This is a genomic window from Halobellus captivus, from assembly GCF_007655485.1.
In the GTDB taxonomy this organism is placed as follows: Archaea; Halobacteriota; Halobacteria; order Halobacteriales; family Haloferacaceae; genus Haloquadratum; species Haloquadratum captivum.
The window spans coordinates 1-114,972 of the sequence record NZ_VJXQ01000002.1; the positions used below are offsets into that span (position 1 = coordinate 1).

Consider the following 114,972-nt stretch of genomic DNA (forward strand, 5'->3'; position numbering starts at 1 on the left):
AGAGACACCGCAACCCCTCCCGTTCGAAATACAAAGAGCCCACGAGACACCGTGTCTCGTGGGCTCTTCTGGGATGTGATATCTGGTATGAGTGGGTGGCGGCGAGTGTGTGTTCCCAGAGGATCGCTCACTCCAGTACTTGCGCACACGCTGGCAGGCTTAACTTCCGTGTTCGGGATGGGTACGGGTGGAACCCTGCCGCTGTGGCCGCCGTAATGCCGACTGATGGACTCGAACCACCTGTATCTTCCGGAGGAATTCTCCGTCCGGACGATACTGACCGTCGTCGGTCTGGCTCTGTTGCCGTTTCGGGCTTACTGTAGCCTTATTTGGCTTGTATACCGTTGTAGTGCGCGCAATCCAGTTTCCGCCTGAACCCGTTCTCACTCTCGGGTGAGTGTTGAACTTCTCAGGTGCGTCTTTTGACCTTTCTTCGATCACGATCCGTGTTGTGAGTTCCGACAGCACGATCTCGTGTATGAGTGTGGCTTCGGACTGTTAGTGCTCGCGGGCTTAACACTTCGTTGCCTCAGTGCGTACACCCCGAGTCTATCGAACTCGTCTTCTACGAGTGTCCTCGACGGTACTTCTTTTTGAGGTGGGTTTCGAGCTTAGATGCGTTCAGCTCTTACCCCGTGGTGCGTGGCTGCTCGGCATCTGCCCTTTCGGACAACCGATACACCAGCGGCACCCATTCGTAGTTCCTCTCGTACTATACGAACGTTCCTCTCAAGTACCATTACACCCCCAATAGATAGCAGCCGACCTGTCTCACGACGGTCTAAACCCAGCTCACGACCTCCTTTAATAGGCGAACAACCTCACCCTTGCCTGCTTCTGCACAGGCAGGATGGAGGGAACCGACATCGAGGTAGCAAGCCACCCGGTCGATATGTGCTCTTGCGGGTGACGACTCTGTTATCCCTAAGGTAGCTTTTCTGTCATCAACGGGCCCCATCCAGGAGCCTCGTTGGTTCGCTAGACCACGCTTTCGCGTCAGCGATCCTCGTTGGGAAGATCACTGTCAGACTTCCGTGTGCTCTTGCGCTCTTCTCCGGGTTTCCGACCCGGGTGAGGAAATCTTCGGGCGCGCTCGATATCTTTTCGAGCGCGTACCGCCCCAGTCAAACTGCCCGGCTACCGGTGTCCTCCGCCAGGAGTGAGAGTCGCAGTCACTAACGGGTAGTATTTCACTTGTGTCTGGGTGGCCCGCTGGCGCGGGTACCTCTGTAATGACTCCTACCTATGCTGCACATCAGCGACCACGTCTCAGCGACAGCCTGCAGTAAAGCTCTATAGGGTCTTCGCTTCCCCTTGGGGGTCTCCAGACTCCGCACTGGAACGTACAGTTCACCGGGCCCAGCGTTGGGACAGTGACGCTCTCGTTGATCCATTCATGCAAGCCGCTACTGAAGCGGCAAGGTACTACGCTACCTTAAGAGGGTCATAGTTACCCCCGCCGTTGACGGGTCCTTCGTCCTCTTGTACGAGGTGTTCAGATACCCGCACTGGGCAGGATTCAGTGACCGTACGAGTCCTTGCGGATTTGCGGTCACCTATGTTGTTACTAGACAGTCGGAGCGTCCGAGTCACTGCGACCTGCTCGATGAAAAGCAGGCATCCCTTCTTCCGAAGGTACGGGACTAACTTGCCGAATTCCCTAACGCCGGTTGTTCCCGACGGGCCTTGGCTTTCTCTGCCTGAGCACCTGTGTCGGATCTTGGTACGATCACCGTGCGTCTTTTCACGGGCTCTCGGTACCAGCAACTTGCGCTGTCTCGCGATTCGATCGCTTCGTGCCATTACGGCTTCCACGATGTTCCGCGATTCGACGAGGCGAAAGCCTCGCTTGCTGTTTCCCAAAGCGTCGACGTTACTGCACGGTGGCACTGGAATATTAACCAGTTTCCCTGTTGTCCTAGTCGAGTTACGGTAGGACTTAGGATCGGCTAACCCTCGGCTGATTGGCAGTGCCGAGGAACCCTTGCTCGTTAGGCCGTCGGGGTTCACACCCGACTCTCGCTGCTACTGTGACCAGGATTTTCGTTACTGTACGGTCCACACGAGTTCTCACCCGTGCTTCCGCCCGAACAGTACGCCAAGCCTACTAGATCGTCCGATGAAGGACGCTGCCAGGTCTCGGTGGTAGATTTGAGCCCCGATCATTTTGGGCGCCTCGAACCTCGGCCGGTAAGCTGTTACGCTTTTCTTAGAGGGTAGCTGCTTCTAAGCTCACCTCCCGGCTGTTTAGGGCTCGAGACCACCTTCGGTTGCACTTAATCTACACTTGGGGACCTTAACCCGGCTCTGGGTTGTCTCCCTCACGGTACACAGGCTTACCCCGCATACCGGATTCCCAACTTCTACGACGTCTGCAAGTTTGGAGTTTGACAGGAAGGCCGACTCCTCTCGGAGGCGGGACTTCCAATCGGTCGCTCTACCTCGCAGACTATCTCTGTTGAGGTCATGCTTCGACATGTTTCGGCTGGAACCAGCTGTTGCCGAGTTCGATGGGCCTTTCACCCCTACGCACGGGTCACGAGAGGGTATTGTAGGACACCAACTCTTGCAGGCCTCCACGCAGCTTTCGCCACGCTTCACCTTGCCCGCGCGTAGATCACTCGGTTTCGGGTCGCATCAGTATGACTCCCCGCGCTTGAACACGGCGGCCCTCGTCTCCGAAGAGACTGCGGCCATGTCGGTTTCCCTATGCCTGCCCGGATACTCCGGTTAGGCTTGCCATACGGATGCACTCCCTGGGTCGTTTTTCAAAACGCACGACGCGACATCGGCTTCCCCGGGTTTCTACTGGTGGATTGCTCCACGGTCGTTTCCCTGGGGACCTTGTATGCCCCGTCGTTCTATCACTGACTGAGTTCAGGCCCTATTGCACCGCCCTGTTCGGGGTGCTTTTCAGCGTTCGCTCACGCTACTTGTTCGCTATCGGTCTCGAGGAGTGTTGAGTCTTCGCAGTTGATGCCTGCGACATTCACGAGGGATATCCAACCCTCGATACTCTGGAGTTGGTCCGGGATCTTCGCGACTAAATACGGGGCTGTCACCCTGTATCGCACTCCGTTCCAGGAGATTTCTTCAGTCTTGAAGATCCGTTATGACCAGTCCGAACACCACATTTCCTTACGGATTCGGTTTGGACTGTGTCGCGTTCACTCGCGGTTACTTACGACATCGCGTTTGCTTTCTTTTCCTGCTCCTACTGAGATGTTTCAATTCGGAGCGTTCCCCATTGCGCGAAGCAATTGCGGGGGGATTCCCATTCGGAGATCCCGAGTTCTTTGTCTCCGTGCGACTCCCTCGGGCTTTTCGCAGCTTGGCACGTCCGTCTTCGGCTCTCGAGCCGAGCCATTCACCAGCCAGTACAGTAGCCAGTTTGTGTGTCGTCTGTCACTGTTTGGATTGTGATCTGTGACGTCCACGATTAGTTCGTTCTCGACACCGGAGTGTGAGAACGGGTTCAGTGGGCGTCTGGATTGCGCGCGTACAACGGTTGTCATTGAACGTCCGGTGGCGTCCGGAGCGTCCGTCGAACCCTTCCTATCCGCGCTTTCGCGGGATAGTGCATCAGTTCGTGTCCAATCCAGTCGAGTTGGTTGCCCCACTTAAGGGGCTCGTTTCGAGTGCCGCCGTGTGAGGCGGTCTCGTGCGTCGAGTGGATTGGGCGATGGACCCGCTGGGATTTGAACCCAGGGCGTCCTCCTTGCAAAGGAGGTGCTCTACCGCTGAGCTACGGGCCCGTGTTAGCCTTGGTGGTTCTTAGGTGCCTGTCTGGTGTGTGTGAGTTCTTGAACGGTGGACGCGATGAGTGAAAGTGAGCCAGGCGCGTCGGCCTGGTCTCGGTCGTTAGGAGGTGATCCAGCCGCAGATTCCCCTACGGCTACCTTGTTACGACTTAAGCCCCCTTGCGAAGCCCAGATTCGACTGTCGGTGAGACAGCCTCATCCGGACCTCACTCGGGTGCTTTGACGGGCGGTGTGTGCAAGGAGCAGGGACGTATTCACCGCATTCTTGTGAAATGCGATTACTACCGAATCCAGCTTCATGAGGGCGAGTTTCAGCCCTCAATCCGAACTACGATCAAGTTTCGGAGATTAGCGCCCTCTTTCGAGGTGGCAACCCATTGTCTTGACCATTGTAGCCCGCGTGTAGCCCAGCCCATTCGGGGCATACTGACCTACCGTTGCCCATTCCTTCCTCCAGTTTGGCACTGGCAGTCCTCATAATGTACCCAGCCAGTCGAAACTGCTGCTGGCAATTAGGAGTGTGGGTCTCGCTCGTTGCCTGACTTAACAGGACGCCTCACGGTACGAGCTGACGGCGGCCATGCACCTCCTCTCTACAGCATCGTGGCGAGGTCATCAACCTGACCGTCATTACTGTAGTCGGGGCTGGTGAGATGTCCGGCGTTGAGTCCAATTAAACCGCAGGCTCCTCCGGTTGTAGTGCTCCCCCGCCAATTCCTTTAAGTTTCATCCTTGCAGACGTACTTCCCAGGCGGTTCGCTTCTCGGCTTCCCTACGGCACAGCACAGGCGCGTAGCCTGTGCCACACCTAGCGAACATCGTTTACGGCTAGGACTACCCGGGTATCTAATCCGGTTCGAGACCCTAGCTTTCGTCCCTCACTGTCGGATCCGTCTTCTCGAGATGCTTTCGCCATCGGTGGTCCGTCCGGGATTACAGGATTTCACTCCTACCCCGGACGTACCTCTCGAGCCTTCCGGTCCCAAGCCCTGAAGTTTCCGCCGGACGCCCACACGTTGAGCGTGTGGATTTCCCGACGGACTTTCAGGGCCAGCTACGGACGCTTTAGGCCCAATAAGATTGGCCATCACTTGAGCTGCCGGTATTACCGCGGCGGCTGGCACCGGTCTTGCCCAGCTCTTATTCGTGTACCGCCCTACGGTACACAAAAGCGAGGACGATATGCCCTCGCACTCGGAGTCCCCTTATCGCACTGTCGTGCAGTGTAAAGGTTTCGCGCCTGCTGCGCCCCGTAGGGCCCGGAATCTTGTCTCAGATTCCGTCTCCGGGCTCTTGCTCTCACAACCCGTACCGATTATGGGCACGGTGGGCCGTTACCCCACCGTCTACCTAATCGGCCGCAGCCTCATCCTACAGCGCTAACGCGTTTGTGACTCTCGATATTCCAATATGAGAGTTGTATAACGAATTAGCCTCAGTTTCCCGAGGTTGTTCGTTTCTGTAGGGTAGATTGGCCACGTGTTACTGAGCTTTCCGCCACGAGTATGAACTCGTGCGACTAGCATGGCTAAATCGGACTCCGATAGCAATGGCCTCCGGCAGGATCAACCGGAATGGGTTCCCCCTTCAAAAGAAGGGGGAGGGCGGCGGGATTTCCACTCTATAAAGAGTGGAGATCACCAATCATTGCGTGGTCCGTTCAAGTGGTTCAGTAAACACCAGACAGGTGTCACCGAACCACCAAGGCTAACATCAGATCCCATCTATACGGCGGACCGCAGGGGTGGAATCCTCATTTCGTGTCCGACTTGAGCGAAACGGTGTACGGGTATAAACCCGTTGAATCCGTCCCGTCCCGCGGCCGATGCCGCGGGGGTCGGAGAGCGATCGCGTCCGGAGTTTAACCGGCCGCAGTCGCGTTGTGTTCTTCGCATTACTGGCTGATGGCCGGGTTGTACTTAACCCCGTTGATCCCGAACGGTTTTCGAAAAATCGTGGAAGATATGTGTGATCGTCTAACAACAGCACGTGTCAGTGAGAAATACTGAACGAATGACCACCAGGCCCGACAGCGCTACGGCTGCTCAGCCAGCCACGACGACGGGGATACCATCCCCATAGAGATCGGATAGAGGCGGCGTGTTCTCGCACGTGCGCGAGTGCTATTCGGACTCGATCTCCTGTTCAGTGATTCCGGCGTGCGATTCGAGGACCTTGATATCGAAGGACACGCGTTGCCCGGCGAGTTCGTGATTAAAGTTGATAGTAACCTGATTGTCACTAACTCGGGTGATCCAGCCCACGTCGCCGAGTCCGCTTTCAACGAGTTCGCCCGGTTCTGCAGTGGCGTGGCTCCGTGCTTCGAGCTCGTCGCGAGGGACCGTGATAATCGCGTCCTCGTCGACGGTTCCGTAGGCGTCCTCGGGATCGAGAACGATCATCGTGGATTCGCCCGGCGACATTCCTCGGACGGCCTCATCGATTCCGGGGAGGACCGATGATTCGCCGACTCGGAACTCCAACGGCTTGAAATCGCGGTGGTCGTGGTAGACTCCTGTTTCGAGCGCGACATCGACGTCCGTCGTCTCGAACACCTCGCCCGATTCGGGGCCGTCGACGAGTCGCCCCGTCAGGTGCACGATCGCGATGTGGCCAGGTTCGATGCTCATTGCTCCTCCACCGTGCACGTGACCGCGAGCGATTCGTACGCGTTTTCGCCGTAGCCACCCTGATTCCAGGGGTACATATCGTTCTCAATACCACGGATCTGGTCTTCGGGGGCAGAGATAGTCGCCGGCTGGGCGTATCCCCGCTCGTCAGTCGCCCGTGAGGCGAGCATATGTTCGCCCGGTTCGGGATTCTCCCAAACGTATCGGAACTGCCGCCAGCCCGTCGCCTCGCCGACCGGCCCGAAGAACTCGGCATCTCCCCAGGTTTCGCCACCGTCCGTCGAGACCTCGACTGACTCGACGGCGTCGTCGCCAGCCCACGCGACGCCGATGACCTCGATAGTACCCGACGGCGACGGTGTCACGGTCTGTTCTTCGCCGGGATACGCGATGATAGATTTCTCGACCTGGTCGTACATATACGCATTGCGGATCTCGTCGGTCCGCTCCATCTGTTCGCGCGTGTCGTACACCGGGATGTCTTCGTAGTGTTCGGCCCGGGTATCCTCCTCGGGGACGACCCGGTAGGAGTACTGCTGCCAGTGTGTGTAGGTCCGCTGACCGTCTTCGGGGGCACCAGGCTCCTCCCACTCGTCGCCGATGACCATCGTCTCCATCACGTGCATTCGGTTGACCCACTTGATGTTGTTACAGCCGAACCATCCGGGAACGAGCAGCCGAACCGGGAACCCGTGATCGGAAGCGAGCGGGGCACCGTTCATATTGTACGCCAGGAGGGTGTCGTCCATCACTTTCTCCATCGGAATCGAGCGGGTGAACACGTCCTCACCCTCGGGATGCTCCCCGCCCATCACTGTTAGGAAGTAGCCGTCGCTCGTCTCTGCGCCGTAGTACTCCAGAATTTCCGAGACGGGAGTGCCGGTCCAGACGGTGTTGCCGACGGCACCGAAAGTCCACTGATTACCGCCGACCTGCGGCTCGAAGTACGAGCGGCCGTTTCCGGCGCACTGCATCGTGTGCGTAATCGACTCGGTCGAGAAGGAGCGTTTGATCTCCTCCATCGAGAGGTCGATCTCGCTGTCGACGAGTCCAGTCAGGGAGACGGCCCATTCGGACTCCTCGATATCCGGGGTCGGATAGTGATTCCGAATGTAGTGCTCCTCGCGGGGCGTGATGTAATCGCCGTAGGTCGCACGTTCCGCTGCTTCAGCGTTTTCGGGCTCCGGTGAGAGGATGCGAAGCCCGGGATACCGCTCGGCGAGCGAGGGCTGTTCAGGCTCGGCTGTTTCCGTCTCGGTCTCCGTCTCTGTCGCCGTCGGCTCGGGCTGCGAAGTCGGCGTCGGTGCCTCAGTATCCGTCTCAGTCGCGGTCCCCTCTTCCGTCGTCCCGCCGCAGCCAGCGAGGACACCGACTCCGGCTACCGACCCAGAGAGCATCAAAAACCGCCGTCGTGCCAGGAATCGGTCTCGGATCGAATCGCCGTCGCCACGGCTCGAATCGCGCTGGTCCTGTTGTGACATACGTAGATGTATCGTGCTATCGGCGATGAAATGTCGCTTGTTCCACACCAACTGCGTTAGAGAGAGCCGAATGGTCACCGGGGAGCCATAGGCGAACTGTTCGTCGCACCAGACCACGGTCGGGGGACTGCGACTACTCGGAGACGATCACCGTTCCGACCATTCCCTGTCCGGCGTGCGGTGTGCAGACGTAGACGTACGTGCCTGCGACCGTGAACGTGTGCTCGAAGACCTCGTCGACGTCCATAATGGCGAAGTGCTGGTCGCCTTCGTAGGATGTGAACGGCTCGACGCCTTCCGGATTCTCGCACTTCGGCGACGCATCCGGATGGCTCGTGACGTTGTGACCCGGACTGAGCGCCTCCCATCGAACGGTATCGCCGACGCTGATCTCCACCGTCTCGGGGACGAAGCGAAGCCGACCCTCCGGCCCGACCGCGACTTCAGTGATACCCGTTTCCGGGGTCGACGTTTGCGTCGGGGTGTCAGTGAGAGTTGCCGTGGATGTCGCTGTCGCCGTTGATGTTGCTGTCGCCGTGGTCGTCTCTTCTTCTCCCTCGTTCGTCGGCGCTCCAGAACAGCCCGCGAGGAGGTAACCGACCGCGAGGCACCCGGCTGTTCGGAGGTAATCACGTCGTAACGGCATCACTCACTTCAAACGATCGGTCGCCAAGAGGATATATCCTGAATTGGCGAGGACTAACTTCGCCGTGCGGTGCGGTGGGAGCGCAGCGGTCGTCGGTCTGTCTCACCGCGAAATCGATCAGAGAGACGGTCGTGATCGAGGACGGCAGCCCCGCCGAGAACGGATCTCCCCATAACCGAGACGGCTCGTCGGAGTCAGGTAACTGGAGGTTTCCACGTGAACCTCGGCTATAACAAAGCCGTTCAGGTACAACAGTCGTCCGGGGACAATGAGAGCCCACGAACGGGCAGAACGTAACGAAACGGTATATGAGAATCTATGCGTGAACTGACTATCGAACTCCATTACGACGAGGGAATCGATCCAGTGATGGACGTGTGTATCGAGGCCCCGAGCGTGTGTGCGGAGTCGATCGCGAGTTGTGTCCAGCGGGATCAGCTGTGGCACATCGAACGGTTCGGTGGCCCCTCACAGCGGCTGGACCAGATCGAGGCAGTCAGGCTCGATGACGAGGAGGATCGAGAGCGAATGACCGAGACGGAGTGCGGAGCGGCCCGCGAGCACGAGGTGATCGAACGCTCTCCGACAACACTGGCGGTCTACACGTTCGTGACGCGCCTGCACACCAGTAACTCCGTGTTGGCGCTCGCGGCCCGCCACCTCGATCACGGCATCGTGTTCCAATCCCGACGGCGGGGGTGCGTCCACCGCTGGCGCTGTCTGCTGCGCTCCGAGGAGAACGTCGACGTGTTCTACGGTTCGGTCGAGGACCACCTTCGGGACGGGATCTCGATGAGTATGCAGCGACTCGGAACCGTCCAGCAGGTGGACTACGACTCGCTTGCGGCCGTCTCGATCCCACGGAAGCAACGCGAAACGCTCTGGGCGGCCATCGAACGCGGATACTACGAGACGCCCCGCGGGATCACAATCGATAAACTCGCAGACAGACTCGGCAGTCCCCCATCAACAGTCTCCTACCGGCTTCGTCAGGCCGAAGCTTGCCTCGCGAAGGGCTACTTTCACCGGTTCAGAGACCCGGGAGACGTGACGTGAATCCCGATCAGATGCAACATGATATCGAACGAACGTGACGTGGTACCAACCGATAGGAGCGGTTGCAACTGGTTGCTCACTCGATCGAAGCCGTCGTGCGATCGGCTGAGCGAAAACGTGCAAACGCGACGAGAGTCTCCGAGGCCGATGTGACTCTGACAGATCCTACCTTATCGACCACTCGCGTCCTCCCTATTTATAACGGGGCTTTATAAGGGAGGGCGAAGATAGTCCGACAGAGTATGAGTGCGCCCGCAGATTCAATCGAGATCCAAAACGTAGTCGCATCGACCGGTATCGGCCAAGAGCTCGACCTCGAAGCCCTCGCCGAGGACCTCCCCGGAGCGGACTTCAACCCGGACAACTTCCCGGGGCTCGTCTATCGGACGCAGGAGCCGAAGGCCGCAGCGCTCATTTTCCGCTCGGGTAAGATCGTGTGTACGGGCGCAAAGAGTATCGACGACGTCCACGAGGCGCTCGGCATCATCTTCGATAAGCTCCGCGGACTGAGCATCCCCGTCGACGAGGACCCAGAGATCACCGTCCAGAACATCGTCTCCAGCGCGGACCTCGGTCACAACCTGAATCTGAACGCGCTCGCGATCGGTCTCGGCCTCGAAGACGTCGAGTACGAACCCGAGCAGTTCCCCGGTCTCGTCTACCGAATGGATGAGCCGGAGGTCGTCATTCTGCTGTTCGGCTCCGGAAAGATCGTCATCACCGGCGGCAAGCGGACCGACGACGCGAAGACGGCGGTCGAAGAGATCGTCAAGCGGATCGACGACCTGGGCCTCCTCGGCTGAGTGCGGAGTCACCTTCGACAGGCTAATAGCAGCGGAGCGGGACGGTTTGAAGGGATGAACGCGCGGGACGACATCGCGTTTTTGGCCGGATCAGCGACCCGAATCGAGATCCTTCGAGCGTTGCGAACGGGGACCACTCGACCGAGCGAACTGGCCGAGCGGTGTGAGTGCGCCAGAGAGACCGCACAGCGAGCGGTCGGTGCGTTCGTCGAACGGGGCTGGGCGGAGAAGATCTCCACCGAGGAAGGATATTCTCTCACGCACGCGGGCGAGTTTGTCGCCGACAGCTACGACACGTTCGAGCGGTGTATGGTCGTCTCGAATCAATTTCGGACGCTCCTCGAAAATCTGGGAACGGCCACCGACGAGATCGATTGCGACACGCTCGCGGAGGCGACGTACACCGAAGCGACCGCGGAGGACCCGCACGCGCCGCTGGACCGATTTCTCTCCGTCGTCGGTGACGCGCCCGTCGAAGAGTTCTACGGAATCACCCCGATCGTGAGCCGGGTGTTCAATCGGGCCGCAAACCGCGTGATCGGCGACGAGACGGTCGTCGAGTTGATCGTCGACCGCGACGTGCTCACTGCGTCGGCCCAAGAGTACCCCGAGGCGCTCGAGCGCGCCGAGGAACTCGGCGGGTTCACCCTCTACGTTTCCAGGGAGCCGCTCGAGTTCGGACTGCTGCTCGTCGACGGCCACGCGTACCTCGGCGCGTACGACGAGCACGGGAACCTCGTCGCGAGCGCTGACGGGACAGGCGACGAGTTCGTCTCGTGGGCCGAGGGCACGTTCGACGACGTTCGGAGCCGGACGGATGCTTGGCCGTGAAACGCGGCCGTTCACGGATATCACGGACGGCTCGACGAACACGAGATCAGCAAAAAGAGTTTTACGGCCACTCTCCCGTATACTGCATAACTCACGGGAGCTGTATGGACCTAACAGAACGCATCGAACGTCGGCGTACTCGGCGGAGCAAGAACGAACTGGTTGTCGATCGCGACTCGCTGAACCCCGCTGTGCATCTCTCGGAACCCGTGGGAAGAGAGACGCTGTTCGAGGCGCTACTGAACGCGATCGACCCGCTTTTCGACCGATCCGTTCCGCCAAACGTCTACGTCTGGGGGCCGCGAGGGTCCGGCAAATCAGCGATCGTGACCGCATTAATCTCGGCGCTCGACGCGGAGGTGACCGCGAGCAATCCCTTCTACACCGCGACGCGGGGCGGGACCGACCGTCCCGACGTGCAGTTCGTCTACTTGGACGGGCGGCGGGCGACGAGTCGGTTTCAACTGTACCGACAGCTCCTCGACAATCTGCTCGTGGAAACGATCCCCGAGCGAGGGGTGAGTACCGACGCGCTCAGAGAGCGGATCGCCGGAGTGACCGACGCCAACGAGACCGTCCTCGTCGCCGTCGATCACCTCGGCGAGCGAGGAACGGTCGATCTCGCCGATCTCTACTCGTTCTTCGAACCGTTCGGGGACCTCGCGTGGATCGGTGTCGGTCGGACGCCTCCCGAGGACCTCTCGCTGCCGATTCCGGAGCAGCAGATCCACGTTCCCGCCTACACCTACGAACTCGTCGATATCCTCACTGTTCGCGGCTCTCGCGGACTATCGCAGACGCTCGATCACGTCCACGCCCAGCAGATCGCCGACTGGGCCGACGGCGACGCTCACGACGCGTTGGCCGCGCTGTTCGTCGCGGCGATTAACGCCGAGGCAGACGACGCAACGCGGCTCCGGGACGAAGATGTCGACATCGGTACCGCGTCCGTTCCGACGGCAGGTATCCCGGTCGGGACGGTGCTCGCTCTCTCGGACAACGAGCAGCGTGTGGTCGCACACCTCGTTGAACTCTCGTTGGATAGTGAGGTCACGATCGAAGCCGCGGCCGAAAAGATCGCCGATCGAACGGATCTGACCGGCGGGACGGTCAAGCGACTCCTATACGAACTGGCACAGCGTGGCGTACTCGAACGGTGCGAAGTGACCGTCGGTCCGCAGGCGACCGGCCGCCGTCCCAGCGGGGTCGAGCTGAATTTCTCAGAACGGTTATTCGCAGCGTTGCGAAACGAATGACCGACGAGACCTACATCGGAGCGCTCGATCAAGGGACCAGTGGGACCCGGTTCGTGGTGTTCAACGCGGCAGGAGAATTGATCTCGGCGGCGTTCACCGCCCACCACCAGCGGGCCACACCGCCGGACAGGATCGAGTACGATCCGTTGAAACTGTGGGGGTGTGCAACCGACGCGATCCGCCGGGGACTCGCCCGAGGCGACGTCGACTCCGAACAGTTGCGGACGCTCGGAATTTCGAGTCAGCGTCAGACGGTGCTCCTCTGGGACGCTGAGTCCGGTCGTCCGGTCACCCGCGCGCTCAGTTGGCGTGACCGCAGGACTGCGGCGCAGATCCGCGCACTCGACGCTGCGGAAAAACAACTCATCAGAGAACGGACGGGACTGGAACCAGACCCATACTTCGCCGCCCCGAACGCCACGTGGCTCCTTGACAACGGAGGCGAGCAGTGCAGCAGTGTCAGTCGCTCGGTCAGAGGGACCCCACATCACGGGGGGATAGCTGGTGGCGACTCGCTCCGCGACCGGGCGGCCGATGGCGAGGTGCTACTCGGGACTGTCGACGCGTGGTTGCTCTACAACTTCACCGGTACGCATGCGACCGACGTCACCAACGCCGCACAGACGATGCTGTTCGACATCCGCGAGCGTGAGTGGGACGACGATCTGCTGGATCTGTTCGACGTGCCGCGTGCAGCGCTGCCGACGGTTCACGCCTCCAGCGACCCCGACGGGTTCGGGATGACTGACCCCGACGGAATTCTCAACGCGGCGATCCCGGTGACGGGTGTTATGGGTGACCAGCAGGCGGCATTGCTCGGGCGCGTCGCCCGTGGGGACGCCGACGCGAAAGTCACCTACGGGACGGGTAACTTCTTCCTGCAGAACACGGGACCCGAACCGATCGACGCCGACGGGGAGCTGTTGACGACGATCTGGTTTCAGCGCGCCGGAGAGGATCCCCATTACGGGCTGGAAGGACCGGTTTTCGCCACCGGGGCCGTCTTGGAGTGGCTCCAAGAGATCGGGTTGCTCGAAGACGCCGGTGGGTTCGACCACGGGGACCGAACCGGCCAGCCGGGGACGGGACAGTTCGTACCCGCCTTCGGCGGGCTGGGCGCTCCGTATTGGATGCCCGACGCCCGGGGCGGGATGTTCGGGCTGCACAGGGATGTCGGCAGCGAGGACGTGGTTCGAGCGGCCATGGAGGCGATCGCTTTCGGGACGCGGGCCGTGGTAGATGCCGCCGAGGACGCGACGGGTGTCGAACACGACCGCCTGCTCGTCGACGGCGGTGCGATCCAAGACGACGTGTTCGCACAGTGTCAGGCCGATCTCATCGACCGCCCGCTCGTTCGATCGGACGTAACGCAAACGGCCGCACTCGGCGCGTGCTTCGCGGCGGGACTCGCAGTAGAGGTTTGGGATGGCCTCGACGACATCGATGCCTGCCGTCCAACCGGTCGGACCTTTAGGCCGTCGGGTGACAGTGACGTCATCGCCGACGCCTACCGGGACTGGCGAGAAGTTGTCGAGGCGGTCGCAAGCGTCTATCAATCTCGGTGACGGTCCCGCCGAAGTGGTGTACTACAGCGTGGGCAAAGGAGAACGCAGAGAGCGCGCGTACGAACTGCTCGAACTGCTCGATATCGAAGAGTTGGCCGATAGAGATCCGCAAACCCTATCGGGCGGTCAACAACAGCGCGTGGGGTTAGCGCGGGCACTGGCGATAGATATCGAGCCTGAGTCCGTCCATATCGTCGAATCGAAGGAGTGAGTCAGCGACGACTCACCAGTCGTCTCCGCCCAAAATTTTATTCACGCTACCCGTGGTATGAGTAATTTTTAAGGCAGACTCTCGAGAACGTGTGGGGTATGGTCGAAAAGAATCTCGAAGCGGCCCTCCAATCCGCTGACAACCCTGCTGAACTACTGCGAAAGAACCGCGGACGTCATCCGTACCCGGTAGCCTCAGAGCATACGAACTGGATCGAAGAAGTGCGCAGTTGGCGGGAGACGTGCAGTCTCTCCGATCTCTCGCACCATCAGAAGGACCTGTACGTCGAAGGTCCGGAAGCACTCGACGTCTTCGAGGACCTCGGCGTCAACGACTTCGACGGCTTCGGCCCCGGACAGGCCAAGCAGTTCGTCGCGTGCAACCCCAACGGGAATCTGATCGGAGACGCCATTCTGTTTTATCTCGGAGAGAACGAGCTGAAACTCACCGGGACGCCGGTCGCACCTAACTGGGTCGAGTACAACCTCGAACGCGGGGACTACGACGCGACGGTCCACGCCGACGAGCGCTATCACGACAAGGACGAACCGCACGATACGTTCAGATATCAGCTGCAAGGACCAAACGCGCTCGACGTGATGCGCGACGCCGTCGAAGGAGAGATTCCGGACATCCCGTTCTTCAACTTCGACGAGATGACGATCGCTGGCGTCGATGTGCGGGCGTTGAAGCATTCGATGGCCTCGAACGTTGGCTTCGAGATCTGGGGGCCGTGGGAAGAGCACGAAACCGTCCGAGACGCGCTCGTGGGCGCGGGCGAACCCCACGGACTCAGAGAGCTCGGCGAGAAGAGTTACAAGGCCCAGGGTGCCGAAAAGGGGTGGATCGCGCGTCCACTACCGGCCATCTTCGGCGAGGGGATGCGCGAGTACCGCGAGTGGCTCGACGCCGACGGGTACGAAGCGATCAGTACGCTCGGCGGGAGTTTCGATCCGGACGACATCTCGGAGTACTACTTGAACCCGATCGAGTTGGGTTATGAGCGGTTCATCGACTTCGACCACGACTTCGTCGGCCGCGAAGCGCTCTCCTCGATGGTGGAGGAACCCCAGCGGCGGAAAGTGACCCTCGTTTGGGACGATGCGGACGTCCTAGAACTGTTTGCGTCGCTTCTCCGAGAGGGAGAGACGTACAAGTACTTCGACCTCTCGATGCCGTACTGGGCGGTTTTTCACTACGACGAGGTGCTGAAAGACGGGGAAAACGCTGGTGTTTCGAAGTACTTCGGATACACGTACAACGAGCGATCTGTCCTCTCGTTGGCGGTCGTCGAACCGGAGTACGCCGATCCCGGTACCGAAGTAACGCTCGTGTGGGGGGAACCCGGTGGCGACTCGGAGAATCCCAAAGTCGAACCACACGTGCAAACGGAGATAACGGCGACCGTGGCACCGAATCCGTACGTCGACGCGAGTCGATGAGATGTGCCGGGGAACAGCAATCGTGGAACAATCTCATAGGTATTTACTAATGCAAACCAAATCGTTCGTAAATAACGCTGGTCGTCGAAGGCAGGAGCTCCGATGAGTGGAGTCAAGCGGGGTCGGTGGCGTCGCAGAGTGGACGGAGGCGGAAGCCCACCTCGAAGTCGACGGAGGCGGAAGCCCACCTCGAAGTCCACCGTGGCGAAAGTCCATCCGAAGTCGACCGTGGCGACAGTCCACCCGAAGTCGACGGAGGCGAGAAGCGATGCGTGAAGCCTACGAAGCGGCGATCTTGGATCTCGACGGGACAGTCTATCTCGGGGAGGGGCTCATCGACGGAGCCGACAAAAGTATCGAGACACTCCGAGAGCGACTCGGAACGGTGCTATTCCTGACGAACAAGGCGATCTCACGCCGTCAGGATTACAGCGAAAAACTCCAGCGACTGGGTGTCGAGACCAGTGTCGACGACGTGATCAACTCGGGATGGGTGACGGCCCAGTACGTCCGAGACCACTACCCCGACGCGGAAGCCTACGTCGTGGGCGAATCGCCGTTGGTAGAGGAGTTCCGCGACGCAGGAGTCACGACGACGGACGCCCCCGGTGACCTATTGGTCGCCTCAATGGACAGACAGTTCGATTACGAGAAACTCGACGTCGCGATGCGAACGCTCGACGGCGGCGCACCGTTTCTGGCGACCAACCCAGACAGGACCTGTCCGACCGAGAACGGGGAGATTCCCGACGCCGCCGGAATGATCGGCGCGATCGAGGGCGTGACCGGGCGGACGGTCGACGAGATCCTCGGAAAGCCCTCCCCGCGGATGGTCGAGACCGCGCTCGACGTCGTCGGCGTCGAGCCGGAAGCGTGTCTGATGGTCGGTGACCGGATCGAAACCGACATTCGAATGGGCGAACGCGCCGGAATGACGACCGTGCTGGTGCTCTCGGGGGTAACCGACAGAGAGACGATCGAGGAAGTCGACGTCGAACCCGATTACGTCCTCGAATCGATCGCCGATATCGACGACGTGCTCCGCGGGTAAGATCGCTCCCGACGAAGAGGTCGCTTTCAGCGAGACAGACTAGGCGACGTCCTCGCCGAGGACGTCTCTGACGACCTGCGGGTCTTCAAGCAGTTGGTGCTTCGTGTAACTCCCCTCGGCGCTCCCGCCGCTGTGTTTCGACTGCTCGATGATGTCGAGGAACGCGTGCTCTTTGAGGAGGTCGCGAACGCGGCGAAGCGAAAGCGTGTCCGATCCCTGTCCGTTGCAGATGTTCTCGTAGACCTCGTAGACGCGACTCGTGCGGAAGCCCTCCTGACGATCGCTGGATAGAGAGAGAATCGCGAGCGCCTGCAGGACGTAGCGTGAGTGGGGCGTCGACCCGCGGATGAGCTCGCGGAATCGGTCCGTTTCGGCGCGTTCGCGGGCCTGCGTGACGAACTCCTCGCGAACGGTCTGCGCCCCCGTCGACTGCGCGATCTCGCCCGCGTACCGGAGGATGTCGATCGCCTTTCTGGCGTCGCCGTGTTCCCGTGCGGCGAGAGCGGCCGCGCGTGGGATAGTCGAGGCGTCGAGGACGCCGTCGCGGAAGGCGTCCGACCGCGCGTCCATAATGTCTCGGAGCTGGTTCGCGTCGTACGGCGGGAAGACGAACTCCCGCTCACAGAGGCTGGATTTCACCCGTTCGTCCATCCGGTCTTTGTACTGGATCTTGTTGCTGATCCCGATGACCCCGAGTTTGCACTGGTCGATCTTCCCGGCTTCACCGGCCCGAGAGAGTTGCATCAGGATGTCGTCGTCAGAGAGCTTGTCGATCTCGTCGAGGAGAATGAGGACGACGTCGTACTGGGCGTCGAGGATGCGCCACAACCGCTTGTAGTACGTCGACGTGCTGAGTCCCTTGTCCGGGACTTTGATCCCGGTCACCTCCGGTTCGTTGACGCTGTCCGCGATCGTCTGGACGGCCTGCGTCTCGGTGGTGTCCTGCGCGCAGTCGACGTAGGCGAACGTCGCGGTCACGTCCTCCTCGCCCGCGGTGTCGACGAGACGCTGGGAGACGTACTTCGCACAGAGGGACTTTCCCGTGCCGGTCTTCCCGTAGATGAGCACGTTGCTCGGGCTCTGACCGAAGATCGCGGGGTTGACGGCGGCAGCGAGATCCGATATTTCGTCGTCGCGACCGACGATTCGACCCTCACCGGGGAGATGATTGATCTCGAGTAACTCCTTGTTAGCGAAGATGGGATCCTCCCGGGTGAAGAGGTCGTCGCTGGTGTCCGGCATACTACAGGACACCGGGTTTCCGGTGAAATACGTTGTTATTCAGCGCGAGTCGGGAGGGAGTCGCAGCCGAGTGGTAGAACCCACTCGTGGTGGGTTGAGTCGGGGGAGACAGAGCGGGCACACACCGGGTTTCCGATGAAATGGGACAGTCGGGGGTGGGGTCGTGACGAAACGGAGGTTAGTTCACCGGAAACGTGGTGTGGTCTCCCGTGACGATCCGGTTCTTAGCCCGAATTCCCGGGGACGAAAACGGCTCTTCAACAAACAGATAGGGAGAAAGGACAGGTGAAACGGTACGAATAACACGGGAGACCGGCAGAGGCGCCACGCGGAACCGATCCCGGAAACACGTCGTTGAATCGGGTGACGGCTTCAGTGGGTCTTTTCACCTCCAGTAAGGTCGATGACTTTCCTTCACTAGCGTGCGAGTGACTCAATGAACGGTAACGAAGATGTAGTATAAATTTGTTTCTTTTCAGAGGACAGAATACGCATCTCGGTATGAGATGTTTCCGAATACGGCACCGGTGTGTACGGCGTATTTCACCGGAAACTCGGTGTCCGAGACTTCGAGATCGCGAACGGTCCGACAGCAATATGGGATCGATTTCCGATCCGTGTTCGATCGCTCTCTGGCAACACAACTGGATTCGACTTTCCGAATTTTCACCGGAAACCCGGTGTGTTCACGCCTCCAGTGTGCTCGTGGAATTTCTGTATTCGAATCCAGCACTGAACGCTCGCCCACCCGCGCCACCGAAAACAGCTTTCACCGGAAACACGGTGTGCCTACACCAGATCTGATAACTCTCCCGAGGGCACTCGATACCCCTGAACGGCCCGGGTCCCGATCGGCGAGTAGTCGCAAGCGGTTTCCCGGTCGGTACCGTTGCTGGAACAATGACGAACGAGGAGGGTACTGCCGATTCATCGTCTCGCGGACCCACCGGGACCGATGACGCCCTCGACCGGTCCGAACGGCGCGACGACAGTAGCGACAGCAAGCCGAGAGATAGCGTCGACCTCGAACGGTTCCGCGACGTCTTGGAAGCCGAAGGTCGTCCCGTCGTCACTGCATCCGAAGTCGCCCGTCGATTGGGAACGGCACAGGCCGATGCGGCCAACGACCTCGATTCTCTCACGGCAGACGGTGCGCTCACCCGCGTGAACGTCGAGACCGACCCCGTAGTCTACTTTCCGAGCGAGTGGAACGAGTTGGCCGAGCGCGAGCGCATCGTCGTCTTTCCCGAACGTCGCGAGGTGATCGTCGACCGACCGACGCAGTACACCCGTGCGCAGCTCTCGCAGTTCGCCCACCTCGTCGATTCGACGGGGCGTCGGGAGCGCACCACCGCGGACCGGGAGACGAACACCCGCGGGTACATTTACGAGATCAGGCAGGAAGACATCTGGCAGGCCCCGTTCGACAACGTCGAGGAGTTGCTCTCGCTGATGCGATCGGTGCTTCCCCGACGGACTCCGAAGCTCGAAGAGTGGGTCGAGTCGCAGTGGAAGCGAGCGAACCGATTTCGGCTGTTCACCCACGAAGACGGCTACGTGGTCCTCGAAAGCGCCTCCGAGAGCCTGATGGGGAACGTCGCCCGGCAGAAACTCGACGAGGAACAACTAGTCGCGCCGATCTCGGACACGCAGAGTTGGGTCCGTGACGGCGCGGAGGCCGTGATCAAGCGCACGCTGTACGAAGCAGGCTACCCCGTCATCGACGACCGCGATCTCGACGCGGGGGACCCGCTCGACGTCGAACTGACCGTCGATCTCCGCGACTACCAGTGCGACTGGGTCGACCGGTTTATCGAGCAGCGCTCTGGCGTCCTCGTCGGCCCCTCCGGCGCGGGCAAGACGGTGACGGCGATCGGCACGCTCGCGGCCGTGGGCGGCGAGACGCTCGTGCTCGTTCCCTCGCGTGAACTCGCCTCGCAGTGGCGCGAGGAACTCCTCCGGCACACGACGCTTTCGCCCGAGCAGATCGGCGAGTACCACGGCGGGACGAAGGAGATCAGGCCGGTGACGATCGCGACGTACCAGACGGCGGGGATGGACCGCCACCGATCGCTGTTCGACTCGCGGGCGTGGGGGCTCATCGTCTACGACGAAGTGCATCACATCCCGTCGCGGATCTACCGCCGAAGCGCCGATCTCCAGGCGAAGCACCGGCTCGGACTGTCGGCGACGCCCGTTCGTGAGGACGACAGGGAACGGGAGATTTTCACGCTCATCGGCCCGCCGATCGGGACCGACTGGTCGAAGCTCTTCGAGGCGGGGTACGTCCAGGAACCCGAGGTGCAGATCCGGTACCTCGCGTGGTCCGACGAGTTCGCGCGCAACGAGTGGGCGAGCGCGGACGGTCGGGACAAACACCGGATCGCCGCCGAGAACCCCCAGAAGATTGAGGAGACGCGCCGACTGCTCGACGCCCACCCGAACGAGAAGGCGCTCGTCTTCGTCGACTGGCTCGATCAGGGCGAGGCGTTGGCCGACGCGTTGGACGTGCCGTTCGTCAGCGGTGAGATGGCGCACCACCGTCGCGAGCGCGTGTTCGAGTCGTTTCGCGAGGGCGATCTCAACACGATCGTGATCTCTCGGGTCGGCGACGAGGGTATCGACCTTCCGAGCGCCGAACTGGCTATCGTCGTCTCCGGGCTCGGCGGCTCTCGACGGCAGGGCGCCCAGCGCGCCGGACGGACGATGCGGCCCGCCGGTGGCTCGCGCGTCTACGTCCTCGCGACGCACGGGACTTCCGAAGAGGACTTCGCGCAGCGACAGATGCGACACCTCGCGGCGAAGGGCGTTCGCGTGACTGAGGCCGATCAATCAGCCACGGATAACGCGGCCGACAGCGCCAGCGGAACCGCCGAGGACCCCGAAGTTACCGGAGACGCCGAAGATGCCGGAGACGCCGAAGGTGTCGAGGACGCCGCGGAACGCTCGAAAAGATCCGAATCGGCACCGTCCACAGAAGTTGTACCAGACGAGGACGACACACCGGAGGTATCAGACGAGGACGACACACCGAATGAGACAACCGTAGACGACATACCGGAGGAGTGACCCAGTCGATGGCCGATTCGCATCGAACTGCGCGACAGTCCGATCGGAAAGACGCACTTTCGGGATCCGAGCGCTGTGCCCGACTCGCCGACGCCGAACTGATACGACGCTATCGAGTCGCGCTGGAAGAGACGATCGACGATCCCGTCGTCGCGGCCGAGCTCGACGCGTGGCGACAGTACGTCTCCGACCGACAGGGGGACGTCTTCACGAAACTTCACGAGCAGTCTCAGCGCTCGCCGGAAGCCTCGGCCCCGCATCCCGACAAGCAAACAGAAACAGACGTCGCCCGCGACCTGTTCGTGGAGACGCTGACGTTCGATTTCCTCCTCACGCGCGTGATCGACGCGCTCGAATCAACGGTTCAGTGCCGCGTCAGACAACCGCTCGCGGCGGCCGCCGCCGTATCCTTTGACGCGGAGTTCGAGACCGTCCACGAGCGCGTGATCGAGCGAGAGTCGGTGTCTGGCCCGGAAAACCCGGAGGCGGCATTTCGACCGCTCGCCGTCGACTTCGCCGAGTCGGCCTCGCCGTACGACGTGGCGAGACTCCACCGAGAGTGCGTCTCGCCGCTCACTAGGCGGGCCTTCGGTCGGTACGATACCCCCCGAGGAGTTGCCGAACTCGCCGTCGAAACGCTCTTCGAGGAGTCCGACCGCGAACTCCAGTCGTTCACTACGGAGGTTGGTACCGATCCGCTCGTCCTGGATCCGGGATGCGGTGCCGGTGCGTTCTTGGCCGCCGCGGCGGAGCGATGCGTGACGAACGAGTCGAGCGCGTCGCAACAGACGACGACCGCGTCGCCACAAGCACGTCTTCGATCGGTTCTCGACTCGGTTCGCGGCTTCGACGTCTCGCCGACCGCCGTTCGGGCCGCTCGGCTCGCACTCCTGCTCGCCGTTCGACCGCTGCTCGCGTCCGTCGGCGAGGCAGAATCGTCCCGACTGGCAGCCATCGACGAGACGAAGCCATCCCAGTTGGTCGCTGTCGAGGAGAGGGAACCATCTCAGTTGGCTGCTGTCGATGAGAGGGAACCGCCCCGCCACGAGGCACCGCACTTCGCCCCGCGTGTCGTCCTCGGCGATGCGGCGCTCGCGACTCCCGAAGATCAGCCGCTGAACGGACGGCGCGCGGACGCGCTCCTCGTGAATCCCCCGTGGCTCACGTGGGACGCGCTCCCGGAGACGGTCAAAGCGCGCTGGCGTGCCGCGTCCGACGGCGACCGAGCGCCGAACCTGTTCGATCACCGCGGTGTCGACGCGCGATTGGGCTTCGCGAACGACGACCTGTCGGTTCCCTACACGGTTCACTGTCTCCATCGACTGCTTCGCGACGACGGGCGCGCGTCGATAGTTCTGAAACGCGACCTACTCACCGGCCCCGCGGGCAGACGGCTCAGACGCCCGAAAATCGGCGACCGGTCCCTCGTCTACGACCGCGTTCACGACTTCGGCTCGCTGGCCCCGTTTTCGGACGTCGATGCGGGGACCGCGCTCTTCGGTTGCCGAATCACGACGAGTTCGGAGCCCGCGGATCCGGAGATTCCCACGACGCGATGGCAACGCACCGAGCGGACTGAATCCGAGTCACGGAAAACCGACCGACTCGACGACCCCTTCGCGTCGCTGTCGGCGATGCGTCGTTCTCTGGCCCGCGCTGAGACGCACCTCGTCCCGACAGACCCGGGACACCCGTCGTCGCCGTGGATCCGTTCCGACGCCGAACGCGGCGCTCTGGGGGCGTGCACCTACGAGATCCGACACGGCGTGAAGGACGACGCGAAAGCCGTCTACGCGCTGGACGGCGAGACGATCGAACGACACGGGCTCGAATCGGACCACATCTACCCGTATCTGAAGTCGAAACACGTCGTGAAGTACGGCCTCTTCGGGCACGATCTGCAACTCGTCCCGCAACGAGGCGTCGGCGACGACAACGAAGCGGCGCTCCGGAGGGAGACCCCAGCGACGTACGCGTATCTGGAGAGGAATCGCGACCGACTACTCGACCGCGGTTCGTCGTGGTTCGACGACGGTCCCTTCTACTCGCTGTTCGGTCTCGGACCGTACACGTGGGCCGACTACAAGGTCGTCTGGTGTCGACTGGGATTCAAACCGCACTTCGCCGTCGCCTCGACCGTTTCCGATCCGATAGTCGGCGAGAAGCCGGTCGTGCCCGGAGATCACTGTATGTTCGTCGGCACCGACGACGAGCGCGAGGCGCACTATCTCTGCGCCCTGCTCAACTCCGCGCCGTACCAGCGATGTCTCCGCGACATCTCCTCCGGCGGCAAATCGAGCCTCTCGAAATCGACCGTCGAACGGCTCGCACTCCCCGAGTGGACGTCGACGGACAGTCAGCGACGGCTCGCGACGCTGTCGCAGCGAGCGCACGAGATCGTCCCCGAACACGTCGACTGCTCGAAGCGGGCCTATAACGAGAAGACGATTCCAGAACTGGCCGCGGTCCAGAGCCGGATCGACCGCACGGCCGAACGGCTCCTCGTGGACCACGGAGAACCGTCGTGAACCCGTTTGTTATCTTCGCGCACCGAACCGACTGACGGCTTCGATGAGTAACCCTTAAGTCTGCCAGCGGTGCTACGTTCACTTGCCCGCCCTTAGCTCAGCCTGGTAGAGCAGCCGACTGTAGATCGGCTTGTCCCCCGTTCAATTCGGGGAGGGCGGACTCGTTTTCAAGCCGATTCGGAGCCGACTGTAGATCGGCTTGTCCCCCGTCCCCACGAGCGCAGCGAGTGGGGAACAGCGAGACGAGCACCGCGAGTCTCGCGCGTTTCAATTCGGGGAGGGCGGATATTTATAAGAGGCGGACGCTTCGCCGTCCGTCATTCGACTCCGTTCACAGACCCAAGAGGTCGACCTATCGGCATAACGACGTACTCGAAGGAGGTATCTCCCGATGATGAACCTCTCACGAGGTTCGTCTGTCGAGCCCTCGCAGTGCCTCCATTGCGGTTCTCACGTGAGCCGGAACTTCCGGCGCACCTTCGGCGACGACGAGCAGCGGGCGCACCGCTGTCTCGCCTGCGACACTCGACCTCGCGTACAGATGGGATCAGCCGCGGGACGGACTGTTCAATCCCGACCCTGAGGACCAACCAGAACGAAACAAGGGCCCGCGCGGCCTCCTGTGCGATCCCACACGCGAGCCCGCGCTTGTCGCCCGTCGACGTCGCTTCGGTGAGTTCTGCGAAATCGGTTCGTCTGTCATATCAAATTAAGTATGATTACGATCGTCGCGATTCGAGGGGGGTAGGGGGGTGGTCCCCGTGGTAGTTGAAGATACGCGCGTGCGAAGCGATCCGAAAGCGTGCTCGCGGTCGTCTGTCAGCGGACAGAGGCGTAGATCCGGATCTCCGATCCGGGTGCGATCGCTTTTTTTTCGAAAATCGCTCGAAAACCGATTTTTGTGTTTCACACGCTACCCCACTCGTCGCGATCGATCCGATCAGCGTCACCCCGAGATTCAAAAGAAGATTCGGCTAAGCGGGTCGTTTCCTCGTTAGATGCTGATCTGGAGATAGTTTTATCATAGGGGATTGTCACGCGGCAGCTATGCAGAAACTTAGGCACGACGGTGGTTCCGGTCTCGTTACGATTCCGAAGCACTACCTCAATATGGACGACGTCATCGAAGACGGCGATCTCAGGGAGGACGTCGCCGTGGCCGTCGAGCGACTCGGTCGACGATGCTACGCAGTTCGGATTCCCGACGGCGGCGATCTCTGTGATCTCTCCGAGACGGATTTCATAGAGCGCCTCGTTGGCCAACGGCTGCTCAACGAGAACTCATCTCGATCGCGTCTCGCATCGTCTCGACATCCTCCTCATCGAGGATTCCGGCGAGGTCGGTAACCGACGGGCGGTGTGTGAGGCGGTCGACCGCCTCCGAGAACGTTTCGTCCTCGCGCTTGTGCGCCTCGATATAGGCGTACGTGTCCTCGTCGAGGCGGACTGATTTCGTTCCCATAGCTGTAGAAACAACCGTGTAGGGCTTGAATCTGATGCTGGGGTGTGTAGGTGTGAACGGTAGAAGTGGTATCACCCGTTTGGTGTGCTGCTACTCACCTTCCGGATTCTATAGAGAAGGTTGCAAGATGTGCCTACGGGAGCGGCGTGATCGGAGCCGAATCAGGGCCGGATTCGGTTGTTCGTTTCCGAGTTGAATGAGAAGTCGGCAAAGTCGCGGTGGCTTACAGACTAGTCGGCGACACACTTAGTACAACTCGGAGTCGTAAGTACAACTAAGAATGTCGAGTAGTACTCAGGTCAAGCAAGTAATACAAGTGTCTCAGAAGGGACAAGCGACCATCCCGAAACCGCTTCGTGAGAAGTTCGGGATCGACACGCCCGGAGAGGTGTTTGTGTACGAGGAAGAGGGGCGCATCGTCATTGAGCCTGTACCATCTGTCGGGGAACTCCACGGGATCCACGCCGGGAGTCACGAACCCGGAGAGGTGCTGGACAAAGTACGCGAACTCAAAGACGAGGAAAAGCGCCGCGAAGAAGAGCGCGTTGAACGACTCCGCCCGTCTGCGGATGAGGACGTCGAGGAATGAGTTCGGGCTACGTTTTCGACACCGAGGCAATCATCGCGTTCCTGTATAACGAACCCGGTCACGACGCCGTCGCCGACCTGCTGACCGATGTTTTTGCAAACGACATACCGGGATGCATCGCCGAGACGAACGCCAGCGAGGTATTCTATCTCGTTGCCCGCTTCCAGGGGACCGACGAGGGGAAACCAACGAAGGAATCGCTTCGAGAGGCCGATCGCGATCTCCGGGCGCTGGAACGTCGCGGGCTCCAATTCGACCGGGCTGATTGGCGGCTCGCGGGCGAAATTAAAGCCGACGGCCACATCTCGCTCGCGGACGCTCACGCCGTGACGTTGGCACACGAGCAGGACTTGACGCTGGTCGTCGGTGCCGACGACGATTTCGACGACCTCCCCGTCTCAGTGGATCTTCTGCAGTTTCGGAACGACAGCGTTTGATTCCACTCGCGATTTGGTGATACAGACTTCTCACAGCATATGAGCCGTGACACCAACACGCCCGACAACGGGAAGGTGGTAAAGATCGATGCCCGCGTCTCCGACTCGGTACTGGGGACGATCGACGAGGAGTACGATCGCCGTGGGTACACCCCCGCCATAGGGACGCGGAGCGGCTTGTCTCACAAATCGGTACTGTAGTGCTGTCCGGGTGACCAGCCGGTGACGTCGAGCCTGTTCAACGGGCGATTGTCCAATTGAAATGACATTGTCATCATCTATTTGTGAGGTCCCCGAGGGGGTACTGTATATCCGAAATGAGCCAGGCGACCCTTGCTGACCGCCCGTACGTGAACTCGAATCTATTCTCCGGGCACTACCTAGACGAGCGCTTTCGAGAACGCGACGAGTGGGACTGCGACGATGACGCGAGCGAGGCGCTCACCGGACGCTCTGGGTCTGGAAAATCTCCGGACCACTGCGCTAAGCAGCGGTCCGGTAAGTGGTCGTCAGATCCTATGACAACCGATTACGGAAACGTTGGGGGAGCGGATAAAACCCCCGACACGGCGGGCGCACCGATGATCACGATGACGACCAGTTCGACGCTTACGCAGGGTGGGTCGTCGAGGAAGTTCGCTAACCGATACAATCGCTGCTACGAACACTACGCTCTGCCGACGTCGCCGACGACGGTCCGGCTCTGCTCGCGCATAAACTGCGGGAGATACCAGTAGCCGCCAGCGAACTTGCTCGTCGTCCCCGACGCCTTCCAGCCGCCGAACGGCTGCGCCTGCACCAGCGCGCCGGTCGTCGCGCTCTGCCCCCGATTGACGTAGCACATCCCCGATTCGATTCGATCGAGCCACGTCTCGATCTCGCGCTCGTCCTCCGAAAACAGCCCCGCGCACAGACCGTACGTGCTGTCGTTGGCCTTCGTGATCGCCTCCTCGAAACTCGAAACGGGATGGATCGTCACGAACGGGACGAAATGCTCCTCGCGCGCGAGGTCGTGCTCGTGCGGAACGTCGGTCACGACGGTCGGTTCGACAAATCGGCCGCCCGCGAGGCCGGGGTCGTCGACGGCCCTTCCGCCCGTTCGGACGGTACCGACCTCGCGCGCCGTCTCGCAGATCCGCTCATACCGTTCGAGCGCGCTGTCGTCGATCAGCGGCGAGACGAAGGCATCCTCAGCGCGCGGATCGTCGATCACGAGTTCCTCCGTTTCGGCGACTAACCGATCGGTGAACGCGTCGAACGTCCCCTCGTCGACGTAGACGCGGGATGTCGCAGAGCACTTCTGTCCGCTGAATCCGAACGCGCCGTTTTTCACCCCCGAAACGGCCTTCTCAAGCTCGGCGTTCGCGGTGACGATCACGGGATTCTTTCCGCCCAGTTCCGCGATAACCGGACCGGATTTCTCCTCCTCGAAGAACGTCCGACGGATGTTCCGGCCGACGGCCCTGGAACCGGTGAAGACGACGCCTGCGACGTCCTCGTGCTCGACTAACGGTCGCCCGACGTCGCTTCCGCTGCCGGTGACGAGATTCACCACCCCGTCGGGGATTCCGGCGTCGGAGATGATCTCGACGGCCTTGTGCGCGACGAGGGGGGTCGCGCTCGCGGGCTTCGCGACCGCCGTGTTCCCGGTGATGACCGCGCCGGTGAGCATCCCGCAGAAGATCGCGAACGGGAAGTTGAACGGGCCGATCACGCCGAAGACGCCGAACGGTTCCAGCGCGTTCGTGCAGTGTTGCCTGGGCGTCGGCTCGCCGGTGTCGAACTCGTAACCGTCGTTGCGTTCGAGTTCCCGGCCGTAAAATCTGAGAAAGTCGATCGCCTCGTCGATGTCGGCCATCGCCTCGAAGCGGTTCTTCCCGTTTTCCAGCGTCAGCGTCGCCGCAAGCTCGTATTTTTGATCCTGCATCCGATCCGCTGCGGTCCGGAAGAGCTCGATGCGGTCGCTCCAGTGGGTCCGTCGCCAGTCGTCGAACGCCGCCGTGGCCGCCTCGACGGCCCGGTCGACGTCGTCGTCGGTCCCGGCGGCGAACCGTCCGATCTCGAGGTCGTGATCGCTCGGGCTCGTAACGACGTACGTCCCATCCGTATCGTGCCGCTCGCCGTCGATCCATAGCGGATGCGACGCTCCGAGCTCGGCTTCGACGGTCGCGACCGCGTCCTCGAAAGAGCGGTGAAACTCCGCCAGCGTCCCGCGCTCGCGGTGGGTGAAAACCGTCAGTTCGTTCTCGAATGGCGCGTGTGTCATCGGCGCACGTAGCACTCGCGAGGCAGTTCAATAAAGCTGGTTACCACTCCGAGACGATTGGTGCGTAGAGCGTTGTCGCATCGGTTTCCACGGTGGAAACACTTCTTCAGATCGTCTCAACGGTTCTTTCCCCGAAATTCGCTGTAGAAGCCGTCCCCGAGTACTGCGACAGAACACTCAACAGGACGGACGACGTATTCACGACTGATGACACGAGTGGCAATCGTCGGCGGCGGCCCCGCGGGCCTCTCTGCGGCGCTGTTCGCGGCGAAGAACGGTCTCGACGTGGTCGTCTTCGACACCGACGAGACGTGGATGCACAAGGCGCACCTGTTCAACTACCCCGGGATCGGGTCGGTCGACGGAAGTGCGTTCCTCGATACGGCTCGCCAACAGGCGGACGATTTCGGCGCGGAACGCCGCCAAGACGCGGAAGTCACCGACGTCGAATCGACCGACGACGGGTTCTCGGTCTCCGCGGCGGGTGAAACCCACGAGGCGGACTATCTCGTGCTCGCGACCGGCGCGGGCCGCGACCTCGCGGAGTCGCTCGGCTGTGCGTTCTCCGAAGACGACACCGTCGACGTCGACGTGACGATGGAGACGAGCGTCGAGAACGCCTACGCGACGGGCGGGATGGTCCGCGCCGAGGAGTGGCAGGCAGTCATCTCCGCCGGAGACGGCGCCGCGGCGGCGTTAAACATCCTCACGAAGGAGAAAGGCGACCACTACCACGACTTCGATACCCCCGCGACCGCCGAAGAGGTCTTCGGCGACCTCCGGGACGAGGAGGTCTGAGTCGGCGATCCGTCCGCCGCTTTTCATTCGAACCAAAGTCGTCACTCAATTCACGCTTCTCACGTGGATGTCCCGATCCGCGCGGAGATTTATATACAAACGGGCGGCCATCGCCGCCGTGACGTAGCTACCGTCCCGCGTCGGAAACGCGGTTGTTCGGCACAACCGACGCGGGAACCGAAGGATGATCGAGTCCTCGATCACTCTCTACCGACCCGTGCCGACTGTCAGCCCGAAACGGGTGGTCGCTCAACAGCCCCAGTGCCTACTCCAGTAGCTCCTTCGTCTTCCGGTGTCGCCCGCGGAACATCGGCTCGAACCCGACCACCGCCAGCGGTGAAACCGCGCCGCCGACGTCGCCACCGGGGAGTTCGTACTCCACGACGTCCTCGATGATCGTCTCCTCACCGTCCGCCACGAATCGGTGCGTGTGAATCCACTCGGCGAACGGCCCGCCGCGCATCTCGTCGCGGAACATCGCCCGCCCGTCAGCTTCCTCGCGCTCGACGATGACCGACGTCCACCGCTGCCGCGGACCGACGCCGAACGGTTGCATCGACAGCTGAATCGCGGAGCCAGTCTCCAGTACGGCGGGGTCGGAGTCGCCGTCGGGACCGGTGACCGACTCGACGCGGAGGTTCAGCCACCCCGGCGTCAACGCCTCCAGTCCGGAGATCTGCGAGTGGAAGTCCCAGACCACGTCGAGCGGAGCGGCCACGCGCGTGAGTCGCGAGTAAGTAGCCATAGCTGAAAAGAGCGACCGACGAACCAAAAGCGACGCGGCCGATTGAACGGTGAATCGGTTCCGCCGACAGTTACAGCGTAAACCGCGTCACGCTCGTTCCGGCGGTCTCCAACTCCTCGTCGGTCGCGGCGGCGACGGTAATCTGATTTTCGCCGTGTTCGATCGCCAGCGACGCCTCGAAGCCCCCGCCGCTGGGCGTGACGTACGCCGTCTCGGAGGGGGTTTTGACGGCGACGGCCGCCCCGTCCGTCCGTCCGGAGACGACGAGTTCGTCGCCCATAAACCGGGTGCTGACTTGAAGGCGGGGCCCGTCGGGACGCTCGGTATCGATGTAGCGCTGCCGGAGGACCGACGGCATCTCGATCGGACGTCCCGCATCGATGCCGTGCGCGAGCCTGACGAACTGCGCCATCGACCACGCGAGCGGCGTCGCCGCGCCGGTTCCCTCGCCGAACGCCCAGTTGTACTCCGTGCTGTGCTCGCGGTCCCACACCTGCTCGGAGAGCATCCGACCGGAGTTCGCGAACCCGGCCATCGTCTCCAGGAGGTTCTGTGGCGCGAGCGGCCCCTCATCGGTTCCGTAGAGTAGCTCGTACTCGCCGCGTTCGCCGGTGAATATCGGCCAGAGGCGTCCCTTCCCTTTGGCCTCGATGGACCACGGCGCGCCCTCGTCGTCGCGCTGTCGCTCGCCGTACCCGTCGCCGTTGTAGCGGTAAAATGCGGGTCCGTGCGGTGTGTCGACTCGAAGGGTCTCGTCGACTTCAGCAACCGAGTTGCGAATCGCCGCGTCGTCGGCGGACTTGATCCCCAAGCGGGTGAGTTCGAGGAAGCCCGCGTCGATGATCTCCCGTTCGTCGAGCGTCGGCCCGTTGTTCGCGAGCGTCCGGAGGTGACCGGCGTCGGGATCACCGTCGCGGGTGATCCGCACGTAGTACGGGGTGTGGGTGTGGCGTTCCGTTCCCGTCTCGGTCGCAGTCCACGCCTCGATCTGGTCGGTCCACTCGTCGGCCAGCGCCTGCCAGATGAGCGCGTCGGCCTGGTGACCCTCCTCGGAGGCGATATCCGCGGCGCAGGCGAGCCCGGCGATCTCGGCGGCGATCGACGACGGCGAGTAGCCCGCCTCTTCCTCCCAGCGCTCCTGTGCCGTCGGCGGCCCGTTCCGCGCGACGTAATCGGCGGAGCGCTTGACGTTCACGTAGTCGTATTCGGTCTCGGCGAAGTCGACGCCCCGTTCGCGGAGCATCCACGCCATCACCTGCGGGAACGAGATGTTGTCCATCTGCTCGCCGCCCCACCGCGTCCGACCGTTCAGGTAGGTGTTCTGCGGGATGAACCCGCGGTTGTCCTGTTGGTAGCGGTAGATGTATTCGAGAGCCAACTGAGCCGTTTCGAGGTCGCCCACCGCCTCGAAGACCGTGAACACCTGATAGAGGTCGCGCGACCAGACGAAGTTGTAACCGTATCCTTTCGCCTCTTCGGCGGTGACCGCCTCGCCCCACGGCACCGAGGGAGAGGCGATTCCCGCGCCCAGGAACGTTTTGTCCTCCACCGCGCGAAGGCTCATCAGACACGTCTTGTACTGATTCGCCAGCCTCTCGTCATCGACCACCGACTGCGGGAGCTCCTTGTCTGCGAGGAAGTCGTCCCACGAGTCGACGTACCCGCGCCGGACAGTCTCGTATCCCCGACTGAGCGCGCCAGCCGCCTCGCCGAGTGCAGCCGCCGTATCGGCGTCCTCGGCGAATCCGATGGCGAGCAGCTCGCTGTGTTGTGTCCCCGTCCCGATCCGCCCGACGAGGACGACGTTCTCGTCGTCGACGCTGTCGATCGGCGTCGGATCCCTCCCGTCCGAGAACAGCTCCGCGAGGTACTCCGATCCCGCGACTCCGACGGTCGCCCACTCGAATCGATGCTCCGCCGCCATCGCCGCCGCGACGCTGTATTCGGTACCGTCCTCGTCGATGAGTAGCGGTTCGACGTCGCCCGCCTGATCGTACGCGCTGGCGTCGCGGGCGACCAAATGATACCCCGACGTCCCGCCGAGCCTGAGTCCGCGATCGGTCGATCCGGTGTTGGTGAGCGACGTGTCGGCGACGGCGTACAGTTCGTACTTGTTGCCGTCGGTCGCGTCGAACGAGAGGTCGACGAGCAGCGCGTCGTGTTCAGGATCGGTGACGTACTCGGCGGTGAGCGTCCACTCGTGGCCCCGTCCGTCGCCCGTTTCGGAGACCACGTGCCGGAACAACAGCGCGTCGTCGTCTGCGATCTCCGCCCGCCGCTCGATCGTGTCCGTATCGTCGTCGCGTCGCGTCTCGTTGTGGGTCCTGGCCGTGTACGTCGTTCCGTCACTCGAATCGACGACGAGGAAATCGAGCGTTCGGAGGTTCATCAGGTCGACGCGCGGGAAGCGGACCTCCGTCAACGACCCCTCGGTGAGGGTGAACCAGACCCGAGAGGGGTCCTCGGACGTGTGATCGGCGACGGTCCCGACGCCGTACTTCTCGCCGGTCGTCCAGCGCGGCCGACCCGCGGGGCCCGACGGCGCGGGCTTCGGCTCCGGTAACGCGTCGGCCTCGGAGAGCGATCCGGTCAGCCTGAGGCGCATCGCGTGCGACCACGCGAGCGGCGCGGCGCTGTCCGGCGTTCCGTCGTCGAACACCTGCTCTGCGAGGTAGCCCGCGCCCGAACAGAACGGTCCGTCGCGGCCGAGGAGTTCGTACAGGTCCGTCGCACGTTCCAGCAACGCTGCCGCGGGCTTCGACCGACCGTGTGCGTCGAGCAGCGATGCCAATTCGACGGCGGCGTTCGCCCCCCAAGCCGTCGCGACCGACCACAGTTTCTCGTGGTCCTGTTCGGCCGAGCGCCAGTAGTCGCCCTCGAACCGGACGAGCCCGGAAACCTCCCCGTCGTCGGATTCGCGGTAGAGATCCGTGAGCGCGGTGTCCACGTGCGTTTCGAGGCGCGACAGGTCAGCCGGAGCCAGTCCGTCGAGGTGTGTGACGTCCTCGTAGGCGGCAAATGCCTCGACGAGCGCGAACGAGCCCGAATCGATCCGGGAGTCGAGGCCGCCGTCCTGCAATCGGAGGGCGTACACCTCGTACTCGTCGTCCCAGAGCAGATCGAGCGATTCGAAGACGGTCTCGGCCTGCGCTGCGGCGTGCGCTCGGAGAGTGTCGTCGACCGGCGCTTCGGCGACGGTCGCGTACGCCTGGAGGAACGTCGCCGCGGTGTGGACGAACCGGCCGATCATATTCTCCCAGGCGTTCTGACACGGTCCCGGGAGCCCGTCGGCCTCGAGTTCGTCGTCGAGGGCGTCGATCCCCTCGCTGACGGCCCGACGGAACCGCTTTCGCTGGGTCGTATCGAGAGACGAACGGCGCTCGCTCAGAAGTGTCGCGAGGTACGTCACGACGCTGGCGGTCTGATCGGACTGATACTCGGGGCTATCCGCGTTCTCGACGCGCGCGTTCGCCCACCCCGGCGCGAGCGACCCGTCGATCGCCCACACTCGGTGCGGCCACGAGCCGTCTTCGAGCTGGGTCTCACAGAAGAACGAGCCGATTCGCGTGAGTCGGTCGGTTGCGTCTAACCCGAAGGCGTCGTCAGCGCGCAGCAGGTGACGCGCACCCTCCGATTCGTCGCGGAACCAGGTGTAGCCGTATCCCCCGGAGTGCGTGTAGAAGGGATCGAACTCCGGACCGGCGATGTGCGCACCCGACGGCGCAGTCAGGAGCGAGAGCGCGCGTAGATCGGATCGGACTGACCCCTCTCGCGGTGCCGACTCGGGAACGGTGACTTCCGCTCGTACCCGCGCCGCCGCGCGGATGTCGTCCGCGCTCGTGTGCGACAGCGCGCAGTGTCGCAGATCCGAGAGCGCGGATTCGCGTTCGACCACGTCGTGGTCCGATAACTGTGTGACGAGCGTGGTCCGGACGCCGCGGTCCTCCCGCTCGAGCGGTGCCGAAACAACGATATCGCCGCTGAGATGGGTGTCCTCGTAGCGTTCGAGCACGGCCTCTCGGGGGAGCTCGAAGGCGTCCGGGGAGAGCATTTCCTCGAACCGCTCGGGGATCTGCCCGCGGACGTCGTCGAGGCCGGTCGAGGCGGTGACGTAGTCGTGTTCGGTTCGGTGGAACACCTCGACGGCCTTGGTCCCGTTGGGGCCGCCATCCTCGTGGATGAGGCGGCCGACCTGCGTCTCCCGTCCCTCGGGTGCGAGCGTCAGAAAGGCGGTCAGGTGCGCGTCGGTGGGGATTGCCCCGCGGAGTTCGATGTGCGTGACGTGGGCGCGCCCGAGCGTCAGATCGTACTGGTGAACCGTGTACGACCCGGCGTTGTACTCTGTTTCGACGAGGCTCGTCTCCCGGTAATAGTGCTGTCGTACCTGTTCGAGTTCGTCGAACCAGCGTATCTCACCGTCCGCCTCGATGGCGAACCGAGAGCGGTCGATCCCGTACAGGCCCGAAAGCGCAGCCGAGTAATCCCGCAGTGATCCGGACGGTCCGACGTGAACGAGGCGATCGCCGTGCCCGGAGAACGCGCCGCTCGTCGTGGGCAACTCGCCCGGAAAGCGCCCGTCACGGTCGCGCTTGTATTCGTTCAGCACGGTCCGAAGTCTCATACACTCCGACCAGTGTTCCCACGACATAAGTATTGGCGGATGCGCACTCCCGAATTCGAAGAAAACACACGGTCGATGGGGATAGACGGTCAAAAACGGAGAGATCGACGCGACGGCGGGGCAAAGACAAAGGTGCGACCGCCCGTTCGAACTGATATGAATCATCCAGGACCCCCCCGGTTCGTCGCAGTGGGTGACGCCGTTCAACTCGCTCCCCGCGATCCCGACCCGGCGGCGACGTACGAGTGGTGGATTCGGAGCGCCCCCGCGAGTAGCACCACCGAACTCCCGGGCGGAAAGCCAGTCGTCGAGTTCGCCCCCGACGCACCGGGTGTCTACGAACTCGAACTACGCGCACCTGACCGCACCCACACGCTCACGGTCCGGGCGTTCCCGGGCGAACTCGCCCCCGTCGGTTCCCGGGGCGGCCGAAGCGGCCAAAGTGGAGTGAGCGGCCACCAGAGCGGATCGGCACGACCCGTCGGCGAGAGCGGCGGCGTGTCGGGATCCGGCTCCGGCACTCACGCTCGCTCCGGCGGTGGCGGCCGCCCCCGACTGCAGTTGTACGGTGCCGTCGAGGGCGACGAACTCGTCGTCCGCGCCGATCCGCAACCCCATCCGGAGAGCGACACCGATCGCGATGAGGTCGTCGTCGAGTTCTTGATGGACGACCGCGACGACGTCGACGAGGACGTGATCGACGTCGAGGGGTGGGAGCTACGGATTCCGACGTCCGCCGTGGGCCACCGCGTCCGGGTCCACGCGGTCGCCGTCGCCGACGCCTACAGCGTCCCCGACACGATCGAGTTCTCCCGCGAAGCCGTTCCCGACGGCAGCGGGGACGAGTCGGCGCTCACGGTTTCGACCGGCACGAAGACAGGCGACAGGGAATCAGAAACAACTGACGCCACACCCGCCGAGAAGACCGGGTTCGAGGTCGTCCGTCCCAACGATCCGCCGGAGTGGGCTCGCGACATCACGCTGTATGAGATCTACGTCCGCGGCTTCGCTGGCGACGATGCGGACGAGGCCGACTCCATCGAAGGCGGTGCGTCCGACGCTTCGGCGGATTCCGTCTTCGCGCGGATCGAACGCCGCCTCGACTACTTGGCCGACCTCGGCGTCGACTGTCTGTGGCTGACGCCCGTGCTCGAAAACGACCACGCGCCGCACGGCTACAACATCACGGACTTCTTCGCGATCGCGGAGGACCTCGGAGACCGCGAGGACTACGAGCGGTTCGTCGACGCCGCGCACGACCGCGGAATGGCGGTCCTCTTCGATCTCGTGTTGAACCACTCCGCCCGCGATCACCCCTTCTTCCAGGACGCCTACGGCAACCCCGACTCGGCGTACTACGAGTGGTACGACTGGCAGGAGAACGGCGAGCCAGAGACGTACTTCGAGTGGGAGTACATCGCCAACTGGAACTTCGAGAACCTCGCGGTCCGCCGACATCTCCTCGACGCCGTGGACGAGTGGTTCGAAGTCGCCGACGGCTTCCGCTGCGATATGGCGTGGGCCGTTCCGGACACGTTCTGGAAGGAGCTCCGCGACCGCGTGAAGTCCCGGGACCCGGAGTTCCTGCTGCTCGACGAGACGATCCCGTACATCCCGGACTTCCACGACGGGATGTTCGACGTCCACTTCGACACGACGCTGTACTTCACGCTGCGACAGGTCGGCCGCGGAGACGCGCCCGCGGGGTCGATTCTCGACGCGATCGAGCAACGCGCGGAGGTCGGGTTTCCGCCGCACGCGGCGTTTATGGTCTACCTCGAGAACCACGACGAGACGCGCTACGTCGTCGAGTGCGGCGACGACGCCGCGATGGCCGCCGCGGGTGCGATCTGTACGCTTCCCGGGATACCGATGCTCTACGGCGGCCAAGAACTCGGCCAGCGGGGCCGACGCGACGCCCTCGCGTGGGACGACGCAAGAGAGGACTTCCACGCCCACTACTCCCGACTGCTCGATCTCCGATCGTCGGTCGACGCGCTCGGTCCGGACGGGTCGATTAGTCGGGTGGAGTACGAGGTCGGTGTGGACGAAGGAAATGCCGACGACGCTGGCGCTGACGGCTCCAACACGGGCGGCACCGATGCTGACGGCTCCAACACTGGTGGCTCGGACGCTGATGACACCGACCGCATCGTCGCCTTCCGCCGCGCGCTGGACGGCGACGCCTACGTCTGCGTCCTGAACTTCGGAACCGCCCCCGCGACGGTGACGCTTTCGGACGTCGACGTGGATCCGACTGATCTCGTCACCGACACGTCGCTCGCCACCGCAGCGGGTCTCGAAGTCGATCACGTCGCCGTGTTCGAAGCCCAGTGAGCGGGACCGAGACCCGCCGGTGGAAACCCACAGATTCGAGTCACTCCGGATCGTAGCGGTAGCCAGTGACCGAATCGTACGTCTGCCCGCACTGCGGGCGCGTCGAGGAACGCCCCTACCGAGTCCGACTCATCATCCTCACGTGCGCGGACTGCGGCGAAAACGGCAGATTCCTTCACGAATCGATCGTCGCGCGTCTCGAAGACGTCCCGGAGCCGCGACGCCCCGAGGACTGGAGCGAGATGGCGCTCGACGAGCGGCTGCAGTACGCGGTGAAAGAGGGCCTCCTCGACGTCAGTTTCACCGGCCCGATCTGAGCGGACCGTCGTTCGCTGAACCGCCTCTGACCTCGACCCGAACCGGCCAGCGTTCGTCGGCCCCGACTTTTCCGTGCGTCTTACGACGCCGCGCGGGCGTCCGTTTCGACGGAGACGCCGTCGACGTAGTCGCCGTCGGGACCGACCCAGGTCCCTTCGGTACCGCACTCGGTCGTGAGTCGACAGACGCGCGTTTCCGGCGGCCAGACGGCCCGAACGCCCTCTTCCCCGCTCTCGACGGTGACTTCCTGGCGGTACGTGACGCTCGATCCGCCGACGCCGACGAACGTCACCACGAGATCGACTTCCGCGCCGTCGGCGGCGAGCGGGACGCCCCCGTCCGATCCGCCCTCGAAGCGGAGGTTCTCCGCGCGGGCCGCGTCCGGACCGATCGCCCACTCGACGGTGACCGTCTCGTTCGCTCGCGCGGTGTCCGGGACCGTGTATCGCGCGTAACCCTCGGGCGTCTCGACGCGCACGCTCGCAGTCGAGGCCCCGCGGGGGACGCCGACCGACGTGGTCGCGCGAACGGAGTCCGATTCGATGACGCGGAGTCGCTGGAGGTCGGAATTCACGGGGGTGTATGCGCCCGTCCAGTCACCGCGATAGGTGAAGCGGTACGGCGTCCGGTTCGCCGCGGCGAGGACGTCCAAGTCGCGCTCGGGCGAGCCGTCGGTGGCGTAGACGACGTCGCCGTCGTAGCCGGGATCGTATCGCAGGTACTGGAACGGATGCGCCTGCCAGTCCCCGTACGGATCGGGCGTGAACACCAGCGCGTCGTCGAATTCGCGATCCTCGAACGGCTCGTAGGTCGCCGCCAGACTGTCGGTCCGTCGCTCGTTGGCCGTGAACGGTTCTTCGAGAACCGCCCGCTCCGCCGACGCGACGACGGGGGCGGTAGCGACGAGGCCGACGAGGAGCGCGAGTTTCGCCCCCCGCCGGGAGATTCGGGAACTGAGCACTCCGACCACGCCGCGACAGACGAAGGCGATCCCGGCGGCGGCGAAGATCGAGACGGGGACGAGTGCGTCGAAGTGATAGAACGGCCCGAGCAGATCGATGAGCCCGTTTCGGAGGCCGTTGTGCGTCCCCCAGAAGTACGCCTCACCCAGAAAGACGGACGGCACGACCGCGAGGAGGACGGCCGCGACCTCGTGGGCGGACATATCGGCCGCCGGATCGAACCGCGAGCCTACCGCGTGGAGATGCCGGACGCGCACCAACTCGACGAGTCGGTCTCGGCCGCGCCAGCCCGCCGCGAAGACGCCGACGATCGCCAGAAGTGTGCCGAGAGCCCCGGCCGCGACCCACTCGGTGAAGAAGTACTCGACGACCGTCCTCGTCACGTCGGCGGCGAGTTCGGGCGTGTACTCGCGCTCGTAGTTGAGGATCTCTCGCGTCCCGAACCCGACGCCGTCGTTCGGCGCGAAGGCCGCGTACGGGAACAGCAGCGGGTCGCCCGTCACGACGGCGTTGTACGCGAGCGTCAGGCCGACGAACGCCGCTCCCGGAACCGCCACCGCGAGCGACCGCCCGAGAACCCGTCGGAACGGCGACGTCCACCCCGACCGCCGCCAGACGACTCCGAGCGAGACGAGCGAGTGCGCGATAAACGGGAGGGCGAAGAGAACCGCCGTGTACGAACGGCAGAAGAACGCGAGGCCGATCGCGGTCCCCGCTGCCACCCCCCACCGTCGGCTGCCGGTTCGCGCCGCGCGGACGTACGCGACCGCGAACGCGACGTTCAGAAGCGTCGCTGGCGCGTAGGAGAGAAACGTCGACGAGGTCAGCAGGAACAGCGGCGACGCCGCGAGCACCGGTATCGCGAGGAGCCCGACGCGGCGGTCGAACGCCACCGATCCGAGCGCGTAGACGCCCGTCGCCGTCCCCGCCGCGACGAAACCTAACGCGAGGTTCCAGTCGCCGAGAAGCCGCCCGACGGCGAAGATTGCCGGGGCGACCGGCGAGTACTTGCCGTACATCCTGACGCCGTCGCCGACGCCGTCGACGACGAAGAACCACGGTCTGACCGCCTCCCACGGGATCTCGCCGGGCCGGAGGAACAGCCGCCCCTCCAGGAGCATCGCGGCCTGATAGAGGTAGACGCCCTCGTCGTCGTTGACAGAGTGGTACGCGAAGAGGTCGATCGCGAGCGAATAGACGAGTCCCCCGACGGCGAGCGCGAGGACCGTGGCGACGACTCGTTCGGGGTGTTCACGGCTGGCGGCAGCGGTTCGTTTCGGCACTGTTCGTGCGCCGGATACCGTTTGTTTCGGCAGTTCACGCACTGCAGCGAGGACCTTTCGACCGGCCGCGCGGAACCGAGGATTGAGGGATCGCCGCGACACGGCTCACTCGCCGTATCGGGAATCGTCTTCGGGGCGTTGCTCGCGGGGGAACCACGCGAGTTCGTGGTCCGCGTCGAGTTCGAGGTCGACGGGCCCCGATTTGGGGATCTCCTCGTCGTGGTTGTGCATGCACTGGATCGATTCGCCGGTGTCCAACTCGACTTCGTACAGGAACGTCGGGCCCAGGTACCGCCGGGCGACGACGCGCCCGCAACTCGCCTCGACGCCCTCGCAGTCGAGCGTGCGCACGCTCACGTCGTCGGGGCGGACGAGCAAGTCGATCCGCGTGTGGTCGTACTCCGGTGCGAGACCGTGGATCTGCTCGCGCGGAACGGTCCCGAGATCGGTCTCGACGACGTCGCCGGAGACGTAGCCGGGGACGAAGCTCGCATAGCCCAGGAAGGCGGCGACGAACCTGGACTCGGGATGCTGGAAGACGCCTTCCGGATCGCCGATCTGCTCGATCTGCCCGTCGTTCATCACGGCGACGCGGTCGGAGATGGAGAGGGCCTCCTCCTGATCGTGCGTCACCGAGACGGCCGTCACGCCCGTCTCTTTGATGATCCGCCGCACCTCCTCGCGCATCTCCACGCGGAGGTCGACGTCGAGGTTCGAGAACGGCTCGTCGAGGAGGAGAATCTCGGGTTCGGGAGCCAAAGAGCGCGCGAGGGCGACCCGTTGCTGCTGCCCGCCGGAGAGCTGATCCGGGTAGCTGTCGCCCTGATCCGCGAGATCGACCAGTTCGAGCAGGTCGTCGACGCGCTCGCGGATCTCGTCGGCGGGGCGGTCCTTCAGCCCGAACGCGACGTTCTCTCGCGCGGTGAGGTGCGGAAACAGCGCGAACTCCTGAAAGACGACGCCGACGCCGCGCTCCTCCGGCGGCACGAACGTCGAGCCCGACACCGACCGGCCGTTCAGCCGTACCGCTCCTGCGTCCGGCTGTTCGAGTCCGGCGATGAGTCGAAGCGTCGTCGTCTTCCCACAGCCGGACGGACCGAGAAGCGTCAGGATCTCTCCATCCCTGACCGAGAGCGAGAGGCCCTCTACGACCAGTTCTGAGCCGTAGGACTTCCCGAGGTCGTCGAGTTCGAGAACGACGCTGTCGCCGACCTCAGATAGACCAGGGGGCGACGCTGTCCCTGTATGGCGTTCCTCGCCGCCGCGTTCACCATCGTCGCCGACGCCACCACCAGTGCTGTCGACGCCTCCACCGTCGCCGTCGACGCGTTCGCCGTCGCCGACGCGTTCACCGCGGTCTCCCGTTCGTTCGGTCCGTCGCTCCGCGTCCGACTCCACCGCAGACTGTGTGCTATTTGACATCATATCCCTCCTGTCTCAGTATCACGAGCATCGAGAGCCCCGAAACGAACAACAAGACCAGGGCCGGAATCGCCGCCTGTCCGAAGTAGCCCGATTCATACGCTGTCCAGATATGTGTGACGAGCGTGGTAAAACCCGACGGTCGCAGCAGCAGCGTCGCGGGCAGTTCCTTCATCGTCGTCAGGAAGACGAGCGCCGCGCCGCCGAACAAGCCGGGTGCGACCAGCGGGAGCGTCACGTAGCGGAACGCGCCCGCGGAGGTCTGCCCGAGCGTCCGCGCGGCCTCCGGAAGCGCCGGGTCGACAGAGAGGAACGACGCGCGGAGCGAGCCGACCGACTGCGGCAGGAACCGGATCACGTACGCGAACACCAGCAGGTACAGCGTCTGGTAGATCGGCGTCGCGTACTGGCTCCCGAAGAACACGAGCGCGAGGCCGAGGACCACGCCGGGGATGGCGTAGCCGACGTAGCTGAGGCGCTCGAACGCGGTCGGGACGAAGCCGTCGTACCGCGCCGAGAGGTACGCGACCGGAAGCCCGGCCACCACCGCGAGCGCCGCTGCCGCCGCCGCGACGGCGACGGAGTTGGCCGCGTACGACCACTGAAACGCCAGCGACTGATTGACCGTCGTCGAGGCGGTTCCGAGCCACGAGACCAGGATGACGACCGGGACGACGAGCGCCAACCCGGCCACGATGGCCGCAAAGCCCATCGCGGGGTAGCGCCACGCTCCGAGCGAGACGGCCGCCCGCGACCGGCCGCCCGCGGTCGTCCGCTCCTCGCCGCGGACGCGCGACTCCAGCCAGAGGATGAATAGCGTGACCGCGACCAGCTGCAGCGATAGCAGGGTCGCGGTGTCGCGACCGAACGTCCCGAACTCGACGAAAATGACGCGCGTGAACACGTCGTAGCGCATAATCGACGGCGTTCCGAAGTCAGCGAGGACGTAGAGCCCCGCGAGCAGCGCGCCCGCGGCGACGGCCGGGCGGATCTGGGGGATCGTCACCCGCCGGAACGTCTCCCAGCGGTCGTGTTCGAGCGTCCGCGCGGCATCGATCAGCGTCGTGTCCATCGACTTCAGCGACGCCCGCGCGGTGATGTAGACGTAGGGATAGGTGTACAGTGTGAGAATCAACACCGACCCTTCGAGACCGTAAATTTCGGGGATCCGCTCGATCCCGATCGGCGCGAGGAGCCGCTGGAACGCCCCCTGCGGACCGAACGCCGAGACGAACGCGAATGCGCCCACGTAGCTCGGAATCACGAGCGGAAGCGAGACGGCGATCGTCCAGAACCGACGGAACGGGAGATCCGTCCGCACGGTCAGATACGCCAGTGGAACGCCGATCAACACGCACGCGGCGGTCGTCAGCGTGACCAAAATCGCGCTGTTGAGAAAGACTTCGAGCGTCGTCGGTCGCGTCAGAAGCGCGAGCGCTTCCGTGAGGCCGACTTCGAGCCCGGTCTTGACGAGCCACAGCACCGGGAGAACCACGGCCGCGGAAACGGCGGCCGCCGCGACGGAAACGCCGAGCGGGAGCCGCGTCTGCCCGTCGCCCTCGTCGTCCGTCTTCGTCGTCCGGTGTTCCGTGGCCATCGTGACCTGTCTCTCTCGTCGGCCCTCAGAGGATGCCCGTCTCCCGGAGGAGTTCGATCGTCGTCTCGAGGTCCGACAGTTGTGACAGGTCTATATCCTCGGGCGGGTTCAACTCGTCGATCGTCGGGAGGCGGCCGATCGGCTCGACCTCGGGGACAAGGGGATACTCGAACGTGGTTCTGGCGAAGTAGTCCTGCGCCTCTGCCGAGAGGAGGTGGCGGACGAAGTTAGCCGCGAGCGTGTCGTCGGCGGCGGTGTCGAGGACGCACGCTCCGGCGACGTTGAACACCGCGCCAGCGTCGTTCCGGGTGAACGTGGTCGCGAGGGGGGTTCCGGTGCCGCGTCGCGCCAGCACGCGTTGGATGTAGTAGTGATTCGTCAGTCCGGCGGCGATCTCGCCGTCCGCGACGGCCCGGGCGATCTGGAACTCGTCGCCGTACTGGCTCACGCCGAGTTCCTGCATTCCCGCCAGCCACTCGCGGGTGGCGTCGTCGCCCTCGAGGATCCGCATCGCCGTGATGAACGCCTGGAAGGAGGAGTACGTCGGAGCCCAGCCGAGTTCGCCCTCGAACGCGGCCGTCTCCGGGAACGCCATAATGCTCTCGGGGATATCCGACTCCGAGAAGGTGTCCGTGTTGTACGGGATCGATCGGGCGCGGCCGGAGGTCCCGATCCACGACCCGTCGGGCGCGCGGAAGTTCTCCGGGACGAACTCCAAGACCTCGTCTGGGAGCGCCCGCGTGCGACCCCATTCGGCGAGGGTTCCGAGCGCGCCCGCGTTCACCGAGTAGAACACGTCTGCGGGGCTGTTGTCCCCCTCGATGTCGATCTGGTTTACGAGTTCGGCAGCCGAGTTGTACTGCGGGCGGACCGTGAAGTTCGGGTACTGGTCCTCGATGAAGCCCACGAGTTCGCCGACGAGCGCCTCGCCGCGGCCCGAGTACAGCGTCAGTTCCCCTTCGAGGTCGGGCATCTCCGACATCGGAACGCCGGAGAGGTCGCGGTCGCCGAAGGGTCCCTGACCGGACCCGATCTGTTCGGGAGAGTCCCCGCCGGATCCGTCGCCGCCCGTCTCTGTTTCCGTGGCGGTTCCGTCCCCGCCCGGCGTGTTACAACCCGCGACGCCGACGATGCCCGCGGCGGCCGCCGCCTGGAGGAATCGGCGGCGGGTCCGAGGCGCTTCGTTTCGTTCGTGCATAGTTGATTTAGGTCTACCTAAAAGGTATATACTTTCCGGTACGGTTCAGTCGTCCGCGACGGCGGCTTCCGGTTCCCGACGCTCGCTCTCGTCTCGGTCCGTCAAGTCGTCCAGTTCGTCGAGGCAGTCGAGCCAGTCGAGCCAGTACTCCCCACAGACGTTCAGGAACGCCCCGTTGTTCCACTCCGAGAAGTCGCCGTCGGCGAGCGCTCGCGCCATCGCGTGGGCGATTCCGCCCCACGAATCCGCGTCGTCGCCGACGACGTCGACGACCTCCCAGACGTGCTCGTTGAGTTCGAGACCCGGAACCTCGTTGTTCAGGTCGTCGAACGTCGGCCGCGGGGCCTTGTTGTGCTCGCAGAGCGGGTAGCCGTTGACGACGTCCTTCCCGAGTAGATCGGCCGCGCGTTTGAGGAACACGCCCGACCAGATGTCGTCGAACCGGCCGACGTCCCACTCGTTGTCGTCCATCGGGAGCTGGTAGAACGCCGGGATCACCTCGCGCTCGAAGGCGAGGTTCATCGAGCAGACGGTGAGGTACTGTCCCGGCTCCGCGACGAAGTCGCCGTCGAAGTCCGCCTTCCCGGTCCGGGTCTGCGCCTGCCCCTGCAGGTCGCCGTCCATCAGGATACGAACCGCATCGAGGTCCGGCACGTTCGTCCAGAGACCCTGCGAGGCGACGACGTCAGAGAGTTCCCGTGTGCCGGTCTGGACGTTCTCGTCCATCGCGGAGTACGGGTACCCACGGGGGTACAGGCCGTGTTCGTCGACGCGCTGATAGAGGACGTTCACCCAGCGCTCTTCGGAGCTGACGGACTCGACCTCGTCGGTCCGGTCGAGGTTGGTCATATGACGGCCGAAGAAGTCCCACTCGTCGTGCGGAAGCGTGTCGTCGTCGATGAACACGCCGCGCTCGAATCGCGGGTGTGCCCACAGATAGAGCAGCCCGAAACTGGTCTGGGCGTGCGACGCAGCAGGAATCAAGTGCGAAAAGGCGGCCAGCCCTCGCTCTTCGAACCACGCCTCGCGACGCGAACCGTCGTAAACCGCGCCGTCGACTCCCTCCTCTTCGAGCATCGCTTCCATCGCCTCGACGTCGCAGAAGTCCTCCGTGACGAGGAGGACGAACAGTCGGTCGAGGTCGAAGCCGTGGTCGCGGGCGTTCTCGAAGTACACCCGCATACAGTCGTAGTCGCGGATGGTCGGGACCACGACGCAGACGTCTTGGGTCATCGACTGTCACTCTTTAGGGCAGCCTAAAAGTTCTGTCGCTCTCGGCACGCCGCCCGATGCATCACAGAACCGAACCGCTCTTTGCGTTTCTCCATCTCTCCGGACTCGTGTCTCGGAAGGACGTGGGTGACGACGTCGCGGTGGGCCTCCGCGCGGGGCTCCTCCTATCGATCGCGGCCGCGGTAGCGTGGCTCTCGGGCGCGCCAGCCGTGTTCCCGAGTCTCGGCCCCTCGGCGTATGTCCTATCGACTGCGCGCCGGGGACCCAGCGGGCGCGTCGTCGTGGGCGGACACGCGGTGGGCGTCGTGGCGGGGTTGGTCTCGTACATCGCCGTCTCCGCGGTGGTTCCGGTTCCGGAGTCGCCGCTTCTGTTCGATCCGCCGTGGCTGGCGATCAGCGCGGTCCTCGCGCTGATGCTCACGACGATCGGGATGCGGCTTACGAACCTGGTCCACCCCCCCGCGTGCGCGACGACGCTCATCGTCTCGCTGGGGCTCCTCGAACCGCTCCCCGCGGTCGTAGTCGTGTTGCCCGCGGTGGCCTCGCTGCTGGTGGTCGATCGAGCGCTCGACGGCTCCCTGCGGCGGTGATCGGCCGGAGGTCGCTGCGACCGCGGGAATCGTGACACTCAACTGGTGAGCTCTACACCTTCGGCTGTGCGAATCCCTCCGCTACCGTACGCCGGTCCGCTGGCGGTGATTGCCTCGAACGCCGTTCTCCTCGTCGGCGTCTTCGCGCTGGGGTGGACCGCTTCCGCCCTCCTCGGAGTCTTCGTGCTCGAACTCGCTGCCGTGCTGTTCTGGACCGCGGTGAAGATCCCCTTCGCGGCGAAGCGCCCGAACAACGCGATGGGAGCGCATCGACTGTTGGGACCGGTACAGGCCAAGCGAGGCGGAATCGGCCTACTGAGGCCACTCCCGGACGTCTACCTCAGAAATCTCCCGACACTCGCGGTTACTGTCGTGCTCCTCGCACCCGTGGAACTCGGGGCCGCATTCCTCGTGTTCGCCCTTTCGGAGCCCGTCGTTACGACCGAAACGACGGGACAGATCCTCCTTGGCGGCGTCAGCGTGTTCGTCGGCCGCGGGGTCGAAACCGCGACCCACTACTTCCGCGACGGCGGCTACCGCGATCACTCGCCGCGCTCGGTGCTGTTGATCCCGTTCAAGCACGTCTTCGCTGTCGGGACGCTCATCTTCGTCGCCGGATCGTTCGACGTCACCAGCACCGCGGTCCTGGCGCTGATCGTCGGCGGAAAAGTGATCTACGACCTCCGCGCGATCCAGGTCGACCGCGACGACGACAAGCGGGGGATCTTCTACCGGCTGTACGGCAGCGCGGAGACGGAGATCACGCCCGTTCGGATCGCCGAACCGGACGCCGAGCCGATCGTTCGGATTCGGCCCACGCGACTGACTCGCGTCGCCGACGCGCTCTACCGCGGGTTCACGTACACCGTGACCAGCGGCGTCCTCCTCCTGTACGTGATCGGGGCGCTCCTCGCGACGTTCGCTCCGTTACGGCTCGCAGCGTATCCACTCGTGGTGATTCTCGCGCTCGCCGCGCTCCGCGCCGGTTCGTGGTTTCTCCGCTACGGGACGCTGGAGTTCCGGTGCTACGAGCACGTGCTCGTCGCCTACGACACGTGGCTCGACGAACCACAGCAGCGGATCGAACGCGGCGACGTGACCGCCGTCAGCGTTAACACGGACCTCGTCGACCGGGCGTTCGGGACGGCGACGGTCGAATTCGAGCGACCGACCGGCGATGGATCCGAGATCCAACTCACCGTTCCGGACCCGGAGGACGTCGAACGCGACGACTCCGAGGGTTCGATGACCGTTCCCCACGTCGAGAATCCGTCTACCGTCGCCGACGCGCTCGGCGTCGGATGGCAGTACGAGCGGGACGTCGGGGCGTCGTAGCCTCGAGACTCCTCTCCAGAACGGAGCGCCCTCACTCGTCCGTCGAAAGCGCGTCCAGCAGACACACCGCCTCCGCCTTCGAGAGCGGATCGTTGGCGTTTCCGCAGTGCGGCGACTGCACGCAGGCCGGACAGCCGTCCGCGCAGTCGCAATCGGCGATCATCTCACGCGTGCGTCGGAGCAGCGTCTCGATCTCGTCGTAGCCGCTTTCGGCCAGGCCGACACCGCCGGGGTAGCCGTCGTAGACGAAGATCGTCGACCGCCCGGTGTGGGAGTGATGCGGCGTCGACAGCCCGCCGATATCGCCGCGATCGCAGAGGAACGAGAGCGGAAAGAGCGAGATCATCCCGTGCTCGGCCGCGTGAATCCCGCCGTTGAAGCCGTACTCGCCGCCCGTCTCCCGCATCTCTCGCTCGACGTCGTCGGGAACCGTGAAATACAGCGCCGTCGTCCGCAGCGTCGTCTCGGGAAGATCGAGCGTCTCCCGACCGATGGCCTCGCCGCGGCGCGGGTCGCGCCGCTCGAACCCCGTGATCTGCTTGCGCATCGTCACCTCGGCGAACCGGATCTCGGTCTCCGACCGCGACGACAGCGACTTCGCCCGGCGATCCTCCTCGACGGTGATGGTCTTGTCGTGAAGCACGCGGGTGTAGTAGTCGGCCCACGTGGGCTGCAGGATCGCGAGGTCGCGGTCCAAATCGAGCCCGGTCACCTCGTACGTCGTCCCCTGGTGGTGGTAGATCGCGCCGCGATGGGCGTCACGCAGGGCGTCGGTGAACGACAGCGACGAGATCACCTCGTTCGAGCGCGAATCGAGAAGATCGATCTCTCGACGTTCGATCGTCCGGAGGCTCATTTCGTGTTGGGGGCTCCCGCCGCCGCTGTGCGTCCAGCGGGTTCCCTCCTCGGTCTCGCGCCGTTCGAGCCGTCCCGCCTCGGAGAGCGAGCGGACGACGTCCGGGAACGACTCGCCGAAGTGCTGCTCGTCGTCGGCCCGAAGCCAGTTTTCCGCGGCCGCCGACGCGACGTGATCGGGGAGTAGTTCGTCGTTCGCGGGGTCGCAGACCGCGCGTTCGGGGTCTCCCGTCCAGAACTCCTCTGGATGCCGGAGCAGGTACTGATCGAGTTGGTCCTCGCCGCCGACGAGCACCACGAGCGCGTCGTCGTCACCGCGTCCGGCCCGCCCGGCCTGCTGGAACGCCGACATTCGGGTGCCGGGATAGCCGTCGATCAGGACCGCATCGAGCTCCCCGACGTCGACGCCGAGTTCCAGCGCGTTGGTCGACCAGACGCCACGAACGGACCCGTCGTGCAGCCCCGATTCGATCTCGCGCCGTCGGTCGTGGTTCAACGCGGCCTGATACGCCGTCACCGACGCCGCCGCGTCGCGTTCGCCGCGCTCGCGGAGGTCGCTGGCGCTCTCGGTGGCGTAGCGTTCGGCCGTCTGTCGCGCCCGCGTGAACGCGAGCGTCTGCAAGCCGCGAGAGACGAGGTCGACGAAGAGGTTCTCCGCCTCAACGTGACTCGATCGGCGGCGACCGCTTTCGCGTGTGGTGTTACCGTCGGCTGACGTCGCTACGGACTGCTCGCTGGCGTACTCAGGCGGGTTCCACAGCAGCCAGTGCTTCGTTCCCGTCGCGCTGGTGTCCTCGTCGACGAGTCGAAAGGTCTCCGCAGCCCTCCCGGTCACCCGTGCGGCGTGTTCCACCGGATTTCCGATCGTCGCCGAGCAGCAGACGTACTGCGGGTCGCTCCCGAAGCGCTCGCAGATCCGGTCGAGTCGACGCAGCGTCAGCGCGACGTGGCTCCCGAAGACGCCGCGGTAGCCGTGAATCTCGTCGATCACGACGGTTTCGAGCGATCCGAAGAACCACTCCCAGAGCCGGTGGGCGTGCGGCAACAGCGCGTAGTGCACCATATCCGGATTCGAGAGCAACACCGTCGGGCGGCGGTCGCGGACGTCGCGCTTTTCCGACTGCGAGAGCCGCCCGGTGTACTGATCGACCGACACGCGACTGCCGAATCCGAGCCCGCGTGCCAGGTCCGCGAGCGTCTCTTCCTGATCGGCGATCAGCGCGTTCTGCGGGCCGAGATACAGCGTCCGACCGCCGTGGTCCATCGCCCGCTCGAACGCCGGGACGGTGTAGGCCAGGCTCTTCCCGCTCGCCGTTGGGGTCGCGAGTACGACGTTCTCACCGTCCCGTACCGCCTCGATCGTCTCCGCCTGGTGTCGGTACAGGCGATCGATTCCTCGTTCTGTCAACGACTTCTCCAATCGAGGTTCGAGTTCGACGTCGGCGTACTCGGCGGACGCCCCCTCGACTCGACGGTGGTCCGTGATCTGATCGGTGTAGTACCGCCGCTGTTTTATCCAGTCGACGAGTTCGTCGATCCCGGCGCGCTTATCCACGGTTATCGGGTCTCTCGGCACGGCGTATCCGTCACCGTTTCGGTCGGCGACACGGTCCAGCACGACTTTGGGCACCGACGCCCTCGGTGAGCGTATGTCAGAGGAAGGCGACGACGCTGCCGATGCCCGACGACCAGTCGTCGTCGATCCCGACGCGATCGCTGTGGGGACAGACGCCTTGGGAATCGGCCGCGGAACGGCACCTCCCGGAAGCTACGTGCTCCTCTTTTCCCTTGAGACGTCCCTGACCACCACAATCGGGGCGCTCGGAGCAGTGACGTTCGATTCCCCCGCGTACGCGTACGTCGGCAGCGCGTTCGGCTCGAACGGCCTCGGACGCATCGACCGGCATCGACGCGTTGCGGCGGGGGAACACGACGTTCGACACTGGCACATCGATTACTTCGGCGGCCATCCCGACGTCACCCTAGACGCCGTCGTCGCGGCGCCGCACGCCGATATCGAGTGCCGAGTGGCGGCGGGACTCCGCGAGCGCGTGGGATCTTCGCCCGAGGGCGTTCCCGTTCCGTGCGACGGGGTCGGCGCCTCCGACTGTGGGTGTGGATCGCACCTGTTCGCGTTCTCCGGTTCCGATTCTCCCCGTGCGACGGTAGTCGGGACAGTCGACGAACTCGTCCGTAAATAACTAACGTATGTGATGAGAGGATAGCCTCACGTCGTGACTTCTCGCGCGACGGCCGTCCGGGCAAGGCGGCCGTCGCGCGTGTGTAGCGTCTGTGACCGTCGAATCGGTCACCAGACAGAGACACGAAGCATCGTGTCCCAGATCGAAAACGCTACCATATGCCGGTTGTCAGAGGCACCCCGGCATAAAATAATTCGACGTCCTGATACTTATATTCTCCTACTTATACAACCCCTTTACTGGCTGACAGTGTCACTTTCGTAAATAAAGCGTTTTTCAACCGATACATCGTTGCTCAGATAGTGCCTGTGCCGAGATTCTTGAAACGTACTGACAGCCATCTGTTAGCTAGTAGCACGTTTCGTATATCCGGACGTCAGTCGAACATTCCGGTCGACATGTAGCGTTCTCCACTGTCCCAGAACACCGTGATGACGAGCGGACAGTCCGTCGACGCGCTCTCGGACTCTTGGACGTCGCCCGATTGGTCGGACGCCCCAGAACCTGCCTGTCCGGACTTCCGATCGATGATGAACTCGGGTTCGGCGTCGTCGCACTCGATAGTCGGCTCGGCGAGTCGTTCCGCGACGCGCTTGGCCGCGAGGTTCGACGCGCCGGAGGACTGGCCGACCAGAATGCCCTCCTCGCGCGCGAGTCGCCGACACTCGGCCTCCGCCTCGTCGATCGTGACGGTCTCGACGTCGTCGAGGAGATCCCGATCGAGGTTCGGGCTGACGAATCCCGGCCCCATTCCCTGGAAGTCGTCGGCACCGGGTTCGCCGCCCGACAGCACGGCGTTGTCCGCGGGTTCGACGGCGACAATCTCCATCTCGGGGAACTCCTCGCGCAGTCGACGACCGATCCCGGTGATCGTCCCGCCGGTGCCGACGCCCGCGACGAGGGCGTCGACGCGCCGATCGCCGATCTGGTCCAGGATCTCCTCGCCCGTGGTCAGGTAGTGAGCCTCGGGATTCGCGGGGTTCTCGAACTGCCGGAGCTGGATCATCCCCTCCGCCTCTTCGAGTTCGTCCGCTCGGTCTTTCGCCTCCGAGATCTCGCCGTCAACGAGTTCGATATCGGCCCCGTAGGCCTTCATAATCGCCCGACGCTCCGGCGACTTCGATCCCGGCATCACGACCGTGAGGTCGTAGCCCTTCGCGGCCGCGACGACGGAGAGCCCGATTCCCGTGTTGCCGCTCGTCGGTTCGACGAGCGCGTCGCCGGGTTCGATCTTCCCCTCGCGTTCGGCCCGCTCGACCATCGCGAGCGCCGGTCGGTCCTTCGCCGAGCCGCCGGGGTTCTTCGATTCGATCTTCGCCGCGATCGTCGCGCCCGGCGGCGAGTCGACGCGGACCAGCGGCGAACCGATGGCCTCCAGCACGTTCGCGTTCATCGACTCCACGTTCGTCACTGGGGCACAAGACGGTGACGGCGTCGGCCACGTGATGCCGGTATCCGAGACGCGGTCGCCGAAACGTACCGGTGACGTACGCGAGGGCCGACGATACGCGAACAACCGGCGATACGCGAAGGCCGACGATCGATCACCGCGGGGTTTACGCCCGCCGCCGACATATCGGGGGGTATGTCAGAAGCCGATTCCGAAGGCGGAACGCTCGAAACGATGCGGCCGAACCCCGCGTGGGACGCTGATTCCTACCCAGACGCCGTCGAGGCACTCTCAGCGGACGGACTCGTCTTCCGCGTCTGGGGCGGCGACTGGTGCGGTGACTGCCGCGGCCAACTCCCCGACTTCGGGGCCGCCCTCGACGCCGCGGAGGTTCCCGACGACCGGATTCACCACTACCCGGTGGAAAAGGAAGCGGACGGCAGTAAGACCGGCCCGCTCGTCGACGAGTACGATATCGAACTGATCCCCACCGTGGTTGTCGAGCGCGACGGCGAGGAGGTCGCCCGCTACGTCGAAGACGAGGGTGTGCCGATCGCGGTCTATCTCGCTGAACAGTTGTAGATCCGCTCTGTGGACCGGCTGTCGGCCGATCGCGAACGACGACTCTCCCTACTCCTCGTCGCCGACATCAGGAAGCGACACGTCGCTTTCGACTGATTCGACTTCTGCGCCGACTGCTCCGTCCGCAGCGTCATCGAACCATCCGAGTGCCTCCCCCAGCGAGTGCGTCGGCGGCGAGCACGTCCGATCCTCGCAGACGTAGATCGTCGGCTCGTCGCCTCGCATCTCCCGCCCCTTCCAGACCGCCGGGATCTCCGTGACCCCGAGCGCGTCGAGCCAGTCATCGAGGTCGCCGTCGCTCGGCGGGCGTGGGGAGACGGTCGCGTCCGGGAGGTACGTCGTCGCCAGTGACTCCCGAACCGAATCGGGAAGGGGAATCGGCCCGGGAAGCGGGGCCGATTCGCGCGAAACCGACGCGTCCGACCTATCGGCAGCGTCGGCGGCGACGACGACTTCCGTTCCGCCCCGCGTCCGCTCGTCTGCCGCCAGCGCCAGCGAGACGTGTTCGAGCGGCCGCCCGCGGATGCGGTTCGCGTGGGTGTCGAGCACCGCCCCGGCGACGTCGCCGAAGTTCTCTCCGGGAGCGAACGCGTCGAGATCGAGGAGCAGGCGGGTGGCGACGCCAGCGCTGGAGGGCGTCGACTGGTCCTGTAGCTCCTGCGGTCGGGTGACGAGCGCCTCGCCGTCTGCGGGCGTCAGATACAGCGTTTTTGCATCGCTGTCGTAGAACTCGCCCACGATCACCCGGGCGAGGTCCAGCGCGAACGCGAGGTGATCGACGTCGCCGGTCGTCTGATACAGGTCGAACGCGCCGCGCGCGAGGAACGCGTAATCGTCGAGGTACGCCTCGCCCTTCACGTCGCCGTCCTTGTACCGTCGGGAGAGCCGCTCGTCTCTCTCGTCCCACAGGTGCTCGCGGACGAAGCCGAGCGCGTCCGTCGCCAAGTCGGTGTAGGTGTCATCGCCGAGGACGAGCCCGCCGCGAGCGAGACTCGAAATTGCGAGCCCATTCCAGGACGCCAGAATCTTCTCGTCGCGCGCCGGGCGAACGCGTTCCTCGCGCCGGGCGAACAGCGCGCGCCGAGCGTCTTCGAGACGCTCGACGATCTCGCGCTCCTCGCGGTCGTACGTCGCGGCGAGGTCCGGAATCGACGCGTCGATGGTGAGGACCGTCCTCCCCTCGAAGTTTCCCCCGGCCGAGATTCCGAACCGATCGAGCGCGATGTCGGCGGTCAGTTCGTCGCCGATGGCCTCCCTCGCCTCCTCGGGCGTCCAGACGTAGTACTTCCCTTCTTCTCCCTCGCTGCGGGCGTCGAGCGTGCTGAAGAGGCCGCCCTCGTCGTGTCTGAACTCCCGCGCGAGGAAGTCGAACGTTTCGCGGGCGATCGTCGCGTACGACTCCCGCCCGGTGAGCTGATACGCCGAGAGATAGACCCGGGGGATCTCGGCGTTGTCGTACAGCATCTTCTCGAAGTGGGGCACCGTCCACTCGCGGTCGGTGGCGTAGCGGTGGAAGCCGCCGCCGACGTGGTCGTAGAGCCCGCCCGCCGCCATCGCGTCGAGCGTCGTCGTCGCCGCCGAGAGCGCGTCGTCGGTCCCGCTGCGAACGTACGAACGGAGCAACGCGTCGATTCGTCCCGGTTGCGGGAACTTCGGCCCGCCGGACCCGAAACCGCCGTGCTCGCGGTCCGTCGCTCGAAGTGCCGCCTTCGCGACGGTTCCGAGCGCGCCGCCGTCGTCTGCAGTCCTCTCCGAGGCGGACGGCCCGCTCGATTCCGATGCACCGTTCGACCCCGTCCCCTCGGCTCCAGTCGTCTCCAACTGATCTCTGAGCGCGTCCGTCCACTGCTGTGCACGGTTTTCGATCTCGTCGCGATCCGACGTCGACTCCCACGACGCCGCGAACGACCGGCAGACGTCCAGGAACCCCGGCACGTTTCCGCGTTGCGGATTCTCCTGTTTGGGGAAGTACGTGCCGACGTAGAACGGCTTACCCTCCGGCGTGAGCCACACGGAGAGCGGCCACCCGCCGCCGCCCGTGACGAGCTGGCAGATCGTCTGGTAGACGCGATCCAAATCCGGGCGCTCCTCGCGGTCGACCTTGATCGGGACGAAGGAGTCGTTGAGGACGGTCGCGACCGCCTCGTCCTCGAAGCTCTCCTCGGCCATCACGTGACACCAGTGGCACGCGGAGTAGCCGACCGAGAGGAAGATCGGTCGATCGGTCGCTTGCGCGGCGTCCAACGCGGCCTCGTCCCAGGGCTGCCAGTGCACAGGGTTATCGGCGTGTTGCCGAAGATACGGGCTCTCCTCCTCGTCGAGCCGGTTCCGTGACAGTGGATCGTCCATACCCGCGGTAGGGGAGTCATCGGGAAAAGCGGTGTGACCCACTCGCTCCTGGCGCAGAAACCCAAGATCGTGCATAATCACTGATCAAAAAAGAGCAACCTTTACACTCCCCTGTGTACGCCATCCGGGTATGTCCAACTCGGAGACGGTGCTTCTCGTCGGCGGCGGCGGGCGCGAGCACGCGATCGCTCGCGCGCTGTCGTCGGATGCGGCGTGCGAGCTGTACGCGTGTGCGAGCAACCGAAACCCCGGAATCGCCTCGCTCGCTGCGGGGTTCCGGACGATCCCGGAGACGGCAGTCGAGGACGTCGTCGCCTACGCGACCGACGTCGACGCCGACCTCGCCGTCATCGGTCCGGAATCGGCGCTGGAGGCGGGCGTCGCCGCCGCGCTCGACGACGCCGGAATCTACACGTTCGGGCCCGACGCCGAGGCCGCTCGGATCGAGACGGACAAGGCTTTCCAGCGGGAGTTCATGGAGGCCGAATCGATCCCCGGCTGCCCGGATTACGCCGTCTTCGACGATACGGAGGCCGCCTGTGAGTACATCGACGCCTACGACGGCGACCTCGCGGTCAAGCCCGCGGGTCTCACCGGCGGCAAGGGCGTGAAGGTCATCGGTGACCAGGTGGACCGAGAGGGAGCCAAGGCCTACCTCCGAGAGAACGACTACGAGGAGGTCGTCCTCGAAGAGCGCCTGATCGGCGAGGAGTTCACCGTCCAGGCGTTCGTCGCGAACGGCGACGTCCGACCGACGCCCGCCGTGCAGGACCACAAGCGCGCCTACGAGGGCGACGAGGGCCCGAACACCGGCGGGATGGGAAGCTACAGCGACGCCGGGCCCGAGTTGCCCTTTATGACGAGCGAGGACTACGCCGACGCCGTCGAGATCCTCGAAGCCGTCGTCGATGCGCTGCCGGAGTACAAGGGGATCCTCTACGGGCAGTTTATGCTCGGTGCCGAGGGCCCCAGGGTCGTCGAGTTCAACGCCCGCTTCGGCGACCCGGAGGCGACCAACACGCTCCCCGTCCTGAACACGTCGTTCCTCGACGTGCTCACCGCGGCCCGCGACGGCGAATCGCTACCGCGACTCGAATTCGCGGGAAAGGCGACCGTCTGCAAGTACGCCGTTCCCGAGGGTTATCCCACGAATCCGAAAAGCGGCGCGAAGATCACCGTCGACGAGGAGAGCGTCGGCGAGGCGCTCCTCTTTTACGCCAGCGTCGACGAGCGCGAGGACGGCCTCTACACCACGACCTCGCGCTCGTTCGCGGTCGTCGGCGTTGCCGACTCGATCGCGGACGCCGAGGAGCAGGCCGAAGACGCGCTCGCGGCCGCTGGCGACGGCCTGCGCGTCCGCCACGACGTCGGCACGGCCGACCTCGTCCAGCGTCGGATCGACCATATGAACGAACTCCGCGGCGAGTAAGCCCGCAAGCGGCGGGAGGTCATCCTCCCGCGGTCGACGAGCGAACCTTTTGGTTTCTCGGCCACAACGAACGGTCGTGAGCGACGACGACACCCGCAGACACGACCGATTGCAGCGACACCCCACGCCCGGTCCGTCGAACTCGTTACGGTACTGGACCGACGCGAAACCGGTCTGGCGGGTCGCGCTCAACTACCTCCTCGTGTGGGTCGCGCGCATCGCGCCGTCGCTCCGCGCGCGAAACTGGGCGCTCCGACGCCTCGGCGTGACCGTCGGTGAGGGGGTGTCGTGGGGGCTCGAAGCGACGCCGGACGTGTTCTGGCCCGAACTGATCACGCTCGGCGATCACGTCGTCGTCGGCTACGATTCGGTGATCCTGTGCCACGAGTTCCTACAGGAGGAGTACCGAACGGGCGAAGTCGTCGTCGGCGACCGAGCGATGATCGGCGCGAAGGCCGTGCTCCTTCCGGGCGTCAGGATCGGCGAGGGCGCGCAGGTGGCCGCGAACTCGCTCGTGACGCGCGACGTGCCGCCGAACGCGACGGTCGCGGGCGTGCCAGCGCGACCGATGAGTGACGGTGAGGAACGAGACGGCTAATCGTCAGTTTCGAATCCGAACGACGCCTTCCGCGAAGACGAGGCTGTTGGGGACGATGAACTCCTCGCCGTTGTTCTCGACGTGGGTGACGAACAGGTTCACTTCCTGGACGATGCCCCGTCGCTCGCCGATGGCGACCTCGTCGCCGATCGAGTAGGGCTGGTTCAACAGCAGGTACGATCCGGCGGCTCCTGATTTCAGCAGGTCCGAGAGCGCGATGGCCGTGAGGAGCACGAGGGCGAAGAGATACACCGCTAAGAGGACGACGAGTGCGAGCGTCGCGACGCCGAGCTGTGAGAGCGCGACCAGAATGGCGACGTAGAAGACCGTGAACTTCGCGAGTCGCGGGAAGATACCGATCTGCGGGAGCTTGACCCCGGTGAGACGCTCGCCGACGACGAGGTGGATCTTGTCGCCGACGACGACGCCGACGATGAGGATGACGATGGCGAAAAACAGTTGCGGGAGGAACTCGACGGTTCGACGCCAGAAGCTGGCGGCTACAGTGATGTTCGCGACCGACAGCACCGCGAGAAACGTGACCCCGAGGATGAAAAAGCGGACGAGGGTTCCGAGTACCTCGACCGTCGAGGTTTCGAACTCCCTCGCTGCTCGCTCGAACGCGGTCCCTTCGATCGCCTCGGGAACGCCTAACCGAACGAGCAGACGCGTCGTGAGCGATCCCAGCAACAGGGCCGCGAGCACGCCGCCAACGACGATGAACAGGGCGGCCCACACCCCTCTCGGGACGGCTCCGAAGACGTCCGGTAACCGCCCGAGGTCGACTTGGAGTGTCGCCGGGAGGAGCAGCGACACGTCGTCGCTACCCGGTAGCGCTGCGGCGCTCGCCACCGTCCCAACGGCTTCGTGACCCGTCATCAGTACTCCTCCGGATCGATCTCCAGGATGATCTGTCCGCTCTTGAACGCCCGGACGAGGCCGTCAGATTCCGAGAGGACGATCGCCGTCGCGTTCGTGTCGCGAGTGATCGCCGCACCCGCCATATGGCGCGCACCGAGACCTTTCGGAATGTCGACGCCCTCCGCCGCGGGTTCGAGGTACCGATACGCGCTGACGAGTTTCCCCGAGTCACTGATGACGAACGCGCCGTCCAGTCTGGAAAACTCCTTGAGCATCACGTTCACGATCGGGTCGCCGACGTGGACGTGGGACTTCTCGAAGGGGTTGTACGACAGCGGTCGGGACTTGTTCATCACCTTTCCGGCGTCGCCGACGACGAACAGCGCGCCCACGGGCTTGCCCTTCTGACCCTTCTTGCCCAGTTCGATCGCGACCTCGAAGACGTCGCGGATGACGCTCGGGTCCGCCCGTGAGTTTGCGAACAGGTCGTAGATTCCGGAGCGCATCGCTTCTTCGACCCGCACGCGAACGACGCCGTCGGGATCGCCGTCGAAGATGCGGACGCTGCAGGTGACCACGTCCCCCTCTTCGACGAACCCCCGTTCGAGCGCCCCCTCGACGCCGAATTTGATCCGGTCCCTGATGTTGTCGAACTCCAGCGGCAGTTCGACGTACGTCTCGGCGTCGACGTCGTTTTCGGGGGCGACGACGACCACCTGCTCGTCGAGGTCGGCGTCGGCGAACCGCTCGTAGTGGGAACTGCTCGGCGAGAACAGGAACACGCTCTCGACGTCCGACACGACATCTCCCAGGAGGTCCGATAGCGCCGACATTAGTCTCTCTACTCACCCGTCGCTGTAAAGCGTTGTGGGACGTTCTCGCGGGTGATATCAGTCTGACGGCTGTCTGACAGGAGTCGGACGCGACCGACCGAGCGGAGGATTTCGATCCGTCCAGCGTCAGTTATGCGGCGATCAGTGCCGACCGGCGACCCGTCAGTACGACTTCGCGAAGTACGCGGTCTCTGTCGCGTCGTCGCCGCAGATCGCACACGCTTCGTCGTGGTGCATACCGGACTCGTCGTCGAGCGGGACCATCACGATCTCGGCGGCGATCTGGTCTTTGATCTCGGTCTCACACGCCTCCTCGCCGCACCACGGAGCCTTCACGTAGCCGCCGTGCTGGCCGATCGTTCCGAGGATGTCGGCGCGGGAGTCGGCCTCGCGGACGTTCGAGTCGAGGTTCTCCTCGGCGGCGGCGTACAGCTTCGCGTACACCTCGTCGAAGTGGGATTCGACGGTCTCGGCGATGTCCTCGCGGTCGACTTCGGTCGACTCGCCGTCCGGCCGGTGGACGAGCGTAACCGTCCCGTCTTCGGCCTCGTTGGGGCCGATCTCCATTCGCACGGGGACGCCCTTCAACTCCCACTCGTTGAACTTGAATCCGGGATTTCGCTCGTCGCGGTCGTCGAGTTCGACGCGGACGCCCGCCGCTTCGAGGTCTTCGGTGATCTCCTCGGCGTATTCGAGGACGTCCTCCTTCGTGTCGGCCTGCCAGATCGGTACGACGACGATCTGCTCGGGCGCGATCGCTGGCGGCAGCACGAGCCCCTGATCGTCCGAGTGCGTCATAATGAGCGCGCCGATCGCGCGCCAGGAGAGCCCCCACGAGGTAGTGTGGGCGATCTGGGAATCCTCGTCCTCGTCGGTGTATGTGATGTCGAACGCCTCTGCGAACGACGTCCCGAGGTAGTGGGAGGTCGCCCCCTGCACGGACTTGCCGTCGGGCATTAATGCCTCGACGGTCGTCGTCGTGTCCGCGCCGGGGAACTTGTCGTGCTCGGGCTTCGCACCGCGCAGGACGGGCATCGCGAGCAGGTCCTCGTAGGTGGCCTCGTACTGGTCGAGTCGGCGCATCGTTTCGTTCCAGGCGTCCTCGCGGGTGGCGTGCGCCGTGTGGCCCTCCTGCCAGAGGAACTCCTTCGTCCGGAAGAACGGCTTCGTCTCGGTCGCCTCCCAGCGGACGACCGATGCCCACTGGTTCACTCGCAGGGGTAAGTCGCGGTGGCTGCGAACCCATTGAGAGATGTACGGCGTGATGATCGACTCTGAGGTCGGCCGCACGGCGAGTCGCTCTTCGAGTTCCTGGTTGCCCGCCTTCTCGACCCAGGCGACCTCGGGATCGAAGCCCTCGACGATGTCCTTCTCGCGTTCGAGGTAGCTCTCGGGGATGAAAAGCGGGAAGTACGCGTTCTGGACGCCGGTGTCTTTGAACAGGGAATCGAGGTGTCCCTGAATCCGCTCCCAGAGCTCGTAGGCGCGCGGTCGCGTCACGATGAAACCGCTCATCCCCTCGGGCGCGTAGTTCGCGAGGTTGGCCTTCTGGACCACCTCGGCGTACCACTCGCCGGTGTTGTACTCCTTCGACTCGGTGATTCCGAGTTCCTGCTCGTCGCTCATTACGTATTTCGAGCCCCACGGCGGTCTTAAATCTCCTGAAGCGACCCCGTATGCGTCTCTCTGTGACGACCCCTCAGCGCGGGCTGTCGGAACCGACGCCGAAGGGGCTCTCTCGCGCTCGCCACTCCCAACCCGGCAGCCGGGTCTGAAAACCCGCTGCCAGCGCCGCGTCGAGGTCGTCGACGCCCGCGCCGCCGTCGCTGTGGGTCGTCACGTCCGCGTAGTGGAACGTCGCCTGCGCGAGCAGCGACAGGGGCGTGCCGCCCGCGATCGTGGCGGCGAGTTCCCGACCGAGTATCTCGTCGACGACGAACCCCGGATAGTCGCCCGTGACGTCCAGTTCTCGGAGGATCGCGATGTACCCGGCGGCGTTGACGGCGACGTCGCCGTCGGCGAACACGGCCTCGACTTCCTCGCGGTACTCGGTCGTCGAAACCCGTCCGACATCGGTCTCGAACAACTCACCCAGCCGTTCGCGGGTGTCGTTGATCAACGGCACGACCTCGTCAGCCCGCGCGTCTACCCACGCTGCCTCGCTTGCGACCCGCCCGGGTGTGATCTTCATACGCCCTCGACGCCCCCTCGGGATTTCGGTTTTGCGAAGGCTTTTATACGGCGGCGGGTCTATTTCGGACCAAGCGGGTTTTCCCTGTCTTTCCACAGCCAGGACCGCCAGACATCGTCGTTCACAACGCCTACGTTAGTCCTATGCTCTCTCACGCGACAACGTTGTTCTCCCACACCGACAGTTCGTTTGCGCGGCCGCGACCGCTGTGGAACCGAGGATCCCCGACCAATCGTCCGTCAGCGATCACCACGACGGAACGCTCTCAGTTATGAGTTCAGTAGATACGCAACTCGAGGAGTTGAAAGCAGAAGTCACCGCGGAGCTACCGGCCGACATTTCGGTGTCGGACGTCACCTACGAGGGACCGGAACTGGTTATCTATACCCGAGATCCGAAACGGTTCGCCCGGGACAGCGATCTCATCAGGGACCTCGCCGGAAAGCTCCGAAAGCGAATCACCGTCCGCCCGGACCCGGCGTCGTTGTCACCGCCCGAGACGGCCAGAGATCGGATTCTCGACGTCGTTCCCGAGGAGGCAGGCGTCACCGACCTCGACTTCCACGAGGACATCGGAGAGGTCGTCATCGAGGCGCAGAAACCCGGGATGGTCATCGGTCGACACGGAGCGACGCTCCGAGAGATCACCCAGGAGGTCGGCTGGACGCCGGAGGTCGTTCGGACGCCTCCGATCGAGTCCTCGACGGTCTCGAACGTCCGGAACTTCCTCAAGCAGGAGCGCGACGACCGCCGCCAGATTCTCGAACGCGTCGGCCGACAGATCCACCGCGAACAGCTCTCCGACGAGGAGTGGGTTCGGATAACGACCCTCGGCTGCTGCCGGGAGGTCGGCCGCGCGGCGTTCATTCTCTCGACCGCCGAGACGCGGATCCTCATCGACTGCGGCGACAAGCCCGGCTCCGACGACGTCCCGTATCTGCAGGTTCCGGAAGCGCTCGGCGCGGGCGCGAACTCCCTCGACGCGGTCGTGCTCACGCACGCGCACCTCGACCACTCGGCGTTGGTGCCGCTGCTCTACAAGTACGGCTACGACGGGCCGATCTACACGACCGAGCCGACGCGGGATCTGATGGGACTACTCCAACTCGACTACCTCGACGTGGCGGCCAAAGAGGGACGGACGCCCCCCTACGAGTCGGAGATGGTCCGCGAGGCGATCAAGCACACCATCCCGATCGAGTACGGCGACGTCACCGACATCGCACCCGACGTCAAACTGACGTTCCACAACGCGGGACACATCCTCGGATCGGCGGTGACGCACTTCCACATCGGCGACGGTCTCTACAACGTGGCGTTCTCCGGCGACATCCACTACGATGACACCCGGTTGTTCAACGGCGCGGTCAACGACTTCCCGCGCGTCGAGACGCTCGTCTTAGAGTCGACCTACGGCGGCCGCAACGATTACCAGACCGATCAGGAGGACGCCGAACAGAAGCTGATCGAAGCGATCAACGAGACGTACGACCGCGGCGGGAAGGTCGTGATTCCGGCCTTCGCCGTGGGCCGCTCCCAGGAGATGATGCTCGTCCTCGAAGAGGCGATGCGCACGGGGAAGATCCCGAGTATGCCCGTCCACTTGGACGGGATGATCTGGGAGGCGACCGCGATCCACACCACGTATCCCGAGTACCTCCGCGACGACCTCCGCGACCGGATCTTCCACGAGGACGACAACCCGTTCCTCGCCGACGAGTTCAACCACATCGACGGCGGCGACGACGAGCGACAGGAGGTCGCAGACGGCGATCCCTGCATTGTTCTCTCGACCTCGGGAATGGTCACCGGCGGCCCGATTATGTCGTGGCTCAGACACCTCGGCCCCGATCCGGATTCCCGACTCCTCTTCGTCGGCTACCAGGCGCAGGGGACGCTCGGTCGTCGCATCCAGAACGGCTGGGACGAGATCCCGATCGGGGGCGACCGCGTCGGTCGCTCGGACACGCTGAACCTGGAGATGGACGTCAAAACCGTCGACGGGTTCTCCGGCCACGCCGACAGGCAGGGACTTGAGAACTTCGTGAAGACGATGAACCCGCGCCCCGAGAAAATCCTCTGTGTGCACGGCGACGAACGGTCGGTACAGGACCTCTCCTCGGGACTGTACCACGACTACAACCTGCGGACGTTCTCGCCGAAGAACCTCGAAACGTTCCGGTTCCGCTGAGCGGACCGGCGTCGGTCGCCGTCTCATCGCCCGTAGCCGAAGCCCCGCTATCGACGAATATTCATGAGCCAGACGTCGCCTACCCCGACGAACCTTCATCAGCGAGGCACCGCAGATCTCGACGAACCTTCATCATCGGAGCAACCGTCTGTCGAGTATGCGCCTCGCGCTGATCGCCCACGACGAGAAGAAACCGGACATCATCGAGTTCGCCCAGACCCGGCGCGCGGACCTCGAACGGTTCGAGTTGATGGCGACCGGCACGACCGGCAAGCGATTGCAGGACGCGACCGGCCTCGATATCGAGCGGAAGCAGTCGGGTCCGTTCGGCGGCGATATGCAGATCGGCGCGGAGATCGCCGACGGGACCTGCGACGGCGTCATCTTCCTGCGGGATCCGCTCACTGCCCAGCCGCACGAACCCGACATCACCGCGTTGCTACGGATCTGCGACGTGCACGCGGTCCCGCTGGCGACGAACCTCGCGAGCGCGGACGCCGTGCTCGACGAACTCGTCAGGAGCCTCGACGACGCCGAATCGGATGCGGGCGACTCTCACAACTGAGAACCGCGCCGCGAGACTTAATCCGGAGAGCGCCGAACGGCCGGTATGCGCCGCCGGGTCTCCGTCACCCACCTCGGGCTCGCCGTCCGCCTCGCTCTCGTCGCCGCGCTGGTCGCCTCAGTCGCGGCCGTCGGCGTCGCGCCCGCCGCCGCTCAGTCGGGGGATGCGTCGACCGGATCCGATCCAGCGGGCGAGGCACAGCGGTGTTTCCCGTCCGGCGGTCACGACCTCACGATCGGTGACGGCAACCCGCACATCGACGTGACCGTCCACACCTCGCTTTTCACCTCCGCACCGCCGAGCGCGCTCGGACTGGCGGCCGACGGCGTCGCGCTCGATCACGACGTCGTGGGACTCCGAACCGGCGTCGTCTTCGATGGTGTCCCCGAAGAGGCGTCGGCGGAGGCGGTCTGGAACGCCTTCGCGATCCTCTTCGATTACCGGCTCTCGCTGCCGATGTTCACCGACAGCGTCGACGAATCGACGTACGAGCCGACCGGCGGCCCGGTTTCGGGCGTCGAGACGCGCGAGTGTTGAGACCCGATGATTTTTCACAGACTCTATTGATGTTCTTGTGAGAACGGATGGGTGAACAGTTTTCCAGCGAACCATGTGACTTTCGTCAATTAGTCAATTATATCGACGGCATTGCACTATGGATCGCTTCCGAACCGGGGAATTTCGAGTACATTAGCGCGGGGGTCGAAAACATCTGGGGGATCCCCGCTGAGACGCTCCAGAACGATCCCTCCCGTGTCCTCGACGGAATCCATCCTGACGATCGTGAGCGGGTGCGATCGTTTATGCAACAACCCGCTGGGCAAATCGCCAACGAATCATACGAGGGGCGAGTCGTTCGGACGGACGGGACAACCCGATGGGTACACACGCGGCAGATACCCATCCGCAACGACGACGGGAACCTGACCAGAGTAGTCGGCATCACGACCGATATCACCGAACAAAAGCAACGCGAAAAGGAGTTCGCCGCCCTCAATCGGATCCTTCGACACGATATCCGTAACGATTTAGCGATCATTCTCGGCTGGGGCGAATTGCTCGAAGATCATCTCGACGAGGAGGGGACGAAACTCCTCGATAAGATCCTCTCATCGGCAAATCACGTCATCGAACTCACGGAGATCGCGCGTGATTACGCACAAACGATCGCGGATCGAGGTGATATGGACGTCAAGCCGGTCTCGCTGCAGGCGGTAGTAACACAGGAGGTCGACGTGCGACGTGAAGTCTTTCCTGAGGCGGAATTCCGATTTACTGATCCCGTCCCCGACCTCGGAGTGGTAGCAAATGAGATGCTCACCTCGGTCTTTCGAAATCTCTTCAACAACGCCGTGCAACACAATGATACGGACACCCCGATCGTCGAGATCAGTTTTGAGGTGGGCGATGAGGACGTGGTGATCTGTATCGCGGACAACGGTCCCGGAATCCCGGACGAGCAGAAGGCCTCGATCTTCGAGGAAGGTGAGCGGGGATTAGAGAGTTCAGGAACCGGCATCGGGCTCTATCTCGTACAGACGTTAGTTGCGCAGTACGATGGTGATGTGTGGATCGACGACAATACGCCGACAGGGTCCGTGTTCCACGTGCGACTTTCAAAAGCCAGCTAGGTCCCACATTCCGGGGAACACCACCGGAGAATGTGCGGTGCGTGTCGTGGTCCGATCGACAGAGGTGCATTCGTCAGGTAACAGAGGCCGCACGAGAGAGATGGCGTGGAACGTGTATTCCGATGAATCTTCGGTATCTGAATTCACAAAATGCTCATACCAGTGTACACAGATAATGAGCTATGGGGGCCGTAATGTACCGGGAACGGATCTACGATATCTTTGCTGAGCCCACCGAGAAGACCGAGAGCCAGATCCATCAGGCGCTCGATATCGGTACTGAATATCTGGATCTCTCAATCGGCTTTTTCACGCGGATCACTGACGGGAGACAAGAGATTCTGTATGCGACTGGAGACCACCCGTTGATCCAACCCGGAGAAAGCTGTCCGCTGGAGGAGGCCTACTGTCGACGGACCATCAAAATCGAGAGCCCGCTCGCCATAGAGGACGCGAACGTCTCATCCGCGATCTCCGACACTGCCGTTGAGACGTTCGACTTAGGGGCGTATATCGGTGCAAAGGTCATCGTAAACGGCGAGACCTGGGGCACTGCCTGCTTTGCCGATAACGATCCACGGGACGAGGCCTTTACTGAGGCCGAACGGTTCTTCGTCGAACTCATCGCCAGACTCGGCGGCCAGGCCATCGAACGGCGAACCTACAAACAGCAACTCACAGAGCGTGAAGAACAATTAGATGAACAGCGCGAGATCTATCAGGCAGTCATCAATGCCAGTTTCGATTCCGTCCTCCGATTCGATACGGCCGGGACATTCACGTACGCATCACAGAGCGTGCGAGAGCTCTTGGGCTATTCGTCTGAAGAACTCGAAGGGCAACCGGTCACGCTCACTCACCCGGATATCCAGACGACGGAGTGGGCGTGGGAGAAATTCTCTCAGATACTTGACGGCGAGCCAGCTGAAGCGCGGGATTTCCCACTGGAAACGAAATCGGGTACTATCGTCTATACGGATATTCGAGGGGTACCGATCTACGACGGGAGTATTCTGGAGTCGGAACGTTCAGCGGACGATATCGTCGGGATACAAGTATTGGTTCGTGACGCGAGCGACCGCCGCCAACGAGAAGGACTCATCAGCGTGATCAACCGAGTCCTTCGTCACAACGTGCGAAACGAAATGACCGTCATTCGCGGCTGGGCCGATATACTTGCGGAGGAACTGGACGCGAGCGGGGCCGAAAAAGCGGCAGTCATCAGTGGGGCTGCGACGCGGTTACTTGACCTGACAGAGTCTGCACAACAGATTGAGCAGTATCGTGAACTCACACCTGAGTTAGGACCGCTGAATCTCATTCCCGTGGTTGAGCGCATCGTGGCGGAGTGTGAAACACGATATCCAGACGTTTCAGTGACTGTTACCTCGCCAGAGAGAGCGATTGCGGAGACCCTTCCACGCGTCGAAATTGCACTGTTTGAACTCATAGACAACGCCGCGAAACACGGAGGAGAGCCCGCAACGGTCGGGGTAAACGTGGGCGTTACTGATCGGCATATCACACTGCGCGTGAGTGACTGTGGCTCGGGGCTTCCAAATGTGGAACGAGCCGTGTTGGAATCTGGGAGGGAGACACCACTCGTTCATGGACAGGGGCTCGGACTGTGGCTGAGTTACTGGATCATCACGACATTAGACGGAGAGATCGAAGTCGTCGAATACCAGCAGGGGACGACAATTGAAATTCGGTTACCGAAACCGCCAGCGGACCGATGTACCACCGGTGGATAGCTACGTTGCATCAGCGGGATCGACGACGGACTCGTCGACCTCGTCGACGCCGACGCGGTCGCATAGATCGTACAGCGGGCACGCCTCGGGGCCATCCAGACACGCGGGCTTCCGCGCCGTGCAGTACTCGCGGCCGAACTGGATCATCGCCGTGTGACCGAACCCGCATTTCTGCCCCGGGACATCGGCCTCGAGACGCTCGCGGACCGTCTCGTGATCGGCATCGGCGGGGGCGAGTCCCATCCGCCGAACGATCCGATGAACGTGCGTATCGACGGGGAAGACGCCGTCGCGGCCGCCCGCGAAGAGGAGCACGCAGTCGGCGGTCTTCGGCCCGACGCCGTGGATGTCGAGCAAGGTATCGCGGACCGCCTCGGGCTCGCCCTCGCGTACGAACGCGTCGAACCCCTGCCTGCCGCCGTACTCCTCGCGGATTCGCTCGGCCGCGCCGATGATCATCGCCGACTTTTGGTTATAGAGTCCCGCCGACGAGATCGTCTCCGCGAGTTCCGACTGTTCTGCGTCGGCGAGAGCGGCCACGAGGTCCCCGTCGTCACCGCTCGAACCTGATTCGCTGCCGTCGGAAGCGTATCGCTCCATCAGCGCGTCGTGCGCGGGCTGGCTCGCGACGTCGCTCGTGTTTTGTGAGAGAATCGTGCGGACGAGCGACTCGAAGGCGTCCTTGCCGCCGTAGGTCTTCTGCCAGTACAGCTCTCCAAGTTCGTCGACGACGGCCTCCGCGCGTATTCCGGCCTCGCCGGGCTCGAACGAGGCGTCCACGCCGCCCTCGTCGCCGCCGCTGATGTTCTCCCGGGGTTCGTCGGGCATACGGGCGGCTTGGGAGCGGGGAGAAAAAAGCGGTCCGGCTCGCGGGTCGCGGTCCTCTCCCACGACGCCGACACGGCCGTTACTCCGCGTCGACGACCAATTCGAACCGAAGGTCGGCCCCGCTCGCGAGCGCGTCGACGAGGTCGCGGTCGACGTCACCGGCGGCCGCGTCGCCGCCGACGAGGACCGTCCGATCGTCGACGTAATCGCTCGTCCGACCGACGTGGCTCCGCTCGTTTTCGAAGGAGAGATCGGGGTGTCCGCCTCCGGTGACCGTTTGGGTGTGGGTTTCGTCCTCGGCCGTGATCGCCGTGAGTGTCGCGGTGATCGTCGCCTTGGGATCGCGGCACGCCTCGACGAACGCCTCGTCGAAGTCCGCGGGGACGCGGTCGGCCTCGACGGCGAGGATGCAGTCCCCGGCCGGTGTGAGCCAGTCGTCGCTCGTCACCTCGAAGGTGCTCGCGTGTTCGGCAGTCACGTTCTCGTGGCCGCGTGCGTGAACGACCTCTCGCGCTTTCATACCCCTCGCTCCGCGACCGGGCGGTAAGTTTCACTCGGTCCTTCCGCCCTCGATTCGTAACCGTGTGATACGATACCAAGTTTCTTTATATAGCTCTCCAACGGAGTGAGAAGTACTCACACGGGTCGTACGAGGGGTGTGCGAGAGGTTTTCAGCCACTTTGCCCACCGATAGATTTATATTTGGTAGACATCAATGAATAGTCACCAGAGCGCCTCCGGCGTTCCGGCGGCACAGCACGCAGAATGATCGGAAATTCTTATCCACGGTTGACAGCGATCGACGAGCGGCCGCCACGGTCCGGAGCGGTGATGGTATCGAGGATTGATCACGTATGGTGACGCAGCAAGACGTTCTTGACGAATACGACGTACAGGCACTGAAAGAAGCAGACAACATCGAGCTTACCGACGAGAAGCTCGAAAACGGCTCGAAAGGGCAACTCATCAAGGTCGCCGGACAGCTCCGGGACCGACGAAACGACCTGAACCAGATGGCGTCCGAGCGCGCTTCCAAGCGCGACGACCTGAACGCCAAAACCCGCGAGAAGGTCGACGAGGCCCAGGAGCACCGCGAGAAACGCGACGAGCTCAACGAGCAGGTCCAAGAGCACAAAGAGAGCCGAAACGAGCTCAACGCGAAGGCCAACGAGCTGTTCGACAAGGTCGAGGAGATGAAGTCCGACCTGGAGCTCGACGACGGCAAGGACATCGAGGAGCTCCAAGAGGAGATCGAGCAGCTCGAGTTCCGTCAGCAGACCGAGGTCCTCTCGACGGAGGACGAGCGCGAACTCATCGAGAAGATCGAGGACAAGCGCGAGGAGCTCAGCCAGAAAAAGGAGAAAGTCGACGACAGCGGTGAACTCGAAGAGCTCATCGAAGAGGCCGAAGAGGTCCGATCGGAGGCGTCCCAGCACCACCAGAAGGTGACGGAACTCGCCGACGAGGCCCAAGAGCATCACAACCAGATGATCGAGGCCTACCGCGAGGCCGACGACATCCGCGACGAGGCCGACGCGATGCACGAGCTGTTCGTCGAGGCCCAGGAGGCAGCCGACCGCCACCACGAAGACTTCGTCCGCGTCCAGAAGCGTCTCCGCGAGCTCGACAAGCAGGAAGAGCAGGAACGCGAGGACGAGCGCTCCGAGAAGCGCGAGGCCGCAAAGGAAGAGGCCGAGGAGATCTACCAGAAGTTCAAGGAAGGCGAGACCCTCGACACCGAGGACCTGATGAAGCTCCAGAAGACGGGGCTTCTCTAAGCCGGACGACGCCGGAGTCTGCGGCCGTTTTCTGTTTTCGTTTTTCCGTATTTCCTCGTCCAGCGAGGGCGACGTACCGCGTTCTCTGGGGAGTGATACGTCGCGTTCCCCGACGGCAGCGACCGCCGAAGACGACAGCAATCAGAACCGCCCGGCGGATCGGTGACCGAGAGACATTTAACCGAGTCAATCATTCACACGACCGTGACAACGCTGGTCCTCTGCGTCGACCGATCCAACGACATCGGTCGAACCGCCGGGTTGGAGCTTCCAATTGTCGGGTGGGAGGCCGTTCAATCCCTCGTGACCGACATCGGACTGGTCGACCCGGAGGATTCGAGCGTCAACTGCTTACTGGAGACGCTGCGCGTCGCCCGCGGCCTCCGCGACGGCCGCGAGGAGACCGTCGTCGCTGTCGTCTCCGGCGGCAGCGACTCCCTGGTGAGCGCGGATCGTTCGCTGTCGGCACAGGTGGACGCCCTCGTCGACACCTACGATCCCGACTCGGCGATCGTCGTCATCGACTCGGCCAACGACGAGCGCGTGGTTCCGGTCATCGAGAGCCGCGTGCGGATCGACTCCGTCGACCGGGTCGTCGTCCGCCAGGCGCACGACATCGAATCGACCTACTACCTCCTCAAGCAGTTCTTGGCGGATGAGGAACTCCGCGCGACGGTTCTCGTCCCGCTCGGTGCGACGCTGCTTCTCCTTCCGATCCTCCTCACGCAGTTCGCCCCGGCGGTCGCACTGGCGAGCATCGCGGCGCTCTTGGGTGCGGTGCTTCTGTACAAGGGACTCGCGATCGACGAACTCCTCTCGGAGGTTCCGGAGCGGGTCCAGGAGGCGTTGTACTCCGGCCGTGTCTCCGTCGTCACCTATGCGGTCAGCCTCGGACTGGGGCTCGTGGGTATCTTTCTCGGTGCGCTCTCGGTCTCGCCGCAGGTGGGCCCCGAGTCGGTCGTCGTCCGGACGATGCAGTTCACTTACAGCGCCGTGCCGTGGCTGGCGCTCGCCGCGCTCACCGCGAGCGCCGGTCGACTGCTCGATGAGCTCATCGGCACCGACGGGATCAGCACGCCGTATCTGAACCTCCCGTTCGGGGTCATCGCGCTCGGGTTGGTCGTCCGCGGGTTCGCCGGGTGGTTCCTTCAGCGGGAGGCCGTCCTCGCCGACCCAGTCCTGTGGCGGTTCGTGGTGACTCCCCAGCAGCGGCTCGCGGCGTTCATCGTCGCTGGAATCGTCGTCAGCGTCGTCGGCGTCAGAGTCGCCGCGAGCGTCAGCGGCGAGTCAGTCGAGGACGTCCCACAGTAAGTCGGTCGACGATATCGCACAGTATGTCAGTCGACGATATCGCACAGTAAGTCGATTGAGGACGTCGCGCAGTGAATCGTCGCGAGTATAGTGACCCGTCCTAGCGGCGCGCGCCGACCGTCACCACGGGGCGTAGTCGGGATCGACCTCCCGCTCGGTCCGGTCGATGGCGTCGATGGCATCGATGTCCCCGTCGTCCAGGTCGACGTCCAGCGATCGCCAGTTGTCGAGAATGTGCGATTCGCTCGTCGCCTTCGGGATCGCCGTCACGCCCTTCTGACGGAGCCACGCCAGCGACACCTGCGCCTCGCTCACGTCGTGCTTCTCGGCGATCTCGGTCAGTTCCGGGACGTCGAAGACCTTCCCGCGGGCCAGCGGCGAGTACGCGACGAGTTCGACGTCGCGCTCGGCGCAGTGTTCGCGGAGCGCATCCTGTTGCAGCAGCGGGTGCATTTCGACCTGATTGGCGAATATCGGCGTGTCGGCGGCATCGATCGCCTCGTCGACCTGTTCGGGGAGGAAGTTGCTGATGCCGATACGGTCGACCTTTCCGTCGTCGACCAGTTCGTCGAACGCGCGGAACGTCTCCTCGGGGTCGTAGTCACCGGCGGGCCAGTGAACGTACAGCAGGTCGACGGAGTCGACGCCGAGTCGTTCCAGGCTCTCTTCGGTCGATGCGAGCACGTCGGCGTATCCGAGCTTACTGGTCCACACCTTCGTCGCCAGGAAGACGTCTTCGCGGGGGACGTCGGCGGCGGCGATTCCGCGCCCGACACCCTCGTCGTTGCGGTAGGCCTGTGCGGTGTCGACGTGTCGATAGCCCGCGTCGAGCGCGGTCGCGACGCTCTGTGCGCACTCGTCGGGATCGTCGTTCTGCCACGTTCCGAGGCCGAGCACCGGCATTCCGTTCGTGAGCGGTGCGCGTCGCTGCCCGTGAGAACTCATACGCGAGTGGAGGCCCGCCGACCGGTTAGGCGTTTGGGCGGCGGGCCGCCGAATCACTCGGCTCATCGGTCGATCTCGGCTCACCGATAACTCTTTGCCAGCGGCGTTACTCGGTGAGCCGCTGTTTCGCGAATCGCGCGAGTAACGGCAAGTCGTCGACGTGTATGAGCTTCGAGAGGTCGCGGAGGCTTCCGTCGTTGGCGCCGCTGAGCGTCTCTAGGCCCATCGCGTTCAGGTCGCTCATCAGGCGGTCGTAGCGCTCGTTCGGCGCGAGATACAGCAACTGGGTCATCGTCAACCGGGTGCGCATATTCGGCGCGACGCGGGCGTGCCAGAGGTCGTCGTAGACGGTCATTGCGTCCGCGGACGTGTCCGTTTGCGAGCCCATCAGGCAGCGGTCCGCGGTGATGGCGGCGGCGCGTGCGGACTCCATACACTTGTGGATTCCCTCCCCCCACAGCGGGTCGATGGTCGGCACGGTGTCACCGATGGCCATAAAGCTGTCAGTGCTGAGGCCGTCCGGCATCTGGATGTGCGCGCTGCCGCGGTGCTGTTGTTTGTCCGCGATACGCCGGGCGTCCGCGAACCGGGGATCGGTCTCCAGCCAGTGGTGGAGGTGGTCGTCGATGCTCTTCGACGTGTCGCCGTACTGCTGGTAGCTCTCGTTCTGGATGTAACACAGGCCGACTTTCGCCGTGTCGCCGCCCGTGTGGAAGATCCACGAGTAGCCGCCGGGCGCGTACTCGTGATCGAGGCGCAGCATCATCGCGTCGGTGAGGTCCGCGAATCCGGGGTGGTCGACGTCGACGCCCTCCATCTCCCATTCGATGCCGACAGCCTGATGCTTCCGCTCCAGGCCGCAGACGTCGAGTTTCTTCGCGAGCGGCGCGGCCGGTCCCGTGGCGTCCACGATGATCTCGCCGTACACCTCCTCGTCGCCCGCGTACTGGACGCCGACGACCTTCCCGTCCTCTACGATGGGGTTGTTCACGCGCGCGTCGAATCGAACCTCCGCGCCGTGCTTGCGCCCCTCCGCGACCAGCCACCGCTTGAAATCCGCGAACTCGAGGATTGCGCCGGGCTGGTCCTGGACGAAGTGCTCGCTGGGGGACTCGAGGACGACCTCGTCGGTGTAGTTCATCACGACGTCGTCGGGAATCCCGAACGCGCCTGTCATCGACGCGAACGTCCCAGCCGTGGACTTGTTCGACTGCCGCGGGAACTGATCTTCGGGTTCGGCTTCCAGCACGAGCACGTCGTACTCGCGCTGCGCGAGGTCTCTCGCGCACTGTGCTCCGGCCGGGCCTGCGCCAGCGATAACGACGTCGTAGTACTCAGACATAGCGTATTCCAGTAGTATGCGTTGGCTGCGCGCACCGGCGCTCCGGTGCGGTGGTCGTGCGGACGCCGCGCTGCGGGCGCTGTCCGGCCCGCCAGCGTCTTCGACCGGTCGTTGCGGCGTCCGCGGTCATTGTCACTCGTGGTAAGTCAGGGCGCGGGTAAAAAACACGCCGGAACGTTCCTGACGCCCGCGAGAGGGCGGAATCTCGCGGTGGAGGCAAACGGTGGGTGGAGCGTCACCGAGCGTCGGCGCGCGCAGCGCGCCGTTCACCGTGAGCGAGCACGGCGAGCGAACGGGTGTTTTTGGTGGAGGTTTTTGCGAGGCGGGTTCCCGCAGCGAGCGGAGTTCCCGTGAGCCGAAGGCGAACGGGAGCACGGGAGAACTTCGTTCTCCCGGAGCGAGCGAGGAAGCCCGCCGAAGTAAAAAGGTCCTAGTAGAACTCTCGGACGAGGTCCATCGCTCCCTCGGGTGCGCCCTCGTCGATCTCGGACGTATTCGTGTCGACTCCGTGCTTCTCGCCGTACGGAATCGATTTTTCGCTCTGCCAGATGACGCCCTGATACTCCTTGCTGGCGTCGAGAATCTTCTCTTTGGCCGCGTCGTAGTCAGTCGGGTCGTGACCCTCCTCGGCGACGTCGACGAGATTGTCGCGGAAGTAGTCGTAGGTGTCGACGTCGTTGAACGTCACGCACGGGCTGAAGACGTTCACGAAGCCGAAGCCGTCGTGCTCGATGGCCTTCTGCACGATCTCGGCGTGACGCTGCGCGTCCGTCGAGAACGACTGCGCGATGAACGTCGCCCCCGACGCGAGGGCGAGCGCCATCGGGTTGACGGGTGGCTGCTGTGGTCCCTCGGGCGTCGTCGACGTCTCGAAGTCCATCCGCGAGGTCGGTGAGGCCTGTCCCTTCGTGAGGCCGTAAATGCGGTTGTCCATCACGACGTACGTCATATCGACGTTCCGCCGAACGGCGTGAACGAAGTGACCCGCGCCGATCGAGTAGCCGTCGCCGTCGCCGCCCGCGACCATCACTTCGAGGTCGGGGTTCGCGAGTTTGACACCCGTTCCGACCGGGAGCGCGCGACCGTGCACGCCGTGCAGCGCGTACGAGCGCATGTACGTCCCGATCTTTCCGGAACAGCCGATCCCGGCGACGATGAACGTGTTGTCTGGATCGTTGCCCGTTTCGGCCAGCGCCTTCATCATCCCGTTCATCGTCCCGAAGTCGCCGCACCCGGGACACCACGTCGGTTGCTTGTCTGATTTGAAGTCCGTGAATCGAACGTCCGAGCTCATTGGTCTGCCTCCTGTAGGGCCGCCTTGATATCCGCTGCGAGTTCGTCGGCCTTGAACCGCACGCCGTCGTATTTGTTCACGCGGTCGACCCGCCTGAGCGTGTCGTGCTCGACGACATCCGCGAACTGGCCGGTCGCGTTACACTCCACGACGACGACGTTCTCCGCGGACTCGACCTCGTCGGTCAGGTCCGGTCGGGGGAACAGATACGGCACCGAGAGGAACCGCACGTCGACGCCTTCCTCCTCGAGGAACTCGATCGCCTCGGTCATCGCGCCCTCGTTCGAGCCCCACGAGATGACCAGATTGTCCGACTCCTCGTCGCCGAACTCCCGCGGCGAGAAGTCCTCTCGCTCCCGCGCGGTCTCGACTTTTCGATTTCGCTTGTCGACCTGTTCGACGCGCATCTCGGTGTCTTCGGTCCGCCGTCCGAGTTCGTCGTGTTCGAGCCCCGTCGACATATGGACGCCGCCGTCGGTGCCGGGGAACGCCCGCGGAGAGACGCCGTCGTCGGTGAGCGCGTGGGCCTTGAACTGCCCCTTCTCGTTCTGCCACTCCTCGACGGACTCCTCGTCGACGACCTTTCCGCGATCGATCTCGACGGCGTCCATATCGAACGCCTCGGGGGGGAACGTCTGCTCTGTGACCGCCATCGCGAGGTCGGCCGCGATGTACACCGGCGTCTGGTACTTCTCGGCGAGGTTGAACGCCTCGACGGTCTTCCAGAAACACTCCGAGATCGAGGTCGGACCGAGCACGAACCGCGGGATCTCGCCGTGGCCGCCGTACAGCAACATATTCAAATCGCCCTGTTCCTGCTTGGTCGGCATCCCCGTCGACGGTCCCGAGCGCATCACGTCGACGATGACGAGCGGCGTCTCGGAAGTGGCGACGAGGCCGAACGTCTCTGTCATCAGATCGATCCCCGGCCCCGACGTCGCGGTCATCGACCGCGCACCGGCGCGTGCCGCACCGAGCGCGATGTTGATTGCCGACAGCTCATCCTCCGCCTGCAGGACGTGCCCGCCGAACTGTTCGATCCGGCCCGTCAGATACTCCATAACGGCCGTGGCTGGCGTGATCGGATAGCCCGCGTAGAACTTACAGCCCGCGGCGATTGCGCCCATTCCGATGGCCTCGTCTCCGTTGAGCAGGACGTAGTCGGCGTCGGTCGTCTCCAGTTCGTAGTCGAAGTCGTGGCCGTACTCCTCGGCGACGTAGTCGCGACCGGCTCGGGCCGCCTCCTTGTTGTTGTCGACGAGCGACTGTCCCTTGGATCCGAACCGCTTTTCGAGGGCGCTGTCGAGGTTCTCGATGGGGAAGTCCGACACTTCACAGGCTGCACCGAGGGCGACCACGTTGCGCATAATCGCGCCGCCAGCCTCCTCGGCGAGGCGCTTCAGCGGAACGTCGAGACCGATCATCCCCTCGGGGATCTCGACGTTCTCCATCGTGGTCCGGTCGCCGTCGTAGATGATGACCGAGCCCTCGTGGAGCTCATTGAGGTTCTCTTCGATCGTCCGCGGCGTCAACGCGATGAGGACGTCGAGACGGTCGACGACGCTCTGGACCGGATCCACCGCGGTCCGTACCTTATACGCCGTGTAGCCGCCGCGGATCCGTGAGGCGAAGTCTTTCGACGTGAACACGTGTCGCCCGGAGCGTGAGAGCGCCTGGGCGAAGATTTTCCCCGTCGAGTCGATGCCATCGCCGGCTTCCCCGCCGATGGCCCAGTTGAAGTCCGCAGGCATGTGGCTAAGGGATACCCTTGGATCGAAGAAAAGCCTTCTGAAAGCCCTTGAAAAAAGGGACGGTTCCGGACCCACAGAACTGCACGAATATGGGATAAAACGCGGCGATGAGACCGATCAGAGATGATAAATGGCAGATATTGCGGGTAAAATTGGACATCAATCCATCAACGTGCTCTCCGAAGATAGTGGGGACAGCGCGCGTGCCCGATCCGATATCATCGGTGACGATATCGCGATGACGTTCCATCGGTGACGAGGCCACGGAGACGGTCCACCGGTGACGAGATCACGGAGACGGCCCACCGATGGCGACACCAAGCAGGCGGCCGCGGAAGGCAACTGACTTTTCATCGGCCCTCGAATCCGCTCGTATGGACGCAACAGTCGCCGTCAGTGCGGTCCGTGACGTCGGACCGCGAACGGTCGCGCTCGAGTTGGCATCGCCGGACGGATTCGACGCCGAGCCTGGACAGTTCGTGAAGCTCTCCGCCACCGTCGACGGCGAGGACTACGCCCGGTTTTACACGCTCTCCTCGCCCGGCGTCGACGATACCTTCGAGGTGACCGTCGGCGTCGACCCCGACGAGGCGGGACCGTTCAGTCAATTCCTGATCGATCTCGAAGCGGGCGACGAACTCGACGTCTCCGGACCGTTTGGGAAGAGTTTCTACGAGGGCGCATCCCGCGTCATCGTGCTCGCTGGCGGGCCGGGCGTCGGCCCCGCCGTCGGAATTTCCGAGGCCGCCGTCGCCGACGGAAACGACACGGCGATCGTGTACCGGACAGATGCCCCGGCGCACGAGGATCGGCTGGACGCGCTGCGCGAGGCGGGCGCGTCAGTCACCGTCGTCGGCGAGGGAGACGAAATCGAAACCGCAGTCGCCGCGGCCCTCACCGGCGACGCCGACGAGCAGGTGTTCGTCTACGGGTTCGCCGACTTCGTCGACGACGCGGTGACCGCGCTCGACGCCGCGGGCGCGGACCCAGAGGCCGCGAAAGTCGAGAACTTCGGCTGAGAGGGCCGCATACTGTCGGAAGTATCCATTAATATTCCCGGCCGCCCGTGGTACCGAACTGATTCACGGACGGACGCCCGACGGTATCACTCCTCGATCGATTCGACCACCGGCCAGACGCGCCGGACCGCGACCGAGAGGCTCACCAGCCACCAGGCGAGGAGTCCGACGCCGTTCAGGAGCGGTTCGCCCGCGGCGACCTCCGCCCCGCCGACAGCCCCGATCGCCGTCGAGAGCACGAGCCCCCGAAACGCGCTGTTCGGACTGAGCGCGAGCAGGACCCCGATCCCGTCTCCTGGGACCAGGCCGCTCGCGATCCCGGCGACGAGCGCGGTATCGATGCCGAGAACGAGCGCCAGCGCCAGCGCCGCCGCCAGTGCGAACGCCGTTCGGACCGAGCGCGTCGTCGCGGAGATCCCGACGACCGCCGCCAGTACGACGAGCGTGAAGACCGCCGCGAGGGCGACAAACCGAACGTACCGGACACCCGAATCGGCCGCCTCGTTCACCGCCAGGAACGTCGGGATATCCGCCGTGAGCGTCGGAACGAGAAGCCCGACCGCGAGCAGCGTTCCGACGACGAGCGACACCAGCGCGAGCGCGCGACCGAGGTAGACGCCGCCGACGTAGGATACCCGGCTCACGTCGAACGTTCGCAGCACGTCGAGTTCGCCGGTCCCGCGGTCGCCGAGAATCGATCGGTACCCGAACGCGACGGCCAGAAGCGGCACGAGCACCTCGACGAACGTCAACAGATCGAGCGTCAGCGGGACGAACCCCCCGCGGCCACCGGTCCCGGCCCAGGCGACTCCGCCGACGCTCGCGACGAACGCCGCGGCGAGCGCCAAGATCGCTGGCGTTCGGACGATCGTCCGGAGTTCCCGGGTCGCGATCACGAACAGGTTCCGGACGGTGTCGGAGACGCGGTCCCGTCGGGATCGGTCGATTCTCTCCTTCTCGCGAATTCCTTCCCCGTCGCTGATTCTCTCCCCGTCGCTGATCCCCTCACTGTCGCCGGTTCCCTCCCCGCTCTCACTCATCCGTCGTCACCTCCGAACCGTCGACGTCGGAACGGTTTCCGTCCGCATTCGCTCTTTCCGTTGTCTCCCCCGCACTCGTTTTCTCCGTCGTCTCATCCAGACCTGCTCTCACCGTCGTCTCGCCCGCGTCTGTCCGTACGAGCCGAAGGAACGCCTCCGAGAGCGACGTGGCATCAGTCCCCGAACGCAGTTCCCCGGGGGATCCGCTCGCGACGAAGCGGCCGCCGTCCAGCACGTGGACCGCGTCCGCGTGCGCCTCGACGGCCGGGAGTTCGTGCGACGCGATGACCACGGCGGTCCCGTCCTCGGCGAGGTCGCCAACGACGCGAAACAGGCGTTCGACCATCGATGGATCGAGCCCGCTGCCGGGTTCGTCCAGGATCAGCACGTCGGGATCGCCGAGGACGGCCGCACCGAGTCCGAGCAGTCGCGTCATCCCGCCCGAGAGCGAGCCGACCGACCGATCGCGTACCTCGCCGAGACCGACGCGTTCCAGCGTCGCGTCGACGTCCCGGCCGTCGACGCCGTCGAGCAGTTGCGCGTAGAATTCGAGCGTGTCACGCGCGGAAAAGCCCGCGCGAAACGCCGGACGCTGCGGGAGGTACCCCACGCGCCGAGCCCCGGTTCCACCACGCTGTAGCGAGACCGTCCCGCCGGTCGGCGCGGCGATTCCCGCGAGAACGCGGAGCAACGTTGTCTTCCCGGAGCCGTTGGGACCGACGACCGCCGCGACCGTCCCGCGCGGGACCGACAGGGAGACTCCCGAGAGGACGTCGACATCGCCGAACGACTGGTCGATCGCCCGCGCTCGAAGGACAGTCTCGGGGCCGTTCTCGCTCACGACGTGGCACCTCCGAACCCCGCGGTCGTCGCCGTCTCGTCGACCGATTCGGACTCCACCATCTCATCAGACGAATCTGCCGCGAGCGCGTCCTCGATTATCTCGGGGTGGAACGGCCGCGTTCGCGCGTCGGTGTCGACGACCCCCGACAGTCTGAGTCCGGAGACGGTGCCCTGCACGCGACGCAACGTCGCGACCGAGGGCGACCGCGCCAACACGGTCGCGCCGGAGGCCGTTCCGAGTCGCGAGTCGACCGTTCCGGTCGGTCGGTACGGCCGATCGTAAACGCCGTCCCGGTCTCCATCGGCGATCGGGAGCGCGCCCCAGTGGTTACCGACGCCGCCGTGAGACCACGTGCGGAGGGGGCCGATCTCCGACTCGACGGCCCGCTCGTTTCGGAGGAAGTCGTTCCCGAGAACCCAGTTCGACGGCAGGATGTCGTTGGCCCGCGCGCCGACCCCGTTCCCGAGGACGACGTTGTCGACGAAGGCGTTCCGGTCGCCGGACACCTGCAGCCCGTACTCGTTGTCGACGACGACGTTCCGCGCGTAGTAGGAGTCGCTCCCGGCGGGCACGACCCCGTACGTGCTCCGGCGGACGTCGTTGCCGACGACGAGGTTGTCCGTCGGCCGCGTCATCACGATGACGCCCGCCTCCGCGTCTCGAACGGTGTTGTTCGCCACCAGCGTCCCCGAAGTGTACATCTCGTGGACGCCGTACCGGCCGGGCTCGGCGCGGTTGTCGCGAACGACGCTCCCGTCCGCGCGGTGGGTGTAAACGCCGTCGCGACCGTCCAAGAAGGTCGACTCTTGGACGACGCTCGGCGCGCCGATGAGGACGACGCCCATGAACCCGTCGCTGGCCGTGTCCGCGCCGCGGACGGTCACGTTCCGGATCACCGATCCGGGACTTTCGCGGACGATCGCGCCGCTCGCGTGCGTGTCGATTTCGACGTTCGAGACCGACGCTCCAGCCGCGCCGTCGAGGACGACGCCCGCGTCGCCGTAGCCGTAGGCCAACTGGACCGTCGTGTCCCAGTCGCCCGACTCGTTTCGGAGCTCTCGGCCACGGCTGCCGACGTCGCCGACGCCGGTGACCCGGAGGTCGGTGACGCTCGCCCCGTCAGCGCGCACGTAGACGACGCTCCGGTTGCCGTCGCCGCGAAGCACGGTCTCAGCTCCCGACTCAGGTCCCGATTCAGCTCCCGATTCTGCTCCGACTCCAGCACCTGCCAGCGTGATCGAGCGGTTGAGCACCACGCCATCGACGTCGTACGTTCCCGGCGGCAGATACACCGTCGTGTTCGGCGGCGCGGCGTCGACTGCGTCCGAGACCGTGGGCTCGCTCGTCGCGTCGGCCGGAATCGGGACAGTCGCCCGATCGGAGACCGAATCGGCGTCCGCGCCGACGACGACGCTCACCGGTCGGTCCTCCCGTGCTTCGGCGACCGCGACGGACTCGTCCGCCCCCGCGTGCCGTTCGCCGACGGACTGCTCGAATCCCTCCAACGTCGCCGGGAGCGGATCGTCGATTCGCGACTGGAGCGTCTCCCAGTCGACCACGTCGCCGCCGTGCGCGTCGGCGAACGCCGCCGCGTCGTCGCGCTCGGAGAAGGCGACCGTCACCGCGCCGGATGGGATGGTGGCGTCGCTTCCGACGACGTAGAACGCCGTCTCGGCGGGCGTCCACCCGACCGATCGGCCGCGCTCGGGGACGACGAACCCCGCGTCGGTCACCGTCGGCGAGATCGTCGAGAAATCGGAGACGTACACGGCGAGCGGATCCCCGAACTGCCGCTGCGCGCTCGCGTCGCCGAGTTCGCTCACGGCCGTCTCGATGCCGACGTAGCCGACGACGTACCGATACCCCGAGTAGAACACCTCCACCTGCGGGAGGACGAATCCCTCTTCGTCGGCGCGGCGAGCATCGACGCCAGTGCCGCCCATATTCACCGTGTCCGCGAAGTCGACGGGGCGCAGCGACTCGCCGCTCTCGGGCGTCACGACGAAGGACAGGCTCGCCCCCACGAGCGCGACGCTCAGGAGGACCGTCAGCCACTGAGTCCCGGTCGGTGACAGGATCGCCATCACATTCCGAGTCCGGCGACGACCTCGGGCGTGACTCCCTCGTGATCGGTGAGCGAGCCGCCGAACTCCGACTGGAACGATTCGGCGTCCGCACGCTCGCTGAAGCCGATCAGGTCCCGTCCCATCGCCCCTTTCACGTCCGAATCGACGACGAACGTCACCTCGGTCGCCGGGACGAACGCCGACGCCTCGTAGTGTTTGGAGATGAGCGTGTCGCCGCCGTCTTCGAAGAGTTCGTACTCGACCGCGGAGTAGTCGGTGACGTAGAAGGCGACGTCTTCCCACCCCTCGTCGTCGCGGTCGAACTCGTACTGGTAGGCCTCCCACGTGCTGTCGAAGCGAGCCGGGTTCTCGTGGCCCTCCGGTTCCTCGTTCGCGTAGAAGATTTCGGTCGTCGGTCCCGGCTGTTGCCGAATCGTCATCCCGCAGACCTCGCAGGTCGCCCCCTCCGGGACCGTGATCGCCGCCGGAGCGTCCCCCTCGGAATCGCCAGTCGTCCCGTCGGAATCGTCCGTCGAGCCACCGGACTCACCGCCCAGACACCCACTCAGCCCGCCGACGAGCACCCCGGTCCCCGCGAGCAGGAGGCGGCGACGGTGGAGCGATGTCATAGCCTCCCCTCTGCTGGCGGCCGCCAGCCGTTCGTGTTCCATACCCGATGGTACGGGACTGGTGAGAAAAACACATCGGGCTGTTCCAGTCGACTGAGAGCCATCGAATCCGGACGCTCCGCTCGAAGAACGCGACGTAGTCACCCGTTTAGGCGGGAGGAGTGTGGGACTGTCGCACAGATTTATCATCCGGTGTTCGAATAATACAGACGAATATGAGCGATGGAGACGGAGAACTCGAAGCGCGCTTGGTAGAGCGGGAGGAGTTCGAGCCGAGCGAGGAGTTCGTCGAGCAGGCGAACGTCGCCGACGAGGCGATCTACGAGGAGTTCGAGGAGAACTGGCCGCGGTCGTGGACCCGCGCGGCCGACCTCCTCGACTGGGAGCGCGACTACTCGGAGGTCCTCGACGACTCGGACGGCCCGTTCTACGAGTGGTTCGCGGACGGAACGCTGAACGCCTCGTACAACTGCGTGGATCGCCACGTCGAGAACGGCGATAAGAACCGCGTCGCCATCAAGTGGGAGGGCGAACACGGCGAGACGCGGACGTACACGTATCAGGACCTCTATCGGGAAGTCAACGAGTTCGCGGCGAGCCTCCGCGACCTCGGCGTCGAGGAGGACGACGTCGTCACGCTCTACATGCCGATGGTCCCGGAACTGCCGATCGCGATGCTCGCCTGCGCCCGCATCGGCGCGCCTCACTCGGTCGTGTTCGCGGGCTTCTCGGCGGATGCGCTCGCGACGCGGATGAACTCTGCGGACTCTCGATATCTGGTCACCTGCGACGGCTACTACCGCCGCGGCGACCCGCTCGATCACCTTGAAAAAGCGAACGAGGGCCTCGAGGGCGTCGATCACGGCGTCGACGCAGCCGTCGTCGTCGACCGTCTCGGCGACGACGGCTTCGGTCACGACCTGAAGGGTAACCAACACGATTGGGACGACCTGCTCGACGAGCAGCAGGGCGAGCGGGTCGACCCCGTCGAACGCGACGCTGAGGATATGCTCTTCCTGATGTACACGTCCGGGACGACCGGCGAGCCGAAGGGCGTCAAGCACACCACCGGCGGCTACCTCGCGTACACGGCGTGGACCTCCCACGCCGTGCTCGATCTGAAGCCCGAGGACACCTACTGGTGCGCGGCCGACATCGGTTGGATCACGGGTCACTCCTACATCGTCTACGGGCCGCTGGCGCTCGGGACGACGACGGTGATGTACGAGGGCACGCCCGACTACCCCGAGCGCGACCGCCTCTGGGAACTCGTCGAGAAGTACGCCGTCGACGTGTTCTACACCGCGCCGACCGCGATTCGCGCATTTATGAAGTGGGGCCAGCAGTTCCCCGAGGAGCACGACCTCTCCAGTCTCCGCCTCCTCGGCACCGTCGGCGAGCCGATCAACCCGCGCGCGTGGAAGTGGTACTACAAACACATCGGCGACGAGGCGTGCCCGATCGTCGACACCTGGTGGCAGACCGAAACGGGTGGAATGATGGTGACAACGCTGCCCGGCGTCGGCACGATGAAGCCTGGCTCGGCGGGCCCACCACTCCCGGGAATCGACGCCAGAGTCGTCGACACCGCGGGCGAGGAGGTCGACGCCGGACGCGCGGGCTACCTCACGGTCAACAAACCGTGGCCGGGGATGTTGCGGACGCTGTATAACAACGACGAGCGGTTCGTCGAGGAGTACTGGACGGAGTACTCAGACCCCGACGCCGACGAGTGGGTGTACTTCCCCGAGGACGGCGCGAAGATCGACGACGACGGCTACATCACGATCCTCGGCCGCGTCGACGACGTGCTCAACGTCTCCGGCCATCGGTTGGGAACGATGGAGATCGAATCGGCTATCGTCGGCGTCGAGGGCGTCGCCGAGGCCGCGGTCGTCGGCGGCGACCACGATGTGAAAGGCGAGGCCGTCTACGCGTACGTCATCCTCGAAGACGGCTACGAGGGGAGCGACGAGATGCGCGGACGGATCATCGAGGGCGTCGAGGACGCGATCGGTCCGATCGCCCGACCCGAGCAGGTGATCTTCACCCCCGAACTCCCCAAGACGCGCTCTGGGAAAATTATGCGCCGCCTGCTCGAAGAGATCGCCAACGGCGAGGAACTCGGCGATACGACGACGCTCAGAAACCCCGAAGTCGTCACCGACATTCAGCACAAAGTGCAGCAGTAATCCTCCCCCTTCTCCCCACCTCCCTTTTTCGACGCAGGAACCCGATCGGACCAATCCGCGCAAAGACCTAGCGCGACAAATTCCGCTCGGCCCGCGTTCGCGACCCTCGCGATGCAATCACTAGTGACAGAGAGTCAGACGCCGTTCTGGATCATCGATTTCACGTTTCAGACAAGAGTGGCGTCTCGAAACCGGGTCTCACTCGGTGTCGGTCCCTTCCTTCGCTAATTCCGCGATATTCTTTTCGGCCACTTCCATCAATTTTTCCCACTCGTCTAACGGGCTGAACTCGATCAGCACGGTCCCTGGATCTACCTTGATGCTGTGATCCGGCGACATGTAATAGACGCTCCCTGCTTCGACGACCTCCTCGTAGTTGGCGTACCGAACAGTCATACGCCCCGACAACAGGTATCCCCAGTGCGGGCATTGACACCGATCGTTCGGGAGCCCCATCAGGAGTGGCGCGTCGTCGTACTCCTTGAGGTACGTCTCGTACCCGACGCGCATATCCCCCCAGTAGGCTTCCCTCCAGATCCCTTCGTCCATACTGAAGCTCGTCTCGAACTCCGCCAACGTGGCCTGTTTCCCCTGTGGTTCTCGGACTACCATAGACCCGTTCTATACGTGTGCGACCCAGATAAGGTTGACTTCGGGCAATTTGGACAGTATCGATCCCAGTTCGTTCATTCCTCAAGAGATAATGACTACACAGCCCGTATGCGACACACCCTTTTTGATAGATCGCCGATAAACGGCTATTCGGAGCGTGACGCCGTCTTCCCATGCTGAGTAATTCGCTACGCTTGATCTCTCGTCGTCATCCGTGAATCAGCGGAGATAACGCGCTTGCATCTTATCCGGCGTGGTACAGGAACGACGGCTCCAGAAAATGTTTTACACCGCCACTCGATGTCAGCGATGATGCCCTCCCTGACCCGCCGCCGAGCCCTCCTCACGGTCGCGTCCGGGATCGCTGCACTCGCCGGGTGTTCCAGCGAGGCTGATCTCCCGATGATCGACCACCGGAGAAGTCAAAGCACGATCGAAGAGTACGAAGCGGCTCACGTCCGCAATGAGGACGGAGCCGCATTGTTCGCCCAAAGAGAGAAGTTGCCGACGCCGAGCGACGAAGGGCGCGGTCGGTATGCCCGTACCGGGCGAAGCGTCATCGTCTCCGAGGACGATCTCGCCGAACTCACATTCGGCGACGTGCAGGAGGCCGAGCGCCTCCGCTCGTTCGTCGCAGAGACGGACTTCGACTCGTCGTCGGTGTACCTCCTCTCGATGCCCGTTGAAGCATGTTACGAGATCCGCCTCCGGTCGGCGACCGTCGAGCGCGACGAGCTGAAAAACGACGACCTCCACCCGCACGCCGACTTCTGCCGAACGCATCGTCCTGCTGACTTCGAATGCAGCGTCGAGGAAATCCACACCGTCGGGTTCGCAATTCGGCTGCCCGTCGCCGCCGAGCAGTCCTCCGGGATGGGTCGCGGGATGTCAAGTTCTTGCCGCCGCTCGCCCCGTGGGGAATACTTCAACGCGACGGTGACGCCCGCGAACGGGGGTGGCGGCGAATGAGGTCGCGTCGCAACGTGCTCGCCGGACTCGGAGCCGTCGGCGTCACCGGATTGGCCGGGTGTGCAGCCCTGCCGTTCGGGAACGACCAGTCCGACGATGAGGACGTGTCACTGTCAACTGACGACATCGGGTCGCTCGCGTGGCCCGAATCGCCGTTCCCGGTCGCCGTTCCCACGAGCCTGGTGAACGCCCACCGCGAGCGGTCCCGCGAGTTACTCGCGGCGGTTCCGTCCGAGCCATCTCTGCCCAACGGCGCTGTCGCCGAGGAGGTGCGATCGAACCGCGAACGCGCCGCGGATCGGCTTGATGATGAGCCGGACGAACCCTGGCCGACCGAGCAACTCTCGGAGTGGCGCGGGCGTCGGAACGAGGCCGCGAGCGTTCTGGGAACGCACCGCGCCGCGACAGGTGAAGACGACGCGGAGGCGGTCACGGAACAGCGGCGTGGGGTGCGCGATGATCTCGGATCCTTCGTTGCCGACCACGAGTACCGCGCGTCGTCGCCGTTGGAGGCGGTGCTCGCGCACGCACCGATAGAAGACCTGGTAGGGGATTGCCGCCGACGCGTTCGCCCTGACCCCCCGTATCCGTCCGATCCGGTCGCCCGTCCGTTCCAAGCCGGGGACGCTGTCGGACAGGTGGAACTCGCCAGTGCGACGTTCGCCGACGCCCGTCGACTGAGAGAAGCGTATCTGGGCGAGCGCTCCGAGACGGCCCCGCAGTGGACTGCACTGATCGAGGCGTCGAAGCGCCTCGAATATGCGGCTTCGCGCACACGCTCGTCCGTTAGCGACTTTCTCGACCGCGAGGAGTTACCGTTCCGCGCCGACCTCGACGGAACGCCGGGCCGGTGGTTGTTCAGACGGGCCAGCGGATCCGTCGAGGCGAGGACCGAGGAGGCGCGGGAGCATCGAAACGACGGCCGATTCGCATCCGCCGTTATCGAAGCGGGACGAATCCTGGCGGGCGTCGAGGCACTCCGAGCGACGATACACGGAATCCGCGACGGCGCATACCAGGGTGACGTCACGACCGAGTCGGTCTCGCGAACGGCCGACCGGGCGCGGGAAGCAATCACCGCCATCGGGGAGAGCGAGAATCCGCGAATGGCCGCCCAGATCGTTCGACCGACGCTCGGGACCTTCGAGTACGTAACCTATCGCATCGAGGAACGGTACGGCGACGCCGTGCGCGTCGAAGGAGACCTCGCTTGGGTTGAACTCTACGCGCGCGCCGTTCCCGCCGCGACCGAGTTCGTGGTCGAACGGCTCGAATAGCTACTCCAGCAGTAGCTGGTTCGGATCCACCGAGGCGAGACGTCGCGCTGCTTTACCCGCTACTTGTAGTGACTTCGGTGGACGATCGGGTCGTTCATTGTTCGTAACTGACGAGAGATCGAAAGCCGCCGTAGGCCATACGCTTGGAATCGAAGGGCATCTCCCCCTCCTCGGATCGATTCGGGTCCATCGCGGGGTCGTTCACCGTCCCTCGCTAGGCCGCGAGCTCGCGAACGCGAGCCGAACGACGTTTTTCCGCTGGCTGTTTGCGCGGAGAGGTCAGCCAGGACCTCGCCGTGGAAAAACAGGTTACAAGTACGCCGCGTCCCACCGAACGGGCTTACGGCGGTTCCCGCAGACGTTACACTCCAGTCGCTCCATCGTGTCGATCGCGACGTCGAGGCTCTCGTCGACGCCGCACATCCACCCGTAGCGTTCCGTTTCGTTCTCGTCGAGATACACGGCGAAGAACGGCGCGTCGGAGCCCCGCATCGACTCCTCGTAGGAGACGTACACGGCCGTTCCGTCGTCAGTCGTGCGATTTACGAGCGCGGTCGGTTCGGCCTCTCCCTCCTCCAGTAGCGTCGTGAAGACGCGCTCGGTGAACGACTCCCCGCGGATGTCGACGGTCCGCTCGCCGACCTCGCTGAACCCCTGCTCCTCGTAAAAGGCGACGCCCTCTTCGTTCTCCGCGAGGACGCGACCCTCCAGCCGGTCGACGCCCGAGGCGATGAGTTTCTGCTTGAGCCGCGCGAGGAGCTGCGAGCCGATCCCGCCCCCGCGGTTATCGGGGACGACGTGCAGCCAATCGAGGTACCCCACGGTTTCGCGCCCCTCCGAGATTTCGCTCTGTGCGAATCCGACGACGGAGTCTTCGTCGACGGCGACGACGAATATCTCTCGATCGTCTTCGAGCGCCGCCCGTAACCGGTCGGCGCTGTACCACTTCTCGACGGCCGCTTCGATCGTTTCCTCGTTGATGGCGTGACCGTAGGACGCGCGCAGGGATTCCGTTGCTACCCGACGAACCGCCTCGATGTCTTCGGTCGTTGCATCTCTGAGATCCATACCTCCAATTCGTCGTCCCACTACTTGACATTCGGGGGCAATTCGGGAACTCTTTGACGGTTGTGTCGAACGATCTACCTGCCGGAATTATAAGTACGAAGACGACTCATCGTTCGGTATGGGAACGCGCAACGGCAGTGGCCCCGGGGCGAGCGTCGACGATGCGCGGGTGAACTTCGCCGTGAACGTCGAGGGCGGCGAGACAGTCATCACGATGCGCGGCGACCGCGACACCGCCGTGATCGTTCGCTCGGCGTCCGGGGAGCGGATCTACCTGCCGCCGGAGGACTTCGAACGCGAGGCCGAACGGCACGATGGGAGTCCGTCCCACGGAGTCGGAGACGACAGCCCGTACCAAAGAGCGGAGAACGACAGCCCGTACCGAGGGAGCGCTCAGGAGAGCCCGTACCGCGGGACGCGTGACAGCCCGTATCAGGGCGTCGAAAGCGACAGCCCGTATCAGGCCGCCAGACAGAGCCTCCCAAGCGAGGGGTTGGTACCCACCGCGGACGGGTACCGAATCCGACACCCGGAACCGGTGACCGACGTTCGCGTGCTGCGGTGAGACTTCGGCTCATACCGGAGAACCGATGAGACACGGGGGAGTAGCCGCCGGGCAGTTGCCCTGACGGGAACTCACCCGCGTGACGCCGTCGAGCCTCGGCCTCAGACGATTTGTTCGTAGAAGGCGACCGTCTCGTCGACGACCTCCTCCCACGTGATCCGCTCGTACTCCGGTTCGCCCTCCAGTGAGAGCCCTCGATCGATGCCGTCGGCGATCGATCTCGAATCCGGGGTCACCTCGACGACGCAGTCTCCCGTAAGCACCTCGTTGACGCCGCTTTCGGTGGCCACCACGCGCGTTCCCGCGGACAGCGCCTCGGTGATGGTGATTCCGAACGGTTCCGCCAGCGACGGCGAGACGAACAGATCGGCGGAGGCGTAGTAGTCGCCGAGCGCTTCCTCGGGGACGTAACCGACCCACTCGATCCGTTCGTGGACGTCGAGCAGCTCCGCGAAGCGCTTCAGTTGCGCTGTGAGGTGTCCGGATCCGCCGATGACGAGCGTGACGTCGTCGCGGCGGAGTTTCTCCATCGCGTAGACCAGGTGCGAGATCCCCTTCTGGTCGGTGTGGCGACCGACGAAGAACAGCATCTCGCCGTCGATTCCGAGCTCTTCTTTGTAATCACGGCCGGTCGTCGAACACTCCGAAAAGCCGTTGTAGATGACCGTGCAGTCGCCGCCGTACCTCTCGTTGACGTCGGCCGCGGTGAGTTCGCTCACCGCGATGAGGTGGTCGGCGCGCTCCGCGAGTCGTCGTTCGGTCTCGACCTCCCGTTTCGGCGGGTCGATGTTGCGATCGCTCGACAGCGAGTGGAACGTCGTCACCCACTCGACGTCCGCATTCGACTGCGCACGCGATCCGGGCCCGTAGCCGAACCAGTCGTGAGTGTGGACGATGTCGGCCTCCTGGGCACGCTCTGCGAACGTGGCGCTCATCCGACCGACTCGCGTGAGGATGTCGCCGTCGCCGGTCGGGACGCCGACGATTCCCTCTCTGTCGTCTGGTGCGTACTCCGCCGGCAGGACGAGTTCGACGTCGACTCCCCGCGCTCGCATCCCGTCGAACAGTTCCCCGACGTGCGTGTCGAGTCCGCCGCTCACGTTCGGCGGAAAGCCCCACCCGAGCATCAATACCTTCGGCGACATTTCGTTTCAATAGTTCGCGCTCTCGCACATAAGTGCTGGCCGTGCTGGTGTGCGGAACTCGTCGGGTCCCGGGATCTACTGGTTCATTTCGAACCATCCGTGACCGAAATTCGCTTGCGTCGGCAGCCCGTTGATGCGGGTATGCACGTCGTCGTCAACGCCGCGGTGAGCGCGGACGGAAAGCTGTCGACGCGTCGGCGCGAACAGGTCCTGATCAGCGGCGACGACGACTTCGCCCGGGTCGATCGGCTCCGCGCGGAGAGCGACGCCGTCCTCGTCGGCATCGGGACCGTCGTCGCCGACGACCCGCACCTGACGCTCGACGATCCGGCGCTCCGCGAGGAGCGTCGGGAGCGCGGCGAAGACCCGAATCCCGCGCGAGTGGTCGTCGATTCCAGCGCTCGAACGCCGCCGGACGCGAGAATTCTCGATAGCGCGGCGACGACGTACGTCGTCGTCTCGGCAGCGACCAGTCGAACTCGGAGAGAGGCGCTCGCCGACGCGGGCGCGGAGGTCGTCGTCGCCGGTGCGGATGGCCGCGGCGACGGTGACGGGCACGTCGACGGTGAAGGGCGCGTCGCCCTTTCGGAGGCGCTGTCGGAGCTGTCCGACCGGGGAATCGACGACCTGATGGTCGAAGGCGGCGGCGAGATCATCTACTCGCTGTTCGACGACGACCTGGTCGACGAACTGTTCCTCTATGTCGGCTCGCTGGTCATCGGCGGACGGGACGCCCCCACGCTCGCGGACGGGACGGGGTTCGTCGACTCGTTCACCCGCCTCGACCTGCGAGACGTGGCGCGCGTCGACGACGGAGTGCTGCTCCGGTACGACGTCGAGCGCGGATCAGACTCCTGATCGGAAGCGCCGGTCTGAACGCTCGTGCGAGCACCGCCCCCACCCTCGAAATAGGTAAGGGGCTGCCGCTAGTACGTCCCGGTATGAGCACGCCCGAAGCGACTGGCGCGCCGATCCACGTCGAGAGCGCAGAACACCTCGCAGAACTCGTTGCCGAGCACGACGTCGTCCTCGTCGACTACTACGCCGACTGGTGCGGCCCGTGTAAGATGCTCGAACCCACGGTCGAGGAGATCGCGGGCGAGACCGACGCGGCCGTATTGAAAGTCGACATCGACGAGTTACAGGACGTCGCGCGCGACGCGGGCGTCCGATCGGTCCCGACGCTGCAGTTCTACAAGAACGGCGAGGAGGCCGAACGCGTCATCGGGGTGCAGGACAAGAGCGATCTGCTCGGCATCATCGAAGAGCTTTCTGGCTGAGATTCGAGGGCGGTTCCATTCGAGACCGGTTCCACGGGACAGTGTTCACCCGTCTATTAGCGGTGAGTTCGATCGCGGACAGCCTACGACCCGAGACGCACAGCGTTACGCTTTTGTTTCGTTCGAGAGCGTCGCGAACTCGACGTGATGTCCGGTTGCGGAGCGGTGTTCGTCGACCTGTTTCTCCGCTTCCGCCGCACCGCTGGAGAGCGATTCCCTCAGACAGTCGTGACAAACAACGTGATAGAGATGCTTCGCAGTCAACTCGGCGTCAGGTTCGACAGCACGGACCATACGATTCACACATCGTACTACCGTTTAATTAATCGGCGATTAACGACTCGGTCGAGGACTGAAACGGCCATTGACCACGATTGAACGGATCCGGTCCGGGCGTGTTCGAGTTCGGTTCGAACCGGATTCGCCGAGACGTGCAGCGATCGAACGGCCGGGCCGAATCGGGGAGAGCTTTTTACCACGGAGGAAGAATGACGCAGTATGATCTCACTCGACGAGGCCGTCACAGCACGACTCGAATCTCACGGCGAGCGATTCGAGGTGCTCGTCGACCCCGACGCCGCGCTTGCGATCAAGCGCGGCGAGTTCGAGGGCGACCTGGAGGACGTCATCGCGGCACAGGACGTCTTCGAGGACGCATCGCGCGGTGACAGACCCACCGAAACGGATCTGGAGACGGTGTTCGGTACGACGGACCCCCTCGAAATCATCCCCGAGGTCGTCCGCCGCGGGGAGATCCAGATCACCGCCGAGCAGCGCCGCGAGATGCAGGAGCAGAAGCGCCGGAACCTGATCAACCGCATCGCGCGGAACGCGGTCAATCCGCAGATGGACAACGCGCCGCATCCCCCCGAGCGGATCGAGCGGGCGCTCGAAGAAGCCGGATTCCGCGTCGATCCAATGGAACCCGCCGAATCGCAGGTCGACGACGCGCTCGAGGCGCTGCGCCCGGTGATCCCGATCCGTTTCGACGAGGTGACCGTCGCGGTACAGATCCCCGCCAACTACGCCGGAAAAACGCAGGCGCAAGTCCGCGAGTACGGCGACCTCGAACGCGAGGAGTGGCAGCCGGACGGCTCGTGGGTCGGCGTCGTTACCTTCCCGGCCGGGATGCAGAACGACTTCTACGACCTCGTCAACGAGATGACCTCCGGGGAGGCCGAAACGCGGATCGTCAAGGACAAAGACGAACTCAGTACGCGGTAGCCCGACGACAGCGAACCGTCGCGACCGAAACTATCCCTTCTTGAAGCCGACGAGGAAGCCGCCGGTGAATCCCGCCGAAACCGACAGCGTCGAGAGAATCGTCGAGACCCAATCGGGCGGCGTGCCGTTCGCCGCGCCCTGGGTCGTCTTCACGAGTCCAGCAGTGAGTCGCTCCCAGTCGACGGTGAGGATGCCGCGGGATTCGAGGAACTTGAAGAGCGCCAGTTCGAGACCGACGATGATGGCGATGATTTTCGCGACTTTCTTCGCCGCGAAGCCGATGATGCCGCCGATGACCGCGCCGCTGCCGAACTCCAAGCCGAGTTGCGTCGGGTCCAGCGACAGTTGTAACGGATCGAACATAGGCGATGTCTCCCCTAGCGGTATAAGTCATTTGTGGGGACGGTGCGTCCCTCGGGCCAAAATTAGTCCGTCTTGACGACTGATCGATGCGGAACTTACAACCGACCTGACGAGAAACGGTACCCATCGTACGTATGGACGAACGCGACATTCGCCTCCTGAAGGCCATCTCCGACCTCGGCACCGGCAGCCCCGAGCGACTGCACGAGGAGACCGACATTCCGGTCTCGACGATCCACTACCGCCTGAACAACCTCCGCGAAGCCGGAGTCATCGAGAACGACCTCTACGACATCGACTTAGAGAAGGTCGGTCTCGGCGTGACGGTCATCGTCGAGTTGCTCACTGATTATCACGGCTCTCATCACGATTTCGAGGAGAAGGTTCTCGCCGTCGAAGGCGTCTCACAGGCGTACTTCACGATGGGCGAGACCGACTTCGTCGTCATCGCTCACCTCCCCGATCAAGAGATGGTCGAGCGGCTCATCACGGACCTCGAAACGATCGAGGAGGTGCGCCGGACGAACTCGACCTTCGTCGTCTCGACGCTCAGACACAGCCACCGTGCCCTCCAGAACTACGGGTTGGAGACGCTGTTGGAGGAATTAAGTGAGGGGTGACTGAGCCGACTTCCTTTCGACCGGAGACGTCGGTCTCGTCCGCGCTTTGGGTCGATTGTGATTCCGGTAGCGTATGCGGAAGAGAATACTTTTGAGACTACGGATAATCTGACGGGGGTATTACCCACTGAACGCCGATAGCCACGATCCACAGGTCGTCAACACGATGATCGGTCTGTTCGACGGGATCATAGAGCTCCGAGAGCACGACGCCGGAGAGTTCGAGTTTCGTGTCCGCGGGTTTGTACGGAAATCGACACCGTGGCAGAGGCTCTAAGCACCTATTGATGGACACACTCCTCATCAGTCCTCGAAGAAACGGGCCGGACGCGATTTGAACGCGCGACCGTCTGATTAAGAGTCAGACGCTCTGCCGGACTGAGCTACCGGCCCTTCGCACTCGACCGTTTCGGTGGCGCGATTAAAGATGTTTCCTTTCGGGAGGGCGACGGAGACTCGCTGTCACGGGGGTCGGTGACGCACGTACGGATACCGAATCGAACCACTCGCCGATCGAGACGTGCCTGCGACAGGATAAACCCAACAATATCCCGAACAAACGGGTGCTGTTAAGTGTCGTCCGGTCCGAGTTGTGCGCAGAATGAGTGCCGGGGCAACAATCTCTTCGATGTCCACCTACGCTATCCTCGGGTGCGGGAGCGTCGGCTACGCGGTGGCCGAAGACCTCGTCGAGGAGGGGAAAGACGTCCTCATCCTCGACAAAGACGAGAGTCGCGTCGAATCACTTCGCGATCAGGATCTGAACGCCCAACAGACGGATATCGCCGATCCGGACGTCGCGGAGGCAGTTTCGGACAGAGACGTCGTGTTGATTCTCGCCTCGGACGTCGAGGCCAACAAGGCGGCCGTCTCGGCGATCCGCGAGACGGGGAGCGATCAGTTCATCGTCGTCCGGGCCTCCGACCCCGTCTCCGAGGACGAACTCCAAGAACTGGGCGCGGACGTCGTGATCAACCCCTCGGAAGTCATCGCCGATTCCGCGCTTCGGTCGCTCGAATCCGGCGAGCTCGAATACAAGGCGCGACAGCTTGCGGAGGTTCTCGAAGGTGCTTCCGACGGGCTCGCGGTACTCACGCACGACAATCCCGATCCGGACTCGATCGCCTCGGCGGCCGCGCTGCAGGCGATTGCCAGAGACCACGGCATCGACGCGGTCATCAACTACGACGGCGAGATCGGTCACCAGGAGAACCGGGCGTTCGTCAACCTGCTCGGGATCGAACTCGTCCCGCTCTCGGAGGGCAAGCCGCTCTCGGAGTACGGTGCGGTGGCGCTGGTCGACCACATGAAATCCGGCGACCCCGACATCGACGCCGAGATCGACATCTTCATCGACCACTACGAACCCGACGAGGGCATCGACGCGGCGTTCACGGACGTCCGTCCCAACGTCTCCTCGACGTCGACGATCCTCACGAAGTACCTCCAGGAGTTCAACATCTCCCCGAGCGAGGCGGTCGCGACCGCGCTCCTGTACGGAATCCGCTCGGAGACGCTGGATTTCAAGCGGGAGACGACCCCCGCGGATCTCACCGCGGCGGCTTATCTCTACCCGTTCGCGAACCACGACACCTTAGAGCAAGTCGAGTCGCCCTCGATGTCGCCGGAGACGCTGGACGTGCTCGCGGAGGCCATCCAGAACCGCGAGGTCCAGGGTAGCCACCTCGTCTCGAACGCGGGGTTCATCCGCGACCGCGACGCGCTCGGGCAGGCCGCTCAACACCTTCTCAAACTGGAGGGCATCACGACGACCGCCGTCTTCGGGATCGCCGACGACCGGATCTTCCTCTCGGCGCGCTCGAAGGACATTCGGATGAACATCGGCAAGATCCTCGAAGACGCCTTCGACGGGATCGGCGAAACCGGCGGCCATTCGACGCAGGGGGACGTCGAGATCCCGCTGGGGATCTTCACCGGCATCGAAACGAGCGACGACAACCGCGATACGCTGTTGCAACTCACCGAGGAGGCGGTTCGGCGAAAGCTGTTCCAAGCGATGGGCGTCGAGAGCGAGAGCGGTAACGGGAACTGAACGACTTTCCCTCCGGGCGATCGATAGCGTTAGGGTCCGATCCCAGGTATGACGCCGCTCGGGGCTATCGAGACGGTGGTGAATTCCCGACTGCGATACGGTCGGGTTATCCTACCCTGATTGAATCTGTTGGGTAATCACCCACCCTGATTGGCGGTCTCAATAGTTGCGTTGAACGTATTCCTTACCGAATACCGCACTGAGACCTGAGCGAACAATTGGGCCATAACAAAGCCGCGAGCGGTTGTGGAGTGCTACTGGCCTATGAACAGACGAAGCGTCCTCAAAACAGTTGGTGGAGCGTCTCTTCTCCCGACTTCGGGCGGGGTTGTCTCCGCACGGGGAACGAACAACACGAATACGGGAGCGAGCCGCGAGAGACAGAGGCGGCGTGAGTGTCCGCGCCCAAACTGCATTCACCCGGTTCTCGGCTACACGGGACTCTCTGCTGACGAATCGGTTCCCGCCCCGATTCGACCGGATCACGAGGTAGCCCTCGTCACTCGGCCCCCAGGCGAAGACGACGACCGACCGATTCCGGAGTTCTTTTTCGAACCGACTGGTCTCCACGTCAGCGCGGGCGACGTGGTTCGGTTCAACCTCATGACGCCGGATCATACCGTGACCGCATATCACCCCGGACTCGGTCGACAGCGACGCGTTCCAGAGGGCGTGCCCCCGTTCTCGTCGCCGGTCCTCGCGGGAGGCGCGTTCTGGCTGTATCGGTTCGATACGCCCGGGGTCTATGATCTGCTCTGTGCGCCGCACGAGATCTTCGGAATGGTTGGGCGAGTCGTCGTGGGCAATGCGGAATCGGACTTCGGAGATGCAGGGCCTCAACTGCGACCACCCGAACTCACGGCAGCGCTCGTCTTTGATGATCCGGCACTCAGACCGGACAACATCGTGAGCGAAACGACGGTGGGATGGGCAGAATTAGCTCCTGAGAGCAAACAGCTACTGATCGAATTGACCGAAGGAGATAGCGAGTAGCCCAGAACGCCGTTCGTGCGCTGCAATTCGCGGGGCTCGAACCCTTTGTAACGGCCGTCGCCCCCGCTGTCGCTCGGACACTGACGGGTCGCTTCGCTCTCCGTTCGTTTGTCGAAATCTTACTACGTTCGACCCCGCGATGCGCGGGACAGGATTCGAACCTGCGGAGGTCTATACCACAGCGTCCTAAGCGCTGCGCCGTTGACCGCTTGGCTACCCGCGCGCAACACTTCCTTCTGCGAACTCACAAATCAACCTGTCGCTCCTCGCGGAGGGTTCTTATGCGATGCCGTCTCACTCAGAGATATGTACAGCGCACGGGACCGCGTCGACAACGACGAGTGGTTGACGCGGATCGAACGCGCCGCCGACCGACTCGGACTCGGATCGGAAGCCCGATCGGTCGCCGCCGACCTGTTTCTCTCGGAGATCCCGGACGAGGAGCGCTCGAAACGCGCTGTCGCCGCAGCCAGCCTCTACGCTGGCGCGCTCATCGCAGGCGAGGAACGGCCGCAGTCTCGCGTCGCCGACGCGATGGACGTGAGTCGACTCAGCGTCCAACAACACTGGAAACCGATTCTCGAATCCGCGGGATTTCGACCGCCCTCGTGGTAACTCTCGGCGAAAGGAGTAGGTTTCGCCCGTTAGGCACCCGGTGGCTCGGACTCGCCCTCACTCGGTCGGTCGGGACCGCGCCCCTCCCGTTCCGGGGTGAGGTTCCCGTGTTCGTCGATCTCGCCCTGTACGATTCGCGTCGAGGAGATCCGATCGCCGTCCTCGGCGGTGACGTGGCCGACGACCTCGATTTCGAGGGGATCGTACCCCCGCTCGCCACGGATCTCGTTGATCCGCTCGCCCCCGTCTCGCGTCTCCGGTGAGACGATCAGGACGTCGAACTTCTCTTCGGTGGCGATGCCGGTGGGTTCATCGAGCTTCCGAACCGCGAACTCACGTCCGTGTGCTTCGGCGATCGGCTCCAATTCGGCCAGGAGATCCCGCTTTCTGTCCTCGAACGACCGAACGTACCGGTCGACGTGCCGGGTCTTCGGTGCGAGCTCGTCGCTGGTCAATCCGACGGTCACATCGCCCAACTCGAAGGCCCGTTCGAAGAGCGCGCGGTGTCCGTCGTGAACCGGGTCGAACGTCCCGCCCAGCGCGACGTGCATACGCGAGCGAGGTCCTCGCGGGACTTAAACGGGGCGGGTTGGAGATCGGACGGCGGTAGAGGAACATTTAATATAGCAATATATGATTTATATGGCCGCTCTGAAACGATCTCAGTACAACGAGTAAATGTGAGACTCATAGGTTTCGCGTACCCGATCCCCCCAGTTGTGCGTGTACGTGTCGATGATGTCGCCGCCGACGTCCCCGCGGAGGTACTTGACGATACCACGATCGCCGGTTCGGTCCCGGAGATGCGTCGTGAAGAAGTGCCGGAAGTAGTGAGGAGTGACGTTCTCTTCGGCACCACCTCCAGGGCGGTACCAACCCGCTTGGATCGCGTGACCCTCGACGAGGTGATGAACCATATCGGGCGTGAGCCGAGAGCCCCAACTCCCCGAGGTACTCAGAAAGAGAGGTTCAGCCGATGAACGGGATTCCGGACGGATCGCGAGCCAACGGCGCAGAACGGTCGCGAGTTCGTCGTCGACCGGGACGATCGTCGACCGCTTTCGTTTGTTCGATGCAGACCGAATTTCGCCAGCGAACGCTTCCCCGGCAGTCGGTTCAGCAGCGACGTACAGCGACGGACCGCGACCGTCGAGTTGGGCCCGCGCCGAGACGTCGGCGGTCGATACAGCGGTGATGGCCGGATCGCGGCTCTCGCTCGCGGTCGATGAGAGAACCACGTCACGCAGGTCGAGATTACAGAGTTCGCCGACTCGCATTCCGGTTTTCAGAAGCGTGACGATCACCGCGTGATCGAGCGGATGAGAGACCGCTTCGACGAACGATCGCATCGCTGGAAGGGAGACATCGCGACGCGACGGGTTTGTATCGATTCGTTCGTCCATCTCTTCGACGACGAGTGCCATCGGATTGGAGTCGAACGCGCCGATCTGTGCCAGATACGCGTAAAATCGATGCAGGTACGACGCGTACGTCGCGACGGTGCTGTCCGCGACGTCCGAGCGGCGGAGCGAGTGAACCCACGCCATACAGTCGCGATGGGTTGCTGCTTCGGGAGTGATTCGCGTCCCACGGGGATTCCTGGACGGATCCTCGAGAAAGTCCTCGAAGCGGCGAAGTACCCGCTCGTACGCCTCACGAGTTCGTTCGGACTTCCCGTGGTAGGTCATATCTTCGAGGAAGTACGCGATCGGATCGGCGAAGTCGTCATCGCCAGTCGTCCCCGTGCTCATGGTCCAGTAGTGTCGTCCGCGGACAACGTGTATCCGTCGTGACGGCCGCTGTATCGAATTTCGTCTGCGGACTGCATTTCTTGAAGCGTGTCGTCGAGTCGATCTTCGATGTCGTCTGTCAACGCTGCGAGAAGGTCATCCCACGAGCAGTACGTCGACGAAGAAAGCACGTCGAGTACTTGATTTTGAAGGCCGCTCTTCCGGGCTTGAACCCCAGGGGTTCCGTCCGTAAGTCCGCCCTCCGGAGACGCCCCATTTTCGTGTTCCGACCCCGGCGCGGATGGAATCTCGAATTCGCGCCGCCCGGCTTGGACCATCGTCCGGACGTACTCGCTCTGACTCATTCCCAACTCCTCGGCGTGAGCACGCCACCGTTCCTTTTGATAGCCAGGAACGTACGTCATCACCGTCTTTCGTTCGGTGGATTCCTCAGCGGACATACAGAGGAGTGATATCTCTTCACACTTAGTGTTATTGTAGATCTACGAATAAGGTAGTTTAGCTGTATATCTATTAGCGCTATTTGGCTGGATGATTCTGCTTAGCTGTATATGTGATATTAAAATTTCAACGAATGATATCACTTACACAGTTAACTATTTTTACCCGATCTGTATATTCGAGTCCGTGGGTTAATTCTGTTGTTCTGAATACAGGTAAATAACGGAGGCATTTAGGTTCAACAACCCAGCTGTCTGTGATCTCAATACGAGCCAATTGCGGGGTGCACTCACATAGGTTCGAACTCCACTCGGGGGCGAACCTACTTCCGTGGAACAGCGTTGTGCAGTTCTCGGACAAATCGTTCGGTGTATGCGGGGATTCACGGCGGTTTCGTGAGTCCGGATTCCAACTCCTGTACGACCGCCGGTTCGTCCGTCCAAAAGCCAACGTAGGCGTCGGTTGAACACTCACGAGCGAGAAGGCCACAGGCGTGTTTTCGGCTCTTCCCTCCATCGAACGCGAGAGCCCAGTACTGCTCCAGTGGATCCGTCGTGAACCCGTGATACGTCACCTGCGGGATTTCCGGTGCGTCCCAGTCTGCGAGTCCATAAATATGAATTTCGAGGTCCGTCTCTGTCGCGAGGTGCCGGTAGACATCCGTCTGAGATTCGAACGTCGAGAGCTTCTGAAAGCTCGCGTGAAGTACTCCCGTCCCAACACGATACGCCCGTTCCTCAATCTCACGGCTCACTGCGAGGAGTTCCCGACGAGTCATCGCTGTGAATACCGTATCCGAGAGAATCTCGAAGATGATCCGATACCCCTCCGAAAGGTCTTGAGGTCTCTCTGGACGTACGATCGGTGGTTCGAGCAGGTATTCGAGGTCGTCTAATCCGATCGCACCGGCGAACGACTCCCCGCGCTCGACGACGAGAAAACTCGTTGGACTCCCCGTCGGAAGAGGTCGGTATTCGATATCGACGTTGTGATTAGCGAACCACTCTTCGTATGAACCCGCCGAATCCGGACTATACACGACGAACCGCCGTTTCTTGTGCTGAACGTCGGAAAGGAGCGTTTTCAGATCGGTCACGACTCCGCTGATTGGCCTTCACTGACGCTCTTCGAGACCAGTGCAGAGAGCAACGGATCGAGCGGTTCTATGTGGACATCTCCCGACTGGCGGTCGTACGTTACTACTTCTGCCTCATCGAGCCGTGGCAGGTGACTGTGCGACAGCTCGATGAGAATTCGATCGCGATTCGTCTCGGTAGCCATCGTACCGGTCTCGTCCGCATCCCACCCCGCGAGTACGGTCGCGAGCGTTTCGATTGTCGCTTGTTCCTCCTCTAGGAGGAAGTACACGATCCGTCTTCGCGTTTCGGAAGCGAGCGCGTGGTACAGTCGGTCATCGGACAACTGTATCGTGTCCTCACCCCGTGCGGACGGCTCTGATCCGTTCCGACTGTAGACCATATTACATAAACGGAATCGCCGATTGTTAATAAATATTCCTACCAATTGCGCCCGGTTACTGTACTGTACTGCGGAGAACCGGCAGCAGGAAGAGCTGTACCCTCATTTTGGTGATTTCAAACTCCGTTCGCATAGGAGAAGAGCTGATCGTCTGATCCGGCACACATATATGTTATATCGCTATATCTAGTCCTCCCCTCGCGAGGCGACCGCTCGGCGCTCTCGGGTAACGATGCCCTCAGTCCACGTCCCGCGGAGGAAGTACGCACCCGAGAGGATCACCATCACCACGTTCGCCAGGGCGATACCGTACCAGACGCCCGTCGCTCCCAAATCAGCCCACGCGAGCAGTCCGTATGCGGGAGGAATGCGGAGCACGATGAGCCCGATGACGCCGAAGATCATCGCGAGTCGAGTGCTTCCACTTCCGCGGTACGCCCCCTGAATCACGTGGAACATCCCGAGGAACGCGTACGTGGCTCCGACGATGCGGAGGTACTCGGCACCGATCTCGATCACGACGTCGGCGTCCGAACCGGTGATAAAGACGCCGATGATCGACGCGGCGTTGAGGTAGATGGCCGCCGAGAGCGTAGTCAACACCAATGCAGTGATTGCGACGCTCGCGAAGACCGCGCGCCGCGCTCGATCGGGTTGTTTGGCGCCGAGGTTCTGTCCCACCACCGTTTCCGTCCCGCGCGCGAGTCCGAGTGCCGGGAGCACGACCAGCGACGTCACGCGGGTTCCGATCCCGTACGCGGCGACGGCTTCCGCGCCCGCAAGCGCGACGAGTGCCGTTAGAATGGTGATTCCAAGCGACTGGGTACTCATTTCGATGCTCGCCGGGGCACCGATACGGAAGATCTGCTCGATAGTCTTCCGCGTCGGAATGAAATCCCCGAGCGCGAGGTGGATGCCGACGCGTCCCGAAAGGAGGAGGCCGAACGCGATACCCGCGCCCACGCCGCGAGAGGCGATCGTCGCGATCGCCGCACCTTGTACCCCGAACCCGTCGAATCCGGTCGCCGCGTACAACGTCGCCTCCAGCGCGGAGAGGCCCATTAGCTCGAACAGGAGGTTGTCCTGGAACCCCAGGATGAGGAACGGATCGAGGACGACGTTCAAGACGACGCCGAGAAACATCAGATACAGCGGCGTCTTCGTGTCGCCCCATCCCTGTAGCAGCGACTGAAAGATGAAGAACCCGAAGACGAACGGGATGCCGAGAAACATCGTTCGGGTGTAGGTCACCGACAGCTCGTAGACCGTCGTTCCGGGCGTCGCGCCGACTGCGGCGAGGAGCCACGGTGCGAACAGATAGCCGACAATCGAGAAAACGATCGAGAGCCCGATCACGAAGGCGATCGTCTGTCCGGCGACGGCGCTGATCCGATCGAGATTCCCCGCACCCTTGTTCTGCGCGACGAGCACCGTCCCAGCCACGGTGAACCCGGCCGCGAGCGTGATGATGAGGAACACGATGGCCCAGGAGAAGGAGATCGCACTCACCGCGGCTCCGCCGAGGCGTCCGACCCAGAACGTGTCCGCCAGATTGTAGGCCACCTGCAGGAGATTCGTGAGGACGATCGGCACCGAGAGCACGAAGAGGGGCTTCAACAGCGGACCGTCGGTGAGGTTGACGGCCCGGCTCCGCGGACCGCCGCTCATCGATTCTCCACGAAGAGCGCTTCGACGTACGTGTCAACCTGCGCACGCAACGGCTCGACGTCGATCTCGTCGCTCGTGACGCGTCGGGTCATCGTCCCGACGATCGTCGACAGCAGGAACGACGCCACGGCCGCCTCGTCGACGGCGGCGAAGGTCCCCGCGTCGACGCCGTCGGCGACGATGGACGCGAGCCGATCGCGAAAGAACCTGTCGTGGCGGGTGAAGTGATCGCGGTAGCGATCATCGTGAGTCGCCTGCGCGCGCAACTCGACCATCGCCGCGATGAATTCGCGGCGGTCAGTCCTCAGGGACGTCGCGAGCGCGTGGTCGAGAACGGCGCGAAGTCGCTCCGCTGGCGAGTCGGGGTCGTCCGCCGAGATGGTCTCCTCGAAGCGTTCGAGGACGAACTCCAGCAGATCGAGCAGCAACTCGTCCTTGCTCTCGTAGTGGTGGTAGATCAGCGATTTGCTCTTCGGGAACGCCTCGCCGATTCGCTGAATCGTGAGGTCCACGTAGCCGTGTTCACAGAGCGCGAGGTACGTCGCGCGCATAATCTCTTCGCGGGTGTCGGTCGGTGATTCGAGAAAGGAGATCGCGGTAGACACTGTTGACTGAATAGTTAGTCAACTCGTAAAGCCGTTCCGTTCAACGGTGCGTGTGACGCGCGGTCCCGCGCGCCGACGTGGCACGCACTACGACGTAGCGTATCTGCTCCCGTACGCTCGAAGGCGCTGCAGGGCCAGACCGACCACAAACGCCACGCCCACGTTCGTCGCGACACCCACCACGCCGATCAGCACCGTAACCGGGATATCGTCGGTTTCGAGGGCTGCGCGGCCGAGTTCGACGGCGATCACGACGAGGACGACGCCGAGCATCGCGAGCGGGAACGCCGCGACGACGCCGACCGCCAGCACCGCCGCCAGCGCGTAGAGGCAACCGAGGATGAGGTTCGCCCCGGCGGTTCTCGCACCGAAGGCGTACTTCCCCGCCACCCCACCGCTGCCGTGGCACATCGGCATCGCTCCCAGGGGGACCGCGAACAGGTTCATCGCTCCCATACTGGTCGCGAGCTCGTCGGCGGAGACGTCCGAATCGTAGTAATCGGAGAGAAGCAGCGACGTCGCGACCGCCGCGTTGCCGATCGTCATCGCGAGTTGCGCCGCGGTCGCGCCGAGCGATGCCGACGACAGCGCGGACGCGGCCGGGATCGCAACCTCGACCGGGGGAACCTGCGGCGTCGGGAGTCCAGTCCGTGTCAGACCGACGGCAACGCCCACCGCGAGCACCGCGAGCGAACTCGACTGCGTGCGTCCGAGCGCGACGGCGACGCCCACGATGGCGACGGCGACGAGCGCGTAGGCGGCGCCATCGAGGCTCAACTGGACGCCGGTCTCCAACAGCACTAATCCGACCGCCAGTTGGACGCCGCGAATGACCGGCTGACCGATGTACGCTTCGAGTCGGGCGAGCGTGCCGGTCTTTCCGACTCCGAGGAGTACGACGCCTGCGAGCAGCCCGGAAACGGCGAGTTCTCCCGCCGTCAGCCCACCGGCGATGACCAGCGCTGCGAGCGCCTTCATCGGCTCGACCGAGATCGGAAGCGCGTAGTAGAACCCCCAGACGACCTGGAACGCGGCGAACCCCAGTAGGATGTGCGCCAACCCGAGATCGGTGAGTGCGGCGACGGCGACGACGATCGGCAGGACCGTAACCGAATCCCCTAACGCGCCGGTGAGCTCTCCCCGGGATAGTTCGATGGATCTGCGTCGTTCGCGGCCAGAGAGAATCCACATTGGTTCGGTACAGTTCCGCATAACACATAACGGCTGGGAATTCCGACGCGAGCGGCGTTGATACGCCTCTCCTGGTTATGTTGGTGAATCAGCGTAACCTGAAACGGTTATGTCTCGGTCGTCACGGCAGCAATTTCGGCGAAGCCCCGGCAGCGCCGAACGCGCGGTGGGTTATACCGCGACACCGCGCGTCGCCGTCGCCTTGAAGGAGACGACCACGTCGCTCCCGGCTTCGAGACCGAGCGTCTGTCGGCTGTCCTCGGTCACGAGCGCGAGGACGGGCTGTCCGATTCCGACGTCGACGGCGACGCGGACGATCCGTTCTCCGGCTTCCACGCCGACGACCGTCCCGACGAAGCGGTTGCGCGCGCTCGTGTGTTCCGGGACCGGCGTGTCCTCCGGATCCGTGAGCGTCACCGCGTCCGCTCGGAGCGACAGTTGGACGCGTCCGTCGCCCTCGGGCACGAGGGCTCGAATCGGGCCGGCTTCCGTCTCGACGGTCACGAGTTCGCCGTCCCGTTCGACGATCCGTCCGGTGAGTACGGTCTCGGCGATTTCCGCGACGCCCGCGAACGATGCGCGGGTGCGCTCGAACGCGGCAAGTAACTCTCTGGCCGTCTCGGTCAGCGTGCTGCCGCCGCCGCCGGACCCCCCGCGCTGGCGCTCGACGAGCGGTCCGAACGCCTCTTCGAGTTCGACAACGCGGCGCTGGGCGTGCGCGTACGACCGCCCAAGCGACTCCGCGGCGGTATTGAGCGATCCCTCCCCGTCGATCGCGCGCAACAGCGCGCCGTCTCGGGCCTCGAACGTCACGCCGTCGCTGCTGATGTACGCGTCGAACGCGGGGCGGACGTCCATACCTACGCCTACGGCGTCGCGAGCAAAAACATTATGTCTCCGCTGATAAAACGCGGATATGTCTATGTCGAAACAACGGATACAGTCGAGCGAACGGAACGCGTCCAAACTCAGCGGTGGGACGACGCGGCGGGCGTTCCTCGGGGGCACCGCCACGACGGCTATCGCGGCCCTCGCCGGTTGTTCGGCGATTTCGGGCGGTGGCGAGAACGAGGAACAAGCCGGGGTCAGCGGCGAGACGCTCACGCTCACGACGACGACGAGTACCTACGACACGGGGCTCTTAGACGAGATCCACTCCGACTTCGAGGAGATGTACGGCGTGACGGTCGATGCCGTCGCGCAGGGGACGGGAGCGGCCCTCGAATCCGCACGTAACGGGGACGCAGACGTCGTGATGGTTCACGCTCGCGGCCTCGAAGACGAGTTTATGAGCAACGGCTACGGGGTCAACCGTCGCGATCTGATGTTCAACGACTTCGTGATCGTCGGGCCCGAGGACGACCCGGCGGGGATTCAGGGACTTGATTCGGCGACGGAGGCGCTCACGACCATCGCAGAGGCAGAAGCGCCGTTCATCTCCCGCGGTGACAACTCCGGCACCCACACGAAGGAACTCAACCTGTGGGAGGCCGCGGGAACGGAGCCCGGCGGAGACTGGTACCAAGAGATCGGTGCCGGGATGGGCGAGGCGCTGAACAACGCGAACCAGCAGGGAGCCTACACGCTCTCGGACAGAGGGACCTACATCTCACAGCGTTCGGAGATCGATCTGACGATCCTCGTCCAGGGTCCGATCGAGGGCGGGCCGGAGATCCTCTCGAACCCCTACGGCATAATGGCTGTCAACCCCGGTGTCCACGAGAACGCTAACTACGATCTCGCGATGGCGTACATCGGATGGATCACCAGTCCGGGTGCCCAAGATGCCATCTCGAACTACCAGATGAACGGCGAGCAGCTGTTCTTCCCCGAGGCTGTCTCCGAGAACCCGAACTTCCAGCAGTACGTCCCGGAGGGATGGAGTAGCGACTCCTCCGACGAGTAACCGTGTCACCCGACGCAGTCGTCCACCTGCTGCCCGCGCTCGTCGAGCTTCCGTTCCGGGAGGGGTACGTCCGGAGTATCATCTACGTCTCGCTGTACGTGAGCGGGACCGCGGTGGTACTGAGCACGCTGTTCAGTATCCCCGTCGCGATCGTGATGGGATTCGCTGACTTCCCGGGCAAGCAGTTGGTGAAGTCGATCATCAACACCGGAATGGGCTTTCCGAGCGTCGTGGTCGGCCTGCTCGTGCTCTTCGTCGTCTCCAACCAGGGGCCGTTGGGACCGCTGGACCTCATCTTCACGACGGAGGCGATGATTATGTCCCAGTTCGTACTCGCGACGCCACCGATCACCGCGATAAGTCTCGCGGCCATCACCGGCGTGAACGAGAACGTCCGTGACGCCGCGCGGGCGCTCGGCGGCACGCGGCTCGACGTCGCCTTGGTCGTCATCAAGGAGGCTCGCTACGGGATCGCGACGGCGGTCCTCGCGGGGTTCGGCCGCGCGATCAGCGAGGTCGGTTCCGTCCTCATCGTCGGCGGAAACATCACGAGCGCGAGCGGGATCTCGAAGACGCGGACCCTGACGACCGCGATCCAACTGGAGGCCAGACAGGGGCAGTACAACACCGCGATGCTCCTCGGTGCCGTCCTACTGGTACTCGTGCTTTCGATCAACGCCGTCGTCGTACGGTTCGGTGACGAGGGGTCGATGAACCGATGATCCGACTCTCGAACGTCACGCACTCGTACGGCCAGGAGACCACCTTCGAGGAACTATCCCTGTCGATCGAACGTGGGGAGGTCGTCGCGATCATCGGCCCATCCGGCGTCGGCAAGACGACGCTGCTCCGTGTTCTGGCGCTGTTCACGCGACCGGTCGACGGAACCGTCGAACTGGATGGAGAGTCGGTGTGGGACGTCGACGAAGAGGAGCGCCTCGCGCTCCGACGCCGCATCGGGATGGTCTTTCAGGACGCGAGCCTGTTCGACGCCACGGTGACCCGGAACGTCGAGTACGGACTCCGAGTGCGGCAGTCGTGGAGCGCGCGGGTCGAGGACGCGCTGCACTCGCTCGTCGGATCGAACGGGACTCGGGACGCGGTCGAGCGATCGCTCGACGTGGTGGGGCTGCGCGATAAGACCGATCAGTCCGCGCGGTCGCTCTCCGGCGGCGAAGCCCAGCGAGTCTCCTTCGCGCGGGCGCTCGCGTACGACCCGGCGTATCTCCTGCTCGACGAACCCACGTCGGATCTGGACCCGCGGAACACGAGCGTCATCGAGGACGCGATGCTCGAGGCCGGCGACCGCGATATCGGCGTCGTCGTCGCGACCCACGACATGCACCAGGCCGAGCGCATCGCCGACAGGGTCGCGGTGCTGCTTGGCGACGGCCTCACCGAGGTCGGACCGGCCGAGACGGTGTTCGAGAACCCCACCGACGAGCGCACGCGGAAGTTCGTCTCCGGGGAACTCGTCTACTGACCGGCCTCGACGGGCCCAATCAAATCGGCCGCGTCGTTGGTGAGGCTGTTCACGCCCGCGTCGTTGGCGAGGCTGTTCACCGACGGGCGACGGGCCTCGAAGGGTTTACGCCCTCGCCGACCGCTCACTCGGATATGCGAATCGAGAACAGCTTCGTTCCCGCGGAGGGGATCGGCGAGGGACGCGAGCGCTCGCTGTGGGAGTCGGGGATCCTCACGTGGGAGGAGTTCGACCCCGCACGCGCGCCGCTGGGACCGAAGACGGGCGAGCGAGTCGAATCCTTCGTCGCGGAGGCGCTCGAACGACTCGACGACGGCGACGCGCGGTACTTCGGCGAACGGTTTCCCTCCGGCGAGGTCTGGCGGTTCTACGAGAACTTCCGGGACGAGGCGGTCTTCTTCGACATCGAGACGACCGGACTCGACTCGCGTCGCGAGGACGTCACGACGGTCTCGTTCACGCGCGGCGGCGACACGTCGACGCTGATTCGCGGCGAGAACCTCACAGCGGAGGCGCTCCGCGAGGCGTTCCGGGACGCGCCCCTCGTCGTCTCGTTCAACGGCAAGCAGTTCGACGTCCCGTTCCTCGAGGACAACTTCTCGGTCTCGATCGACTCGCCGCACCTGGATCTGATGTTCCCCTGTCGCCGCATCGACCTGACGGGCGGACTGAAATCGATCGAGAAGGAGGTCGGTATCGACCGCGACCGACCTGACCTCTCCGGGCGCGACGCGGTCCGGCTCTGGTACCGCTACGCCCGTGACGGCGACGACGACGCCCTCGACACGCTCGTCTCCTACAACCGCGACGACACCGAGAATCTTCGGAACCTCGCGGACGTGGTCACCAGACGGCTGCACGACGACTCGCTGGGCGCGGTCTGCGGCGAACCGGCCGGGATCCCCGATCCGACCGGATAGCGTTCCTGTCACCTGCACAAGAGTATTTTTGGCGAACCTAAAAACACAAGTACCCCCGGAAGCAACGCCGGGTAATGACAGAGTACACCTTCGACGACCTCGCGGTCGTGATGGGGACCTACAACGAGGAGGCTGCGATCGAGACGGTACTGACGGACATCGAAGACGTGACCGACGGGCGCGCGGAAGTCGTCTGCGTCGACAGCTCCGACGATCGGACGCCCGAGATCGCGCGCGAGCACGGTGCGACGGTGATCGAGCAGCCGCCGATGGGCTACGGCTACGCCGTTCGAGAGGCCGTTCTCGCGCCGGAGCGTCCGGTGGTCGTCACGACCGACTGCGACGACACGTATCCGATGGAGAAGCTGCCGCAGTTTCTGGACCTGATCAACGAGGGCTACGACGTCGTCTCCGGCGACCGCCTCTACTACGGCGCTGAGGCGATGCCGGGGCTGAACCGGCTCGGAAACGCCGCGTTCGCACTACTGGCTTCGGCGCTGATGGGCGAGCGCGTCCACGACACGACAACCGGAATGCGCGCGTACCGGCGCGACCTCCTCCACGAGATCGAGTGGACGGAGAACACCGGCCTCTCCGCGGAGCTGCTGATCCGGCCGCTGATGCGCGGTTACGAGATCCGCGAGGAGCCGATCCCCTACCGCGAACGCGCCGGAGAGACGAAGTTAGATCCACTCGGGGGCGGAGCGGCTATCGCGAAGTCGATCGTGAAGGTGTGTCTCGAAGAGCGATTCGACTGAGCGCCTCGGTTGGCTAATTCGATTGAGTCATTCCACCAAGCTGGATTGAGAGAATACAGTAAGCGGTTCGACTGGACGGGCGTTCTCTCGGAATTCGCCCGCGGAACGCCCGCCGTACCGATTACCGGAGAATGTCGGCGATCTGTCTCGGTTCGCCGCTCAGCGACGGATTCTTCTCGACGATCTTCAGCACCTCGTGGTCGGTCACGTCCGGGTAGGCCTTCTCGGTCGCTTCCTCGATGAGCGATTTTTCGAGCCGGAACTCGGTCCCGTCGTAGACGACGTCGACGCCGTTTTCGTCGAACGAAAGCGCGGTCATAGGTCGTCGTAGTCGGCCACAGAGTAAAAGGGCATCAATCCGGGACGGCGGCCCGTACCGCCGTCCGACGAACGTCTGACGCGTCGTTTATTATGCCGCACGTGTTGCTCCGGAGTGTGGCATTCGGTCAGGACCGACTCGACGCCCTGGAGATACCCGACGGAACGACCGTCGAGGAGCACGACCTCGTGACCGACGGCGACATCGTCGTCGGCGGACAGAGCACGGTCGAGTTCGGCGTTCGCGGTCGGAACGTCCTCGCCGGTGAGCGCGTCACCTTCGGCGGCGACATCGAAGCCGAGGGCGACTGTCGCTTGGACGTCTGGTGCGACGTCGCCGGGAACGTCCTCGTCGGCGACGACGCCTACCTCGGAGAGCGCGTACACATCGGCGGGCGGCTGATGGTTTCCGGAGACCTGGACATCGGCGACGACGTCGACATCGAGGAGGGTTTCGAGGCCAACGGCTGGATCGTCATTCGCAACCCGGTGCCGACGCTCGTCTTCTACTTCGTCGTCCTCTCGCAGCTGCTCCACCTCGGCGAGAACGAGAGCGCCGAGGAACTGGCGGGCGCGCTCTCCGGCGAGGGCGAGACCGACCCCCTCGTGATCCCGCGCGGATCGACGGTCTCCGACGACGCGTGGCGCGCCTCGACGCCCGCGACGATCGGCGACGAGTGCCGACTCCACGGCAACGTCCGCGCGGAGACGATCGCGGTCGGCCGCGACAACAACATCTTCGGCAGCCTCCGCGCCCGCGGCGACGTCGAAGTCGGAGCGGGGACCCGCGTCCACGGCGACGTGACCACCCGCGACGGGACGGTCACGATCGCCGACGGCGCGCAGATCCTCGGCGACGTCTCCTGTTCGGATCTCGAACTCCACGACGCCGCGGACGTCGACGGGACGATCCGCGCCTCGGGCGATATGCGGCTCGTCCGCTCGAACGCGTCCAGAGACGTCGAGTAACTCAAAGGTCCGTTTGTGCTACCGGCGCGTCTTTCCGTGGGTCCGTCGTACACCGATCATCGATGGTATCGAGACGCACACTCGCGACGGTCGCCCTCGTCGCCCTCGTCGCGCTCGCGGGATGCGGCGCGACCGGCAGCGGCGGCGACGGTGGCAGCGCTGGCGAATACGAGGCCGCGACGGATCTCGAATCGGGCGACCGCCCGCAAGCGACCGGAGCACCGGCCGAAGAATCGGCGACGGACGGGGGCTCCGGCGGAGGCGGTGACGCGTCGGGCGACGCCGTCAACACGGACAACCGCGCGATCATCAGGACCGGCAGCGTCCACGTCGAGGTCGACGACTACGAGTCCTCGCAGTCGGAGCTGACGTCGCTCGTCGAGGGATACGGCGGCTACGTCAGCGACAGTCGGCAGGACCGCAGACAGATCGACAACGAGACCTGGGTCCGCGGAGAGTTGGTGCTCCGCGTCCCGAGCGAGAACTTCGACGCGCTCGTCAACGACACGCGCGGGTTGGGCGAGGTGCAGTCCGTCGAAGTCAACTCTCGCGACGTCACCGACCAACTGGTCGACATCGAGGCCCGGTTGGACAACCTCCGCGCCGAACGCGACCGCCTCCGAGAACTCTACGATCAAGCGAACACCACTGAAGACGTCCTCGCCGTCCAGCGCGAGCTCTCGGACGTCCAAGGTGAGATCGAACGGCTGGAGGCCAGACAGCAGTCACTCGAAAACCAAGTCGCCTACTCGACGCTGACGGTCAGACTGGAGGAGCCGCGGCCGACGCCGAACCGCGTCGCGCCCGACCGCTGGTACGACACGCCGGTCATCTCCGCATTTATGGAGTCGGTCGACGGGGTCGTCGTCGTCGCACGCGCGGCCGTCGTCGCCTTCGCGTTCGCCCTGCCGTACTTCCTGGCGTTCGCGGTCCCCGTCCTCGTCGTGACAGGACTAGTATGGCGGTACGCGGCGCGTCGGCTCCGATCGGGAGAGTGAGTCGCTGACGGGGAAGAAACGCCACGGGAAAAAAGCCGAGAGCCCGCGGTTACTGTTCGCTCGGCTCGCCGTCTCCGCCGTTGCCCGTGCTCACGGTCACCTGGGCCTCGCGGAGCACCGAATCGGCCATCTCGTAGCCCGGTTGGAACACGTCGACGACCGTGCCCTCGGGCTGTCCGTCGTCGACGCGCATCAGCACCTCGTGGCGCGTCGGATCGACGGTCTCGCCCGCTTCGGGGTCGATAGGGGAGACGTTCTCGTCGTCGAGGATGCGGTCGAACTCCTCCAGCGTCGATTCGATCCCCGGGCGGATGTCGGCGTCACCGTCTTGATCCAGCGCGCGAACGAGGTTGTCGCGGACGCTGACGACGCGGCCGACGAAGTCCTCGGTCGCGCGCTCGCGGATCTCGTCCTGTCGCTTCTTCGCGCGCTGCTTGTAGTTCTTGAAGTCCGCCCGCGTGCGCTTCAACGCGGATTCGAGTTCCTCGATGCGCTCCGCGCGCGAATCGAGTTCGGCCTCCGCATCTTCGAGCCTCGATTCGACGGCGGCGACGTCCGCGGCGAGGTCGTCGTCGTACTCCGCAACCCGGTCTGCGACGTTCGGTACGTCGGCTTCGGTGGCTGCGTCGGAACCGGTTTCGGTACCTGCCTCCGCATCGGCGTCGGCATCGGCTCCCGAGTCGGCTTCGACATCGGCGTCGGCACCGGCGCGTTCGCCCTCCACGGTTCCGTTCGTCGCCGAGGTAGCGTCGCTCTCCTGCTCAGATTCGACGTCTTCGCCGTCCTCGACGTCCACGTCGGGAGATTCGGCGTTCGTGGCGTGCTCGGGGGACTCCTCGCTCATACTTCGTGGAAGCGGTTGACGAGCCTTAAGCATGTAGAAACGAGGCGGCGGGAGATCGAGTTCGAGACCGGAGGCAGTACCGCAACCGACCCGAGAGAGCCTACTGGTACATCCCGATCGGCCGCGCCTGCGTGCTCTCTTCGCCAGCCTCCTGCATCCGCTTTGCGAGGCGCTCTTTCGCCTGGCGAATCTGTTCGGCGTGTTCGACGAGGTCGTCGACGGGGACGTCGGTGCCGGTGAGCGGTTCGATGCCGTCTTTGATCAGGACGCGCGCGGCTTCGGGGTCGGGAAAACGCGGGTCGGACTCGACGACGAGGCCGACGGCTGTGCGGTCGGATTCGACGGCCGCGTTCAGGAGCACGCCGGTCGGTCCGGAGACGAGACCGGTCTCGTGGGGGGGTTCGATTCCCGCCTTGTCGACGAGTTTGATGCCCTTTCCGACGCCCAGACCGTACAGCATCGGGGGCGTGTCGTCCTTCTCTCGGGGGATCCCGGACAGGTATATCGGCGTCACCGAGCGTTCGTCGAACCACTCCGTGAGGCAGGTGGCCAGCTCTGTGGCGGCGTCCGGCCGAATGGGGACGTCGCTCTGCAACACCACGAGGTCGGTTTTCTTGTCCGCGTAGAGTCTGACCGGCGGCTGGAGTTCGGCGTCGCCCTCCTGGTAGACCGCGACTTTCGGAATCCCCGCGCAGTGGACGTTCGCGTAGTGGGCCATCTCGAACTCCTCGACGAGGTGGTCGGCGGCGATCTTCCCGACGAGGCCGACCCCCGGAAACCCCTCGACGAGAGTCGGATTCTGCAGACTGACGCAACGCTTGACGTCGATCCGTGCCATAGTCGAGCGTACGACGAGGACTGTGGTAAAAGTGCGGGCGGATCCCGAGCGCGAAAAGAGTGTATCGCGTCCGAGTCACTCCACGCTTCAGTCGGCGTGCGGAACCGACACCCACAAGCGGCCGCGACGAATTTCACTCCCTATGCAACCACTGGAGCGGTACGCGTCGCTCCTCTCGGATTTCGACGCGTTCCGCGCGGCGTGCGACCGGCCGCTGCCGTCGGTCGTCCGCGTCAACACGCTGAAGGCGTCGGTCGAGCGCGCACGCGAGGCACTCGACGCCGAGGGCGTCGCCTACGAGGTGACCGACTGGCACCCCGGCGTCCTCCGACTCGACGAGCGCGGTCCCGGGACCTCGTGGCCGTACTTCCACGGCTGGCTCCACGGCCAAGAGGAAGTCTCGGCGCTCCCCGCGCTGGCGCTCGATCCCCAACCCGGCGAAGTCGTCTGGGACGCCTGTGCCGCCCCGGGAAGCAAGACCTCGCAGATCGCGGATCTGATGGACGACACGGGCCTTCTCGTCGGCAACGACAACAACCTCGGGCGGCTGTCCGCACTGCGACACAACGCCGAGCGACTGGGCGTCACGAACCTCGCGGTGACGAACCAGGACGCGCGGAACTTCTCGCTGAAGCCGTTCGGCGACCGGACCGAACAGCCGGAGCGTATCGAGGCGTTCGACCGCGCGCTCGTCGACGCGCCGTGCTCGTGCGAGGGGACGATCCGAAAGAACCCCGACGCGCTGGATCGCTGGTCGCTGGAGCACATCAAGGGGATCGTCGGCATCCAGAAGGGAATCCTCCGACGGGCGATTCAGGCGACGCGCCCCGGTGGGACCGTCGTCTACTCGACGTGCACGTTCGCCCCGGAGGAGAACGAGGCCGTCCTCGATCACGTTCTCCGCGAGGAGGACTGCGAAATCCGCCCCTGGGAGCCGCCGGAGGGCTTCGAGACCGATCCGGGCGTCACCGAATGGAAGGGCGAGGAGTACGATCCCTCGGTTCAGCTAGCGCACCGGGTCTACCCGCATCGAAACGACACGGGCGGGTTCTTCTGCGCCAGACTGGAGGTGATGACATGAGTGGCGATGGAACGGGCGAGAATGCCTCGTCCACACCGGAAAACGACGGCCAGCAGTTCGATCGGCTACCCGCGACGGCGGACGAGCGCGTGGTTCCGGGACGGCCGTCTCGCCAGGAGGTCGTCAGCTGGTGGGCCGAGCGCTACGAAATCTCACCCGAGACGTGGGACGGCCACACCTTCTGGGAGAAGGGTAACGGAAAGCTGTGGGCGTTCGCCGCCGACACGGTGTCGCCGACCGACGTCGAGGGGCTGGGAATGCGGATCCTGCGCGCCCGTCAGGAGCACTGGAAGCCCTCGACGAACGCCGTCCAGCGATTCGGCCGCGAGGCGACGAAGAATGTGGTCGTGCTCGACGTCGACGAGGCGACGCGGTTCGCGAAGGGCGAGGATCAGGAACTCCCCCGCTGGGACGGCGATTGGGGGTACGTGATCGCCGCCCACGAGATCGCGGGCGACAGCGAGGCGTCGGAGACGCCTCGGGCAACCGGCGAAGCCGGTGACGTCGAACCGATCGGCGTCGGGCTGTACCTCCACGGCGAACTCCGTTCGACCGTCCCGAAGGGGCGGCGCGAGGACCTTTCGTGACCTATTTCTCTTCGACGGTGCCGCCGGAGAGCCCCTCCCACGCGACGCGGTAGCCGAGCCGCGAGAGCGTCGCCGACGCGTCGTCGACGCCGTAGCCGTCCAAGACCGTTTCCGCTGCCGACAGCGACATCCCGGCCTCGATTTCATCCGCGAGGTCGTCGAGCACCGCGGGACGGATCAGCGCCCCGCCGACGCGTTCGTGCTCCGGGAACGACACCGAGTCGAGCGCGTCGGCGCTCACGCCGCGCTGAGCCGCCAGCTCGTCGAGTTCGATCACGTCAGCAGCGGGAGTGAGTTCCGAGGGGAGCGACTCCGCGGCCGCGTCGACGAGTCGGGATTCGTACGCACGGAGCGCGTCGACGACGTCTTTGACGCGCACGTGCCCCGAAAAAGTGACCACGCGGTGGTCCAGCGCCTCGATCTCCTCGCCGACGCCGAGAGAGTCGTCGACGGCGACGAGCAGTTCGACGTCGTCGCCGACGGTGCCGAACTGATCGAGCTTCTTCTCGACGTACTCGGGGGTCCAAAACCCCATCACCTCGAAGTAGACGCGGAACGGCGACGCGGTGCCGTCCTCATCAGAGTGGTCGCTCCCGTCATCGATCCCAGCCGGGCGGTAGTCGAACGCGAAGTCGGGGATCATCGCCCGCGCGCCAGCCGCCAGCGGCTCCGGCTCTCGCAACAGTTCCCAGTCGAGATCGAGGTTCCCGAACCGCGCGGCGAAGTCGGCTTCGACGCCGCTGTCGTAGGTCGGCTCCGCGACGGGTTCGACGTCGGGGACGGAGACGTCCTCGGGACCGAGACGGAGTTCTCTGTCCGTCCCGCGGTCGTCGATCGTCGCTGAAAGGGACCATTCCGCGGTGGCCGCCACGCTGCGGAGCAGTCGCGCGAACCCCGTTCCGTACCGCCGCGTGCGCCGAAAGAGCGCGTCTGGGCCGGTGACGACGAGGACCCGCTCCTCGCTCGGAGTCTCGTTCGCGGCACCGCCATCGCCACCGCCCCGACGGCGGATTTCGTACAACAGACCCAATCGCTTCACCGCCGAGACGAGCCGCTTCGGGTCCGAACTCCGGATGCGAACCTCGGTCGCGTCGAACAGCGCGGTCTGCGCCAGCGA

The 114,972-nt window shown here is 64.0% G+C and carries 99 protein-coding genes, 4 tRNA genes, 3 rRNA genes and 2 pseudogenes (1 of these 108 only partly in view); 53 read left to right on the top strand and 55 right to left on the bottom strand.

The annotated features are described in order from the left end of the window. Window positions 1–93: 93 nt before the first annotated feature. The 7 genes from rrf to FJT57_RS16930 all read right to left on the bottom strand — a co-directional run bounded on the left by rrf (window position 94) and on the right by FJT57_RS16930 (window position 8,518). Window positions 94–215: ribosomal RNA gene (gene rrf / locus FJT57_RS05365) — 5S ribosomal RNA — on the bottom strand. A 264-nt stretch (window positions 216–479) separates the two neighbouring features. Further along, window positions 480–3,395: ribosomal RNA gene (locus tag FJT57_RS05370) — 23S ribosomal RNA — on the bottom strand. A gap of 288 nt (window positions 3,396–3,683) precedes the next feature. Then, a tRNA-Ala gene (locus tag FJT57_RS05375) sits at window positions 3,684–3,755 on the bottom strand. A 108-nt stretch (window positions 3,756–3,863) separates the two neighbouring features. Continuing rightward, window positions 3,864–5,337, bottom strand: a 16S ribosomal RNA gene (locus FJT57_RS05380). Together the 16S, 23S and 5S rRNA genes with 1 tRNA gene alongside form the textbook arrangement of a ribosomal RNA operon. Window positions 5,338–5,884: 547 nt before the next feature. Further along, window positions 5,885–6,391 (bottom strand): FKBP-type peptidyl-prolyl cis-trans isomerase, encoded by a 507-nt coding sequence (locus tag FJT57_RS05385; RefSeq protein WP_144902627.1) that lies wholly within the window; start codon window positions 6,389–6,391, stop codon window positions 5,885–5,887. After that, the gene (locus FJT57_RS05390; protein ID WP_203229113.1) at window positions 6,388–7,872 is read right to left on the bottom strand and encodes a sulfite oxidase; all 1,485 of its coding nucleotides are present in this window, start codon (window positions 7,870–7,872) and stop codon (window positions 6,388–6,390) included. The genes FJT57_RS05385 and FJT57_RS05390 overlap by 4 nt, the downstream gene beginning before the upstream one ends. A gap of 133 nt (window positions 7,873–8,005) precedes the next feature. Next, window positions 8,006–8,518, bottom strand: coding sequence for a plastocyanin/azurin family copper-binding protein (locus tag FJT57_RS16930; protein ID WP_238993920.1), 513 nt, complete (start codon window positions 8,516–8,518; stop codon window positions 8,006–8,008). Between the two features lie 318 nt (window positions 8,519–8,836). Between FJT57_RS16930 and FJT57_RS05400 the strand changes: the two genes are divergently transcribed. The 8 genes and pseudogenes from FJT57_RS05400 to FJT57_RS05435 all read left to right on the top strand — a co-directional run bounded on the left by FJT57_RS05400 (window position 8,837) and on the right by FJT57_RS05435 (window position 16,733). Further along, window positions 8,837–9,574 (top strand): helix-turn-helix domain-containing protein, encoded by a 738-nt coding sequence (locus FJT57_RS05400; RefSeq protein ID WP_144902630.1) that lies wholly within the window; start codon window positions 8,837–8,839, stop codon window positions 9,572–9,574. Window positions 9,575–9,816: 242 nt separating this feature from the next. After that, window positions 9,817–10,377 carry a TATA-box-binding protein gene (locus tag FJT57_RS05405; protein ID WP_144902635.1) on the top strand — a complete coding sequence of 187 codons (561 nt, stop codon included), beginning with the start codon at window positions 9,817–9,819 and terminating at the stop codon, window positions 10,375–10,377. A gap of 54 nt (window positions 10,378–10,431) precedes the next feature. Beyond that, window positions 10,432–11,208 carry a helix-turn-helix transcriptional regulator gene (locus FJT57_RS05410; RefSeq protein ID WP_203229114.1) on the top strand — a complete coding sequence of 259 codons (777 nt, stop codon included), beginning with the start codon at window positions 10,432–10,434 and terminating at the stop codon, window positions 11,206–11,208. Window positions 11,209–11,312: 104 nt separating this feature from the next. Next, window positions 11,313–12,464: a Cdc6/Cdc18 family protein gene (locus FJT57_RS05415; RefSeq protein ID WP_144902638.1), complete on the top strand. Its 1,152-nt coding sequence runs from the start codon at window positions 11,313–11,315 to the stop codon at window positions 12,462–12,464. Next, entirely contained in the window at window positions 12,461–14,029 is a 1,569-nt protein-coding gene (locus tag FJT57_RS05420) for an FGGY family carbohydrate kinase (RefSeq protein ID WP_144902641.1), read from the top strand. The genes FJT57_RS05415 and FJT57_RS05420 overlap by 4 nt, the downstream gene beginning before the upstream one ends. A 37-nt stretch (window positions 14,030–14,066) precedes the next feature. After that, a pseudogene (locus FJT57_RS16615) lies at window positions 14,067–14,192 on the top strand (ATP-binding cassette domain-containing protein); the annotation flags it as partial. 146 nt (window positions 14,193–14,338) lie between these two features. Next, a complete protein-coding gene (locus FJT57_RS05430) occupies window positions 14,339–15,682 on the top strand; it encodes an aminomethyltransferase family protein (protein WP_144902646.1) in 1,344 nt (447 codons plus the stop codon). A 268-nt stretch (window positions 15,683–15,950) separates the two neighbouring features. Beyond that, entirely contained in the window at window positions 15,951–16,733 is a 783-nt protein-coding gene (locus FJT57_RS05435; protein ID WP_144902648.1) for an HAD-IIA family hydrolase, read from the top strand. A 39-nt stretch (window positions 16,734–16,772) separates the two neighbouring features. On the opposite strand, the gene FJT57_RS05440 is transcribed toward FJT57_RS05435, so the two are convergent. Continuing rightward, entirely contained in the window at window positions 16,773–17,975 is a 1,203-nt protein-coding gene (locus FJT57_RS05440; protein WP_144902651.1) for a Cdc6/Cdc18 family protein, read from the bottom strand. 900 nt (window positions 17,976–18,875) lie between these two features. Here FJT57_RS05440 and FJT57_RS05445 point away from each other — a divergent pair. The 4 genes from FJT57_RS05445 to FJT57_RS17420 all read left to right on the top strand — a co-directional run bounded on the left by FJT57_RS05445 (window position 18,876) and on the right by FJT57_RS17420 (window position 24,155). Next, on the top strand, window positions 18,876–21,044 hold the full coding sequence (locus FJT57_RS05445; RefSeq protein ID WP_144902655.1) for a DEAD/DEAH box helicase: 2,169 nt from the start codon (window positions 18,876–18,878) through the stop codon (window positions 21,042–21,044). An 8-nt stretch (window positions 21,045–21,052) separates the two neighbouring features. Next, entirely contained in the window at window positions 21,053–23,572 is a 2,520-nt protein-coding gene (locus tag FJT57_RS05450; RefSeq protein WP_144902658.1) for a type I restriction endonuclease subunit M, read from the top strand. An 86-nt stretch (window positions 23,573–23,658) separates the two neighbouring features. Continuing rightward, window positions 23,659–23,732, top strand: a tRNA-Tyr gene (locus tag FJT57_RS05455). 234 nt (window positions 23,733–23,966) lie between these two features. After that, window positions 23,967–24,155 (top strand): DUF7563 family protein, encoded by a 189-nt coding sequence (locus FJT57_RS17420; RefSeq protein ID WP_449405202.1) that lies wholly within the window; start codon window positions 23,967–23,969, stop codon window positions 24,153–24,155. 323 nt (window positions 24,156–24,478) lie between these two features. Here the strand turns inward: FJT57_RS17420 and FJT57_RS16380 are convergent, their stop codons facing one another. Together FJT57_RS16380 and FJT57_RS05470 are read right to left on the bottom strand one after the other, a co-directional pair. Continuing rightward, a complete protein-coding gene (locus FJT57_RS16380; RefSeq protein ID WP_162524306.1) occupies window positions 24,479–24,835 on the bottom strand; it encodes a hypothetical protein in 357 nt (118 codons plus the stop codon). A gap of 7 nt (window positions 24,836–24,842) precedes the next feature. Further along, the gene (locus tag FJT57_RS05470; protein ID WP_144902664.1) at window positions 24,843–25,034 is read right to left on the bottom strand and encodes an antitoxin VapB family protein; all 192 of its coding nucleotides are present in this window, start codon (window positions 25,032–25,034) and stop codon (window positions 24,843–24,845) included. A 280-nt stretch (window positions 25,035–25,314) separates the two neighbouring features. On the opposite strand from FJT57_RS05470, the gene FJT57_RS05475 reads away from it, so the two are divergent. From FJT57_RS05475 to FJT57_RS17350, 4 genes and pseudogenes are all read left to right on the top strand, one after another. Beyond that, window positions 25,315–25,623: an AbrB/MazE/SpoVT family DNA-binding domain-containing protein gene (locus tag FJT57_RS05475; RefSeq protein ID WP_144902667.1), complete on the top strand. Its 309-nt coding sequence runs from the start codon at window positions 25,315–25,317 to the stop codon at window positions 25,621–25,623. Then, a complete protein-coding gene (locus FJT57_RS05480; RefSeq protein WP_144902669.1) occupies window positions 25,620–26,060 on the top strand; it encodes a type II toxin-antitoxin system VapC family toxin in 441 nt (146 codons plus the stop codon). Before FJT57_RS05475 ends, FJT57_RS05480 begins: the two co-directional genes overlap by 4 nt. Window positions 26,061–26,099: 39 nt before the next feature. Beyond that, window positions 26,100–26,261 carry a hypothetical protein gene (locus FJT57_RS16385; RefSeq protein ID WP_162524307.1) on the top strand — a complete coding sequence of 54 codons (162 nt, stop codon included), beginning with the start codon at window positions 26,100–26,102 and terminating at the stop codon, window positions 26,259–26,261. Window positions 26,262–26,377: 116 nt separating this feature from the next. Beyond that, window positions 26,378–26,503, top strand: a pseudogene (locus tag FJT57_RS17350) (restriction endonuclease); the annotation flags it as partial. Between the two features lie 224 nt (window positions 26,504–26,727). On the opposite strand, the gene FJT57_RS05485 reads toward FJT57_RS17350, so the two are convergent. Continuing rightward, window positions 26,728–28,326: an aldehyde dehydrogenase family protein gene (locus FJT57_RS05485; protein ID WP_144902672.1), complete on the bottom strand. Its 1,599-nt coding sequence runs from the start codon at window positions 28,324–28,326 to the stop codon at window positions 26,728–26,730. A gap of 207 nt (window positions 28,327–28,533) precedes the next feature. On the opposite strand from FJT57_RS05485, the gene FJT57_RS05490 reads away from it, so the two are divergent. After that, on the top strand, window positions 28,534–29,124 hold the full coding sequence (locus FJT57_RS05490) for an NAD(P)/FAD-dependent oxidoreductase (protein WP_144902675.1): 591 nt from the start codon (window positions 28,534–28,536) through the stop codon (window positions 29,122–29,124). 265 nt (window positions 29,125–29,389) lie between these two features. Here FJT57_RS05490 and FJT57_RS05495 read toward each other — a convergent pair whose 3' ends face one another. Next, window positions 29,390–29,869: an SRPBCC family protein gene (locus tag FJT57_RS05495; protein ID WP_144902678.1), complete on the bottom strand. Its 480-nt coding sequence runs from the start codon at window positions 29,867–29,869 to the stop codon at window positions 29,390–29,392. A 70-nt stretch (window positions 29,870–29,939) separates the two neighbouring features. Beyond that, window positions 29,940–34,490: a glycoside hydrolase family 15 protein gene (locus FJT57_RS05500; protein WP_144902681.1), complete on the bottom strand. Its 4,551-nt coding sequence runs from the start codon at window positions 34,488–34,490 to the stop codon at window positions 29,940–29,942. A 156-nt stretch (window positions 34,491–34,646) separates the two neighbouring features. Here FJT57_RS05500 and malA point away from each other — a divergent pair, with 156 nt between their 5' ends. Both malA and FJT57_RS05510 read left to right on the top strand, forming a co-directional pair. After that, window positions 34,647–36,827, top strand: a complete 2,181-nt coding sequence (malA, locus tag FJT57_RS05505; RefSeq protein WP_144902684.1) for an alpha-amylase MalA — start codon at window positions 34,647–34,649, stop codon at window positions 36,825–36,827. A gap of 65 nt (window positions 36,828–36,892) precedes the next feature. Then, on the top strand, window positions 36,893–37,144 hold the full coding sequence (locus FJT57_RS05510) for a hypothetical protein (protein WP_144902687.1): 252 nt from the start codon (window positions 36,893–36,895) through the stop codon (window positions 37,142–37,144). 80 nt (window positions 37,145–37,224) lie between these two features. On the opposite strand, the gene FJT57_RS05515 is transcribed toward FJT57_RS05510, so the two are convergent. The 5 genes from FJT57_RS05515 to FJT57_RS05535 form a co-directional block, all read right to left on the bottom strand. Next, entirely contained in the window at window positions 37,225–39,390 is a 2,166-nt protein-coding gene (locus FJT57_RS05515; protein WP_144902690.1) for a DUF7846 domain-containing protein, read from the bottom strand. Window positions 39,391–39,495: 105 nt separating this feature from the next. Continuing rightward, window positions 39,496–40,812 carry an ABC transporter ATP-binding protein gene (locus FJT57_RS05520; protein WP_238993921.1) on the bottom strand — a complete coding sequence of 439 codons (1,317 nt, stop codon included), beginning with the start codon at window positions 40,810–40,812 and terminating at the stop codon, window positions 39,496–39,498. Beyond that, on the bottom strand, window positions 40,802–42,409 hold the full coding sequence (locus FJT57_RS05525) for an ABC transporter permease (RefSeq protein ID WP_144902694.1): 1,608 nt from the start codon (window positions 42,407–42,409) through the stop codon (window positions 40,802–40,804). Before FJT57_RS05525 ends, FJT57_RS05520 begins: the two co-directional genes overlap by 11 nt. 25 nt (window positions 42,410–42,434) lie before the next feature. Further along, window positions 42,435–43,607 carry an extracellular solute-binding protein gene (locus FJT57_RS05530; protein ID WP_144902697.1) on the bottom strand — a complete coding sequence of 391 codons (1,173 nt, stop codon included), beginning with the start codon at window positions 43,605–43,607 and terminating at the stop codon, window positions 42,435–42,437. Window positions 43,608–43,652: 45 nt separating this feature from the next. Next, complete coding sequence (locus FJT57_RS05535) at window positions 43,653–44,840, bottom strand: alpha-1 4-glucan-protein synthase (protein ID WP_144902700.1); 1,188 nt, start codon at window positions 44,838–44,840, stop codon at window positions 43,653–43,655. Window positions 44,841–44,896: 56 nt separating this feature from the next. On the opposite strand from FJT57_RS05535, the gene FJT57_RS05540 reads away from it, so the two are divergent. Continuing rightward, entirely contained in the window at window positions 44,897–45,430 is a 534-nt protein-coding gene (locus FJT57_RS05540; RefSeq protein WP_238993922.1) for an HPP family protein, read from the top strand. 66 nt (window positions 45,431–45,496) lie between these two features. After that, window positions 45,497–46,765 carry a DUF6498-containing protein gene (locus FJT57_RS05545; protein WP_144902703.1) on the top strand — a complete coding sequence of 423 codons (1,269 nt, stop codon included), beginning with the start codon at window positions 45,497–45,499 and terminating at the stop codon, window positions 46,763–46,765. 31 nt (window positions 46,766–46,796) lie between these two features. Here the strand turns inward: FJT57_RS05545 and FJT57_RS05550 are convergent, their stop codons facing one another. Continuing rightward, window positions 46,797–49,157, bottom strand: a complete 2,361-nt coding sequence (locus FJT57_RS05550; protein ID WP_144904441.1) for a DEAD/DEAH box helicase — start codon at window positions 49,155–49,157, stop codon at window positions 46,797–46,799. Between the two features lie 112 nt (window positions 49,158–49,269). Between FJT57_RS05550 and FJT57_RS05555 the strand changes: the two genes are divergently transcribed. Further along, entirely contained in the window at window positions 49,270–49,821 is a 552-nt protein-coding gene (locus tag FJT57_RS05555; protein ID WP_144902706.1) for a GIY-YIG nuclease family protein, read from the top strand. A gap of 376 nt (window positions 49,822–50,197) precedes the next feature. Here FJT57_RS05555 and FJT57_RS05560 read toward each other — a convergent pair whose 3' ends face one another. Continuing rightward, entirely contained in the window at window positions 50,198–51,214 is a 1,017-nt protein-coding gene (locus tag FJT57_RS05560) for a PLP-dependent cysteine synthase family protein (protein ID WP_144904443.1), read from the bottom strand. A gap of 192 nt (window positions 51,215–51,406) precedes the next feature. Here FJT57_RS05560 and FJT57_RS05565 point away from each other — a divergent pair, with 192 nt between their 5' ends. Beyond that, complete coding sequence (locus FJT57_RS05565; protein WP_144902709.1) at window positions 51,407–51,793, top strand: thioredoxin family protein; 387 nt, start codon at window positions 51,407–51,409, stop codon at window positions 51,791–51,793. Between the two features lie 48 nt (window positions 51,794–51,841). On the opposite strand, the gene FJT57_RS05570 is transcribed toward FJT57_RS05565, so the two are convergent. Further along, a complete protein-coding gene (locus FJT57_RS05570; protein WP_144902712.1) occupies window positions 51,842–54,142 on the bottom strand; it encodes a thioredoxin domain-containing protein in 2,301 nt (766 codons plus the stop codon). Between the two features lie 130 nt (window positions 54,143–54,272). Here FJT57_RS05570 and purD point away from each other — a divergent pair, with 130 nt between their 5' ends. Then, complete coding sequence (gene purD / locus FJT57_RS05575; protein ID WP_144902716.1) at window positions 54,273–55,571, top strand: phosphoribosylamine--glycine ligase; 1,299 nt, start codon at window positions 54,273–54,275, stop codon at window positions 55,569–55,571. Between the two features lie 76 nt (window positions 55,572–55,647). Next, on the top strand, window positions 55,648–56,169 hold the full coding sequence (locus FJT57_RS05580) for an acyltransferase (protein WP_144902719.1): 522 nt from the start codon (window positions 55,648–55,650) through the stop codon (window positions 56,167–56,169). 3 nt (window positions 56,170–56,172) lie between these two features. On the opposite strand, the gene FJT57_RS05585 is transcribed toward FJT57_RS05580, so the two are convergent. The 4 genes from FJT57_RS05585 to FJT57_RS05600 all read right to left on the bottom strand — a co-directional run bounded on the left by FJT57_RS05585 (window position 56,173) and on the right by FJT57_RS05600 (window position 60,054). Next, window positions 56,173–57,048, bottom strand: coding sequence for a mechanosensitive ion channel domain-containing protein (locus FJT57_RS05585; RefSeq protein ID WP_144902722.1), 876 nt, complete (start codon window positions 57,046–57,048; stop codon window positions 56,173–56,175). Further along, on the bottom strand, window positions 57,048–57,863 hold the full coding sequence (gene dacZ, locus FJT57_RS05590) for a diadenylate cyclase (RefSeq protein ID WP_144902725.1): 816 nt from the start codon (window positions 57,861–57,863) through the stop codon (window positions 57,048–57,050). Before dacZ ends, FJT57_RS05585 begins: the two co-directional genes overlap by 1 nt. 162 nt (window positions 57,864–58,025) lie before the next feature. Next, window positions 58,026–59,489, bottom strand: coding sequence for a proline--tRNA ligase (proS, locus tag FJT57_RS05595; RefSeq protein ID WP_144902728.1), 1,464 nt, complete (start codon window positions 59,487–59,489; stop codon window positions 58,026–58,028). 73 nt (window positions 59,490–59,562) lie between these two features. Beyond that, window positions 59,563–60,054 carry a hypothetical protein gene (locus FJT57_RS05600; protein WP_144902730.1) on the bottom strand — a complete coding sequence of 164 codons (492 nt, stop codon included), beginning with the start codon at window positions 60,052–60,054 and terminating at the stop codon, window positions 59,563–59,565. Between the two features lie 271 nt (window positions 60,055–60,325). On the opposite strand from FJT57_RS05600, the gene FJT57_RS05605 reads away from it, so the two are divergent. The 5 genes from FJT57_RS05605 to FJT57_RS05625 all read left to right on the top strand — a co-directional run bounded on the left by FJT57_RS05605 (window position 60,326) and on the right by FJT57_RS05625 (window position 66,195). Further along, entirely contained in the window at window positions 60,326–62,245 is a 1,920-nt protein-coding gene (locus FJT57_RS05605) for a beta-CASP ribonuclease aCPSF1 (RefSeq protein WP_144902733.1), read from the top strand. Between the two features lie 157 nt (window positions 62,246–62,402). Further along, window positions 62,403–62,810, top strand: coding sequence for a methylglyoxal synthase (locus FJT57_RS05610; RefSeq protein WP_144902736.1), 408 nt, complete (start codon window positions 62,403–62,405; stop codon window positions 62,808–62,810). 45 nt (window positions 62,811–62,855) lie between these two features. Then, on the top strand, window positions 62,856–63,347 hold the full coding sequence (locus FJT57_RS05615; protein ID WP_144902739.1) for a DUF7332 family protein: 492 nt from the start codon (window positions 62,856–62,858) through the stop codon (window positions 63,345–63,347). Between the two features lie 47 nt (window positions 63,348–63,394). Further along, entirely contained in the window at window positions 63,395–64,441 is a 1,047-nt protein-coding gene (locus FJT57_RS05620) for a PAS domain-containing sensor histidine kinase (RefSeq protein WP_144902740.1), read from the top strand. A 182-nt stretch (window positions 64,442–64,623) separates the two neighbouring features. Further along, window positions 64,624–66,195, top strand: coding sequence for an ATP-binding protein (locus FJT57_RS05625; protein ID WP_144902743.1), 1,572 nt, complete (start codon window positions 64,624–64,626; stop codon window positions 66,193–66,195). On the opposite strand, the gene FJT57_RS05630 is transcribed toward FJT57_RS05625, so the two are convergent. Beyond that, window positions 66,196–67,023: an endonuclease III domain-containing protein gene (locus FJT57_RS05630; protein ID WP_144902746.1), complete on the bottom strand. Its 828-nt coding sequence runs from the start codon at window positions 67,021–67,023 to the stop codon at window positions 66,196–66,198. It lies immediately after the preceding gene. A gap of 79 nt (window positions 67,024–67,102) precedes the next feature. Continuing rightward, the gene (locus tag FJT57_RS05635; protein ID WP_144902748.1) at window positions 67,103–67,543 is read right to left on the bottom strand and encodes a DUF371 domain-containing protein; all 441 of its coding nucleotides are present in this window, start codon (window positions 67,541–67,543) and stop codon (window positions 67,103–67,105) included. Window positions 67,544–67,877: 334 nt separating this feature from the next. Between FJT57_RS05635 and FJT57_RS05640 the strand changes: the two genes are divergently transcribed. Together FJT57_RS05640 and FJT57_RS05645 are read left to right on the top strand one after the other, a co-directional pair. Beyond that, a complete protein-coding gene (locus FJT57_RS05640; RefSeq protein WP_144902751.1) occupies window positions 67,878–68,801 on the top strand; it encodes a coiled-coil protein in 924 nt (307 codons plus the stop codon). A gap of 204 nt (window positions 68,802–69,005) precedes the next feature. Next, window positions 69,006–70,112: a DUF373 family protein gene (locus tag FJT57_RS05645; protein ID WP_144902754.1), complete on the top strand. Its 1,107-nt coding sequence runs from the start codon at window positions 69,006–69,008 to the stop codon at window positions 70,110–70,112. A 120-nt stretch (window positions 70,113–70,232) separates the two neighbouring features. Here the strand turns inward: FJT57_RS05645 and FJT57_RS05650 are convergent, their stop codons facing one another. The 4 genes from FJT57_RS05650 to FJT57_RS05665 all read right to left on the bottom strand — a co-directional run bounded on the left by FJT57_RS05650 (window position 70,233) and on the right by FJT57_RS05665 (window position 75,444). After that, window positions 70,233–71,057, bottom strand: a complete 825-nt coding sequence (locus tag FJT57_RS05650; protein WP_238993923.1) for an aldo/keto reductase — start codon at window positions 71,055–71,057, stop codon at window positions 70,233–70,235. A 106-nt stretch (window positions 71,058–71,163) separates the two neighbouring features. Continuing rightward, on the bottom strand, window positions 71,164–72,399 hold the full coding sequence (locus FJT57_RS05655; protein ID WP_144902756.1) for a digeranylgeranylglycerophospholipid reductase: 1,236 nt from the start codon (window positions 72,397–72,399) through the stop codon (window positions 71,164–71,166). 430 nt (window positions 72,400–72,829) lie between these two features. Next, window positions 72,830–73,693 carry a 2-oxoacid:ferredoxin oxidoreductase subunit beta gene (locus tag FJT57_RS05660; RefSeq protein ID WP_144902759.1) on the bottom strand — a complete coding sequence of 288 codons (864 nt, stop codon included), beginning with the start codon at window positions 73,691–73,693 and terminating at the stop codon, window positions 72,830–72,832. Next, on the bottom strand, window positions 73,690–75,444 hold the full coding sequence (locus FJT57_RS05665) for a 2-oxoacid:acceptor oxidoreductase subunit alpha (protein ID WP_144902762.1): 1,755 nt from the start codon (window positions 75,442–75,444) through the stop codon (window positions 73,690–73,692). The genes FJT57_RS05660 and FJT57_RS05665 overlap by 4 nt, the downstream gene beginning before the upstream one ends. Window positions 75,445–75,818: 374 nt before the next feature. On the opposite strand from FJT57_RS05665, the gene FJT57_RS05670 reads away from it, so the two are divergent. Next, window positions 75,819–76,463 (top strand): FAD-dependent oxidoreductase, encoded by a 645-nt coding sequence (locus tag FJT57_RS05670; RefSeq protein ID WP_144902765.1) that lies wholly within the window; start codon window positions 75,819–75,821, stop codon window positions 76,461–76,463. 86 nt (window positions 76,464–76,549) lie between these two features. Here FJT57_RS05670 and FJT57_RS05675 read toward each other — a convergent pair whose 3' ends face one another. Genes FJT57_RS05675 through FJT57_RS05690 form a run of 4 tightly spaced genes read right to left on the bottom strand, consistent with a single transcriptional unit; the run spans window position 76,550 to window position 81,084 of the window. Next, on the bottom strand, window positions 76,550–77,503 hold the full coding sequence (locus FJT57_RS05675) for an ABC transporter permease (protein WP_144902767.1): 954 nt from the start codon (window positions 77,501–77,503) through the stop codon (window positions 76,550–76,552). Then, window positions 77,496–78,344, bottom strand: coding sequence for an ABC transporter ATP-binding protein (locus tag FJT57_RS05680; protein ID WP_238993924.1), 849 nt, complete (start codon window positions 78,342–78,344; stop codon window positions 77,496–77,498). The genes FJT57_RS05675 and FJT57_RS05680 overlap by 8 nt, the downstream gene beginning before the upstream one ends. Further along, complete coding sequence (locus FJT57_RS05685) at window positions 78,341–80,431, bottom strand: NosD domain-containing protein (RefSeq protein ID WP_144902773.1); 2,091 nt, start codon at window positions 80,429–80,431, stop codon at window positions 78,341–78,343. Before FJT57_RS05685 ends, FJT57_RS05680 begins: the two co-directional genes overlap by 4 nt. Next, window positions 80,431–81,084 (bottom strand): nitrous oxide reductase accessory protein NosL, encoded by a 654-nt coding sequence (locus FJT57_RS05690; protein ID WP_238993925.1) that lies wholly within the window; start codon window positions 81,082–81,084, stop codon window positions 80,431–80,433. Before FJT57_RS05690 ends, FJT57_RS05685 begins: the two co-directional genes overlap by 1 nt. A gap of 173 nt (window positions 81,085–81,257) precedes the next feature. On the opposite strand from FJT57_RS05690, the gene acs reads away from it, so the two are divergent. Next, the gene (acs, locus tag FJT57_RS05695) at window positions 81,258–83,234 is read left to right on the top strand and encodes an acetate--CoA ligase (protein ID WP_144902776.1); all 1,977 of its coding nucleotides are present in this window, start codon (window positions 81,258–81,260) and stop codon (window positions 83,232–83,234) included. 198 nt (window positions 83,235–83,432) lie between these two features. On the opposite strand, the gene FJT57_RS05700 is transcribed toward acs, so the two are convergent. Further along, entirely contained in the window at window positions 83,433–83,846 is a 414-nt protein-coding gene (locus FJT57_RS05700; RefSeq protein ID WP_144902779.1) for a cupin domain-containing protein, read from the bottom strand. 312 nt (window positions 83,847–84,158) lie between these two features. Between FJT57_RS05700 and FJT57_RS05705 the strand changes: the two genes are divergently transcribed. Continuing rightward, the gene (locus FJT57_RS05705) at window positions 84,159–84,815 is read left to right on the top strand and encodes a hypothetical protein (RefSeq protein ID WP_144902781.1); all 657 of its coding nucleotides are present in this window, start codon (window positions 84,159–84,161) and stop codon (window positions 84,813–84,815) included. Next, entirely contained in the window at window positions 84,812–86,092 is a 1,281-nt protein-coding gene (locus FJT57_RS05710) for a hypothetical protein (RefSeq protein ID WP_144902784.1), read from the top strand. Before FJT57_RS05705 ends, FJT57_RS05710 begins: the two co-directional genes overlap by 4 nt. A 309-nt stretch (window positions 86,093–86,401) precedes the next feature. On the opposite strand, the gene FJT57_RS05715 is transcribed toward FJT57_RS05710, so the two are convergent. Further along, window positions 86,402–87,160: a GNAT family N-acetyltransferase gene (locus tag FJT57_RS05715; protein ID WP_144902787.1), complete on the bottom strand. Its 759-nt coding sequence runs from the start codon at window positions 87,158–87,160 to the stop codon at window positions 86,402–86,404. Window positions 87,161–87,278: 118 nt separating this feature from the next. Between FJT57_RS05715 and FJT57_RS05720 the strand changes: the two genes are divergently transcribed. After that, on the top strand, window positions 87,279–87,725 hold the full coding sequence (locus FJT57_RS05720) for a DUF7510 family protein (protein WP_144902790.1): 447 nt from the start codon (window positions 87,279–87,281) through the stop codon (window positions 87,723–87,725). A 101-nt stretch (window positions 87,726–87,826) separates the two neighbouring features. Here FJT57_RS05720 and FJT57_RS05725 read toward each other — a convergent pair whose 3' ends face one another. Then, the gene (locus tag FJT57_RS05725) at window positions 87,827–88,852 is read right to left on the bottom strand and encodes a glycosyltransferase family 4 protein (protein ID WP_144904449.1); all 1,026 of its coding nucleotides are present in this window, start codon (window positions 88,850–88,852) and stop codon (window positions 87,827–87,829) included. 159 nt (window positions 88,853–89,011) lie between these two features. On the opposite strand from FJT57_RS05725, the gene FJT57_RS05730 reads away from it, so the two are divergent. Further along, on the top strand, window positions 89,012–89,728 hold the full coding sequence (locus FJT57_RS05730) for a 2,5-diamino-6-(ribosylamino)-4(3H)-pyrimidinone 5'-phosphate reductase (RefSeq protein ID WP_144902793.1): 717 nt from the start codon (window positions 89,012–89,014) through the stop codon (window positions 89,726–89,728). Window positions 89,729–89,811: 83 nt separating this feature from the next. After that, window positions 89,812–90,150 carry a thioredoxin gene (gene trxA / locus FJT57_RS05735; protein ID WP_144902795.1) on the top strand — a complete coding sequence of 113 codons (339 nt, stop codon included), beginning with the start codon at window positions 89,812–89,814 and terminating at the stop codon, window positions 90,148–90,150. A gap of 105 nt (window positions 90,151–90,255) precedes the next feature. Here the strand turns inward: trxA and FJT57_RS05740 are convergent, their stop codons facing one another. Beyond that, window positions 90,256–90,444 carry a hypothetical protein gene (locus FJT57_RS05740; protein ID WP_144902798.1) on the bottom strand — a complete coding sequence of 63 codons (189 nt, stop codon included), beginning with the start codon at window positions 90,442–90,444 and terminating at the stop codon, window positions 90,256–90,258. Window positions 90,445–90,648: 204 nt separating this feature from the next. Between FJT57_RS05740 and FJT57_RS05745 the strand changes: the two genes are divergently transcribed. Continuing rightward, entirely contained in the window at window positions 90,649–91,374 is a 726-nt protein-coding gene (locus FJT57_RS05745; RefSeq protein ID WP_144902801.1) for a ribosome assembly factor SBDS, read from the top strand. A gap of 30 nt (window positions 91,375–91,404) precedes the next feature. Here the strand turns inward: FJT57_RS05745 and FJT57_RS05750 are convergent, their stop codons facing one another. Then, window positions 91,405–91,737, bottom strand: a complete 333-nt coding sequence (locus tag FJT57_RS05750) for an FUN14 domain-containing protein (RefSeq protein WP_144902804.1) — start codon at window positions 91,735–91,737, stop codon at window positions 91,405–91,407. Between the two features lie 134 nt (window positions 91,738–91,871). Here FJT57_RS05750 and FJT57_RS05755 point away from each other — a divergent pair, with 134 nt between their 5' ends. After that, window positions 91,872–92,357, top strand: coding sequence for an Lrp/AsnC family transcriptional regulator (locus FJT57_RS05755; RefSeq protein WP_144902807.1), 486 nt, complete (start codon window positions 91,872–91,874; stop codon window positions 92,355–92,357). Window positions 92,358–92,676: 319 nt separating this feature from the next. Here the strand turns inward: FJT57_RS05755 and FJT57_RS05760 are convergent. Then, a tRNA-Lys gene (locus FJT57_RS05760) sits at window positions 92,677–92,750 on the bottom strand. Window positions 92,751–92,958: 208 nt separating this feature from the next. Here FJT57_RS05760 and FJT57_RS05765 point away from each other — a divergent pair. Beyond that, window positions 92,959–94,410, top strand: a complete 1,452-nt coding sequence (locus tag FJT57_RS05765; protein ID WP_144902810.1) for a DHH family phosphoesterase — start codon at window positions 92,959–92,961, stop codon at window positions 94,408–94,410. A 264-nt stretch (window positions 94,411–94,674) separates the two neighbouring features. Beyond that, entirely contained in the window at window positions 94,675–95,403 is a 729-nt protein-coding gene (locus FJT57_RS05770) for a cupredoxin domain-containing protein (RefSeq protein WP_144902813.1), read from the top strand. Between the two features lie 140 nt (window positions 95,404–95,543). On the opposite strand, the gene FJT57_RS05775 is transcribed toward FJT57_RS05770, so the two are convergent. Continuing rightward, window positions 95,544–95,626: transfer RNA gene (locus tag FJT57_RS05775), tRNA-Leu, on the bottom strand. Between the two features lie 83 nt (window positions 95,627–95,709). Here FJT57_RS05775 and FJT57_RS05780 point away from each other — a divergent pair. Then, on the top strand, window positions 95,710–96,018 hold the full coding sequence (locus FJT57_RS05780; protein WP_144902815.1) for a transcription initiation factor IIB family protein: 309 nt from the start codon (window positions 95,710–95,712) through the stop codon (window positions 96,016–96,018). 29 nt (window positions 96,019–96,047) lie between these two features. On the opposite strand, the gene FJT57_RS05785 is transcribed toward FJT57_RS05780, so the two are convergent. The 9 genes from FJT57_RS05785 to FJT57_RS05825 all read right to left on the bottom strand — a co-directional run bounded on the left by FJT57_RS05785 (window position 96,048) and on the right by FJT57_RS05825 (window position 104,011). Beyond that, the gene (locus FJT57_RS05785) at window positions 96,048–96,569 is read right to left on the bottom strand and encodes a phosphopantetheine adenylyltransferase (protein WP_144902818.1); all 522 of its coding nucleotides are present in this window, start codon (window positions 96,567–96,569) and stop codon (window positions 96,048–96,050) included. Between the two features lie 111 nt (window positions 96,570–96,680). Further along, window positions 96,681–97,769, bottom strand: coding sequence for a tyrosine-type recombinase/integrase (locus FJT57_RS05790; protein WP_144902821.1), 1,089 nt, complete (start codon window positions 97,767–97,769; stop codon window positions 96,681–96,683). Next, entirely contained in the window at window positions 97,766–98,209 is a 444-nt protein-coding gene (locus FJT57_RS05795; RefSeq protein WP_144902824.1) for a DUF5805 domain-containing protein, read from the bottom strand. Before FJT57_RS05795 ends, FJT57_RS05790 begins: the two co-directional genes overlap by 4 nt. A 383-nt stretch (window positions 98,210–98,592) precedes the next feature. After that, entirely contained in the window at window positions 98,593–99,306 is a 714-nt protein-coding gene (locus FJT57_RS05800) for a DICT sensory domain-containing protein (RefSeq protein ID WP_238993926.1), read from the bottom strand. Next, window positions 99,303–99,689, bottom strand: coding sequence for a DUF7344 domain-containing protein (locus FJT57_RS05805; protein ID WP_144902827.1), 387 nt, complete (start codon window positions 99,687–99,689; stop codon window positions 99,303–99,305). The genes FJT57_RS05800 and FJT57_RS05805 overlap by 4 nt, the downstream gene beginning before the upstream one ends. A 186-nt stretch (window positions 99,690–99,875) precedes the next feature. Further along, on the bottom strand, window positions 99,876–101,357 hold the full coding sequence (locus FJT57_RS05810; protein ID WP_144902830.1) for an MATE family efflux transporter: 1,482 nt from the start codon (window positions 101,355–101,357) through the stop codon (window positions 99,876–99,878). Continuing rightward, a complete protein-coding gene (locus FJT57_RS05815) occupies window positions 101,354–101,962 on the bottom strand; it encodes a TetR/AcrR family transcriptional regulator (protein WP_238993927.1) in 609 nt (202 codons plus the stop codon). The genes FJT57_RS05810 and FJT57_RS05815 overlap by 4 nt, the downstream gene beginning before the upstream one ends. Window positions 101,963–102,049: 87 nt before the next feature. Beyond that, window positions 102,050–103,153 (bottom strand): putative sulfate/molybdate transporter, encoded by a 1,104-nt coding sequence (locus FJT57_RS05820; RefSeq protein WP_144902833.1) that lies wholly within the window; start codon window positions 103,151–103,153, stop codon window positions 102,050–102,052. A gap of 171 nt (window positions 103,154–103,324) precedes the next feature. Further along, window positions 103,325–104,011: a TOBE domain-containing protein gene (locus FJT57_RS05825; protein ID WP_144902836.1), complete on the bottom strand. Its 687-nt coding sequence runs from the start codon at window positions 104,009–104,011 to the stop codon at window positions 103,325–103,327. A gap of 64 nt (window positions 104,012–104,075) precedes the next feature. Between FJT57_RS05825 and FJT57_RS05830 the strand changes: the two genes are divergently transcribed. From FJT57_RS05830 to FJT57_RS05850, 5 genes are all read left to right on the top strand, one after another. Then, window positions 104,076–105,059, top strand: a complete 984-nt coding sequence (locus FJT57_RS05830; protein WP_238993928.1) for a substrate-binding domain-containing protein — start codon at window positions 104,076–104,078, stop codon at window positions 105,057–105,059. 2 nt (window positions 105,060–105,061) lie between these two features. Beyond that, window positions 105,062–105,781: an ABC transporter permease gene (locus tag FJT57_RS05835; protein ID WP_203229115.1), complete on the top strand. Its 720-nt coding sequence runs from the start codon at window positions 105,062–105,064 to the stop codon at window positions 105,779–105,781. After that, on the top strand, window positions 105,778–106,542 hold the full coding sequence (locus tag FJT57_RS05840) for an amino acid ABC transporter ATP-binding protein (protein WP_144902839.1): 765 nt from the start codon (window positions 105,778–105,780) through the stop codon (window positions 106,540–106,542). The genes FJT57_RS05835 and FJT57_RS05840 overlap by 4 nt, the downstream gene beginning before the upstream one ends. 134 nt (window positions 106,543–106,676) lie before the next feature. After that, window positions 106,677–107,462 (top strand): ribonuclease H-like domain-containing protein, encoded by a 786-nt coding sequence (locus FJT57_RS05845; RefSeq protein ID WP_144902842.1) that lies wholly within the window; start codon window positions 106,677–106,679, stop codon window positions 107,460–107,462. A 74-nt stretch (window positions 107,463–107,536) separates the two neighbouring features. Then, entirely contained in the window at window positions 107,537–108,220 is a 684-nt protein-coding gene (locus FJT57_RS05850; protein ID WP_144902845.1) for a dolichyl-phosphate hexose transferase, read from the top strand. A gap of 121 nt (window positions 108,221–108,341) precedes the next feature. Here the strand turns inward: FJT57_RS05850 and FJT57_RS05855 are convergent, their stop codons facing one another. Continuing rightward, window positions 108,342–108,539, bottom strand: a complete 198-nt coding sequence (locus tag FJT57_RS05855; protein ID WP_144902848.1) for a DUF5800 family protein — start codon at window positions 108,537–108,539, stop codon at window positions 108,342–108,344. A 92-nt stretch (window positions 108,540–108,631) separates the two neighbouring features. Here FJT57_RS05855 and FJT57_RS05860 point away from each other — a divergent pair, with 92 nt between their 5' ends. Together FJT57_RS05860 and FJT57_RS05865 are read left to right on the top strand one after the other, a co-directional pair. Beyond that, a complete protein-coding gene (locus tag FJT57_RS05860) occupies window positions 108,632–109,507 on the top strand; it encodes an acyltransferase (RefSeq protein ID WP_394348806.1) in 876 nt (291 codons plus the stop codon). A gap of 62 nt (window positions 109,508–109,569) precedes the next feature. After that, window positions 109,570–110,505 carry a DUF4349 domain-containing protein gene (locus tag FJT57_RS05865; protein WP_144902854.1) on the top strand — a complete coding sequence of 312 codons (936 nt, stop codon included), beginning with the start codon at window positions 109,570–109,572 and terminating at the stop codon, window positions 110,503–110,505. Between the two features lie 49 nt (window positions 110,506–110,554). Here the strand turns inward: FJT57_RS05865 and FJT57_RS05870 are convergent, their stop codons facing one another. Then, the gene (locus tag FJT57_RS05870; protein ID WP_144902857.1) at window positions 110,555–111,349 is read right to left on the bottom strand and encodes a nucleotide exchange factor GrpE; all 795 of its coding nucleotides are present in this window, start codon (window positions 111,347–111,349) and stop codon (window positions 110,555–110,557) included. A gap of 100 nt (window positions 111,350–111,449) precedes the next feature. Beyond that, entirely contained in the window at window positions 111,450–112,187 is a 738-nt protein-coding gene (locus FJT57_RS05875; RefSeq protein WP_144902860.1) for a proteasome assembly chaperone family protein, read from the bottom strand. A 142-nt stretch (window positions 112,188–112,329) separates the two neighbouring features. On the opposite strand from FJT57_RS05875, the gene FJT57_RS05880 reads away from it, so the two are divergent. After that, window positions 112,330–113,268, top strand: coding sequence for an RsmB/NOP family class I SAM-dependent RNA methyltransferase (locus FJT57_RS05880; RefSeq protein ID WP_144902863.1), 939 nt, complete (start codon window positions 112,330–112,332; stop codon window positions 113,266–113,268). After that, entirely contained in the window at window positions 113,265–113,855 is a 591-nt protein-coding gene (locus tag FJT57_RS05885) for a DUF7122 family protein (RefSeq protein ID WP_144902866.1), read from the top strand. The genes FJT57_RS05880 and FJT57_RS05885 overlap by 4 nt, the downstream gene beginning before the upstream one ends. A 1-nt stretch (window position 113,856) precedes the next feature. Here the strand turns inward: FJT57_RS05885 and FJT57_RS05890 are convergent, their stop codons facing one another. Continuing rightward, window positions 113,857–114,972 carry the 3' portion of a DUF790 family protein gene (locus FJT57_RS05890; RefSeq protein ID WP_144902868.1) on the bottom strand. 474 nt of this gene lie beyond the right edge of the window, so only the last 1,116 of its 1,590 coding nucleotides appear in the window; its start codon lies beyond the right edge, outside the window — the gene reads right to left on this strand; it ends in the stop codon at window positions 113,857–113,859.

Bases quoted from the DNA above. Each gene is read 5' to 3' on its own strand.
- FJT57_RS05385 (WP_144902627.1), bottom strand. From the start codon at position 6,391: ATGAGCATCGAACCTGGCCACATCGCGATCGTGCACCTGACGGGGCGA.
- FJT57_RS05390 (WP_203229113.1), bottom strand. From the start codon at position 7,872: ATGTCACAACAGGACCAGCGCGATTCGAGCCGTGGCGACGGCGATTCG.
- FJT57_RS16930 (WP_238993920.1), bottom strand. From the start codon at position 8,518: ATGCCGTTACGACGTGATTACCTCCGAACAGCCGGGTGCCTCGCGGTC.
- FJT57_RS05400 (WP_144902630.1), top strand. From the start codon at position 8,837: ATGCGTGAACTGACTATCGAACTCCATTACGACGAGGGAATCGATCCA.
- FJT57_RS05405 (WP_144902635.1), top strand. From the start codon at position 9,817: ATGAGTGCGCCCGCAGATTCAATCGAGATCCAAAACGTAGTCGCATCG.
- FJT57_RS05410 (WP_203229114.1), top strand. From the start codon at position 10,432: ATGAACGCGCGGGACGACATCGCGTTTTTGGCCGGATCAGCGACCCGA.
- FJT57_RS05415 (WP_144902638.1), top strand. From the start codon at position 11,313: ATGGACCTAACAGAACGCATCGAACGTCGGCGTACTCGGCGGAGCAAG.
- FJT57_RS05420 (WP_144902641.1), top strand. From the start codon at position 12,461: ATGACCGACGAGACCTACATCGGAGCGCTCGATCAAGGGACCAGTGGG.
- FJT57_RS05430 (WP_144902646.1), top strand. From the start codon at position 14,339: ATGGTCGAAAAGAATCTCGAAGCGGCCCTCCAATCCGCTGACAACCCT.
- FJT57_RS05435 (WP_144902648.1), top strand. From the start codon at position 15,951: ATGCGTGAAGCCTACGAAGCGGCGATCTTGGATCTCGACGGGACAGTC.
- FJT57_RS05440 (WP_144902651.1), bottom strand. From the start codon at position 17,975: ATGCCGGACACCAGCGACGACCTCTTCACCCGGGAGGATCCCATCTTC.
- FJT57_RS05445 (WP_144902655.1), top strand. From the start codon at position 18,876: ATGACGAACGAGGAGGGTACTGCCGATTCATCGTCTCGCGGACCCACC.
- FJT57_RS05450 (WP_144902658.1), top strand. From the start codon at position 21,053: ATGGCCGATTCGCATCGAACTGCGCGACAGTCCGATCGGAAAGACGCA.
- FJT57_RS17420 (WP_449405202.1), top strand. From the start codon at position 23,967: ATGAACCTCTCACGAGGTTCGTCTGTCGAGCCCTCGCAGTGCCTCCAT.
- FJT57_RS05470 (WP_144902664.1), bottom strand. From the start codon at position 25,034: ATGGGAACGAAATCAGTCCGCCTCGACGAGGACACGTACGCCTATATC.
- FJT57_RS05475 (WP_144902667.1), top strand. From the start codon at position 25,315: ATGTCGAGTAGTACTCAGGTCAAGCAAGTAATACAAGTGTCTCAGAAG.
- FJT57_RS05480 (WP_144902669.1), top strand. From the start codon at position 25,620: ATGAGTTCGGGCTACGTTTTCGACACCGAGGCAATCATCGCGTTCCTG.
- FJT57_RS16385 (WP_162524307.1), top strand. From the start codon at position 26,100: ATGAGCCGTGACACCAACACGCCCGACAACGGGAAGGTGGTAAAGATC.
- FJT57_RS05485 (WP_144902672.1), bottom strand. From the start codon at position 28,326: ATGACACACGCGCCATTCGAGAACGAACTGACGGTTTTCACCCACCGC.
- FJT57_RS05490 (WP_144902675.1), top strand. From the start codon at position 28,534: ATGACACGAGTGGCAATCGTCGGCGGCGGCCCCGCGGGCCTCTCTGCG.
- FJT57_RS05495 (WP_144902678.1), bottom strand. From the start codon at position 29,869: ATGGCTACTTACTCGCGACTCACGCGCGTGGCCGCTCCGCTCGACGTG.
- FJT57_RS05500 (WP_144902681.1), bottom strand. From the start codon at position 34,490: ATGAGACTTCGGACCGTGCTGAACGAATACAAGCGCGACCGTGACGGG.
- malA (WP_144902684.1), top strand. From the start codon at position 34,647: ATGAATCATCCAGGACCCCCCCGGTTCGTCGCAGTGGGTGACGCCGTT.
- FJT57_RS05520 (WP_238993921.1), bottom strand. From the start codon at position 40,812: ATGTCAAATAGCACACAGTCTGCGGTGGAGTCGGACGCGGAGCGACGG.
- FJT57_RS05525 (WP_144902694.1), bottom strand. From the start codon at position 42,409: ATGGCCACGGAACACCGGACGACGAAGACGGACGACGAGGGCGACGGG.
- FJT57_RS05530 (WP_144902697.1), bottom strand. From the start codon at position 43,607: ATGCACGAACGAAACGAAGCGCCTCGGACCCGCCGCCGATTCCTCCAG.
- FJT57_RS05535 (WP_144902700.1), bottom strand. From the start codon at position 44,840: ATGACCCAAGACGTCTGCGTCGTGGTCCCGACCATCCGCGACTACGAC.
- FJT57_RS05540 (WP_238993922.1), top strand. From the start codon at position 44,897: ATGCATCACAGAACCGAACCGCTCTTTGCGTTTCTCCATCTCTCCGGA.
- FJT57_RS05555 (WP_144902706.1), top strand. From the start codon at position 49,270: ATGTCAGAGGAAGGCGACGACGCTGCCGATGCCCGACGACCAGTCGTC.
- FJT57_RS05560 (WP_144904443.1), bottom strand. From the start codon at position 51,214: ATGAACGCGAACGTGCTGGAGGCCATCGGTTCGCCGCTGGTCCGCGTC.
- FJT57_RS05565 (WP_144902709.1), top strand. From the start codon at position 51,407: ATGTCAGAAGCCGATTCCGAAGGCGGAACGCTCGAAACGATGCGGCCG.
- FJT57_RS05570 (WP_144902712.1), bottom strand. From the start codon at position 54,142: ATGGACGATCCACTGTCACGGAACCGGCTCGACGAGGAGGAGAGCCCG.
- purD (WP_144902716.1), top strand. From the start codon at position 54,273: ATGTCCAACTCGGAGACGGTGCTTCTCGTCGGCGGCGGCGGGCGCGAG.
- FJT57_RS05585 (WP_144902722.1), bottom strand. From the start codon at position 57,048: ATGACGGGTCACGAAGCCGTTGGGACGGTGGCGAGCGCCGCAGCGCTA.
- dacZ (WP_144902725.1), bottom strand. From the start codon at position 57,863: ATGTCGGCGCTATCGGACCTCCTGGGAGATGTCGTGTCGGACGTCGAG.
- proS (WP_144902728.1), bottom strand. From the start codon at position 59,489: ATGAGCGACGAGCAGGAACTCGGAATCACCGAGTCGAAGGAGTACAAC.
- FJT57_RS05600 (WP_144902730.1), bottom strand. From the start codon at position 60,054: ATGAAGATCACACCCGGGCGGGTCGCAAGCGAGGCAGCGTGGGTAGAC.
- FJT57_RS05605 (WP_144902733.1), top strand. From the start codon at position 60,326: ATGAGTTCAGTAGATACGCAACTCGAGGAGTTGAAAGCAGAAGTCACC.
- FJT57_RS05610 (WP_144902736.1), top strand. From the start codon at position 62,403: ATGCGCCTCGCGCTGATCGCCCACGACGAGAAGAAACCGGACATCATC.
- FJT57_RS05615 (WP_144902739.1), top strand. From the start codon at position 62,856: ATGCGCCGCCGGGTCTCCGTCACCCACCTCGGGCTCGCCGTCCGCCTC.
- FJT57_RS05620 (WP_144902740.1), top strand. From the start codon at position 63,395: ATGGGTGAACAGTTTTCCAGCGAACCATGTGACTTTCGTCAATTAGTC.
- FJT57_RS05625 (WP_144902743.1), top strand. From the start codon at position 64,624: ATGGGGGCCGTAATGTACCGGGAACGGATCTACGATATCTTTGCTGAG.
- FJT57_RS05630 (WP_144902746.1), bottom strand. From the start codon at position 67,023: ATGCCCGACGAACCCCGGGAGAACATCAGCGGCGGCGACGAGGGCGGC.
- FJT57_RS05635 (WP_144902748.1), bottom strand. From the start codon at position 67,543: ATGAAAGCGCGAGAGGTCGTTCACGCACGCGGCCACGAGAACGTGACT.
- FJT57_RS05640 (WP_144902751.1), top strand. From the start codon at position 67,878: ATGGTGACGCAGCAAGACGTTCTTGACGAATACGACGTACAGGCACTG.
- FJT57_RS05650 (WP_238993923.1), bottom strand. From the start codon at position 71,057: ATGAGTTCTCACGGGCAGCGACGCGCACCGCTCACGAACGGAATGCCG.
- FJT57_RS05655 (WP_144902756.1), bottom strand. From the start codon at position 72,399: ATGTCTGAGTACTACGACGTCGTTATCGCTGGCGCAGGCCCGGCCGGA.
- FJT57_RS05660 (WP_144902759.1), bottom strand. From the start codon at position 73,693: ATGAGCTCGGACGTTCGATTCACGGACTTCAAATCAGACAAGCAACCG.
- FJT57_RS05665 (WP_144902762.1), bottom strand. From the start codon at position 75,444: ATGCCTGCGGACTTCAACTGGGCCATCGGCGGGGAAGCCGGCGATGGC.
- FJT57_RS05670 (WP_144902765.1), top strand. From the start codon at position 75,819: ATGGACGCAACAGTCGCCGTCAGTGCGGTCCGTGACGTCGGACCGCGA.
- FJT57_RS05675 (WP_144902767.1), bottom strand. From the start codon at position 77,503: ATGAGTGAGAGCGGGGAGGGAACCGGCGACAGTGAGGGGATCAGCGAC.
- FJT57_RS05685 (WP_144902773.1), bottom strand. From the start codon at position 80,431: ATGGCGATCCTGTCACCGACCGGGACTCAGTGGCTGACGGTCCTCCTG.
- FJT57_RS05690 (WP_238993925.1), bottom strand. From the start codon at position 81,084: ATGGAACACGAACGGCTGGCGGCCGCCAGCAGAGGGGAGGCTATGACA.
- acs (WP_144902776.1), top strand. From the start codon at position 81,258: ATGAGCGATGGAGACGGAGAACTCGAAGCGCGCTTGGTAGAGCGGGAG.
- FJT57_RS05700 (WP_144902779.1), bottom strand. From the start codon at position 83,846: ATGGTAGTCCGAGAACCACAGGGGAAACAGGCCACGTTGGCGGAGTTC.
- FJT57_RS05705 (WP_144902781.1), top strand. From the start codon at position 84,159: ATGCCCTCCCTGACCCGCCGCCGAGCCCTCCTCACGGTCGCGTCCGGG.
- FJT57_RS05710 (WP_144902784.1), top strand. From the start codon at position 84,812: ATGAGGTCGCGTCGCAACGTGCTCGCCGGACTCGGAGCCGTCGGCGTC.
- FJT57_RS05715 (WP_144902787.1), bottom strand. From the start codon at position 87,160: ATGGATCTCAGAGATGCAACGACCGAAGACATCGAGGCGGTTCGTCGG.
- FJT57_RS05720 (WP_144902790.1), top strand. From the start codon at position 87,279: ATGGGAACGCGCAACGGCAGTGGCCCCGGGGCGAGCGTCGACGATGCG.
- FJT57_RS05725 (WP_144904449.1), bottom strand. From the start codon at position 88,852: ATGCTCGGGTGGGGCTTTCCGCCGAACGTGAGCGGCGGACTCGACACG.
- FJT57_RS05730 (WP_144902793.1), top strand. From the start codon at position 89,012: ATGCACGTCGTCGTCAACGCCGCGGTGAGCGCGGACGGAAAGCTGTCG.
- trxA (WP_144902795.1), top strand. From the start codon at position 89,812: ATGAGCACGCCCGAAGCGACTGGCGCGCCGATCCACGTCGAGAGCGCA.
- FJT57_RS05740 (WP_144902798.1), bottom strand. From the start codon at position 90,444: ATGGTCCGTGCTGTCGAACCTGACGCCGAGTTGACTGCGAAGCATCTC.
- FJT57_RS05745 (WP_144902801.1), top strand. From the start codon at position 90,649: ATGATCTCACTCGACGAGGCCGTCACAGCACGACTCGAATCTCACGGC.
- FJT57_RS05750 (WP_144902804.1), bottom strand. From the start codon at position 91,737: ATGTTCGATCCGTTACAACTGTCGCTGGACCCGACGCAACTCGGCTTG.
- FJT57_RS05755 (WP_144902807.1), top strand. From the start codon at position 91,872: ATGGACGAACGCGACATTCGCCTCCTGAAGGCCATCTCCGACCTCGGC.
- FJT57_RS05765 (WP_144902810.1), top strand. From the start codon at position 92,959: ATGAGTGCCGGGGCAACAATCTCTTCGATGTCCACCTACGCTATCCTC.
- FJT57_RS05770 (WP_144902813.1), top strand. From the start codon at position 94,675: ATGAACAGACGAAGCGTCCTCAAAACAGTTGGTGGAGCGTCTCTTCTC.
- FJT57_RS05780 (WP_144902815.1), top strand. From the start codon at position 95,710: ATGTACAGCGCACGGGACCGCGTCGACAACGACGAGTGGTTGACGCGG.
- FJT57_RS05785 (WP_144902818.1), bottom strand. From the start codon at position 96,569: ATGCACGTCGCGCTGGGCGGGACGTTCGACCCGGTTCACGACGGACAC.
- FJT57_RS05790 (WP_144902821.1), bottom strand. From the start codon at position 97,769: ATGAGCACGGGGACGACTGGCGATGACGACTTCGCCGATCCGATCGCG.
- FJT57_RS05795 (WP_144902824.1), bottom strand. From the start codon at position 98,209: ATGTCCGCTGAGGAATCCACCGAACGAAAGACGGTGATGACGTACGTT.
- FJT57_RS05805 (WP_144902827.1), bottom strand. From the start codon at position 99,689: ATGGTCTACAGTCGGAACGGATCAGAGCCGTCCGCACGGGGTGAGGAC.
- FJT57_RS05810 (WP_144902830.1), bottom strand. From the start codon at position 101,357: ATGAGCGGCGGTCCGCGGAGCCGGGCCGTCAACCTCACCGACGGTCCG.
- FJT57_RS05820 (WP_144902833.1), bottom strand. From the start codon at position 103,153: ATGTGGATTCTCTCTGGCCGCGAACGACGCAGATCCATCGAACTATCC.
- FJT57_RS05825 (WP_144902836.1), bottom strand. From the start codon at position 104,011: ATGGACGTCCGCCCCGCGTTCGACGCGTACATCAGCAGCGACGGCGTG.
- FJT57_RS05830 (WP_238993928.1), top strand. From the start codon at position 104,076: ATGTCGAAACAACGGATACAGTCGAGCGAACGGAACGCGTCCAAACTC.
- FJT57_RS05840 (WP_144902839.1), top strand. From the start codon at position 105,778: ATGATCCGACTCTCGAACGTCACGCACTCGTACGGCCAGGAGACCACC.
- FJT57_RS05845 (WP_144902842.1), top strand. From the start codon at position 106,677: ATGCGAATCGAGAACAGCTTCGTTCCCGCGGAGGGGATCGGCGAGGGA.
- FJT57_RS05850 (WP_144902845.1), top strand. From the start codon at position 107,537: ATGACAGAGTACACCTTCGACGACCTCGCGGTCGTGATGGGGACCTAC.
- FJT57_RS05855 (WP_144902848.1), bottom strand. From the start codon at position 108,539: ATGACCGCGCTTTCGTTCGACGAAAACGGCGTCGACGTCGTCTACGAC.
- FJT57_RS05860 (WP_394348806.1), top strand. From the start codon at position 108,632: ATGCCGCACGTGTTGCTCCGGAGTGTGGCATTCGGTCAGGACCGACTC.
- FJT57_RS05865 (WP_144902854.1), top strand. From the start codon at position 109,570: ATGGTATCGAGACGCACACTCGCGACGGTCGCCCTCGTCGCCCTCGTC.
- FJT57_RS05870 (WP_144902857.1), bottom strand. From the start codon at position 111,349: ATGAGCGAGGAGTCCCCCGAGCACGCCACGAACGCCGAATCTCCCGAC.
- FJT57_RS05875 (WP_144902860.1), bottom strand. From the start codon at position 112,187: ATGGCACGGATCGACGTCAAGCGTTGCGTCAGTCTGCAGAATCCGACT.
- FJT57_RS05880 (WP_144902863.1), top strand. From the start codon at position 112,330: ATGCAACCACTGGAGCGGTACGCGTCGCTCCTCTCGGATTTCGACGCG.
- FJT57_RS05885 (WP_144902866.1), top strand. From the start codon at position 113,265: ATGAGTGGCGATGGAACGGGCGAGAATGCCTCGTCCACACCGGAAAAC.